The sequence below is a fragment of the Bradyrhizobium retamae genome (assembly GCF_001440415.1).
Classification (GTDB): Bacteria; Pseudomonadota; Alphaproteobacteria; order Rhizobiales; family Xanthobacteraceae; genus Bradyrhizobium; species Bradyrhizobium retamae.
This window is the reverse complement of record NZ_LLYA01000154.1, coordinates 1-110399: the sequence shown is the minus strand read 5'-3', so window position 1 is coordinate 110399 and position 110399 is coordinate 1. Positions and strand designations below refer to the sequence as shown.

Sequence of the window (110399 nt, the reverse complement as noted above, 5' to 3'; positions counted from 1 at the left end):
CCACGGGCCGGCTGTTGCGTGACGCAAAGCTCTACGAGATCGGCGCCGGCACCAGCGAAATCCGCCGCATGCTGATCGGGCGGGAGCTGTTCGAAAAGACGGCTTGAACTTCACATCGAGGCAAAGATGATACAGGCTGTCATATCTTCCTCGAACGTTACGTTCCGGCCGTCCTGAAGCCATTCCAACGGCTCCCTCGCATCCAAAGAAACGCCGATCATGCCGCTTCATTCCACCATCGATCCTACATCCTCCGAGTTTGCCCGCAATGCCGACGTGATGCGGGGTCTCGTGGCCGAACTGCGCGAGAAGCTCAAGGTTGTCGCCGGCGGCGGCGGCGAGGCGTCGCGCAAGCGGCATACATCGAGGGGCAAGATGCTGGCGCGCGAGCGCGTCGATCTGCTGGTTGATCCCGGCACGGCGTTTCTCGAACTATCGCCGCTGGCAGCCCACGGGCTCTATGGCGGCGACGTCCATTCTGCGAGCGTCATTACCGGGGTGGGGCATATTTCGGGCCGCGAATGCGTGATCGTCGCCAACGACGCCACCATTAAGGGCGGCACCTATTATCCGATGACGGTGAAAAAGCATCTGCGTGCGCAGGATATCGCGCGGCAGAACAATCTGCCCTGCGTCTACATGGTCGATTCCGGCGGCGCCTTCCTGCCGATGCAGGACGAGATATTTCCGGACGAGCGGCATTTCGGCCGCATCTTCTACAACCAGGCGCAGATGTCCTCGCAGGGCATTCCGCAGATTGCCATCGTAATGGGCTCCTGCACCGCGGGTGGCGCCTATGTGCCGGCGATGTCGGACGAGAGCATCATCGTGCGCAACCAGGGTACCATCTTCCTCGGCGGCCCGCCGTTGGTGAAGGCCGCAACCGGCGAGGTGGTTTCCGCCGAAGAGCTCGGTGGCGCCGACGTGCACTCCCGCCACTCCGGCGTCACCGATCACTATGCGCAGAACGATGCACATGCGATCGGAATCGCCCGGCGCATCGTCGCCACGCTGAAGCCGCCGACGCGCGCCGTGCTGAACATGCGCGAGCCGCGGGAGCCGCTGTTTCCCGCCGAGGAAATCTATGGCGTCGTCCCCGCCGACGGCAGAAAACCGTTCGACGTGCACGACATCATCGCGCGGATCGTCGACGGCTCGGAGTTCGACGAGTTCAAGAAGCTCTACGGCGCGACGCTGATTTGCGGCTTCGCCCACATCTGGGGTTATCCGGTCGGCATCATCGCCAACAACGGAATCCTGTTCAGCGAGAGTTCGCTGAAGGGCGCGCACTTCATCGAGCTGTGCTGCCAGCGCAATATTCCGCTGGTGTTTTTGCAGAATATCACCGGCTTCATGGTCGGCAAGAAGTACGAGGCCGGCGGCATCGCGCGCGACGGCGCAAAGCTGGTGACAGCGGTCGCGACCGCCGGCGTGCCGAAATTCACCGTCGTGATCGGCGGCTCCTATGGTGCCGGAAATTACGGCATGTCTGGCCGCGCCTATTCTCCGCGTTTCCTCTGGATGTGGCCAAACGCGCGTATTTCGGTAATGGGCGGTGAACAGGCCTCCATGGTGCTGAGCCAGGTCCGCCGCGACAATATCGAGGCGAAGGGCGAAAGCTGGTCGGCCGAGGAAGAGGACAAGTTCCGCGCACCAATCCGTGCCCAGTACGAAAGCCAGGGCAATCCCTATTACGCCACCGCGCGGCTGTGGGATGATGGCGTGATCGATCCCGCCGACACCCGCCTGGTGTTGGGCCTTGGGCTGTCCGCCGCGGCCAACGCGCCGATTGAACCCACGAAGTTTGGCTTGTTCAGGATGTGATGATGGACCGCTCGAAACTTTACCGGCGTTTTCGCACCCTCTTGATCGCCAACCGCGGCGAGATCGCCTGCCGCGTGATCCGCAGCGCGCGTGCCATGGGCCTGCGCACCGTCGCCGTCTACTCCGAGGCCGACCGCGACGCCATGCACGTCGCCATGGCCGACGAGGCCGTACTGCTCGGGCCGGCGCGTGCGCGCGACAGCTATCTCAACATCGAGCGCGTCATTGAAGCGGCGCGCCAGACCGGCGCCGAGGCGGTGCATCCCGGTTACGGCTTTCTGTCTGAAAATGCCGAATTCGCCCAGGCCTGCCTGAATGCCGGGCTGGTGTTCGTGGGCCCCACCGCCGAAATGATGACGGCGATGGGCTCGAAGTCCGGCTCGAAAGCGCTGATGGAAAAGGCTGGCGTGCCATTGGTGCCCGGCTATCACGGCGAGGCCCAGGACGAGGCGACGCTTGCGAAGGCCGCCGAGAAGATCGGCTTCCCCGTGCTGGTCAAGGCTTCTGCCGGCGGCGGCGGGCGCGGCATGCGCGTAGTCAATTCGGCCGGCGAGCTTGTGGCTGCGATCGTCAGCGCCAAGCGCGAAGCGAAGGCTGCGTTCGGCGACGATCGCATGCTGATCGAGAAATTCGTGCAAAACCCCAGGCACATCGAGGTGCAGATCATCGGCGACAGCCACGGCAATCTGCTCTCGCTCTGGGAGCGCGAATGCACGCTGCAGCGGCGGCACCAGAAGGTGATCGAGGAGGCGCCGTCGCCGACGCTGGATGCCAAGCAACGCGAAGTGGTCTGCGCGGCTGCGCGCAAGGCGGCTGCCGCGGTCAACTATGTCGGCGCCGGCACCATCGAATTCGTCTCCGACGGCAAGGAGGTGTTCTTCATCGAAATGAACACCCGCCTGCAGGTCGAGCATCCCGTGACCGAGCTCATCACCGGCGTCGATCTCGTCGAATGGCAGTTGCGGGTGGCGTTCGGCGAAAAGCTGCCGCTGGCGCAGAACGAGATCAAGCTGAACGGCCACGCCATCGAGGCGCGGGTTTATGCCGAAAACCCGCAGAAGAATTTTATGCCGTCAGTCGGCCGGATCAGGACCTGGCGCACGCCTGAGGTGGTCGACGGCCTGCGGATCGATACAGGCTACCGCAGCGGCGATGTGGTGTCGCCATACTACGATGCCATGCTTGCCAAGGTCATTGCATGGGCGCCGACCCGTCAGGCAGCGATCGAGCGGCTGAACCGTGGGCTGGAAGAGACCGACGTCCGCGGCATCGTCACCAATATTCCGTTCCTGTCGGCGCTGGTGACGCACTTGCAGGTGCGCGCCAATACCATCGACACCGGCTTCATCGAGCGCGAACTGAAGAAGCTGACGGAGTCGACGGGGACGGCAGGGGATCTCGAACTTTGTGCCGCGGTAGCGGCAATCATTATCGATGAGCAAAACGCCGCGCGCAAAGAAGCGCATTCGCCCTGGCAGTCGTTTGGCTGGATGCCGGTCGGCCAGCGCAAGCGGGTGTTCTCGTTCCGTCAGGGGCAGGGCGCCGAACACAAGGTGACGCTGCACTATGGCAATGGTCCGTCGAAACTGACCATCGGCAAGCACGAGTTCGTTTTCGCGACCTCGGTCGCGGAAGAAGGCAGCTTCGATCTGACGATCGAGGGCATGAAATCGCGTATCACGGCCGTGATCGAGGGCCACGAGCTTTACCTGCGCACCCGGAACGGCCGCTTCGACCTGCACTGGGTCGATCCGTTTGGCGGCGAGACGGAGGAACTGGTCGGCGAGGATAAGATCGTGGCGCCGCTGCCGGGGACCGTGGTGGCGCTGCTGGCCGAGGAAGGCGCGACGCTGGAGAAGGGCGCAGCGATCCTGACGCTCGAAGTCATGAAGATGGAGCAGACCCTACGCGCGCCGTTTGCGGGCGTGTTGAAGAAGATAAGGTGCAAGGTCGGCGATATCGTCGGCGAAGGCGTCGAGCTCGCCGAAATCGAACCGGCGGCTGTGTCATGAGAGATGGCGTTCACATTGTCGAGGTCGGTCCGCGCGACGGGCTGCAGAACGAGAAGACGCCGATCAGCGTCGCCGACCGGATCGCGTTCATTGAGGCATTGATCGGCGCGGGCCTCCACACCGTCGAGGTCGGCGCCTTCGTCTCTCCGAAGGCGATCCCGCAGATGGTCGGATCGGCCGAGGTATTGCGCGGCGTCAGCCATCACACGAATCGCGAATTGCCGGTATTGGTGCCGAACGAGAAGGGCTACGAGGCTTCTCAGGCCGCCGGCGCCAAACTGATCGCGGTATTTGCTGCGGCGTCGGAAAGCTTTTCCCGCGCCAACATCAATTGTTCGATCGCGGAATCGATCGAACGCTTCAAGCCGGTGCTCGCCCGCGCCAGGGCGGACGGCGTCCGGGTGCGCGGCTACATCTCCACCGTGCTCGGCTGTCCTCATGAGGGCGAGATCAAGCCGCAGGCGGTGGTCGATGTCGCAAAGGTGTTGTGGGATCTCGGCTGTTACGAAATCTCGCTTGGCGACACCATCGGCGTCGGCACGCCCTTGAAGGCGCGGCAGCTATTGCGCGCGGTCGCCGGCCATGTGCCGATGGCCAATCTGGCGATGCATTTCCACGATACTTATGGCCAGGCGCTCGCCAACCTCTACGCCGGGATGGAAGAGGGCTGCCGCGTGATCGATTCCGCCGCCGGTGGTCTCGGCGGCTGCCCCTACGCCCCCGGCGCGACGGGAAACGTCGCAACCGAGGACGTGGTCTATATGCTCGAAGGCATGGGCATTGCGACCGGCGTCGACATGGCAAAGCTGGTAGCGGCAACCAATGTCGTCAGTGGGCTGATTGGCCGCCCGCCGGTCAGCCGCGTCGCGGCGGCGCTGAACGCGAAGGCGCGGGCAACCAAGTAGGCCGCTTACGCGGCTTTCAGCCCGACATTCGGCAGCACCGGCCGGTTCTTGAGCGCTTTCGCCATCATCGCCTCGACCTCGGCCCTCTCGTGCGGCAGCAGCGCCAGCCGCGGCGGGCGGGTCAGCGCGGTGCCGCGGCCCATGATGTGCTCGCAGAGCTTGATGCACTGGACGAGGTCCGGACGGGCATCGAGGTGCAATAGCGGCATGAACCATTCGTACAGCGGCATCGCCTCGGCGTAGCGCCCCGCCTTGGCGAGGCGGAATAAGGTCTCGCCCTCGCGCGGGAAGGCGTTCGACATGCCGGAGACCCAGCCGACCGCGCCCATGGCGACGCTCTCGACGATGACGTCATCGAGGCCAGCAAACAGGACGAAACGATCACCAACCATGTTGCGGGTGTCGATGAAGCGCCGTGTGTCGCCGGAGGAGTCCTTGAAGCAAACGACGGTCTCGACGTCGGCGAGCGAGGCCAGAATGTCCGGCGTAACGTCGTTCTTGTAGATCGGCGGATTGTTGTAGAGCATCACCGGCAGGTCGGTCGCCGTGGCGACCGCGCGGAAATGTGCGGCAGTCTCGTGCGGCTTGGACGAATAGACCAGCGCAGGCATCACCATCACGCCGTCGATGCCGACACGCGCCGCTTCCTTGGCAGTTTCGACGGCGAAGGCGGTCGTGAACTCGGCGATGCCGCACAGCACGGGCACACGACCTGCCGCGACGGATTTCGCCGCCTCCATGATGGCGACTTTCTCCTTGCGCTCCAGCGAGGTGTTCTCGCCGACGGAACCGCAAACGATCAGTCCGGAAACGCCGTCGCGGATCAGGCCGTCCATGACCTTCGCGGTTGCATCGATGTTGAGCGACAGGTCGTCATTGAATTGCGTGGTGACGGCCGGGAAGACGCCTTCCCAGGAAATGCGCGGGCTCATTTGTTTAGCTCCATTGGAATTGTTCCGGCGGACTGATGAATCCGCCGGGCTTTGGCTTGAAAACGATGGGATGGGATCAGAGCGTCGCGCCGACTTTGCGCAACTCGGCAAGGACCGGGGCCTTGGGCAGCCAGACCTTGTCGAATTCGGCAATGACCGCTTCGGTATCCCCGGCCGGGACCTGACGGATCGGGATCGGCGCGTTTTTGAAGTTCTCGATCAGCTTGGGCTCATTGCCCGCCAGTTCGTCGATCTGCGTATCGAGTGTCGATTTGACCGTCTTGGTGATCAACTCCCGGTCAGCCGCCGGCAGCGATTGCCAGACGCGGCCGGAGACGATCGCTGCCATGGGCATGAAGACGGCATTCATCTGCAGGATGACTTTTGACACCTTGTCAAAGCGCTGGTTCCAGGAGAACTCCAGGTCCGCCTCAAGGCCGTCGACCTGGCCGTTCGCCATGGCATCAAACACCTGCGGCGTCGGGATCGGCGTCGGTGCCGCGCCCAGCGACGAATAGAAATCGCGGTAGACCGGCGTCGGGTTGATGCGCAGCTTCATGCCCTTGATATCCGCCAAGGTCGTCAGGTCCTTCGACGAGAAGATGGCGCGCATGCCGGTGATGCCCCAACCGAGGCCGATCGTGCCGGTTTCCTGCGGCAGCACCTCGAACAGCTTGATCGCGGCCGGATGGCGAACGAATTTGGCGACCGATGGCGTCGAGCGCACGATGTAGGGCGCGTTGATCGCTGCGATATGCGGCACGCGCGAGCCGAGCTCGGCGGCCTGGATGAAGCCCATGTCGAGCGCGCCGGACTGCAATTGCTGCATCATCGCCGGCTCGTTGCCGAGCTGGCCGGAGTGAAAGACAGTCATGGTCAGGCGGCCGTTGGTGGCTGCCTTGAGGTCGTCGCCGAGTTTTAATGCCGCCTTGTTCCAGGAATGACCATTGGGCGTGATCAGCCCGAGGCGGAATTCCTTGGCTTGCGCCAGCGCCAACGACGGCGCGAACAGCGGCACGGCCGCGCTGGCGGCAAGGAAGCGGCGACGTGAAAGCGACATGATAATGCTCCTTGAGGGGTTTGGACCTACTTGATGAGGACGAGGGAGAGGGAGGGATAGAGCGAGAGCAGCACCAGCAGGATGCAGGAGATGCCGAACAGCGGCAGCGTCACCATGAACATCTTGCCGGGTTTGGCGCCGGTGACGGCGGCGGCCACGAAGAAGCAAAGACCGACCGGGGGTGACAGCAATCCAAGCACCAGGTTGATCACCACGACGACGCCGAACTGGCGCGGATCGATGTGATAAATCTCGGTCGCGACCGGCAGCAGGATCGGCACCGTCATGATCAGGCCGGGAATGCCGTCGATCACCGTTCCGATCACCAGCAGGATCACGTTGCAAAGCAGCATGAAGCTGACGGGATCCTTGGCTACCGACTGGATCCACGCGGCGGTCTCCTGCGGCACCTTGCCGAACACCAGCACCCAGGAGAATACGGCGGCCGCGGCGACCAGAAACAGCACGATGGCCGAGTAGACGCCTGCGCGCAGCATCATCTGCGGGAGCTGCGAAAACCTGAACTCCTTGGTCCAGAATTTTCCGACGAGAGCGGCGGCTACCGCGCCGACAGCCGCGGACTCCGTTGCGTTGCCGAGCCCGCCGAGAATGCTGCCGACGATCACGATCGGAATCAGCAGCGTCGGCGATGTCCGCAGGATCGTCGCCAACCGCTGCCGCGGTGTCTGATAATCGGCCTTAGGATAGTTGTAGACGTATCCCATCAGTGCGATGGCGATGCAGAACATCGTCGTCAGGATCACTCCCGGGACGATGCCGGCAATCAGCATGTCGCTGACCGATACCTGCGCCAGCACGCTGTAGACGACGAACATCACCGAGGGCGGAATGATCGGTCCGAGCATGCCGCCATAGGCGGTCAACCCGGCCGCGAAGGTCTTGTCGTAGCCCTTCTTTTCCATCTCCGGCACCATGATCTGCGCCATGATCGCGACCTGTGCGGTCGCAGATCCCAGGATGGAGGAGATGAACATGTTGGCGAGAATGTTGACGTAGGCCAGCCCGCCCTTCAGCGAGCCGACAAAGGCCATCGCCATGTCGACGATGCGCCGCGTAATGCCGCCGCCGTTCATGATCTCGCCGATCAGGATGAAGAGCGGGATCGCGATCAGGCCATAGCTGTCGACCCCGCCGAAGAGCTGCAGCGGGTAGGACTGGAACAGAACCGGATTGCCTGACGCGATGATGAAGACGAGCCCGGCCAGGCAGAGGCAAAGGCCGATCGGTACCCCGACCAGCATGATCGCGATGAAGGCGGCTGACGTGATCACTAGTTGACCCCGTCGAGTTCGGAGAGTTGAAAACCCTTTAGCGGCGTCCGTGGCACCAGTTCGAGATCTTCGAGCAGGTTTGCCAGGCCATGAATGGTCATGGAGACCGCGAAGATCGGCAGCGTCAAATAGAGCACCCAGGTCGGCCAGTTCAGCGTTTGGGTGCGCTCGGTATAGAGGAAGTTGAATGTCTCGGCGGCGAGCTTGCGCGCGTCGAAGCCGGCGCGGGCAAGCCCGATTGGATCCATCCAAAGGAAGCAGGTGATGACGAGCGCCACGCCGAACACGACGACCATGCCCGTCGCGATGATCTTCGCGAGCTTCCGATGCCGCGCCGAGAGACGCTCGGTCATCATGGTGACGGCGAAGTCGAGCCTGAGCCGCGTCATGGCGGAGGCGCCGATGAAGGTCAGCCAGACCACGCAATAGACCGCCGATTCATCAATCCAGTAGATCGGGAAGTGCGAGTAGCGGGTGACGACGTTCACCAGGATCAGAGCCGTCAGCAAATACATCAGCCCCATCAGGGCGATGCGCTCGAAAGCGAGCAGCAGACTCGAAGCCCTGACGACGATTCCCCGGGCGCTGAACGCTGGCATGTCCGCAATTGCCTGCTCGATCATAAAGAGCCCCGCTGCCCGTCAAGATTTCTCGTGCCATTCGAAATTGTATAATTTATACAATCTTGTCAAATGGAGATTATGGACGCCTCGGCTTTCGCTGCGCGGACCATTTCAACGTGCGAAACGGGGCCTCCTCGATCGGAAAGGCCGGCGATGACGACGGAAGGTCAAATGAAAGTCCCTCTGAAGCACCGGACGCTGTCGGCTGCGATCGTCGATCAGCTCAGGCAGTCCATTCTCGACGGGACTTATCCAGCCGGCTCACAACTGCGGCAGGATGCGTTGGGCGAGGCATACGGCGTCAGCCGCATTCCAGTGCGCGAAGCGCTGTTTCAGCTCGAGGCGGAGGGGCTGGTGCGCATCGTCCCGCAAAAAGGCGCGATCGTCTCAGAGCTATCGCTGGACGAAATCAACGACGTGTTCGATCTTCGCGGAATCATGGAGCCGCGGCTCCTGGCGCAGTCGGCGCCGCACTTTGCGGAACAAGACTTTGCCGCGCTGGACGACATCCAGAAGCGCTTCGAGAAGGCGATCAAGGCGCGCAACGTCAGCGAATGGGGGCAGCTCAACGCTGACTTCCATATGGCACTATACGTTCACGCCCGGCAGCCGCGTACCAAGGCGATCGTCGTGGCGCTCTTGCAGACCAGCGACCGCTACACGCGTCTGCAACTCTCCAATACCAAGGCGATGGGCACGGCCGAAAAGGAGCACGCTCACCTGATCGAGCTGTGCCGGGCGAAAGAGATCGACCAGGCCTGCCGGTTTCTGGAGCAGCATATCGAGGCTGTCAGAACCGACCTGTTGCAGGTGGTGGGCGGCGGCTCAATCGTGGCGCGCGCGGGCCGTTGATCCGGAAGCGGACCATGCATCATGCGGGGACGTCGCTGGCGAGCTTCAGCAGATTGGCCGACATCGCTGACTTGGCGCTATAGTCCTTCCAGGCGGTATCGCGCGCGATGTCGCGCCACTTGCTGACGGTCGCGACATCGAGCGTGCTGACCTTGGCGCCGGCCTTCTCATAGACCTTGGCGACCTCGATATCATCGTCCTGCGCGCCCTTGCGGCCGAACGCTTCCAGTTCGCCGCCGACCTCCAGGATGATGTCCTGCTGCTTTTTGGGAAGCTTTTCGAAGATTGCCTTCGACATCATCAATGGCTCCAGCATGAACCAATAGGAGGCGCCGGCGCCCGATGTCAGCGATTTGGCGACCTCCGCGAGGCGGAACGAGATCAAGCTGGTGGAGGAGGTGATACCGGCATCGCAGGCGCCGCTCTGCATCGCGGCGTAGATTTCGTTCGATGGCATCGACAGGACCGAGGCTCCCGCGGTCTTCAGCACCACGTCCATTTCACGCGAACCGCCGCGCACTTTCAGCCCCTTGGCGTCGTCAGGCGCGACGATCGGTCGGGAGCGGCTGGCGACGCCGCCAGCCTGCCAGACCCATGTGAGAAGGATAATGCCCTTGTCGGCGAGGAAGTCGGTCAGCGCTTTCCCGACCGGCGCCTTCTTCCAGCGCAGGCCCTGGTCGTAGGTTGCGACCAGGCCCGGCATCATTCCGATATTGGTCTCCGGCAGCTCGCCGCCGGCATACGGCATCGGGTAGAGGCTGATATCGAGCGCGCCCCTGCGCATTGCCGAGAATTGCGCGTTGGTCTTGATCAGCGAGGCGTTCGGATAGACTTCGGCTGCGATCTCGCCGCCACTGCGTTTGGCGACTTCGGCGGCGAAGATACGGCAAAGCCGGTCGCGGAAGTCGCCCTTGTCGATGGTGCCGCCGGGGAACTGATGCGAGATCTTCAGCGTGGTGGCCGCATGGGCCGTACCGGTGCCGAGATGAAGCACGGCGGGCGCGGCGAGCGCAGATGCGATGACATGGCGGCGCGTGAGCATGGTTTGTCCCCTGCAAACGGTTCCTGGATCGGCAATCCGGACCGGCTTCAGCCCATATTAGCTGAATTGGCCCGCTTCAACTAACCGTGAGAATTGCAGAACCTTAGGGCGTGGCCGGTAACAAAACCGGTCGCGCCATCGTCATTGGGGAAGCGGCAGACGTCGCTTTCGAGAAGCCAACCCAAACCAAGGACCATCGCATGACCACCACCACGACCCGTATCGGCCTCGGCCTTTCTGCCGCGCTTGTTTCGCTCGGCCTCGCATTCGCGCCAGCCGCCTTCGCTCAGGACAAAATGGGCAAGGGCGACGGCATGAAGAAGGAGTCCATGTCCAAAGACGGCATGAAGAAAGAGGACGGTATGATGAAGAAGGAAGGCATGAAGCACGACGGCATGAAAAAAGAAGACGGCATGAAGAAGAACTGAGCCACATCGTCATTCCGGGCTCGATGCTGCGCATCGCCCCGGAATGACGACGAGGACACGCCAGCATCGACCGAGGATCGCAGGCCTATTTCTTCTTGCCGCCCTTGGTCTTGCGCGCAGCGTAACGCGCGTCGCGCTTGGCCTTTTGCTCAGCCTCCAGCGCCGCCAGCCTGGCGGCCTCTTCTTCCTTCTCGCGGGCTAATCTGGCGGCCTCCGCCGCGGCAGCCTCGGCCTCGCGACGTCTCTGTTCGGCCTTTTCGGCTTCCTTGGCCTCTCTCGCCTTGGCGCGGGCGGCGGCGACGGCCTCGCGCTCGGCCTGGCGGCGCTTCACCTCGGGATCGTCGGGTCCCGGCTGGGTGCGAAACTTGTTCAGGATGTTCTGCCGCGCCTGCTGGGCGGCCTTCTGGCGGTCAGCGAAGCTCGGTTCCTTGAATCCACTCATAAAAGAGGCCTTGTCGCTTTCACTCTTGGGGTTGGACGCGCCACGCGCGCGGATTGGCGACTAGGTAAGTGAACCCGGGGCAAAATGCCAGCGTCGAAAGGGGGCGGGCAGAGCAGGGGAGGCTTGCGTGAGCAGCAAATGGCCCAAACTGATCCTAATGAGCGGGATTACGTCAGCTTGGCTGCTCTACGAGATGGCAACGGCGACCGAAGTCCCAGGGCGGGCGCTGGCGATCCTTCAATATGGCCTTCTCGCCTGTGCGCTGACCGGGCTGATCGGCTCGCTGGTGATGCTCGCTTCGGAGAAGTGATCGCTCTTCTAGAGATTATCGCGTCGGCCCCCGGGTCCAAGGACGCGCGCAACCGTCATCGCGGTCATCGCTACGCGGTCCGCGATCCGCTGCGCTTCCAGCCTGTCGCGGGCTTTTTCCCTGATCATGATCTCGATCAGCTCGAGCCGTTTGGTCTCGTCGACCGCTTTCGCCAGCAATTGCTTGTAGCGATGGTAGTCGTAGCTTGCTTCCTGCTTGCCGGAGTCCGGTTGGCTCGTTTCCTGCTCGTCCATCGCACGCCCCGCACACGCGCTCGCCCCGAGGGCAATGTCGATCAAGCGCTGTGCGCGCGCAACGGATTTGCGCGAGTTATACCCGTTTCCGCGTCCATCGGGCTCACGCACAAACCCGTGTAGTGTGAAGTCGTTCACAAGCAGCGCGGGGGGGTGATCTTATGCTCCGGGCTTTCGAAACAGGAGCGACCCGCCATGCCGCACAATTGGTGGACCCGCAAGAACCTCGTTCTCGCCGCCGCCATAGTCTCACTGGCCTGCGCCATCGGTTTCTTTGCGCCCGGCCTGTCCAGGCCGGAGCCGGTCTTGAGCGCAGCGCTTGGTCCGGACTGGCAGTGCAGCCGGCTCGCGTTCGTTTTTACGACCTGCAGCCGGGTCAAGCATAGCCGGTCCACGCCCGTCCGCCTCGCCAAAATCCCGGTGTGCGGACGGTTGCGGACGTAATAGGATCAGGCTGGAAACGGAGCAGGCCAGAACCGGAGTTTTCCATGCAGAAGCCGTCTCGTCTTGTGCTGGCCGCGTCGGCGGCGGCTCTCGTACTCCTGCCGGCGGTCGCGCTGGCGCAAGACGCGCCGGGTGGCAGCACTGCCGCAACGGCAACGTCGTCTACCGCCGCGCCGGAAGCCGCCGCGGCCGAAAAGGAGAAGGCGGCGCCGAAGAAAAAGAAACCGGCCAAGATGACCCGGCAGCAGGAGATCGACCGTTCGATCGACCGCGGCACGGTGCCCGCTCGTTATCGGAGCTCGGTGCCGAAAGAGTATCATCAGTATATTCCGTTCGATAAGCGGTAGAGGCGGGCGAATGGCTGCGCCTGGCGTAGCTCGCCGCAGACTAGCCTTTAGAGCGGGACGGAATGCAGTGACCGCCAGCCCGGATATTGTGTGCGATCCGCGCTGCCGCGTTTTGCTGATCAATTTGTCACACAGAACCGTGCGGCGCCCGCTCACCGTACTCGTACGGATTGGCTGTGCACGTAACGCCGATCTATAACGCCGTCGCTTGCAGCGGGGGGCAGGGCGCTCGTTCATCACGACGGTCGCTACCACTGGAGGCCACGAGGCCCGGACTCCTAGGCACTCCGGGCCTCGTCTACTCCTGACCGCGAACACTCGAGCCGCCGCTTACCTCGCTTCATCGGCACCGTCACGTCGCAACACCAAAGGCTGCCACGCGCGCGTTGGCATGCGCACAGTGGCTCGCTGATCCATCCGGATCCCCTCAACCCAGCAGCCGGTAGATGATACTGGTCGAGGCACCGACCAGGCAGAACGCCAGCGCCATACACACCAGTGCCTCGTCGCGATCGAATTCGGGTGGTGGCGGACTCAAGGGGTCCTCGCGCTCGGCCGTTGATTCACAAGACAGGGGAAAACGTGTCGAAGACGCTACGTTTCCTCACGTCAGGTTATTCATGTCCGTTTTGCGTGGTTTCGGTTCCGCGGCAAGCCAGTGCTGATGCGCACGATTTGCACTCCGAAAAAATGGTTATCATTCAACGACTTTTTAAAGTTCCCTTAAATCATAAATGAGTTCCTCTTCAGGCCGCGCACCGCCGCGCGGCCCGAATAGCCGGGTGCCGCTCCTATCACCTACCCCAGGGAGACGAGCGCTCGGCTATTATGGGCGCACCCAAATGTCGGACGAAAGCCACGGATGGTCGCGGGCGAGCTGCTAACGACGCCCTCGATGCTGGTTCCGATCGTCTGCAAAGCTCGGTCGGAAGCAGTTGCGATGAGGAACCGTCAACGAGAGGCAAATCATCGCGGGCCCTGCGCCTGAATCAATCAACAGTTGCAACCTGCGAAGAAAAAATTTGGCGCAGCTTCTTGGTGCATCTTCAAGCGGATTCCGTTATGGTTGTGTAAGTCACGATGCACGGGATGGAACTTTCTGTCCGTAGGGATGGAACTTTTCTGTCCGAAGGAGGTTCTCTATCAGCCTTATTCTATTCATGTTTTGTAACCAACGATGACAACCATCGAATCATGATTGGGGACGGTCGTGAACCAGAAAGACTTCAAATCAATGTCCACGGATGAGCTGTGGGCACTCCACGAAGAAGTAGTCGCCAGGCTTGCAACGTCTCTGCTTGCAGAGAAACGCCTCCTTGAAGATCGCCTGAAGCAACTCAAGGGCGTGGTCGAAGCTGAGCGCACGAAATCATCGACAGGGCGGCGTCCATATCCGACGGTCGTTCCGAAATTCCGGAATCCCGATCGGCCGTCCGAGACATGGGCAGGCCGAGGGAAGACACCTCGCTGGCTCGCTGCAAAACTGAAATCCGGCAAGCGGATCGATGATTTTCGAATTAGGAAGGTAGCCTAGGCAGGACTACGGCCGGCCGGCGGCGGCGTGCCTTGCACTTCGCCTGCGAACGCGAGTTCTCGTTCGATTTGGAAATGCCGGGCTTGAAGCGTCCTTCATGCTCTCAGGCACTGTCTGCGTGACGCCGACTTGACTCTAGATGCCGGCGTCACGGTCTTCCTTCAGCTTTGCTTCTTTCAGCTTGCCTTGGCGGGATCCTGGGGCTTCGCATCGAGCGTCGTTTCAATACTCGTCTCAAAGGCTCTGACAATTCCTATGCGCGCGAACAGCATGGGCCCACGATCTTCGGCAGCATCAACAAGCATCTGAATGGCAAGCCGCCATTCCTGACGTTCGCGTTCGGGCTGAGGAAGGGTCCTGATGTAGTCGGCGGCGTCTTGCAGGGTTTGCGCTGGCGGCCCCTTCGGGAGCGGCACAGGCTGAGCGAACGGACGATCCCAGGACATGTTCGAACTCCCGTCACAAACTCCAAGCAACCGACCGCAAACGATACGCGAAGGCGGCTCGCCCGATATTAGCTTGCGTGCCGGTGGAACCGAAGCAGGGATTCGACGCGGAGCCCCGCTGTTAGTTCCATTCCCCGAGGCTGTTTTGTCTCTAAGAGTCTTTTGTCTTCAAGCCTGTTTTGCCCGCTGCGGTCCTGCCTGACAGGACTTCTGAGCTTTGCAGGATATGCCTCGATAGCGGCTTCGAGCGAGTTGGCGCGTGAGCCGCCCGCGTCGGCGCAGCGGCTGCGTGATGGCGCCTCGTCGTAGATCGATCAGTTTTGAAACGCAACACCGACGAAATCGCCTTGCCGCCAGATCACGCGGCATTCCCGAATGTTGTGAAAATTATCGAAGGTCAATTCGAAATTCAGAGGCAGCAGGTTGAGGTCGCGGAGTTCAATTCCGGCCCCGGAATTCGTGACATCCTGAACGCGGCAGGTGAAGACACCGCGCTGAGCGTCAAAGAACAGCAACGCGCTTTTCGAAATCGTCGTCCTTGCGACAGATCGGCGGTCGAATTCCATCTCGGCTACCAACGGTTCACGCAGCCCTGGCAAGCAGAGGCTAACGGATTGTCCCAGGGCGGCAATCAGGTTCGGCCTTTTTCGTAAACAATCAATTTTAATGATCGTAGAAAGTCGCGTTCATCGGGCGGAGCGGCGCCGGCACAACGGTAATAGTTGCGGCTTAAGCACAGCTCCGACCGTTCCGTGGGCGGAACTCACAATCGGGCTTGATGCGTCGCTGAAACCCATGGCCCTCTGACACAGAGAGGGGAATCACATGGCCTTACGTTGGATGTGTGTGCTGGCGCTGTGTCTGGGTACATCAAGCGCCGGATTTGCGGGTGACCAGTCCGGGGTCTTGCGTCGAATTTCGTGTCCGGTCGTGCGCTACTACGTGGCGAAATACAGTGCGCCGGCCGCGGAGCACTGGGCACGAAGCAAGGGCGCGAGCGATGCCGAGATCGAAGCCGCCCGGCGCTGCCTGCAGTCCGACACGACGCGAACGGCCAGGGCACCACGAAGGCCGCTGGCGCTCGGCAGCTACGGCTGGTGAGCAGCGGGGCGGGAGCGGCGAGGTGCGAGCCACGCCAAGCGCCGCCCCCGTCGGGGCGAACGGATTTTTAATAGGGCTGGTACCGCTTCTGGCGCTTGCCGCGCCCGGCATAGTACGGGTTAACGACGCATTGCGCGGAGCGGCCCGATGCCGACGCCTGACACTGCGCCATCGTTCGATAGTGGCACTCGAAATAGTAGTCCACGAAGCCCTGGTAGACCTGCAGGCAAACGGGGTAGCTCGGATCGTAGGTCTGGGCTCGGGCGGGCGCATGCAGGGCGATCGTCGCGGCCAAAATCGTCAGAGCCGCCGTGGCGGGTGCGTGCGGTAGTTTCATCCCAATATCCTCTCAGCCTTCCGCACGGAATTGTCGCGGTCCTCTCCCTACGACAGAACACCAGCGCTCCGAGCTTATTCCAGCAGCCAGCACACTCGCCATCAGACTTCCCAGTCCTGAAATCCGTACTCGCGATAGATGACGGCGCGATCGGCATGGGGGTTCAGCCGGCACTTGGCCTGGGCGAGATGCAGGTTGACGGTCCCGGGCTGACAGTTGGCCACCAGCAATTTGCGGATATCGTCCATCTGCTGGCGCGATTGCTGGGTCGGCTCGAGCTGCTCAAGCGCGACCAGCGCCGTCGCCAGCGCTTCCGTGACGACCCATTCGTCGTGGCCGGTGATTCCCTTTTTTGGCATGACGTCCGCATCCTTTGTCAGGGCAACGGAAGCAATCGCTGGCCGGCATCATAAGCCGAGAATCCAACCGAGACGAGAATGAAGTCGAAATTGCGGAAAAGCGCCAAATGGTAGTGGCGATCCCAGCAGGATTCGAACCTGCAACCCACGGAGTAGAAATCCGTTACTCTATCCAGTTGAGCTATGGGACCGTCGGGGCGGGCTCGCCGCCTTGAGCCTTTCTACCATTGCCAATATGAAAAATCCGCCTTCCCGCCAAGACGGTCGAACCGATTTCCTCAAGGGTGCGACAAAGCCAGACGGCGGGCCGTAGCCTCGGGACTGCCCCAATATACATGCCTCCCCGCTGCCCGTCTGCTACGGGACGGCCCGCGACCGTTTGGACTGCCTAAGCCATGCACGCGACTTTTTCGCAAGCCGATATTGACGCCATCAGTCCGTCACCTTTTCGCGCCTTTTTTGGTCGTTACGCGGCATCTGTCCGCGGCAAGGAGCCCATCATGATCGGTTTGGTTCGCGCTACAGTGATTTGCGCCACGCTGGCGCTTGGCCTGGCGGCGGCGGGGGCCGCGGACAAGGCATTCAAGCGAGATGAGCTGGCCGATTCGGCCGTGAAGCTGGAGGCCCAGATCAAGAACGAGGCGGGGCCGGTGGCGAAATCCTCTGCGACGCTGCGTAACGACGCCGACGCCGCCTTCAAGCGTTCTGACTTCCGGGTGGGCCTGCAGATCCTCGGCCAGATCGCAGCCACCACGCCGGAAGATAGCGCCAACTGGCTGAGGCTTGCCAAGACCATCTTCCAGATCCGCGCCGCCAGCTCCAGCGAACAGACCTTCCTCTACGAGCGCGCCTCGACCGCGGCCTACATCGCCTATCAACGCGCCGGCAACCAGGCCGAGGAAGCTGATGCGCTGGCCGTGCTCGGCAGGGCGATGTCCGAGCGCAAGCTGTGGCGCCCGGCACTGGATGCGTTGCGGCTGTCGCTCGACATGCGCGAGGTCGCCGAGGTCCGCGGGCAGTATGAGAAGATGCGGGATCAGCACGGCTTCCGGCTGCTCGACTATACCGTGGATTCCGACGGCGCCTCGCCGCGCGCCTGTTTCCAGTTCTCCGAAGACCTCGCCAAGCGGGTCGATTTCGCGCCCTTCGTGGCGCTGGCCGGCACCGACAAGCCGGCGCTGACATCAGAGGGCAAGCAACTCTGCGTCGACGGGCTGAAGCATGGCGAGCGCTACAACATCAATCTGCGCGCCGGCCTGCCGTCCACGGTGAAGGAGAGCCTGCCGAAATCGGCCGCGTTCAACATCTACGTCCGCGACCGCAAGCCGTTCGTGCGCTTCACCGGCCGCGCCTATGTGCTGCCGCGCACCGGCCAGCGCGGCATTCCGCTGGTCAGCGTCAATACGCCCTCGGTAAATGTCGACGTGTTCCGGATCGGCGACCGTAACCTGATCAACACGGTGGTCGACAGCGATTTTCAGAAGACGCTCTCCAGCTATCAGCTCTCCGATCTCGGCAATGAGCGCGGCGTCAAGGTCTGGTCCGGCGAGCTCGCCACCGCCTCGACGCTGAACCAGGACGTCGTGACGGCTTTCCCGGTCGACCAGGTGCTCGGAGACTTGCAGCCGGGCGTCTACGTAATGACGGCCGCCGCCAAGGGCCCGGGCAGCAGCAGCGACGATGACGGCACACTGGCGACGCAATGGTTCATCGTCTCCGACTTGGGGCTAACGGCGTTTTCCGGCAATGACGGCGTCCATGTCTTCGTCAATTCGCTGGCTTCGACCGACCCGGTCGCCAAGGCCGAGGTGCGCCTGGTCGCGCGTAACAACGAGATCCTGGCCACGCGCAAGACTGATGATGCCGGGCACGTGCTGTTCGAGGCGGGGCTTGCGCGCGGCGAGGGCGGGCTCTCGCCGGCGTTGCTGACGGTGATGAGCGAGAAGACGGACTACGCCTTCCTCAGCCTGAAGACCAATGCCTTCGACCTCACCGACCGCGGCGTGTCAGGGCGCATCGTGCCGCCTGGAGCCGACGCCTTCGTCTATGCCGAGCGCGGCGTCTACCGGTCGAACGAGACCGTCTACCTGACCGCGCTGCTGCGCGACGGGCAGGGCAACGCCATGGCCGGCGGGCCGCTGACGCTGGTGATCGAGCGGCCGGACGGCGTCGAATTCCGCCGCGCCCAGCTCCCCGACCAAGGCGCGGGCGGCCGCTCCTTGGCCGTGCCGCTCAATTCGGCGGTCCCGACCGGGACCTGGCGGGTGCGCGCCTTTACCGACCCCAAAAGCTCGTCCGTCGGCGAAACCACCTTCATGGTCGAGGACTACATCCCCGAACGGATCGAATTCGACGTTTCGGCCAAGGAGAAGGTGATCAAGGCTGAGACCCCGGTTGAACTGAAGGTCGCTGGCAAGTTCCTTTATGGTGCCCCGGCGTCGGGCCTGCAGCTCGAAGGCGACATGCTGGTCGCCCCCGCGGCCTCCGGGCGCCCAGGCTATCCCGGCTATCAGTTCGGCGTGAAGGACGAGGAAACCGCTTCCAACGAGCGCACCCCGATCGAGAACCTGCCGGAGGCCGACGCCAATGGTGTCGCGACCTTCCCGGTGTCGCTGGCGAAGACGCCGACCTCGACCCAGCCGCAGGAGGCGCAGATCTTCATCCGGATGGTGGAGACCGGCGGCCGCGCGGTCGAGCGCAAGCTGGTGCTCCCCGTGGCGCCGACCGCGGCCCTGATCGGCATCAAGCCGCTGTTCGGCGACAAGAGCGTCGCTGAAGGCGACAAGGCCGAGTTCGACGTGGTGTTCGTCAGCCCGGACGGCAAGCAACTGTCGCGCGACGGCCTGCGCTACGAACTCTTGAAGATGGAGTCGCGTTATCAGTGGTACCGGCAAAACTCGTCCTGGGAATATGAGCCGGTCAAATCCACCAAACGCGTTGCCGATGGCGACCTGACGCTGACATCAGACAAGGCGGCGCGGGTGTCGGTCGCGCCGGAGCCCGGCCGCTATCGCCTGGACGTCAAATCGAACGAGGCGGATGGCCCGATCACCTCGGTGCAGTTCGACGTCGGCTGGTATTCCGACGGCAGCGCCGATACGCCGGACCTGTTGGAGACTTCGATCGACAAGCCGGAATACGCCTCCGGCGACACCATGGTGGTGTCGGTCAATGCCCGCACCACCGGCAAGCTCACGGTCAACGTGCTCGGCGACCGCCTGCTGACGACCCAGACCGTCGACGTCAAGGAAGGCACCCAGCAGGTCAAATTGATGGTCGGCAAGGACTGGGGCACCGGCGCCTACGTGCTGGCGACGCTGCGGCGACCGCTGGACGCGGCGGCGTCACGGATGCCCGGACGGGCGATCGGCTTAAAGTGGTTCGGCATCGACAAGAAGGCGCGCACGCTCCAAGTCGCGCTGTCGCCGCCGCCGCTGGTTCGGCCCGGCACCAGCTTGAAGATTCCGGTCAAGCTCGGCGGGCTCAATCCCGGCGAGGACGCCAAGATCGTCGTCGCCGCGGTCGATGTCGGCATCCTCAATCTAACCAACTACAAGCCGCCGGCACCCGATGACTATTATCTCGGCCAGCGCCGCCTGACGGCCGAAATCCGCGACCTCTACGGGCAGTTGATCGATGGCATGCAGGGCACGCGCGGCCAGATCAGGACCGGCGGCGATTCCGCGGGCGCCGAGATGCAGGGCTCGCCGCCCACGCAGAAGCCGCTCGCGCTCTATTCCGGCATCGTCGCGGTTGGCGCCGACGGCACCGCCGAGATCAGTTTCGACATTCCGGAGTTCGCCGGCACTGCACGCGTGATGGCGGTGGCGTGGAACGCGACCAAACTTGGCCGCGCCACCATCGATGTCACGGTGCGCGATCCCGTCGTGCTGACGGCGACGCTGCCGCGCTTCCTGCTCAATGGCGACAAGGGCACCATGAGTTTCGACCTCGACAATGTCGAGGGCGCACCCGGCGACTACAGCATCAACGTGAAGACCTCGGGACCCGTGAAGCTGACGGGCAATCCGACCACGACGGTCAAACTCGCGGCCAAGCAGCGGACCTCGATGTCGCTGGCGCTCGATGCCGGCGGCGCCGGCACCGCCAATCTCGATGTCGACATCAAGGGCCCGAACGGCCTGACGCTGGCCCGGCATTATGCGCTCGACGTCAAGGCGGCGACGCAGGTGCTGGCGCGGCGCTCGATTCGGACATTGGCGAAAGGCGAGAGCCTGACGCTGACTCCGGACATGTTCTCCGACCTCGTGTCGGGCACCGGCAGCGTCTCGCTTTCGGTCAGCCTCTCCACCGCGCTCGATGCGGCGACCATTCTGAAGGCGCTGGATCGTTATCCGCACGGTTGTTCCGAGCAGATCACCAGCCGCGCGATGCCGCTGCTCTATGTCAATGATCTGGCGGCCGGCGCGCATCTGGCGATGGATACCGCCGTCGACCAGCGTATCAAGGACGCGATCGAACGGCTGCTGGCGCGGCAGGGCTCGAACGGCTCGTTCGGCCTGTGGTCGGCCGGCGGCGAAGACGCCTGGCTCGATGCCTATGTGACGGACTTCCTGACGCGGGCCCGCGAAAAGGGCTTTGCGGTCCCGGACGTGCTGTTCAAGAACGCGCTGGACCGCATCCGCAACTCCGTGGTCAATGCAAACGAGCCGGAAAAGGACGGCGGGCGCGATCTGGCCTACGGCCTCTATGTGCTCGCCCGCAATGGCGCAGCGCCGATCGGCGATCTCCGCTATCTCGCCGACACCAAGCTGAGCAATCTCGCAACGCCGATTGCGAAATCGCAGCTCGCCGCGGCGCTGGCTCTGGTCGGCGACAAGACGCGGGCGGAACGGGCCTATGCGGCGGCACTCGATGCGCTGGCGCCAAAACCGGTAATCGAGTTCGGCCGCGTCGATTACGGCTCGGCGCTGCGCGACGCAGCGGCGCTGGTCTCGCTCGCCAGCGAAGGCAACGCGCCGCGGGCGACACTGACGCAGGCCGTTCAGCGGGTCGAAGCGGCGCGCGGGCTGACGCCCTACACCTCTACGCAGGAGAATGCGTGGATGGTGCTGGCCGCGCGGGCACTGTCGAAGGAAACGCTGGCGCTCGATATCGATGGATCGCCGGTCAAGGCCGCGGTCTATCGCAGCTACAAGGCCGAGGCGGTGGCCGGCAAGCCGGTCAAGATCACCAATACCGGCGATGCGCCGGTGCAGGCGGTGGTCTCGGTCTCGGGCTCGCCGGTTACGCCCGAGCCCGCGGCTTCCAACGGCTTCAAGATCGAGCGCAATTACTTCACGCTCGACGGCAAGCCCGCCGACGTCACCAAGGCCAAGCAGAACGATCGTTTTGCGGTGGTGCTGAAGATCACCGAGGCCAAGCCGGAACGCGGGCACATCATGGTGGCCGACTATCTGCCGGCCGGTCTCGAGATCGACAACCCGCGCCTGGTGTCGTCCGGTGACTCCGGCACGCTGGATTGGATCGAGGACGGCGAGGAGCCGGAACATACCGAGTTCCGAGACGACCGCTTCACCGCGGCGATCGAGCGCGCCAGCGACGACCAGTCGGTGTTCACGGTGGCCTACATCGTGCGCGCGGTCTCGCCCGGCAAATACGTGCTGCCGCAGGCCTATGTCGAGGACATGTACAACCCCTCGCGCTACGGCCGTACCGGCACCGGCTCGGTCGAGGTGCGTCCGGCGAAATGAGCGAGGGAGGGATGAGCGACGCGGTGTCACCACAATCTCAATCGTCATGGCCGGGCAAGTCCGGCCATGACGATGGTACTGGGCCTCGCCGCTTTTTCCGGATCGCCGTAACGCTGGCCTTTGTCCTCGTCGTCATCACGACCGCCTTCGCGGGTTGGGTCTACTCACTGGGGCCATTGCCGCTGGAAGAGGCGCGCAAAGTCTCCACCACCATCGTCGATCGCAACGGCAAGCTGCTGCGCGCCTATGCGATGGCCGATGGACGCTGGCGGCTGCCGGTGGATGCGAAGACGGCGGTCGATCCCGGATATCTGAAGGTGCTACTCGCGTATGAAGACCGCCGGTTCTGGTCGCATGGCGGCGTCGATCCGTTGGCGCTGGGGAGGGCCGCGCTGCAGCTCGTCACGCGCGGCCACATCGTCTCCGGCGGCTCGACGATTACAATGCAACTGGCGCGGCTGATAGAGCCGCGGCGCGAGCGCTCGGTCTACGCAAAGCTGCGCCAGATGGTGCGCGCGGTCCAGCTCGAGCGGCAACTGAGCAAGGACGAAATCCTCGATCTCTATCTGGCGCTGGCGCCGTTCGGCGGCAATCTCGAAGGCATCCGCGCCGCATCCATTGCCTATTTCGGCAAGGAGCCGAAGCGGCTTACACTCGCTGAAGCCGCATTGCTGGTCGCGCTGCCGCAATCGCCGGAGCGTCGCCGGCTCGACCGTCATCCGGAAGCCGCCCACGTCGCGCGGGACCGCGTGCTGGCACGGATGGTCGAGGATGGCGTGGTGTCGCAAGAGGACGCGGCGCAGGCCAAGGCGGTGGCGGTGCCGCGGCTGCGCAAGCCGATGCCGATCCTGGCGCCGCATTCCTCCGATGCCGCGATGGCAACGGTGAAAGACACGCCGCTGATCAAGCTCACGCTGGATTCCGGCTTGCAGAAAACGCTGGAAGCCTTGGCGCGCGACCGTGCCGTGGCGCAGGGGCCGAATCTTTCAGTCGCCATCATCGCGGTCGACAACGAAACGGGCGACGTGCTGGCGCGCGTGGGCTCGGCGGATTATTTCGACGAGCGCCGCGCCGGACAGGTCGACATGACCCGCGCCGTGCGCTCGCCCGGATCGACGCTAAAACCGTTCATCTACGGGCTCGCCTTCGAGGATGGGTTTGTGCACCCCGAGAGCCTGATCGACGACCGCCCGATCCGCTTCGGCTCCTATGCGCCGGAAAATTTCGACATGATGTTCCAGGGCACCGTGCCGGTGCGTAAGGCGTTGCAACTCTCGCTGAACGTGCCGGCGATCGCGCTGCTCGACCGCGTCGGCTCCAGCCGGCTGTCGTCGCGGCTGAAGCAGGCCGGCGGCAATCTCGTGCTGCCGAAGGACGAGGCGCCGGGCCTTGCGATGGGCCTTGGCGGCGTCGGCGTCACCTTGCAGGACCTGGCGCAGCTCTATGCCGGGCTGGCGCGGCTGGGCGCGGCGCGGCCGCTGCGCGAGATCATGCTCACCAAGGACGAGCGCGAGCCGTTGCGGCTGATGGACCAGGCCGCCGCCTGGCAGGTCGGCAACGTACTGCTCGGCACGCCGCCGCCGGAAAACGGCGTGCACAACAAGATCGCGTTCAAGACCGGCACCAGCTATGGCTATCGCGACGCGTGGTCGGTCGGCTTCGATGGCCGCATCACGATCGGCGTGTGGGTTGGGCGTCCCGACGGCGCGCCGGTCCCGGGCCTGGTCGGCCGCACCGCCGCCGCGCCGATCCTGTTCGATGCCTTTGCGCGCACCGGAAGAATCCCGGCGGCGCTGCCGAAGCCGCCAAAGGGAGCGCTGATCGCCAGCAACGCCAAACTGCCATTGCCGTTGCGGCGGTTCCGTCCGGTCGGCGAACTGATCCGGACCGGCAGCGATTCTGCGCCGCGCATCCAGTTTCCCCTGAACGGCTCGCGCATCGACGTCGACCGTTCAAGCGACGGGCAGGCCGCCGCGATGCCGGTCAAGGTTGCCGGCGGCGTGCTACCGCTGACCATCATGATGAACGGCGCCTCGGTCGGCGAGATCGACAGCCGTCGCCAGCGCCTGGTCGATCCGCCCGGGCCGGGCTTTGCCCGGCTGACGGTGATCGATGCGACCGGCGCGGCCGATACCGTGGTGATCCGGATACAGTAGTGAAAAGCCGCCTGATGGCCGCAACTTAGGGGGACTTGCGGTGTTGTTTGCAGTGCGGTTTCATCGTATGCGAACAGCATGGTGGAAACCTTGCACCCCCCACGCTTTGGAGCGGGCCAACAGCCTGTAAAACCTGCGCATTCCGGCCGCAGGCTGGCCGTTGTGTTCGACTTTGCCACCGCGAACCATTTTCGCGCCGTCGTGTTTCTGGTGCTCTGCGGCATCGTGCTTTTCCTGCCCGGATTCTTCAACATTCCGGCAATCGACCGGGACGAGGCGCGCTTTGCGCAGGCGACCAAGCAGATGGTCGAAAGCGGCGATTTCGTCGACATCCGCTTCCAGGACGACGTCCGCTACAAGAAGCCGGTCGGCATCTACTGGCTGCAGGCCGCCGTGGTCGAAACCGCCTCATCGCTCGGCCTGCCGCGCGCGCAGTTGCGCATTTGGCTTTACCGGATTCCCTCCCTGATCGGGGCCATCGGCGCGGTTCTCCTGACCTACTGGGCGGCGCTCGCCTTTGTCACGCGGCGCGGGGCCGCGCTGGCAGCACTGATGATGTGCAGTTCCGTCCTGCTCGGCGCCGAAGCAAGGCTAGCCAAAACCGACGCGATGCTGCTCTTGACCGTTGTCGCCGCGATGGGGGCAATGGCGCGGGTGTATCTGTCCTGGCAGCGTGGCGAGGATCCGGCGCGTCCGCCCTGGGCCCCGCCGGCTATCTTCTGGACGGCGCTGGCCGGCGGCATCCTGCTCAAGGGACCGCTGATCCTGATGTTCGTCGGGCTGACCATCCTGGCGCTCGCGATCCTCGACCGCTCGGCGGCATGGCTTTGGCGGCTGCGCCCGGTCTGGGGGCTGATGTGGACGCTGGTGCTGGTGCTGCCCTGGTTCGTTGCGATCTTCTGGCGCGCGGGCGAGGCATTCTTCTCCAATTCGCTCGGCGGCGACATGCTGAGCAAGCTCGGCGCGCAGGAGTCCCATGGCGCGCCGCCCGGCCTCTATCTGCTGCTGTTCTGGGTCACGTTCTGGCCGGGCGCGGCGCTGGCGGGAATGGCGGCTCCGGCGGTATGGCGCGCGCGGCGGGAGCCCGGCGCGCAATATCTTCTGGCGTGGCTGGTTCCGTCATGGATCGTGTTCGAACTGGTGCTGACCAAGCTGCCGCATTACGTGCTGCCGCTCTACCCGGCGATTGCGATCCTCACCGCCGGCGCGCTGGAGCGCCGCGTGCTGTCGCGCTCCTGGCTGATGCGCGGTGCGGCCTGGTGGTTTGTCATTCCGGCCGGGGCATCCGTGATCGCCGTCATCGGCGCCATCAAGCTGACGCATTACCCGGCATTTCCGGCTTGGCCCTTCCTGGCGGCGGCGATGATTTTCGGCCTGATCGCGTGGTGGATGTTCGAGGACAGCCGCGCCGAGCGCTCGCTGTTGAATGCTGTGGTCGCGGCAATGTTTCTGGCGGTCGGAGTCTACGGCATTGTCATGCCGTCGCTGACTGCCATGTTTCCAAGCGCCGAGATCGCGCGCGCGCTTCGCAACGTGGTCTGCGTCGGGCCAAAGGCAGCGGCCGCGGGCTTCCACGAGCCGAGCCTCGTCTTCATGACCGGTACCGGCACGCTGCTGACCGACGGATCCGGCGCGGCCGATTTCCTCGGGCAGGGCAGTTGCCGCTTCGCGCTGGTTGAATCGCGCACGGAGCGCGCCTTCGTCCAGCGCGCCGAAGCGATCGGGCTGCGCTACAATGTAGCGAAGCGGATCGAGGGCTATAACATTTCGCAGGGCAAGGCGATATCGATCGCCATCTTCCGCTCGGAAGGCACGGAGTAAGATGGCTGCGAGCCCTGCTGTCGACGATTCCAAAAGCTATCTTGCGCGTTTCGCCACGCTAACGTGGTTGTCATTGGCGCAGCTCGTGCGGTCGCCGTCGCATTCGCGACGGGCCGAGGCCGGCCGCCGCGCGGCGCGTCACGCCTTGTGGATCTCGGCAGGTCTCGGCGCAGCGATCATCGTGCTGATGTATGCGATCGACGCGTGGGAAATCGCCCAGATGCCAAAGCGCGGTACGCCCTCGCTGTGGTGGGTCCGCATTCTCACCGATTTCGGCAAGGACGAATATGTGTTGGCGGGGCTGGCAGGATTGCTGATCGCGGTCGCGATCGCCGCACCGGCGCTGCATGGCATCAGACGGTCACTGCTGCTCGGTCTCGGAACACGGCTGCAGTTCATCTTCTGCGCCGTCGCCATGTCCAGTATGGTCACCGAGGTGCTGAAATACAGCATCGGCCGCGGCCGGCCATTTGTCGGTGGCGAGGCCAACGCTTTCCACTTCTCGCACTTCGCGGGCAACCCGGCCTACTACAGCTTTCCTTCCGGCCACGCCACGACCGCCTTTGCGCTCGCGTTCGCCGTGTCGGTCATCTGGCCGAAGGCTCGCTTTGCGATGGCCGTCTATGCCCTCATCATTGCGGTGACCCGTCTGGTGCTGGTCGCCCATCACCCCAGTGACGTGGTTGCCGGGGCCCTGGTCGGCATTGTCGGTGCGATGTTCGTACAATACTGGTTTGCGGCCCGCCGGCTCGGATTTGCGATCCAGCGCGACGGCAGCATCGTGTCCCTTGCCGGGCCCTCGTCCGGGCGCCTCAAAAGGGTTGCCCGGGGCGCTTTCGCCCCATAAAAGCGGACGCCGCCAGACGGCCCGATAAGTCCCGGTTCCGGGTCCTTCCAAACCAACCAGACGAGTGCCGATTTGACACCTGCCGACAGAGATGCGGTCGCCGTTTCAATCGTTGTGCCGGTGCGCAACGAGGCGGACAACGTCGCGCCGCTGATTGCGGAAATCGTCAGCGCGCTCGGCAGCCGCTGGGCCTACGAGATCATCTATGTCAACGACGGTTCGACGGATGCGACCGCCGAGCGGCTGGCGGCGATGATGAAGCAGTATCCGCAGCTTCGGCAATTGAAGCACGCCGCCTCGAGCGGGCAATCGGCAGCGGTGCGCAGCGGCGTGCGGGCCGCGCGCGGCGCCATCGTGGCGACGCTCGACGGGGACGGGCAAAACAATCCGGCGTTCCTGCCGGACCTGATCGCGGCAGTTGAAAAAGGCGACGGCCACGTCGGTCTTGCGGCAGGCCAGCGGGTCGGGCGCAAGGACACCGGCTTCAAGAAACTGCAGTCGCGGATCGCCAACGGCGTGCGCAAGGCGATCCTGCGCGACGGCACCCGCGACACCGGTTGCGGGCTGAAGGCGTTCCCGCGCGAGGTGTTCCTCTCGATGCCCTATTTCGACGGGCTGCATCGGTTCCTGCCGGCGCTGGTACGCCGCGAAGGTTTCGACATCGCTTACGTCGACGTGATCGACCGCCCGCGCCATTCCGGCGTGTCCAATTACGGCTTCTTTGACCGGTTATGGATCGGGATCATGGATCTCGCCGGCGTGTGGTGGCTGATCCGGCGCAAGAAGTCGACGCCCGTTGCGATCGAGGTTCGCTGATGCTGATTCAATACGGCCAGGCGCTCGGCGACTATCTCTACGACGTGTTCGTCGCCAAGTTCGATTTCTGGTTGGCGTTCGGGCTGATCGCGCAATTGCTGTTCACCGCGCGATTCCTCGTGCAGTGGATATCGAGCGAGCGGGCCGGACAGAGCGTGGTGCCGATGGCGTTCTGGTTCTTCTCGATGGGAGGCGGCATGATGACGCTGATCTACGGCATCGCCAAGCGCGAGCCCGTGATCATCATCGGCCAGTCGCTGGCCACGATCATCTACATCAGAAACATCATGCTGATTGTGAAGAACCGCGGCACCGCCTCGAAGACGCTCGATCGCTGACCGTTAGCGGCCCGGCGCCGCCGTGGGCAGTGCCGGCAATTCGCTTTCGGCGCTGCGATGGGCGGCGAGTTCGCCGGCGGCATCGAGCACGGGGTAGGCGACCGAGCAGATGTGCGAGTGGATGCGCCGGAGGTCGCGCAACACGTCGAGATGAAGCGACGTGGTCTCGATGGTTTCGGGCCGGCCTTCACGCAAGCGGTCGAGGTGCCGTTCGGTGGCGGCAAGCTCGGCATTGCGCAGCGCGGCCTTTTCGGCCAGCAATTTTCGCGCTTCGTTGAGGTCACCCGACATGAAGACCCCGAACGCGATCCGCAGCGAATCCATCGTGCGCTTGTGGAAAGCGGAAAGCTCCTCGGCGCCCTCGGCCGAGAACTGGAAGCGGCGCTTGATCTTCTTGGTTGCCATTTCGCTCAGATTCTTGTCGATGATGTCGCCGATATGCTCGAGGTTGATGGCGAAGGAGACGATTTCCATCGCCCGGTGTCCCTCGCGCTCGTCGAGACTGCCGCGGGTGAGCTTCGTGACATAGAGCTTGATCGCCTCATCGAGGCTGTCGACGCTGTTGTCCATTCGCGAGACCTCGTCGACCAGCGCGCGGTCGTTGGTCATCATCGCCGCCATCACTTTGCGCAGCATGATCTCGACGTGATCGCCCATATGCAAGGTTTCGCGGGCGGCATCCGCCAGCGCGAGGGAAGGGGTCTCCAGTGCACTCTCGTCGAGATAGCGTGGACCTGTCGGGTCGGCCTCCTTGACGCGCTCGGGCAGCAACCTTTTCAACAGCCGCGCCATGCCGTCGAGCAGGCCAATGAAGAGAGCTGCGGTCGCAACGTTGAAGGCGATGTGGAACAGGGCGGTTGCCTTGGCTACATCCGGTTGCCATGCGATCAGAAGCTCCGCGATCGGCTGCAGGAACGGCGCCACCAGCAGCACGCCGACAAGCCGGTTGACGAGATTGCCGAGCGGAAGCCGATAGCTGGCGGGATTGTCGCGGCGCGCGCCCTCGACGATCGGATTGATGGCGCTGCCGAGATTGGCGCCGAGCACGAGCGCCAGCGCCGCATAGGGGGTAATGAAATGCGCATAGGCCAGCGACATCACCAGCAGCACACTGGCAACAGAGGAATGCACGAGCCAGGTCACGATCGCAGCGAACAGGATACAGAGCGCGGGATCGCCGGTGATGGCGTTCATGAATACGCGCACGCCCGGCGCGTTCTCCGCCGGCGCCAGCGTATTGAGCAGGATGTGCAGCGCCAGCAGCATCAGGCCGAGGCCGATAAAGACGCGGCCGATGTCCTTGATGCGCGAGCGCCGCCCGGTGCGGAAGGCGAACAGCCCAATGATGAACAGCACCGGTGCGACGGCGGCGATGTTGAACGACAGGATCTGCACGATCAGCGTGGTGCCGACATTGGCACCGAGCATGATGGCGAGCGCAGGCACCAGGCTGACGAGCCCGTCCGACGTAAACGAACTCGTGAGCAGCGCCGTCGCGGTGCTGCTCTGGAGCAGCGCGGTCAAGCCGAGGCCAGCGGCGAGGGCGGAGAAGCGGTTGCTCAGGGCCTTTGCCAGCAACAAACGCAGGTTCGGCCCGAACGCGCGCAGAATCCCGCTGTGGACCATGTGCAAGCCCCACAGCAGCAATGCTACGCCGCCCATCAGGTCGAGAAGGACGAGGCTTCCCATATGCGTCAGTTTCCGCCAAATCGAGTCGAAGGGTCAGGCTATCGCCTAACGAGGGGCGATCAACCCTTTAATTTGCCGAAAATTGCAGTGCACGGGCGCTGCTCGAGCGTGGCTTGCCGGTGTTCGAAGGTCTTGGAGGCTCTTGGCGGCTCCAGGTTCGGTAAACGGAATTCAAACGTATCAGCTACATTGCGAGCCGTTGCGCTAGCTCAATTCCAACAATCCTTCGGTAAAGCTGAGGCCACCTTCGGGTGAATCACTCCAGCAAGGCCAGGGTAGACATGTTAGCGAATCGCCGCAGAAGCGAACGACGTGCGTGCAGAAACTTTGCGAAAATACAGTTTGCGACCGGCGGATTGCCGCGCGACTGCATGATTACAGACATGTCGGATGGCGGCGTGAAGATCATCGCCGAATATCCCGAAATTCCTCCCGAATTCACGGTGATCTTTTCGGAGGGAAGGCCGCGTCAGTGCAAGCTGGCCTGGCGGATCGGTTGCGAACTCGGCGCGCAATTCCTCGACTAGGCCGCTCGGCGAAACGGGACGGCACGCGCGTGCCTGGCGGCGAGGCGCTTGCAACGGTAGCCAATTACGGCAAAAGCGGGCCAGCTTAACCGGAACTTAGGGTTAAGCTGTGAACACTTCTGGACAGTCGCCGCCGTGAGTCCCGCTACATGTTCCAGAAGTTGCCCCACCCGCTCCGCGTCACGCGGCTCCTTGCGTGCACGTCGACCCTGATTTTGGCGTTGGGGCTTGGCGGCTGCCAGACCTCCGGACTGTCAGATATTACCGGTTCGATCGGCGAGCAGGCCGACACTGACCACGCGACCGATCCGCGCCGTGATATCCAGCTTTACCAGGAACGCTATCGCGCCAATCCGAAGGATGCCGACGCAGCCCTGAAATACGGTAAGGCGCTTCGCGCGACAGGGCAGCGGTCGCAGGCGGTTGCGGTGCTCGAACAGGCCTCCATCGCCCATTCGGGCGATAAGCTGTTGCTCGCAGCCTACGGCCGCGCGCTGGCGGATAACGGCAATTTCCAGCAGGCCTTCGACGTGCTCGGCCGCGCCCACAGCCCCGACGATCCCGATTGGCGGCTGCTGTCGGCGCAGGGTGCAACGCTGGATCAACTCGGCCGATACGAGGAGGCGCGGCAATACTATGCGAGCGCGCTGAAAATCGTGCCCGACCATCCGTCGGTGCTGTCCAATCTCGGACTGTCCTACGTGCTTTCGAAGGATCTGCCCAGGGCCGAGGAGACGCTGCGCCGCGCCCACGGCCTGGCCAGGACCGATCCGCGCGTGCGCGCCAATCTTGCACTGGCGGTCGGCCTGCAGGGTCATTTTGCCGAGGCAGAAAAGATCGTGAAGGCCGACCTGCCGCCCGCCGAGGCGGCAGCCAACGTCGCGCAATTGAAGCGGATGCTGGCGCGAAAGGACAAGGAGAACGCGCGGGCCGAGGCCGACAGGATGCCGATCGCCGCGGCCCGGCGCGCCGACTAGTCTGGAGCTTTTCGATTCTGATTGAATCAGAATCGGTGATCAGAGCCAGCAGAGCCTGAATTCACCCCGTATCTAGTCCTGGGCAGGCCTTCGCCCGAAAACGCGATCAGCGTCGCCGTCCGACGCCGCTGCGCCGTCATCCTTTGCTCACGCCCTGCGGGCCGTCGCGCCCTGCAGCTTCTTGATGATCGGCGCCAGGAACGAAATCCGCGACCGCTTGGTCACGGCATGGCCCGTCATGCGCTGCGCGATCTGCAGGAACATCTGGGTGGTGCGATGCTTGGCGGCGATCTGCGCGATCATCTGGCCGTTGTTGGCGGCGGTGCCGAACATCTTCGAATCGAACGGAATGGCTGCGATCGGCTGGCTCTCGATTGCCTTGGCGAATTCGCGCGTGGATATCTCCGGACGCTTGTGCATGCCAACCTGGTTCAGGCAATAGAGCGGCGGGCGGTCGTTGGGTCGCGCCGCCTTCAGCACGTTCAGCATGTTCTTGGTGTTGCGCATATTGGCGAGGTCAGGCTCGGCGACGATCAGAATGTCGTCTGCGCCGACCAGCGTGCGCTTGGTCCATGCCGACCATTGGTGGGGAACGTCGAGCACGATGCAGGGGGTCGTCATGCGCATCGTATCGAAGATCGCATCGAACGCGTCGGCGCCGAAATCGTAGACCTGGTCCAAGGTCGCCGGCGCCGCCAAGAGGTTGAGGCGGTCGGTGCATTTCGCCAGTAGACGCTCCATGAAGGCGGAGTCCGGCCGTTCCTGCTGGAAGACGGCATTGGCAATGCCCTGTACCGGGTCCTGATTGTAATCGAGGCCGGCGGTGCCGAAGGCAAGGTCGAGATCGATCACGACGGAATCGAGCGCGAGATCGCGCGCAATCGTCCAGGCCACGTTATGCGCGACGGTGGATGCACCGACGCCGCCCTTGGCGCCGACGACGGCGACGATGCGGCCGACGGCCACGGCCTCGGAGGCCGCGTACAGGCCGCATATTGCGCGCACGACGTCGATGGGTTCGATCGGTCCGGTAACGTAGTCGCTGACGCCGCGCCGCACCAGTTCGCGATAGGGCGTGACATCGCTGGCGCTGCCGATCACGACGACGCGCGTTCCCGCGTCGCAGACGGTCGCGAGTTCATCGAGCCCTTCGAGGATGTCGCTGTCGGGTTCGCTCTCCAGCAAGATCACGTTCGGCGTCGGCGCCGTGTGGTAGGCCTCGATGGCGGCGGCAATGCCGCCCATGTGAACCGACAGGTGCGCCTTGCCGAGACGGCGGTCTTCGCTCGCCGCGCGCACCGCGGTTGCGATCGCCACACTGGCGCAAAAGGCCTGTACCGATACGCGCGGCGCCGGCGAGATGTATTCCTCGGGCTGCGCCGGCGTGTCGTCCAGTTGATCGTCGGAGTTTTGAAAGACGCGGCTGATCATTTGCCTGTATCGCTGAGTTTGGCCTTGTCGGCTTCGGGGTAGGTGGTCTCGGTCGCAACGCCCTTGCGATATTTGTCAAAGGCGATGTTGCGCCGCGACATATAGGCGGCGCTCTCGGGACGCGGCTGCTCGAGGTCCGCCGGATTGTCGATCATCGCTGCCAGGTTGCGCTGGATGGCGCAGCCGAAATTGTGGTAGGAGCGGTTTTCGTTGTAGGCGACGTTGTCGATGTTCGGGCCGAGGTCTTGCGGCCACAGGCCGCACGGACCGGCCACCGCCTTGATCTTCGGATAGCTCAGCCTGATCGTCGGCAAGGCCCTGCTGTCGTCGGGGTGGTAGTGACGCCGCGTGATGGCGCGCGAGGGCACGCCGCCCGCCATCAGAACCGATCGGATTTCCTGATACGATGACGCGGCCGCGCGCGCGTTCGCCGTGTCGATCGGGACGTCGGCGATGATTGCGCCGGTGCCTTCGCGCATCCAGGCCTGCGCCAGGCCCATGACGTCGGTGCGTTGTGGCCCGGAGAGGCCGCCGCGGGCATGACCCACGAACACGACGATCGAATGGTTGGCTTCGGTCACGGCGATCGGATGACGGTGGCGGTAATCATCGGATACGCTCGCGGTTGTCACGACTTCCGTGGACTGCCACGTGCAGGCGCCGAGTGTCGCCGAAAGTCCGAGAAGGGCGCCGAGCAGCCCCGCGGCCTTGACGCGATGGAGCGGTGTTCTGGTTATCATCGTTCTGTCCTCGTCCCCACGCGCTGAACAGTTCTGAAACTCAATCAATGATGAAGCCAAAGTTGCCCTGGACGCCGGCGACCGGATCGACGCGGGCGGCGACTCCGTAGATCCGGTTGATGCGCCCGAGCAGCGTGGATTGGGAGTCGGATGCCGGCGCAAACCCGTCGTCGGGACGCGACAGCTCCTTCTGCGCGACCGCGCGCACGACGTAGGGCGTCACGATGACCATCAACTCAGTCTGGTTGTTGACGAAGTCCTGGCTGCGGAACAGCGCGCCCAGCACCGGCAATTGATCGAGCCCCGGCAGCCCATTGATGGCCTGCTTGGTTTGCTCCTGGATCAGGCCGGCCATCGCCATCGAGCCGCCGGAGGGTATTTCCAGCGTCGTCTCGGCGCGGCGGGTCTTGATCGAGGGAATGGTTGTTCCACCCTGGCCGCCAGTCAGAGAGTTTTCGGTCGAGACTTCCGAAACTTCCGTCATCACCCGCAGGCTGATCCGACCCTCAGAGAGTACGACCGGCGTGAAGTTGAGCGAGATGCCAAATTTCTTGAAGGCGACTGTCTGGACGCAATTTCCGATGCCACCGCCTGTTGTTGTTTGGCAGCTCACGCCGGTCGGAATGGGAAATTCACCACCTGAGATAAACGTTGCGGATTCGCCGGAGATCGCTGTCAGATTGGGTTCGGCGAGCGTCTTCACGACACCGGCCTTTTCCATCGCGCGAAGCACGGCCTGGACCGACGGCATCGTGCCGGCTGCTATGCCAAGGCCATTGCCAGGCACGAGGGGCGCGTTGTTTGCAGTGAAGGGATTGGTATTGTTGAAATTCACAGTCGTATTGCCGACATTCAATTGGGCGCTGAGATCGACACCCATCTGTTTGACGACATCCCGCCGAACTTCCGCGACAGTGACCTTCAACATCACCTGGTCGCGGCCGCGAACGACGATCGAGTTGACGACCTTCTCGGACCCGCCGACCAGCCGCGCGGCGATCTCGCCGGCCTGCTGGGCTTCGACCGGGCTCGAGACCGAGCCGGTCAGCAGCACGCTGTCGCCGATGCCTTCGATCTGGATTCCCGGCATCGACTGCCGCAGCGCGGCACGTACGCCGTTGAGATCGCGCTTGATTGCGATGTCGTAGGACGCGATCTGCTGGCCGTCGCCGTCGAAAAACACCACGTTGGTCTGGCCGACGGCGCCGCCGATGATATAGGCGCGTTGCGGGGAGCGAATGACGGCATTGGCGATCTTCGGATCGGCGACCAGCACATCCTTCACATCGCGCGGCAGGTCGACGATCACCGACTTGCCGACACCGAGCGACAGGAAGCGCATCTTGACCGGGCCGATGGCAGACGTCGTCACCGGATCCTTCTCGGACTCGGCTGCAACCACGGGCAGCAACGGGCCGAGCGTCAGCGCGCCGACGGCCGACAACAACAGGGCGCGCACCGCTGCGGTTCGCATCGCTGACTGATTTTCCCCAAACTTCATATCAGGCGTCCTTTCGGTCACTTCTGTGCCGTCGTTTGATTGGCGACGCCGTAGCGAACCACGTTGACGCTCTGGCTTCGTTTTTGAGCCTGGTCCTCGGAACGGCCTTCGGCCGCGTTGACATCGGTAATGCTGCGCAGCGCGAGCGACAGCGTGCCGCTCTGGCGCGCACGCGTCAGAGTCTCGGCCTGCTCGGGCTTCAGTTCGAGCGTGGCGGTGCGGCCGACGAGGGAGTTGCTGCCCTCTTTTTCCTTCGGTGCCTGATCGATCGCCAGCACGCGGATGTTGGAGAGAATGATCTCCGACTGGACCACGTCGGGTCCATTGCCGTCCGGATTCTTTTCGCGCCTGGAGAAGATGACGTCGACACGGTCATTGGGCAGGATGAAGCCGCCGGCGCCGCTTTCCGGTGATATCTCGATCGAGAGCGCCCGCGAGCCGGTCGGCAGGATGGCCGCCATGAAGCCAGAGCCATTGGCTCTGACCAGCTTTTGTTCGCGGATCGGCTCGCCAGCGAACAACGGGCTGCGCGCGATCGAACCGGCGATTTCCTTGATGGCCTCGGCCTGGCTGGCACGGTTGATCAGATTGCTGCCGGCGCTCGCGGCCGGCCATGCCTGCCATTGCAGGTTCTCGGGCTTGACCGGCTGGCCGAGCCCGATGTCGGACTTCGCGACGAGAATTTCCACCGTCGGCAACTGTACGACCGGTTCAGCCGCCGGGCGGGATTGTTCTTCCGTGCCACGGGCGAGATAGGCGGCAACACCGCCGGCACTCAATGCGATGGTCAGAACGACGACACGTGCGATGTTCATACGCTTTACTACTCTTACGCAGGGACGCCCCACTGCAAGGCAATGGCAGCCATCCCCGGAGGTATGACTAGGCATCAAAGGTATAAGGGAACTTGAGGGTTGAATTATTTGGTCGATCGCACGGCGGGATTCGCCGTCATGGTGAACGGGTGGTTATCGTTTTGGGAAAACCGCTCCGCAAAACCGCGGAGTCGTCTCGGCGTCGGCGTAGCAACGGTCGATGCGGGTAGAGATGGACGGCGGCTTCGGATGCGAATCCGCTTCTGGCTAGACGCTGCTATGACGCACGAGCCTGATCTTGAGGCTCGGTCTCGGCGAAGCCGGCCTGCAAGACCTCCTCGCGCTTGTGGCGCAGATGCGCGCGCAGGATATGCGATAGCCCCACGCCGTCGCGGCGTTGGAGTGCATTGAGAATCGCTTCGTGCTCCTGTACCGCCAGCGCCCAGCGCCGCGGTGTCATCGGCGTGACGTAGCGCGCACGCCGAATGCGGGCCGTGACGGATTCATATAGGCCTGACAGCACCGGGTTGCCGGCCGCGGTGATGATCGCCTCGTGGATGGTACGGTTGCAGCGGTAGTACTGGAGAAGGTCGCGATCGCCGTAGTGCTGCACCATCGCGGCGTGGACGGCGGCGACCTCGGCGATCTCGGCATCCGTGATGCGCTCGCAGGCGAGCTCGCCGGCCAGCGCTTCGAGCCCCTGGCACACCTCGAACAGGTCGCGCATGTCCTTGTCGGTCAGCCTGGCCGCGCGCGAGCCGCGGTTCGGCAGCAATTGAACCAGGCCCTCGGCGGCGAGCACCTTGAGGGCCTCGCGCAGCGGCGTGCGCGAGATCTGCAGCTTTTCACAGAGGTCGCGCTCGGGAATCCGCGCGCCCGGCGGGATCTCGCCATCGAGCAACATGGCGCGGACGCGGCCTACGACTTCCTCATGAAGCATCCCGTAAGGATCCAATTTGAATGCAAAAATGGTTATATCACCGGAATATTGTTAGTTCCAGCTTGATAAACCGCATTTTTGCATTCAGAATTGGTTAAGATCGATTAAGAAAGGGCCGGCGGCATGGATCAGGACGTGACTGCAGGGGAGGATGACCTCCTGTTTGCCCTCGATGACGGTATCGGCCGGATAACCTTCAACAGACCGCAGGCGCGCAACGCCTTCACCTTCGCGATGTACGAGCATCTGGCCGAGATCTGCGAGCGCGCCAACCGCGACCATGGAATCAAGGTGCTGCTGCTGCGGGGAGCCGGCGACAAAGCGTTTGCAGCGGGCACCGACATCAACCAGTTCCGGGCCTTCAAGACGCCGCAGGACGGACTCGACTACGAGAACCGCATCGACCGCGTGCTCGGCATTCTCGAAACATGCCGCGTGCCGACCATTGCCGCCATCAATGGCGCCTGCACCGGCGGTGGCGCGGGGATCGCGGCCTGCTGTGACCTCCGCATCGGTACAAGGAGCACGCGGATAGGGTTTCCGATCGCGCGCACGCTCGGCAATTGCCTGTCGATGTCGAATGTCAGCCGCATCACCGCGCTGATCGGCCCGGCGCGCGTCAAGGATCTGATCTTCACGGCACGGCTTGTCGAAGCCGAGGAGGCGGCTTCGGTGGGCCTGCTCAACGAGGTCGTCGATGATCTGGCCGCGCTCGACAGGCGCGCCGACGAGATCGCACGGCTCGTTGCCGGCAACGCGCCGCTGACGCTGAGCGCGACCAAGCAGGCAGTCGCCCGGCTGCAGAAACGGCTGACGCGCGAGGAGGGCGAGGACCTCATCCTGATGTGCTACGCCAGCCAGGATTTCCGTGAAGGGCTCGACGCGTTTCTCAGCAAGCGCGCGCCGCAATGGCGTGGCCAATAGGAGCCCGCATGTCCCTTCAAAACGACACGACGCCGCGTTCGGGGCCGCTTGCCGGCCTCAAGGTCATCGATCTCACCCATGTGATGGCGGGACCGACCTGCACGCTGATGCTCGCCGACATGGGCGCCGATGTCATCAAGATCGAGAAATGGCCAAGTGGCGACGACACGCGACACTCGGTGCCACCGAAGATCGGCGACGAGGCGGCCTCCTTCCTGATGATGAACCGCAACAAGCGGGGCATCGTGCTCGACCTGAAGACCGCAGGTGGCAAGGAGGTGCTGCGGCGGCTGATCGCGGACGCCGACGTGCTGGTCGAGAATTTCGCGCCGGGCGCGATGGAGCGGTTAGGCTTCGGCTATGAGGAGCTGCATAGGGCTTTTCCGGCGCTGATCTATTGCTCGCTGTCCGGTTTCGGCCGAACCGGCCCGTACAAGCATCGCCGGGGCTTCGATCTGGTCGCCCAGGCGATGAGCGGCATTATGAGTTTCACGGGCGAACGGCCGGATGGTCCGCCGGTGAAATGCGGCCCGCCGCTGTCCGATATCACGGCCGGACTCCTCGCCAGCATGGGGATCCTGGCCGCCTATTCGCACCGCCTCAAGACTGGTGAAGGGCAATGGGTGGAGACGTCGCTCTACGAGGCGGCGCTGGTTCAGACCTATTGGCAGTCGACGATTGCGCTCGCCAGCAACATGGCGCCGCGCGCGATGGGCTCGGCCCATCCGCTCAACGCACCGTATCAGGCGTTCGAGGCATCCGATGGCTGGCTCGTGGTAGGCGGCGCCAACAAGAAGCACTGGCTATTGATGCTGGAAGCGCTTGGCGCGCTCGAACTGGCTTCCGACCCACGCTTCGTCAACGGCTCCGACCGCATGGCGAATCTGAAGGAGCTCGAAGCCGAACTGAGCGGGCGTTTCCGCAAACAGACGCGGGCGCATTGGCTCGCGGCACTTGACGAGAAGGGCGTGCCCTGCGGCCCCGTGCACGACATGCTGGAAGCGTTGAGGGATCCGCAGACGCTCGCGCGCGAGATGGTGGTTGAGGTCGAACATTCGACGCTCGGACCGGTGAAGACGCTCGGGCTGCCGGTCAAATTCTCGGCGACGCCCGGGAAGGTGCGTTCGGGCGCGCCTGTTTATGGCGAGCATACGCGCGAGGTGCTGCGCGAACATGGTTTTGATCAGGCGCAGATCGACGCGTTCGAGCAGGAGGGTGCGATCGTTGCCGCCTCGGCCGGCCGCAAGGAGCAGGTCGCCTGACGAGAAAACAAGATACGAACGACAACAAGAAATGCCTACCCGGAGGAAACCATGAAGATCACGTCAAAACTGCTGCTGTCCACGACGGCTTTCATGCTCGCGGGCGTGCTTCCGGCCACCGCGGCCTGGCAGCCGCAGAAGCCGATCGAGTTCGTCGCTACCGCGGGGCCGGGCGGCGGCACCGACAATCTTGCGCGCGCCGTCCAGAGCATCGTTACCAAATACAAACTGACCGACCAGCCGATCGTGGTCGTCAACAAGGGCGGCGGCAGCGGGGCGGAAGGCTATGTCTACGGCAAGGCGTCCGCCGGCGATCCCTACAAGGTGATCTTCGGTACTTCGAACGCGTGGCAGCAACCACTCGTCTCCAAGGTCGCCTTCAACTACACCGATCTCACCCCGATCGCCGCGATGGCACAGGACGAGTTCCTGCTGTGGGTGAAACAGGACGCGCCCTACAAGACTGCGGGCGACTTTCTCAAGGCGGCGGCCGCGACCGAGTTCAAGATGGGCGGCGCGCAGTCCAAGGACACCGACGAGGTGCTGACGCGGATGATCGAGAAGGCGGCGCGCATCAAATTCACCTACATCCCCTTCAAGAGCGGCGCCGAGGCTGCCGTGCAACTCGCCGGTGGCCATATCGATGCCCACGTCAACAATCCCTCCGAGAGCCTTGGGCAATGGCGCGGCAGCACCCAGCGCCCGCTCTGCGCGTTCAGCCCGAAGCGATTGCCGCAGGGACCGAAGGTCACGACGTCAGAAGGCTGGAGCGACGTGCCGACCTGCGTCGAGCAGGGGCTCGCGATCTCGCAATATGAGCAGCCGCGGACGGTGTGGCTGCCCGGCAAGGTCAGCCCGGAGCAGGCGGCGTTCTACGTCGATCTATTGAAGAAGGTGCAGGCGACGCCGGAATGGAAGGATTACATCGAAAAGACCTCGCAGGTTGATACCTTCCTGACCGGCGCTGCGTTCGACAATTTCATCAAGCAGGACCTCGAACATGTAAAGCAGGTCGCGGGCGAACAGGGCTGGCTGGTGAAGTAGGGCCGGACCGGTGATATCACGACGCGCGCTCGAGATAGTTGCCGCGGCGCTGACCGGAATCTTTGGCGTCGTTGTCATTGTTTCCAGCATCGACAACGACATCGGCTGGTCGAGCGCCGGCGTCGACGCCGGTACGTTTCCGTTCCTGACCGGCATCATCATCGTGCTTGGCAGCCTTTACAACATGGGGCAGGGCGCCATGGGGCGCGGCAGCCTTGCAATGGTCAGGATAGCCGTCACGCCGTCCGAACTGCGCCGCCTGGCGGGGTTGTTCGTTCCAGCCGCGATTTTCGTCGCCGTCATTCCACTGGTTGGAATGTATCTCGCCTCGGCGGGCTATGTTTTTGCCGTGCTGGCGCTGCCGAGGCGGCAATCGGTTTTGCGCGCGCTTGTTATCGCCGCGGCAACTCCGCTTACGCTTTACGTCGTGTTCGAGCGCATGTTCCAGGTGTCGCTGCCGCGCGGCGCGCTCGCCGCCGCGTTCGGTTTCTGAAGGGGCTGGCGGGCGATGGAAAACCTTCAATCGCTGCTGCACGGTTTCACCATCGCGGTTACCGTTCCGCACCTGACGCTGATGGTGATCGGCGTTCTGCTCGGCATTCTCGTCGGCGTTCTGCCCGGCCTTGGTGCGCCAAACGGAGTGTCGCTATTGCTGCCGCTGACCTTCGGCATGCAGCCGGTGTCGGCGATCATCCTGCTTTCGAGCATGTATTGGGGCGCGTTGTTCGGCGGCTCGGTGACGTCGATCCTGTTCAACATCCCGGGCGAACCTTCGTCGGTCGCCACTACCTTCGACGGCTATCCGATGGCGCGCGACGGCAGGCCGACAACGGCGCTGGCCACCGCTTTCGGCTCGGCGGCGTTTGGCGCGCTTGTCGGCGTGATTCTGATTACGTTTCTGGCGTCGTGGGTGGCACAGGTGGCGCTCGCCTTCGGACCGCCCGAATACTTCGCGGTCTATTTCCTCGCCTTCGCCAGTTTCGTCGGCATGGGCGGTGCGGCGCCGATCAAAACGGTGGTGGCACTCGCGATCGGCTTTGCCATCGCCGCGATCGGCATCGATACGGTCTCGGGCAGCGTGCGGCTCACCATGGGTATCGACGAGCTGGTGAAGGGCGTCAGCTTCGTCGTTGCCGTGATGGGGCTGTTCGGCATCGGCGAGTTGCTGATTGCGGTGGAGGAGGAGTTTCAGGCCCGCGCGGTATCGTCGAGGGTGGACTGGAAGGAAGTCTTCCGGGCGCTCGGCCGTCTGCCGCAGCATGGCATTGCATTGCTGCGCAGCGCCGCCATCGGCTGCTGGATGGGCATTACGCCGGGTGGTCCGACCGCGGCTTCCTTCATGAGCTATGGCATCGCCAAGCGCTTCTCGCGCAATGGCGCGCGTTTCGGCACCGGCGAGGCCGAGGGCATCGTCGCGCCCGAGACGGCCGACCACGCCGCCGGCACCAGCGCGCTATTGCCGATGCTCTCGCTCGGCATTCCCGGCTCGGCCACGGCTGCCGTCATGATGGGCGGGCTGATGATCTGGGGATTGAATCCCGGACCGATGCTATTCGTCGACCAGAAGGATTTCGTCTGGGGGCTGATCGCCTCAATGTATGTCGGCAACATCGTTGCGGTTGCGCTCGTGCTGCTGACCGTTCCCGTGTTCGCCGCCCTGATGCGCATTCCCTTCGCCGTCATCGCCCCCCTGATCGTCATCATCTGCGTCGTCGGCGCCTATTCGGTCTCGAACTCCTATCTCGACGTCGTCCTGATGCTCGGCTTCGGTGTCGTCGGTTATCTCTTCAAGAAGCTGCACTATCCGTTGGCGCCGTTGGTGCTTGCGATCGTGATCGGCGACAAGGCCGAGGACGCGTTCCGGCAGGCCATGCTGATGTCGAAGGGATCGCTCGGGATATTCTTTGCGAACCGGCTGGTGACGACCCTCGTTCTGGCCGGGATGACGTTGCTGCTGCTTCCGCTCGCCCTGCAGATCGTGCGTCTGCTGCGAAAGTCGGACGAAGCCGCTGGTGAAAAGGTGAGGATCATATGAAGCTGGATAGCCCGGGCAGGCCGGTGATCGCGCTGGCGATGGGAGACCCCGCCGGCATCAGCCCGGAGCTGACCGCAAAACTCGCCTGCCTCGATGAAATCCGTTCCCGCGCACGCCTGATCGTGATCGGAGACCGCCGCGTTTTCGACGAAGGCGCGCGCGTGGCCGGCGTCAGGACGGACCTGCCAAATGTAGCGCCATCCGCGGACCCGCGAATAATCGGCAGTGACGCCGCTTTTATGGACCTTGGCCATCTCGATCCCGCGACCGTCGAGCGTGGTGTCGCGAGCCAGGCCGGCGGCGCGTTCGCGCTGGAGAATTATCGTCGCGCGCTCACGCTGGCGCGTGACGGGCAGGCCGACGCCGTCTGCTTCACGCCGTTCAACAAGAAGGCAATGCGGCTCGCGCGCGCGGAGTATGATGACGAGATCGCGTTCTCCGCCGAGGTCGTCGGCCTGGAAACGCCAGCCAGCGAATTCAACGTGCTCGACAGGCTCTGGAATGCCCGCGTTACCTCGCACATCGCGCTCAAGGACGTGGCCTCGCGTCTCTCGGTAGAACGCATTCATCGCGCGCTGAAACTGACCGATGCCTGCATGCGGCAGGCCGGCCTTGCCGAGCCCCGTATCGCGGTGGCTGGGCTCAACCCGCATGCCGGTGACGGCGGCAATTTTGGCCGCGAGGAGATCGATGTGATCGAACCTGCTGTCATGGCCAGCCGGGCCGAAGGAATAGCGGCGGAAGGGCCGTTTCCGGCCGATACGGTTTTCCTGCGCGCCAAGAACGGGGCGTTCGATGCGGTATTGACGATGTACCACGACCAGGGCCAGATCGCGATGAAGCTGATGGGCTTCGATCGCGGGGTGACAATTCTCGGCGGCTTCCCGTTTCCGATCTGTACGCCGGCGCATGGCACGGCATATGACATCGCCGGCCAAGGCGTCGCCTCGGTTGGCGCCACCCGCGCGGCCTTGTTGCTCGCGGCTGAGATGGCGGGCGCGCGGAAACCGGCTCCGCTTCCTTGAAAACGCGCTAAACGGCGGCCTTCAAGGCCGCAAAGCCGCGCTCGAGATCGGCCTTGAGGTCGTCGACATTCTCCAGGCCGATGTGGAGCCGCAGCGTCGGCCCGCCGGGGGACCATTTGGTCGCGGTGCGGTAGGGATCGCAGTCGAACGGGATGATGAGGCTTTCGAAGCCGCCCCACGAAAAGCCCATGCCGAACAGTTTGACCGCATCGAGCAGGGCATCGACCGCCTTCTGCGGTACCGGCTTCAGCACGATGCTGAACAGGCCGGAGGCGCCGGTGAAGTCGCGTTTCCAGATTGCGTGGCCGGGATGGCTTTCGAGCGCCGGATGCAAGACCTGCAGGACCTCGGGGCGGCCGGCGAGCCAGCGCGCCATTTCGAGGCCCGAGCGGTAATGCTGCGCGAGCCGCACCGAAAGCGTGCGGGTGCCGCGCAGCGCCAGGAATACGTCGTCCGGTCCGGCGCAGACGCCGAGCAGGCGGATACCCTCGGTGAGCAGCGGCCAGGTTTTTGCGTTCGCCGAAATCGTGCCGAACATGATGTCGGAATGGCCGCCGATATATTTGGTGGCAGCCTGCATGCTGATGTCGACGCCCTGGTCGAGCGAGCGGTGATACAGTGGCGTCGCCCAGGTGTTGTCGTCGATGACGAGCGCGTCCCTTGCATGCGCGACTTCAGCGATGGCGGGAATGTCGCTCATTTCAAACGACTGCGAGCCGGGCGCCTCGACCAGCACCGCCCTGGTGTTCGGTTTGAACAGTTTCTCGATCCCGGCGCCGACCAGCGGATCGAAATAGCCGACCTCGACGCCGTAACGGGCCAGCATGCCGTTGCAGAAGTTGCGCGACGGCCGGTAGACATTATCAGTCACCAGCAGATGATCGCCGGCCTTCAAGACCGACAGGAGTGTGGTGGTGATTGCGGCAAGTCCCGATGGCGCGAGGCCTACGCCCGCGCATTGCGGGCCCTCCAGTGACATCAGCACGTCCTGCAGAGCCAGCGTGGTCGGGCTCCCGTGACGCCCATAGGAGAATTCGGCGCGGTGGGCGTGCAGGTCTTCGGCGGTCGGATAGAGCACGGTCGACCCGTGGTACACTGCCGGATTGACGAAACCCCTTTGTCCCTTGGTGTCGCGGCCCCCGGTGACCAGTCTGGTTTCGGGCTTTTGCGGGTTGGACGGACCGTCGTGCGAAAAGCTCATGCGTTTGCATTATCCAAGACGTTATGCCGCAGCCACAACTTGATCGCGAAAATACCGGCGAGCGGCGGCTCGAGGCCGGGTGAGTTAATAACAAGACACAGAAGACGGCAGTCAACCCCTTGACCCGGCACGCCAGTCGTTCTGAGATGCGCGCCAACGAACAGTCGCTGCAAGTTGAGGGGCCTGCCGCGATATCAGATCCACCGCCTGACCGGACTGGCACGCCAAATGCACGGTCGGGACCACGCTTTTCAGCGAGGGATCAGCGGGTTGGCCCCACAACGTCAGGCGTTGCCTAAAAACGATCTCCGGACGTCCCCTTGAAAGGCCTAACCCATGAAACGCGTATCTCTGGTTGTTACCCTTGCCCTAGCCGCCGGCCTCTCGGCCCAGGCCGCCTCGGCCCAAACCCTCAAGACGGTCAAGGACCGGGGTATGCTGTCCTGTGGGGTCAGCCAGGGCCTGCCGGGCTTCTCCACGCCGGACGACAAGGGTAACTGGACCGGGCTCGACGTCGACATCTGCCGGGCGATCGCGGCTGCCATTTTCAACGACGCGTCCAAGATCAAGTTCGTCCCGCTCTCGGCCAAGGACCGTTTCACCGCGCTGCAGTCGGGCGAGATCGACGTGCTGTCCCGCAACACCACCTGGACGCTGTCGCGTGATACTTCGCTGGGCGCCAATTTCACCGGCGTTACCTATTATGACGGCCAAGGCTTCCTGGTGAAGAAGTCGCTGAAGGTGAATTCGGCGCTGGAGCTCAACAGTGCGTCGGTTTGCGTGCAGACCGGCACCACGACAGAGCAAAACCTCGCCGACTACTTCAAGGGCAACAACATGAAGTACGAGGTGATCGCGTTCGCGACTGCCGACGAGACCGTCAAGGCCTATGAGTCCGGCCGGTGCGACGTGTTCACCTCCGACGTCTCCCAGCTCTATGCCGAACGCCTGAAGGTCGCCAACCCAGCCGATCACGTCGTGCTGCCCGAAGTGATCTCGAAAGAACCGCTCGGGCCGATGGTCCGCCATGGCGACGATCAGTGGTTCGATATCGTGAAATGGACGCTTTATGCGATGGTCGGTGCCGAAGAGCTCGGCTTGACACAGAAGAATGTGGACGAGATGGTCAAGTCCGACAAACCCGAGATCAAGCGCGCCGTCGGCACAGACGGCAATCTGGGCGAGCAACTCGGCCTGACCAAGGACTGGATGGTGCGGATCGTGAAGACGGTCGGCAATTACGGCGAGTCGTTCGAGCGCAACGTCGGTTCCGGCTCCAAGCTCGGTATTGCCCGCGGCCTCAACCAACTCTGGAGCAAGGGCGGTATCCAGTACGCCCCGCCGATCCGCTAAGCGCCTGCGAGAGGGGCTGCGGCGATGGCCATCGAACCCCGAAAACCACCGTCGCAGCTACTTCCCAGGCTGCAGCGCGCGCTCGGCGGCCGCGCTGGCTGGAGCGGCTTCGTCCTCCAGCTCCTGTTCGTCGCCGCACTCGCCTGGATCTCCTACGAGATCGTCGCCAATGCCCGCGCCAATTTGCAGGCGCAGCGGATCACGGCGGGCTTCGGCTTTCTTGCCAACAATGCCGGCTTTGACGTCAGCCAGAGCCTGATCCCCTATTCGGGGTCCGATCCCTACACGCGCGTCTTTGTGGTTGGCCTGCTCAACACGTTGCTGGTCTCGGTGATCGGCATCTTCTTCGCCACCCTGATCGGCTTCCTGGTTGCCCTCGGCCGGCTGTCGCCGAACTGGCTACTGGCGCGAATCTCGGGCGGCTATGTCGAACTGATCCGCAACCTGCCGCTGCTGTTCCAGATCCTGTTCTGGTACCTCGCGGTGCTCGCCGCTTTGCCCAATCCGCGGCAGAGCATCTCGGTCTTCGACAGTTTCTTTCTCAGCAACCGCGGCCTGGTCATTCCGAAGCCCATCGGGGAGGCTGGCTTCGAGCCGTTCGTCGTCGCCCTGCTGGTTGCGATCGTCGCCGCGATCATGTTGTGGCGCTACGCGCGCCGTCAGCTCTTCCAAAGCGGCAAGGTGATCAAGGTCTGGCCTTACGCGCTGGGCATGGTGGTCGGCCTGCCGTTGCTCAGCGTGCTGATTTTCGGCGCACCTGTCACGTTTGAGGTGCCCGTGCTCAGGGGCTTCAACTTCGCCGGGGGCTCACGCCTGATACCGGAGTTCGTCGCGCTGACACTGGCGCTGTCGACCTACACGGCGGCCTTCATCGCCGAGATCGTGCGCGCGGGTATTCTCTCCGTGCACAAGGGCCAGATGGAAGCCGGTTCCTCGCTCGGACTGCAGCGCGGCTCGGTATTGCGGCTGATCGTAATCCCGCAGGCGATGCGCGTGATTCTGCCCCCGCTCACCAACCAGTATCTCAACCTGACCAAGAACTCCTCGCTGGCGGTCGCGATCGGCTATCCCGATCTGGTCTCGGTGTTCGCCGGAACCACGCTGAGCCAGACCGGGCAGGCGATCGAAATCATCGGTATCACCATGGGCGTCTATCTCCTGATCTCGCTGGTCACCAGCGCAATCATGAGTTTCTATGGATGGCGGATCAGCCGGAGCATGGGCGGATGAGCGACACGACTTCATCCATTTTCGTCCGCCAAGACCTCGTGCCCGAGCGGGCCGCGCCGGTGAAGACCACCGGGTTCGTTGGCTTCCTGCGTACGCGCCTGCTCAATTCGCCGACCAACATCCTGATCACGATCGTCAGCCTGTTGTTGCTGTGGGTCACCGTTGTTCCGGCCGTGAAGTTCGCGTTCGTCGATGCGGTCTGGATCGGCAACGACCGCACCGCCTGCCTCCCGAAAAATCCGACCGATGTGGTTGGCGCCTGCTGGCCCTTTATTCAGGCCAAGTTTTCGCAGTTCATCTATGGCTTCTATCCGGAGCCGGAGCGCTGGCGCGTCAATCTCACGTTCATTCTTGCCGCGATCCTGTTGGTGCCGCTGCTGATTCCGCGGCTGCCGGCCAAGGGTCCCAACGCCATTCTGTTCTTCGTGGCGTTACCTGTCGTCGCCTTCTTCCTGCTGCGCGGCGGCGGACTCGGCGGCTTCGGCGTGAGCTGGACCGCCGGGCTTCTCTCGGGCTTCAACGACAGTATCGGAGACGGCGGCAGGAAGCTGGTGGCCTCCGGCGAGACGACGGCCATCATCGGACCGCTGCTATGGGTCATCGGCAAGCTGATCGTGCTGGTGAGCACGGTGGTCGGCTGGGTGCTGTTGCCGCTAACCTGGCTGCGCGATCAGATCCAGGCTTTTGGCCGTCCGGTCTGGGCGGATCTCGGGGCAACTGCCGTGATCGTGTCGGCGCTGCTGTTCTGGCTTGGCGGCGGCCTGCGGTCCGGCTGGCGGCCGCTGATCACCTGCCTTGGGATCTTTGTCGCCATCGCCCTGGTGATCGCCGTGATGGGGCTCGACAGCGGTGGACTTCCGGAGGTCGACACACGCTTGTGGGGCGGCCTTCTGGTGACGCTGGTGGTATCCGTCACCGGCATCGTCGCTTCGATGCCGGTCGGCATTGCGCTCGCGCTGGGGCGGCGCTCGACCATTCCGCTGATCCGTATTTTCTCGATCGCCTTCATCGAATTCTGGCGCGGCGTTCCGCTGATCACCGTGCTGTTCTTTGCAACCTATATGCTGCCACTATTCGTACCGACCGGCTTCACCATCGATGGGCTGATGCGTGCCCTGATCGGCATCGCGCTGTTCGCGGGCGCCTATCAGGCCGAAGTCATCAGGGGCGGCCTCGCGGCGATCCCGCGCGGGCAGGGCGAGGCGGCGAGCGCGCTTGGCCTGTCCTGGGCCAAGACCACGGCGCTGATCGTGATGCCGCAGGCGCTGCGCCACGTCATCCCCGGTCTCGTCAACAGCTTCATCGCGCTGTTCAAGGATACCTCGCTGGTCTCGATCGTCGCGCTGTTCGATCTCCTGGGGCAGCTCAGGGCTTCCTTCAGCGATCCGGTCTGGTCGACGCCGACGACGCTGTTCACCGGCTTTGCTTTCACCGGACTGATCTATTTCGTCTTCTGCTTCGGGATGTCGCGTTACTCGCTGTTCGTCGAGAACCGGCTGAACGCACATCGTCGCAACTGAGTACATCACCATGACCGCAAACTCGATCGTTGGCATCAACGCACTCAACAAATGGTACGGCGATTTTCACGTCCTGCGCGACATCAACCTCGATGTCGCCAAGGGCGAGCGCATCGTGATCTGCGGCCCGTCGGGCTCGGGCAAGTCGACGCTGATCCGCTGCATCAACGCGCTGGAGGAATTCCAGGAAGGCCAGATCGTGGTCGAGGGCATCGAACTCGGGCCGAACCTGCGGCGGGTGGATGAAGTCCGCCGCGAGGTTGGCATGGTGTTCCAGAGCTTTAACCTGTTTCCGCACCTGACCGTGCTGGAGAACTGCACGCTGGCGCCGATCTGGGTACGCAACATTCCGAAAAAGGACGCCGAGGCGACCGCGATGAAATTCCTGGAGCGGGTCAAGATCCCGCATCAGGCCAACAAATATCCCGGCCAAATGTCGGGCGGTCAGCAGCAACGCGTCGCCATTGCCCGCGCACTGACGATGAATCCGAAGGTGATGCTGTTCGACGAACCGACCTCGGCGCTCGACCCGGAAATGGTCAAGGAAGTGCTCGACACCATGGTCGATCTCGCGAAGGAAGGCATGACCATGCTGGTGGTCACCCACGAGATGGGATTTGCCCGCGAAGTCGCCAACCGCGTCGTCTTCATGGACGCGGGCCAGGTCATCGAATCAAACACGCCGCATGAATTCTTCGCCAACCCGCAGCACGCGCGGACGAAGCTGTTCCTGAGCCAGATCTTGCGGCATTGATCGGTCGCGTAGGGGGGCAAAGCGAAGCGTGCCCACCAACTGTATCGCGGTCCGATAGGTGGTGGGCACGGCGGAAGAGCGCCTTTGCCCACTCTACGACATAGCCCGCTCACACCTTCTCGAACGGCACGTCGATCTTGGTACGCTTTTCCAGCCATGCCGGCACCGGCAGGTTCTTCGAGCGCATGAATGCCGGATTGAACAGCTTTGACTGATAGCGGCCGCCGGAATCGGCCAGCACGGTGACGATGGTCTTGCCGGGTCCGAGCTGCTTTGCCAATCGGATCGCGCCGGCGACGTTGATACCGGTGGAGCCGCCGAGGCACAGGCCTTCCTGCTCGAGCAGTTCGTAGATCACCGTTACGGCTTCCTCGTCGGAAATCAGGAAAGCGTCATCGACAACAGCGGTCTCGATGATGGGCGTGACACGGCCGAGCCCGATGCCTTCAGTGATCGAGTCGCCTGGCGTCGATTTGGCGGTGCCATGCTTGAACAGCTCGTACATCGCGAAGCCGTGCGGATCGGCGCAGGCGGTCACGATGTCCTTGTTCTTTTCCTTCAGAAAGCGGCTGACGCCCGCGAGCGTGCCGCCGGTGCCCACCGAGCAGATAAAGCCGTCGACCTTGCCGCCGGTTTGCTCCCAGATCTCGGGGCCGGTGGACTCGTAGTGCGCCTTGGCGTTGTCGAGATTGTTCCACTGGTCGGCGAACAGCACGCCGTTTGGCTCGGTCTTGCGAAGCTGGTCAGCCAGCCGCCGTCCGACGTGCTGATAATTGTTCGGATTGGAATAGGGTAGTTGCGGCACTTCGATGAGCTCGGCGCCGCACAGCCGCAGCATGTCCTTCTTTTCCTGGCTCTGCGTTTCCGGGATCAGAATCAGCGTGCGGTAACCGCGGGCGCTGGCGACCACGGCCAGCCCGATGCCGGTATTGCCGGCGGTTGATTCCACCACGAGCCCGCCCGGTCTGAGATCGCCGCGCTTTTCGGCTTCGAGGATCATCCATTTGCCCGCGCGGTCCTTGACCGACTGGCCGGGATTCATGAATTCGGCCTTGCCGAGAATGGTGCAGCCGGTCGCTTCCGAAGCGTGCTTCAGCTTGATGAGGGGCGTGTTGCCGATCGCTTCGATGACGTCTTTGTTGAAGGCCATGTCTTTGAATCGCCGGTTTGTTTGCCTAATCGTTAGGCGACCCTAAAGGAGGGCCGCCAGCCATACAAGCCAGCGTTGGGGCAGGGCGATCAGCCCGATTTCGCAAACACCACCTGGCGCACGTCGATATTTCCGGACAGGAAACCGGCCTCGCAATAGGCGAGGTAATATTCCCACAGCCGCAGGAAGCGATCGTCGAAACCCGACGGCGTCAGGTTCGGCCAGGCCGCGCGGAAATTGCTTCGCCAGATCGCAAGCGTCTTGGCATAATCTTGCCCAAAGATACGTTCGCGGATGACGGGAACGCCGAAGCGTTCGCCGAGCGTTTTCAGGATCTGCGGCGACGGCAGCATGCCGCCCGGAAAGACGTAGCGCTGGATGAAGTCGACTTCGCGGCGATAGGCCTGGAACAGGCTGTCCTGGATGGTGATGGCCTGGATACCGGCGAGGCCACCCGGCAACAGGCGGTCGCGCAACTGTGAAAAATATTTCGGCCAGAATTGCTCGCCAACCGCCTCGATCATCTCGATCGAGACGATCCGGTCGTAGCGGTCGCGCTCGTCGCGGTAGTCCTGCAGCTTGATCTCGACCCTATCGCTGAGTCCGGCGTTCTGAATGCGCGCCTGTGCGAACTCGCGCTGTTCCTTGCTGATGGTGAGCCCGACCACCCTGGCGCCGAACGTCTTGGCAGCGTATTCGGCAAAGCCGCCCCATCCGCAGCCGATCTCCAACAGCTTCTGGCCCGGCCGCAGATCGATGGCCTCGGCGAGCCGCCGGTATTTGTTGTGCTGCGCGGCCGTCAGATCGGGCGTGTCGTCCTCGAACAGCGCCGACGAATAGGTCATGCTCGGATCGAGCCACGCCGAGTAGAAGGCGTTGCCGATATCGTAATGTGCATAGATGTTGCGGCGAGCCTGCCGCTTTGTGTTGCGGTTGAGCCAATGCCTGACGGCCTGGAAGGTGCGCGTCAGCGGATTGGCGACTAGCATCGTCTGCATCCAGTCCTGGTTGACGCAGAACAGATAGAGGAATTGCGTGAGATCGGGCGTGTCCCATTCACCGCGCAGATAGGCTTCCGCAATGCCGATGTCGCCGCCGCGCAGGAGCCGCGAGGCAAAGCCGTAGTCATAAATCTTCATCACGGCGGCAGGACCCGGCCCGTTGCCGCCCAACCGGACCACGCGGCCATCGGCCAGTGTCACGTCGAGCGTGCCTTGTTGCAGCTTTGAACCAAAGCCCAGCGCCAGCCGGACCATGCGGGGCAATTCCGGAAACGTCGCGTCTACAGTTTCCGATGTGACCGAAATCAACTCGGGCATGTGCGATCCATCGAATTGCGGTTTACCCGGGGCTTCGCATGGCCGATCGACCCTGCTCCAATGCTTGGCACGGGTGGACAACGCGGGCGAAGTATAGACGTTGATTTTTCCACTCGCCAAGCTGGTATTGAAGGCCGCCGTGGGACCGGCCGCTGCATTCCTCGTGGAGACAGAGCGCCGCGCGGGTTGACGCAGAAGCATTGCCGCTGATTCTCGAACCCACTACCGCGACTCGCATTTCGGCCTCCATTGCATGATGAGATATGGAGGGCCTGTTCCCGGAGTTTCGAATCGGCCACAGGCCGGGGCTCCGCTGTGCGATGAGCCGGTGCCGGACGTCAGAACAGGGGAAAAACCCCATGAAATCTTCGTAAGAATTCGACGGTCCTGCGGCGTCCCGACATCGTTCCAAACCTATAAAACAAGGGGAAGTGAGCTCCTTGTTGCCCGTTTTACGCACCTGAACGCACGACCGGCGAGGACTGCGCGGGGCTGTCCGCGTGCTGATCGCAAGGCTAATATCGGAGTTCGGTTCCAACGGAAGCATCACCCCCGTGAACGTGTCGCAGCCCAACAGGAGAAGCGCTCAAATTGCGCCGGGCCGGGATTTGCCCGGTGGAGAACGGGTGTGACCCAGCGAATTGCAACTGCTGCGATCGAAGGTTGGTCTGTTCTCATTCCGGGCGGCAAGCGGCTGGCGCGATCGCTTGCCGTGCTGGGGCTCGTCGCCAGCTCCGCGGGCTGCATTCTGACCAAGGACCTTCCCGACCCTGCGCTCGACATACCCGATGGCTACAAGGCGGCCCGGCTTTCGAAGGCCGCAGACGCACCACCGACGCTGGACTGGTGGCGCGGATTTCGTTCGCGGGAGCTGACGGGCCTGATGGAAGAGGCGCAGACCGTCAATCTGGACATTGCGGCCGCCACCGCGCGGTTCAGGCAGGCCGATGCGCAGGCACGAATCGCGGGCGCTGCGTTGCTGCCAACTCTCAGCGGCACCGGGTCGGAGAGCTATTCCCGCACCTCCGGTTCGAGCGCCAGCGGACTGTCCATTGGCGGCCGTGAGGTGGTCAACTATTCGGCATCGCTCAGCGCGAGCTACGAATTGGATTTCTGGGGCAAGAACCGCGACGCCGCTCAGGCGGCGGAGGAGACTGCGGTCGCCAGGCGCTTTGACCGCGACGTCATCGCGCTGACCACGCTGACGACGGTCGCCAATGCCTATTTCCAGGTGCTCGCCGCGCAGGATCGGATTCGTACCGCACAGCGAAACATCGCGAGCGCCGAGCGCATCCTGAGTGCCATCAAGGAGCGCTTCAGAGCCGGCACCGGTACCGACCTCGACGTCGCGCAACAGGAAAGCGTGGTGGCCAATCAGCGCGCGCTGGTGCCGCCGCTGCGGCAGACGCTCGACCAGAACATCAATGCGCTGGCGACTTTGGTGTCGCGTCCGCCAGAATCCGTGCGTGTCACTGGCGGAACACTCAATCGGATTGCCGCGCCGCGCGTCACGCCGGGCCTGCCTTCCGAGTTGCTGACGCAACGCCCCGACATCCGCCGCCAGGAAGCGCAGCTTGCCTCGGCCACCGCCAATGTCGGCAGCGCCCGCGCGCAGTTCTTTCCGAGCATTCAACTGACGGGGCAGGGCGGTTATCAAAGCTCGGCGTTGACGGCGCTGTTTCAGCCGCAAGCCGCGTTCTTCAGCATGGTCGGCAGCCTGACCCAACCGATCTTCGACGGCGGCCGGATCCTCGGCAATTTCGAGCTCACCAAGGCGCTGCAGGAAGAACTGCTGCAGACCTACCGCAAGACGGTGGTGCAAGCCTTTGCCGATGTCGATAACGCCCTGATGTCGATCCGCCAGACCACCGAGAGGTTGCGGCTGCAGCGCGAGGTCGTGGCGTCGTCGCGGCGGGCGTTTGAATTGTCCGAGCAGCAATTACGGGCCGGGACTGCCGACATCGTAGTCGTGCTAAATACGCAGCTAACATTGTTCCAGGCCGAGGATGCGCTGTCACAGGCTCAACTGGCCCGGCTGCTGGCAATCGTCAGCCTCTATCAGGCGCTGGGGGGCGGCTGGGAGCCCAGGATGGAAAGGCCGGTCGATGCTCTTTAAGCCGGAAGTGAAGGACGACCCGAAGACGGCCGGAAAGCGGGTCGTACGCGGCATTGGCCGGCGGATGGTGTCGCTTTCGATCACGCTGTTGATCCTCGGCGGTCTCGGCTATCTCGGCTGGAACGCCTTTCAGCAGAAACAGACCGGTCGTGGCGGGCCCGGTGCACGTCCCGATCTCCCGGTGCCGGTGCTGGCGGCTATGCCCCGCACGCAGGATGTGCCGGTCTATCTCGATGCCGTGGGCTCGGTCCGCGCGCTGAACACGGTGACGGTGCGCGCCCAGGTCGACGGCAAGCTGATCAAGGTGAACTTCGTCGAAGGTCAGGACGTCAAGCAGGGCGATGTGCTGGCCGAAATCGATCCCGTGATCTACCAGGCGCAGTACGATCAGGCGGTGGCGAAGAAGGCGCAGGACGAAGCGCTGCTCGCCAACCAGAAGCTCGATCTGGCGCGCTATCAGCAGCTTGCCGCCTCGAATGCCGGATCCAAGCAGCAGGCCGATACGCAGCGCGCCGTGGTCGCCCAGCAGGAAGCGCTGGTGCAGGCCGATCAGGCCGCGATCGACAATGCCAAGGCGATGCTCGGCTATACCAAGGTCATCGCGCCGTTGTCTGGGCGCGCCGGCCTGCGCCAGGTCGATCAGGGCAACATCATCCGCGCCTCCGACGTCACCGGCCTCGTTATCATCACCCAACTGCAGCCGATCGCGGTGCAGTTCAGTCTGCCGCAGCAGCAGATCGTGCGGGTCAACGCTGCCGCCGCCAAAGGCGTGCTGGCGGTGGACGTGTTCGGCAATGACGGCGTGACCGTCATCGACACCGGTACGCTCAAAGGCATCGACAACCAGGTCGATCCGACCACCGGCACGCTTAAGCTGAAGGCGGAGTTTCCCAACGCCAAACTCCAGCTCTGGCCCGGACAGTTTGTCAATGTGCGGCTGAAGGTCGAAACGCTGGAGAAGGCGATCGTGGTACCGAGCTCGGCGGTGCAACGTGGTCCGGTTGGGACATTCAGCTATGTGATCGGCCCCGACAATGTCGCGACCGCCAAGCCAGTCGTGGTGACGCAGCAGAACGAACACGATGCTGTCATCGCGAGCGGGCTTTCGATCTCCGACCGCGTGGTGACCACCGGCTTTGCCAATCTGTCTGACGGCGCCAAGGTCTTGATTGGCACCGACGATAGGGCGCCAACCGCCGACCTCGCGCCGCGCAAGCGCAGCCGCAGCCCCGATGCCAAGGCAGGTCCGGGCAAGGAGGGGCAAGCAAACGATGGCGAGCGCCGCGGCAAGCGCGAGCGCGGCGAGGGCGATCAAAAGGGACAAACCGGCCCGGCACCGGCCGAGCCAGCGCGCGGCGGCGCTGCGAAGTCGCAGCCATGATCGATACGCCGTACGCCTGAAATGAATTCGTAAAGTGAGCACGCAACCATGAGCGTCTCCGAACCGTTCATCCGCCGGCCGATCGCGACCTCGCTACTTGGGATCGCGCTGATGATCGGCGGCGCGCTCGGCTACTGGGCGCTGCCGGTATCGGCGCTGCCGCAGGTCGATTTCCCGACCGTGCAGGTGACGACGCAACTGCCGGGCGCCAGCCCCGACGTGGTCGCCTCGCTCATCACGGCGCCGCTGGAGCGCCAGCTCGGGCAGATTCCCTCGCTGTCCTCGATGCAGTCGACCTCCTCGTTCGGCGTCAGCCAGATATCGCTGCAGTTCGACCTCAACCGCGACATCGACGGCGCCACCCAGGATGTGCAGGCGGCCATCAACGCAGCGGCGGGCATCCTGCCAAGGAATCTGCCGTATCCGCCGACCTACGCCAAGGTAAACCCGGCGGATGCGCCGGTTTTGACTCTGGCGCTGACGTCGGAGACGATTTCGCTGCGCGCCATGAGCGATATAGCCGACACCATCCTCGGCCAGCGGCTCAGCCAGATTTCCGGCGTCGGGCGCGTTGCAATCCTCGGCGGGCTCAAGCCTGCGGTGCGGGTGCAGGCCGATCTGGCGCGGCTCGCCGCTTACGGCATCTCGATGGAAGATTTGCGTAGCGCCATCGCGGGCGCCAACGTCTCAGGGCCGAAGGGATCGCTCGACGGTGCGCAGCAGGCCTACACCATTGCCGCCAACGACCAGATTGCGGCAGCGGAGGCTTACAAGCCCATCATCATCGCCTATCGCAACGGCTCACCCGTCACGATCGGCGACGTCGCCACCATCATCGACGGGCTGGAAAACGATCGCACCGGCGGCTGGTATCAGGGCACGCCGGCCGTCATCATCGACATCCAGCGCCAGCCCGGCGCCAACGTTATCGAGGTCGTCAGGCAGATCCGCGACGAAATACCCAAGGTGCAGCGCGCGATTCCGGCCGGCGTCAATCTGACCATCGTCTCCGACCGCACCGTCACCATCCGTGCCTCGGTGCGGGACGTCCAGTTCACGCTGATCCTTTCCGTGGTGCTGGTGACGCTGGTGGTGTTGCTGTTCCTGCGGTCGCTGCGCGCGACCCTGATCGCGGGCGTGGCGCTGCCGCTGTCGCTGATCACGAGCTTCGGCATCATGTATTTTGCAGGCTTCAGCCTCGACAATCTGTCGCTGATGGCGCTGACGATCGGCACCGGATTCGTGGTCGACGACGCCATCGTGATGATCGAGAACATCGTCCGTCACATGGAAGACGGCGAGTCGGTGATGGAGGCGTCGCTGAAGGGCGCCAGCGAAATCGGTTTTACCGTGATCTCGCTGACGGTGTCGCTGACCGCGGTATTCATTCCACTTCTGTTCATGTCAGGGCTGGTCGGGCGCATGTTCCGCGAATTTGCGCTGACGCTGACGATTGCGGTCGTGACCTCGGCGATCGTCTCGCTGACGCTGACGCCGATGATGTGTTCGCGGCTGCTCAAGCATGTCGGGGAAGAGATGACGGTCCCAGGGCTTGCCGCCGTCAGCCGCTTTATCGACCGCATGGTCGCCTTCTACCATCGCACGCTGCTGTGGGTGCTGCGGCGCCAGCGCGCGACCCTTGTGGTGACGTTCGCCACCATCGCCGCGACGCTAATCATGTATGTGATCGCGCCGAAGGGCTTTCTGCCGCTGCAGGATACGGCCTCGATCACCGCAGTGACCGAGGCCGGTCCCGATGTTTCCTTTGCCGAGATGCAAAGCCGGCAGGCGACGGCGGCGGCCGCGATCCAGGCCGATCCAGACGTGATCGGCGTCGTCTCCGTGATCGGGGCCGGATCGGTCAATCCGACCACCAATGTCGGGCGTCTGGTGATGACGCTTAGGCCGCGCGGCGAGCGGCACGATGATATTTCCGTGGTGGTCGACCGGCTGAAACAGCGCACAGCGAAAATTCCCGGCATGACCATCTATTTCCAGCCGGTGCAGGACGTGCAGATCTCGACCCAGTCGAGCCGCTCGCAGTACCAGTACATACTGACCGGCACCGATGCCGCGCAGGTCTCGCTATGGTCGCAGAAGCTCATTGCCGAGATGCGCCGGGATCCGCTGTTCCGCGATGTCTCGTCGGAAGCGCAGGAGGGCGGCTTGCGCGCCGCGCTCAACATCGATCGTCAACGCGCCGGCCAGCTCGGCGTCAGCCTCCAGGCGGTCAACGACACCCTCAATGACGCCTTTGCGCAGCGGCAGATTTCGACGATCTACGGCCAGGCCAACCAGTATCGCGTGGTGCTGGAGGCGATGCCGATGTACCAGCGCGACCCCTCGATCCTGTCGAAACTCTATCTCCCGGGGGCCGCGAGCACGACCGCCGGCGCGCCCGGCGCCCAGGTGCCGCTGTCGGCAGTGGCGACGCTGACCCGCACGACCGCGCCGCTGGCGATTTCGCATCTCGCGCAGTTTCCGGCCGTCTCGCTCAGTTTCAACCTCGCCCCCGGCGAGGCGTTGGGCGATGCCGTCGAGGCGGTCAAGCAGATCGAGACCAGGATCGGCATGCCTGGCAGCATTGTCGGCGTCTATGCGGGTGACGCGGCCGAATTCGCCAAGTCGCTGGCCGGCCAGCCATGGCTCATTCTGGCGGCGATCGTCACCATCTACATCGTGCTTGGCGTGCTCTATGAGAGCTACATTCACCCGATCACCATTCTCTCGACGCTGCCGTCCGCCGGCGTCGGCGCCATTCTGGCGCTGATGTTGTTCGGGCAGGACCTGTCGGTGATCGGCCTGATCGGCATCATCCTGCTGATGGGCATCGTCAAGAAGAACGCGATCATGATGATCGACTTTGCGCTTGAAGCCGAGCGGCATCAGGGCATGTCGCCGAACGAAGCCATCGTGCAGGCCTGCCTGTTGCGCTTCCGCCCCATTATGATGACGACGCTGGCGGCGCTGTTCGGCGCGCTGCCGCTGGCGATCGAAAGCGGTACTGGCGCAGAATTGCGCTTTCCGCTCGGCATTTCCATCATCGGCGGCTTGCTGCTGAGCCAATTGCTGACGCTCTATACGACGCCGGTGATTTACCTGGCGCTCGACCGGCTCAACCGGAAAATTCAGAAGGCCGTGCCGGAGCCAGGGCCCACCGGGCCGCCGGTCGCTGGCGCCACCGAGGGGATGCAGTAGATGGCATCGATCTCGGAGCCCTTCATCCGCCGGCCGGTTGGTACCACGCTGCTGGCGATCGGGCTCTTCCTCGTCGGCATGGTCGCCTATGTTTTCCTGCCGGTCTCGTCGGTGCCCAACATCGACTTCCCGATGATCCGGGTGTCCGCCACGCGTCCCGGCGCCGATCCTTCCGTGATGGCCTCGACGGTCGCCGCGCCGTTGGAGCGCCGGCTCGGCCAGATTGCGGGCCTTGACCGGATCACCTCGACCAGTTCGCTCGGCACCACCAGCATCCAGTTGCAGTTCTCGATCGGCCGCAACATCGACCGCGCCGCGCGCGACGTGCAGGCGGCGATCAACGCTTCGCTGGCGGATCTGCCGACCGACCTGCCGTCGTTGCCACGATTCCGCAAGGCCAATCCCGCGGCCGCCCCGGTGTTCGTGCTGGCGCTGACGTCTAAGACGCTGACGACGAGTGCGATGTATGACGTCGCCGATACCGTGATTGCGCAGCGCATCTCGCAGGTTCCGGGGGTAGGCGAAGTCAACGTCACCGGCGCCGACCAGCCGGCGGTACGGATTGCGCTGAACCCCGTGGCGCTGTCGAATGCCGGGATCGCGACCGACGACGTGCGGCTCGCCATCATCAATGCCAATCCGCTGGGACCGGTCGGCATTTTCAACGGCGGCCGCCAGAGCGAGACGATCTCGACCAACAAGCAGATGCGTACCGCGGCCGAATTCCGCGACATCATCATCAAGAGTTCGGCCGGCAATTTCGTCCGCCTCGTCGATGTCGCCGAGGTCGAGGATTCCGTCCGCAACAGCCGCTCGATCGCCTGGTTCAACAAGCAGCCGGCGGTCCTGATCCAGATCACCAAGCAGGGCGATGCCAACGTGATCGATACTGTCGACCGGGTGAGGGCGCTGCTGCCCGAACTGAAGCAGTGGCTGCCCGGCGGCGTGGAAATTTCGACCCTCGTCGACCGCACCGGCACCATCCGCGCCAGCGTGCTCGACATGCAGTACACGCTGCTGGCGACGGCATTTCTCGTCATGGTGGTGGTGTTCGCGTTCCTGCGGCGGCTGACGCCGACCATTGCGGCCGGCGTTTCGGTGCCGCTGGCGCTGGCCGGCACCTGCGCCGGGATGTGGCTCGCCGGCTTCTCGATCGACAATCTGTCGCTGATGGCGTTGGCGATCTCGGTCGGCTTCGTGGTTGACGACGCCATCGTCATGATCGAGAACATGTACCGCAACCTAGAACATGGCATGGCGCCGTATCCGGCGGCGCTCGAAGGCGCCAAGCAGATCGGCTTCACCGTGCTGTCGATCAGCCTGTCGCTGATCGCGGCCTTCACGCCGCTGATTTTCATGGACGGCATCGTCGGCCGGCTGCTGCGCGAATTCTCTCTGACGTTGACCTTTGCCATCGTGGTGTCGACGGTCGTGTCACTCACGATCACGCCGATGATCTGCGCGCATTATATCAAGGAAGCGACCTCCGATCGTGCGACCTGGTTCGACCGGCTGGTCGAGGGCACGCTGTCGCGCATCGTTTCCTTCTACACCTGGACGCTGCGGGCGGTGCTCGGCTTCCCGTTCCTGACCCTACTCGTGTTCTTTGCCACCATTGCGCTGACGGTGGTGCTCTATATCAAGACGCCGAAAGGCTACTTCCCGACCGACGACAGCGGTCTTGTGATCGGCGCCACGCGCGCATCTCCCGATACCTCGTTCCAGGCGATGCTCGGGCTGCAGCAGCAACTGGCCGATATCGTGATGGCCGATCCGGCGGTCGCCGCCATCGGCTCTTCACTCGGCGGCACCGCCGGTCCGGGCGGCGGCGGCTCCAACCGCGGCACCATGTTCATCAGCCTGAAGCCGCCGGAGGAGCGGGCCGGCATGTCGACGGCGCAGGTGATCGATCGCCTGCGCAAGAATCTCTACCGGGTCGCCGGCATCCGCCTGTTCATGTTCGCGGCGCAGGACCTCCGCACCGGCGGTAGGCAAAGCGATTCCGATTACCAGTACACGCTGTCGAGCACGAATCTCGAGCTCCTGCAGAAATGGGCGCCGCTGGTCGCCAAGCGCATGGAGACGGTGGAGGGTATCACCGACATCTCCAGCGACCGCGACCCCGGCGGGCTGCAATTGTCGCTGGTGATCGACCGCAAGACCGCCTCGAGCCTCGGCGTTAGCGTCCAGGACATCGACAACGCCCTGAACAACGCCTTCGCGCAGCGCCAGATTTCGATCATCTATACCCAGCGCAACCAGTACATGGTGGTGCTGGAAATCGACCCGAAGTTCCAGAGCGATCCTTCCAATTTGGAGCGGATCTATGTGGCAGGTGCCAACGACGCCCAGGTGCCGCTATCGGCCGTGGTGCGCTACCAGCGCGGCCTGTCGCCGCTTGCGGTGTACCACTCGCAATCGTTCCCCTCGACGACGGTCTCGTTCAATCTGCTGCCCGATGTGCCGCTGGAGGTCGCGACCTCCAACATCCAGCGCGCGGTCGAGGAGCTGCATATGCCGGAGGGCATCCGCGGCAGTTTCGACGGCAGTGCCGGCGACTTCGATAGGACCAGCGGGCGGCAGCCGCTTCTGATCCTCGGCGCATTGGTGGCGATGTATATCGTGCTCGGCGTGCTCTATGAGAGCCTGGCGCATCCGATCACGATCATCTCCACCCTGCCATCCGCAGGTCTCGGCGCGCTGCTGGCGCTGCAGGTGACCAATACGCCGCTGACCGTGATCGCCTTTGTCGGCATTATCCTGCTGATCGGCATCGTCAAGAAGAACGGCATCATGATGGTGGACTTCGCGCTCGATGCCGAGCGCCACCGGGGCCTGTCGTCGGCTGACGCGATCTTCGAGGCCTGCCGCGCCCGCTTCCGGCCGATCCTGATGACGACGATGGCGGCGCTGTTCGCTGGCATTCCGCTGGTCATCGCCACCGGCCCCGGCACCGAGCTGCGCCGGCCGCTCGGCATCACCATCATCGGCGGACTGGTCGTGTCGCAGATCCTGACGCTGTACACGACGCCGGTGATCTATCTCCTGATCGACCGGCTGCGGCGGCGATCGCGACCGGCCGCGATCGCCGCGCCTGCCGAATAGTTGGATTACTGCCTGCGGAAAGCGTATAGCGGGCGGATGTCAAACCAATCCAGTTCCGAGGCCGGAACCGCGGTGGAGGCCGTTCCGGACTGTGCACATTGCGGCAAGCCGCTGCCGCTCTGCATCTGCGACAGCGTCAAGCCGATCGAGAGCAATATCTCGCTCCTGATCCTGCAGCATCCGCAGGAACAGGACAGGACGCTCGGCACGGCGCGGCTGACGGCTATGCACTTCAAAGACGCCGTCGTCAAAATCGGCCTGTCCTGGCCAAGCCTCTCCAAGGCACTGGGACGGAAGGTCGACGATCCCTCCCGTTGGGCGGTGCTCTATCTCGGCTCGGCCAAGGTCAGCGATCTCGACACCGATGCCGAGATCGTGGCGATCAACCGCAAGGGCGAGGTCGAACCGCACCAGCGCGCCATCCTGTCCGACATCGAAGGCGTCGTGCTGCTGGACGGCACATGGAGCCAAGCCAAGGCGCTGTGGTGGCGCAACGCGTGGATGCTGAAATGCCAGCGGATTATTCTGGGCCCGAAGCGCCCCTCGCGTTACGGCAAACTCCGCAAGGAACCGCGCCGCGACGGCCTCTCCACCATCGAGGCCGCCGGCCTGCTGCTCGCCGGGCTCGAGAAGCGGCCCGAGATCGCCGGGGCACTCAACGCCAGCTTTGACCGCATGCTGGCGAGGTATCAGCAAGTGCAGGCGGCGATGCCGGAACTTGCACCGAAGCCGAAGAAGCGGGATTACCGCCGTCGCAAGCGCGGCTAACTCTTGATCTTCGAGCTAGAGCTGCGTCGAGGGGATTGCTGCATCTCAAATTGTGCAGCGTTGCCCGGTAACCGTCATGACCATGATACCAACGCGGCGGTTCCAATGTCTGGAAGGAAACATAACGACCTGTGGACAAGGATGACATTCCCATTGACGATGCTAAATTCTTCGCTCTCCGCGTAAACAATTTGGAGCAAAAGTCGATGTCTTTAACCACAGAAATCCTCACTCGATCTCCATTGCTTGACGCTAATGAAATCGAAGGGGAAATCGGTACTCTCATCTACAACGCCCGGCGAGCGCCCGCCATCCGAGAAATACCCCACAGCGATGACCACCCGTTGCCGAAAGGCCCGATGCCCGACTATGTCGAGCACAAGGAGGGGGTCAATCAGGTGGGCAAACTCTCGGCCGAAGCTGTGGTCCGCGAGTATGATGCGGCAGTAAAGGAGATTGAAGCACTCGGTGCGGAACTGACTGACGCCGCCAAACGATGTGAAGCGATGGTGGCTGGCGTTCACGCCATGGTTTCCGAGATCAAGGAATTGGCTGCGAACTATCGCGAGGAAGGCAAGCGCTACTTCCTGCAGATCGAGGATTGTTCCCTGATGACGTCCGAAGTCCGCAGTGTCTGCGAGACGCTCAAAAAGAAGATCGCCGCAGGCGGTAGTATCGCTGCCTGATGTTCCGGCTGTGGCCGGTCTTGCTGGTGGCCGCGCCGTTCATCGTCGTGGCCATCAGCATGCTGTTGTAATCGCGCACCGGGCATTCAGGCGCAGCACAGTTCGGATTAGTAGCAAATCGGTCAGATTGGCTGGCCACGGTTCCGCCGTGCCGTCCCGATGCCATCGTGGTGATATGTCGCCAACACTGCCCGAAGCGGGAACCCATTTACAGCCTTAGCAATTATCTGCGCCATGCATCTGGAGGCGAGCGGGTCGGGCGCGGCTCGTCTTCAGCGGTTTCAGAGCTCTGCGCGCCCAGGGAAAGGATATTGCCGCTTTGCCGTCTTCAATCACCTCGCATCTCCCTTTCGGCGGCGCCGAAATCAGCCTGCGGAAGAAATTCCGCCTGTTCTTCACGGTCGGCATCATCGTCCTGTTACTCGGCGGCGCCAAGGCAATCGTTCACTATCTCGGATTCGAGTTCCTCGAGCTCAACGGGCTGGTGACCAGCGGCATTGGCGGCGCCATCTTCATCATCGGCTTCCTGCTGTCGAGCATTCTCAAGGATTACAAGGAAGCCGAACAAATTCCGACGGCACTGCGCACCGCGACCGAAGCAATCGACGGCGATCTGGAATGCTTCGCGCAAACCAACGAGCGCTTCAATCTCAGGGAAGCGCGGCTGATCCTGATCGGGGTCATTGCAAAGCTGCGCGAAGGCCTGGACCGTGCCTACGACCACAAGAACATTGCCCCTGTGCTTGACGAACTCAGCAAGCTGACGCCCATCCTCGGTCGACTGGAGGGAATGGGCATGGCTGCGAATTTCGTCGTGCGTCTTCGCACTAATCAGGATGCGATCCGCAGGGCTCTGCTTCGCATCTACACCATCCAGCGCGTCGAATTCGTTCCATCGGTGCATGTGCTCGTGCAAACGCTGGTGTTCTCGATCATCGTCCTGTTGCTCCTGCTGAAGACGGAGGGCGATCCGGCCGCGGCCCTGTTGTTTGGATTCATCACCTACATGTTCGTCTACGTCCTGTATCTGATCCGGCTGCTCGAACAGCCTTTCGCCAAGGGCCAGGGCTCCGTCGACGATGTCAGTTTCTTCCTGCTTGATGAACTGGAGGCGCAATTGCGGCGCTCGCTCGACCCCGCCGTCGGACGGCGGCGGCTTCACGCAATAGATCGGGTCTGAGCGGTGCACGGTGTCTGGACGGCGCGGCGACGGTGCTGCGTCGTCCGTTGCGGACACACGTTGCTCCATTCTGTCGCTCGCACTATGACTGACGCGTCGGATGCAAGCGGAGCAACGCGATGGAACTTGCGGCGCATTGGCGCCTGTCGAAACAGGCTTCGATCGATCTCGTTTTCTTCTGCGGCGTTCCGTTCGTGCTGGCAATGCTTTCGGTCGTTCTCGGACCGCACGCGGCCACCATGGGAGGCGCAGGCGCGACGCTTTATGTTCTCGCGCTCGCCATGGTGCCCTGGTGTCTGACCGGCCTTGCCACCCAATTGGTGAGCAAAACAGCCGGACGAAGACTGCCGCTTTGGCTGATCGCAGCCATCGGCGCCGTCGTCTCCGGCCCCTTCGTGTCGCTTTACGTCCATTTCGTCAATTCGATCGCTTCAGAGATCTGGCCTGCGCTGGACGCTTTGCGGCCGGCGACGTTCAGCGCAGAGCATCTCAAATCCGCTGCGCTGTCCGAGGGGCGGGCCATCGTTCTCTGGATCGCCTTTGTCGTCATTTTCCATGAGACGCTGGGCTGGGAGCGGTTTGCGGCACCGGCCAAGGAGACGGGCTGCGAAGACCGCTTTCAACTGAGCGGCGCCGAATGGACGGCGGAAGACGATGCGCTGCTGCGCTCGCTGATCGGCAGCGGCAAGCCCCCAAGAGCCATCGCGCTGGAAATGAAACGGACGGTCGGGGGCATCCGCGCAAGGACCGCCAAGCTGGGTCTGCGGAATAACCGAATTGGCGATCCGTCTGGAGGTTGAGGAGGCGGCCTTCTTTGAAAGGTGTCGGTTTGCTAACCAGCGCAGGCAGGAATTCCGCTGCTTGGTTGCCTATCCGGGGCGGGGCGTATATGAGTGCGCCCGATGGGGCCACGTGGCGGAGTGGTTACGCAACGGTCTGCAAAACCGTGTACACCAGTTCAATTCTGGTCGTGGCCTCCATTCATATAATCAATGACTTAGACCGATTATATGAGAGGCCCCACAAGCCGGCCGCGATCAGCAGGCGGCGTGCCAGCCCTCGGGAAACGGAACCAGCGGCCAAGAGGCTCCATTGTCGTTGGCGGCGCGTGGCGACGGATAAAGGCGCTGGGTCTGGACCACGAAATCATCCTCCGGGGCTGGAGCAATGGCCGTCTGCACGGTTTCCAGCAGCAGATCGTATTCAACTTCGCTCATCGCGCGCTCCGGGTTCCAGAGGCGATGATCTCAAAAGTATTTTGTTCCCAGATTGAGCGGATCGTTCGAATTTTATCGATCCGGCGGCCGCGGCAAAGCTGGTTACTAAAGTGTTGAGTTTCAGTGTTGAGTTTCCCGCGCGAACCCTAGGCACGCACGCGCGCAGCGCGTGTGAGAAAAATCACATTTTGCAGAAATCAACTCGCGTATTCGGCTTGGATGACGCCCGCCTTGCCACGGCGGGGCATGGTCCAGGAAGACGCGGTCATGAAGGCAGGGTCGCGCGAAGTGCGGCACTGCTCCATCGTTCCCACCGGGCTTCGACGCTCGGTTTCCTGCTGACGCTGATGGCGAGCAGTGCGGCCCATGCCCAGCAAGGCACGCCCGAACAGCGCAGGGCCTGCACGCCCGACGTCTAGCGGCTCTGTGCCGGCGAAATCCCGAACGCGCGTGCGATCACCGCATGCCTGCGCCGGCAGAAGGCAAGCCTGAGCGCGGCTTGTGCTGCGGTGTTCGAGCGGTACGGGCGGGGCGGTACGGCATCCGCCGACGTTCTCAGGTCTCCAGCGTCGCCAGATTCTTCGGCAGCATTCGCTTGAACAAGGTGAGGATGCGGGCGGCCTCCTTTGTGTCCTGCGTGATTGCATGGCGTACCGTCGCCGCGATCAGCATCATCATCAGTTGGGAAAACGAGGCCAGCGCAGTTGCTGATACATCGGGTGCGATCCGCCGCAATGTGTCGCCGAGCAGCCCGGCGAGATAGACGCCGTCCTCCTCGTCAAGCTTTTGCAGCGCCCGGTCGGCCTGCGTCGCTTGCCAGATGTCGCGCATCAGCGGCACGTCCATGAACATCCGATAGTAGCTGTCGGTAATGCGGCACAGGGCCGGGTGCAGATCCCGGGCAGTCTTGACCATGGCGAGATCGCGCCGCACGCAATCGCGGCCGATCGCGTTGTAGCGTTCCGCGAGCGTGCCGATGATTGCGGTCTTGTCCGGAAAATATTGATAGAGCGAACCGAACGGCACGCCGCTGCGTTCGACGACGTCGCTCATGCGGAAGGCTTCGCTGCCTTTCTCGGCCATCAGCTCTGCCGCGCATTGCAGGATTTTCTCGAACCGCTCGCGGCTGCGCTGCTGGGTCGGGACCAGCCGCGCCAACGCGGGCGCAGCCGTTGCGGCCACCTTCTGTCCGGCTTTTCGCCTCGCCATCGGTCCTCTCACATAAAAGCGACTTGACGTTACCAATACGAGAGTTTATCGGGTTTAGCAAATACGATATATTCTCGTATTATGTTCCGAAAGGAGTGATCCATGTCAGAACTCCCGATCCTGATCGTCGGCGGCGCGGGCAAGACCGGCGCGCGTGTCGATGCGCTGCTGCAGACGCGCGGCATCCCGACGCGGCCAGTGTCGCGTTCGACACCTGTCCCGTTCGACTGGGCCCGGCCCGAGACGTGGCCGGCCGCATTGGCCGGCGTCTCGATGGCCTATGTCACCTATCAGCCGGACCTTGCGGTCGAAGGTGCCGCTGATGCGATTGCGGAAGTGGGCCGGCTGGCGCGCGACAATGGGCTCGAGCGCGTCGTATTGCTGTCGGGACGGGGCGAGCCGGGTGCGCAGCGGGCGGAGGCGGCGCTGCAGCAATCCGGCGTTCCCTGGACCATCGTGCGCGCAAGCTGGTTCGATCAGAATTTTTCCGAGGGTCATCTGCTTGAAGGCGTGCTCGCCGGCGAAGTCGCGCTGCCGGCCGGCGACGTGCCCGAACCGTTCGTCGACGCCGACGATATCGCCGAAGTTGTGGTCGCGGCGCTGACGGATCGGCGCCATGCCGGCAAGGTCTACGAGGTGACGGGACCGCGCGCGCTGACGTTCGCGCAAGCGGTCGCCGAGATCGCCGCTGCCACCGGCCGCCCGGTCCGATACCGGCAGATCGCGGCGGAAGATTTTGCGGCCGGCATGCGGCCCCATATGCCGGAGGACGTCATCGAACTGATGTTGGAACTGTTCGCCGTCGTGCTCGACGGGCGCAATTCGGCTGTCGCACACGGCGTCGAGCAGGCGCTCGGGCGTCCGGCGCGGGATTTTTCCGAGTATGCCCGCCGAACCGCCGCAACCGGTGTCTGGAGGACATGATCATGCTGCAGATGTTGATCACCGGTCTGCTGTGGTTTTGCGCCATCGGCTGCGGTCTGCTCGCCGGGCTTTATTTCGCGTTTTCGACCTTCGTCATGACGGCGCTCGGCCGGATCGGGCAGGCATCCGGCATCGCGGCAATGAATGCGATCAACGCCACGATCGTGCAGTCGCTGTTCATACCGATCTTCCTGGGAACGACGGCGGCGAGTGCCGCGCTGGCGGTGACGGCGCTGTTGCGCTGGAGTGAGCCCGGCGCGATGGCGATGCTGGCCGGCGGCGTGCTCTATGTACTCGGGATGTTCGTGGTGACGATGGTCTTCAACGTGCCCCTGAACAACGCGCTTGCCGCGGCCGATCCCGCAAGCCACGAGGCCGCCTCGCTGTGGGCGCGCTATTTGACTGACTGGACACGCTGGAACCACGTGCGGACGGTCGCATCAACAGCGGCTTGTGCGCTGTTCATTGCCGCGATTGCGGCGCGGTAGGGCGAAGTGTGGTGTAATTAATTTTCGAAATTAAATATGGGGCCGCCAGGTTGCGCAACTACCGACGTTCGCCCGTAAGGAGGCGTTCGTCGGTGATCCGGAGGCAACGGCCTTCGTCGGCAGGCTATGCCGCTGATTGCGATTGTCCGTCGGAGAATAGAAAGCCGTAGGCTGGCTCCCCGGGCTGGATTCGAACCAGCGACCATTCGATTAACAGTCGAATGCTCTACCGCTGAGCTACCGAGGAATAGGCGAAACAAAGGTTCGCGAGCGGGCAGCGTATAACAAAGCCTTTCGGGCTTGCAAAGGACCAAATCACAGGCTGCGCATTTGCTTGAAGCGGCGTCGGAAAGTCCCCGCACTACAAAGGTTTGTCACCGCTTTCGCCCTCCGGGCAGACGGCGGACGGAACCGGGCGCAGGGCAATTGCGTCATCTATAGGGGGCCTGGACCGGGCCACCAATTCGACTCAATCGGCCCGGAGTCTCAGTGGTGCCGGGTTTCACGGGAGCTGATTCGATGCCAGCCAATGTGACCGAACTGACACGTGCGGCACCTCCGATCGTTCCGAGCGACATTCCCGCCATGAGCGACGACGAATGCCTGCTTCGGCTCGCGCGAGCCGTCGAAGAACATGACAACGAGCATCTGGATGAGGTGGCGCGGCTGATCGCCCGATTAGCCGTCCCGATAGAGTAGGGGAGAGCAGCGGCTCTTCCCGGCGGCGGCGGGCTCGCAACATGGGCCCGCATGTTGCGTTTTGCCGGAGCTTGTACCAAAGATGGCCCGGTTTCAGCTCCCCGGCGGTAACGCCGCATGCTTCAGGGTCTTCGCCTATGTCCGGTTTTGCCACCGCGCGCCAGAAAATGGTCGATGGTCAGGTGCGTCCGAGCGACGTGACCGATATCCGAATTATCGATGCCATGCTGGCGGTGCCGCGTGAGGCCTTCGTTCCCGAAAACAAGCAGGCGCTGGCCTATCTGGATCTTGATCTCGACGTCAGCGAAGGGGGCTCGGCCAAGCGCTTCCTGATCAAGCCGGCAGTGCTGGCGAAGATGCTGCAGGCGGCCGAGATCAGGGCGACCGATCGCGTCCTCGTGGTCGGCTGCGCCACCGGCTACGCCGCCGCCGTGATCGCCCGATTCGCTACCCATGTGACCGCGACGGAGAGCGACTCGGCGCTGGCGGCGAGGGCACAGGCTATTCTGGCCGCCAATGGCTGTGGAAACGTGACGGTCCGGACCGCGGCACCGGCCGATGGAGACCTTGCGAACGGACCCTGGGATGTCATCGTGCTGAACGGCGCAACCGAGATCGTGCCGGAACGGCTCTATGGGCAATTGCAGAATGGCGGCCGATTGGTGGGCGTTTTTGCGAAGTCGCAGCCGGCGCGGGCCATCATGGTGACCTGTTCGCACGGCGATTTCGGCCACCGGACGCTGTTCGATGCCGTTGCCCCGGTGCTGCCCGGCATGGAACTTGTTCCGGCCTTCGTTTTCTAGCTTTTCAGCCCCTCCCACGCCCAATAATCGCCCGCCGCGGCCAGCTAAATCCTCTTCGAAATCAGAAGTGTGGCCCGATTGCCCCACGTGAAGAGTTTCGTTGGCGGTTTGCTTGTCGGGTAGTTCCGTCCGGCTTACGTGCGGACTAAGGTGAGCCGGGACTCACTTCGGGTGAAGCGACGTTCGGTTAATGATCGTGTGCGATCGTGGTCATTGGCCGGGCGTTTCAAAAATGATTGGATTGCTTGGGATGCGTGGGGTGAAGGAATTTGCCGGAGCCGCGGCTTCGGCCCTTCTATTAGTATGTATGGGCTCGACGCCCGCCTTGGCCGACACGATCGAGGCTGCGCTGGTGCGCGCCTATCAGAACAATCCGCAGCTCAATGCACAGCGCGCGCAGGTGCGCGTCACCGACGAGAACGTGCCGCAGGCGCTGTCGGGCTACCGCCCGAGAGTCGCGGTCACGGCGAGCGCGGGCGTCCAATATACGGATACGCTGAGCACGCAGGGCGGCGACGAAACGCGCCTCGTGAAAACCCCTATTGTCGGCGCCAATTCGCCGCGCAGCATAGGTGGGACCGTCACGCAGACGCTCTTCAACGGTCAGCAGACCGCAAACAGGACCCGGGCCGCGGAGGGCCAGGTTTCCGGCGCACGCGAAGCGCTGCGGGCGCTCGAGCAGACCGTGTTGCTCAGCGCCGCGACGATCTACATGGACTATCTGCGCGATTCCGCCATCGTCGAGGTGCAGAAGAGCAACGTTCGCGTGCTCGAGCAGACGCTGAAACAGACCCGCGACCGGTTCAATGTCGGCGAAGTGACGCGCACCGACGTGGCGCAGTCGGAGGCGCAGCTTGCTGCCGGCAAGACTCAATTGTTGACCGCGGAAGCCAACCTGAACACGACGCGGTCGAACTTCCGCCGCATCATCGGCAGCGAGCCGGTGGCGCTGGCGCCGGGCTCGCCAGTCGACCGCTTCCTGCCGTCGACGCTGCCGGCTGCCGTCGAGCTCGGCCTGATCCAAAACCCGAACGTCACCGCGGCGATGTTCGGCATCGACGTCAGCTATCTCCAGGTCAAAGTCGCCGAAGGCGCGCTGTTGCCGACGGTCACGCTGCAGGCCGCGGTGCAGCAGTCCTATGAGCAGAGCCTGATCCAGTACCGCTCGTTCGGCGCCTCCGTGACCACGCAGCTCTCGGTGCCGATCTATCAGGGCGGTGCCGAATATTCGCTGATCCGGCAGTCCAAGGAAACGGTGGCGCAGCAGCGCCTCGTTCTCGACCAGACCCGCGACCAGACCCGTGCCAACGTGGTCACGGCATGGGGGCAGCTCGTTGCGGGAAAGGCGCAGGTCGCTTCCGCCCAGGCGCAGGTGCAGGCGTCGGAAATCGCGCTGAACGGCGTGCGCGAGGAAGCCAAGGCCGGACAGCGCACCACGCTCGACGTGCTCAACGCGCAGCAGGCGCTGGTCAATGCGCGCGTCGCGCTCGTCACCGCGCAGCATGACCGCGTGGTGGCGTCATACTCCGTGCTGAACACGATCGGGCGTCTGTCGCCGCAGGTGCTGAACCTGCCCACCACGATCTACGACCCGAGCGTGCACTATCATCAGGTGCGCGATAGCTGGGCCGGCGTTCGGACACCCGACGGCCGCTGATCCCCGTGCATATTCCCGCGCAGGCGGGACGAATATCGTCGCCCGGCGCCTGAAGCGCCGGGCGCTTTGCTTGCAATCATTTGTGGCCATGACGTACCGTTTCCGGGGCGAGCTGAGCGATTCGCGCCGCGTCTTTGCATCTCATGGACGCGCGTCGGGTTGTGTTTTTGAGGGGGGCAGACCTCCCGCGCGATGCTGCGGGCGGGCTTGATCTGGGGACAAGTCAGGCTTGTGCGGTGAAAATCCCGGCCTGCATTTCCGGAACCGGCAATTCCCTCTTGGCTTTGGTATAAAATGGTTTCGATGTGGAGTCGGAGATGACGCAACCTGCAAAGGTCCAAGAGCCCTCGATGGAGGAGATTCTGGCGTCGATCCGTCGCATCATTGCCGACGACGAGGCAAAGCCTGCCGCTGCCAAGACGGAGGCCGCCGCGGCGCCGCCACCGAAACCGGTAATGAAGGACATCCCGCCGTCGGCTATTGCCCCCAAGCCGGCTGCTCCGAAGCCCGCGCCGGCCCCGCCGCCGCCTGCACCCGCGCCTGAACCGGTCGCCAACAACAGCCAGGACGACATCGACGCGATGCTGGCGAGCCTCGATGCGGCAACGCCCGAGGCCGATATCAGGCCGGCGCCGCAGCCGGAAGCCGACGTGTTCGAGCTCACCGACGAGATGGCGCTGCCGGATCCGGCGCCACCGAAAGCCTCCTTCAACAAGATCGAGCCGGAGGACGACATCGAGTTCAGCGAGTCCCACAGGGGGCGGCAGCCAGCCCACGAGCCGCCGCCGTTCGAAGCACCGCAGCCGCCGATCTTGTCGCGCTCGACCGTCTCCGCGGTCGAATCTGCCTTCAATTCGCTGGCCAATACCGTGCTGAGCAATAATGCGCGCACGCTGGAAGATCTGGTCAAGGAGATGCTGCGGCCGATGCTGAAGTCCTGGCTCGATGATAATCTGCCGGGATTGGTGGAGCGGATCGTCAAGGCCGAAATCGAGCGGGTTTCGCGCGGGCGCTAGAGCGTTTTCCAGCGAAGCATGCCCTCGGACTTGATCCGTGGGTGGACACCGGTTCGCGTAAAGAAAACGCGCCCAAACAAGAATCTAGAGCCCGGTTCTGATTCAATCAGAACCGGGCGCCAGTTCCGGGCGGATCGATCCCATTCGGACAGTCAAACCGGCGTTATCGCCGCTTCCCGCTGCCCTAGACTTAAGCTGTCAGGTTGACTTGAGGCGCTGTGGCGGCTTTCTAGGGGCCGGCCCGGCGCCGATCACATCAGAACCGGGCACTACCACGCTGTTTTGATGCGTATTCTCTAAGCGGACCGGCGACGGATTGCTCGAGAACGCCCCCGACATTCCCGATTGCAATGCCATGATCGAAAAAAACTACCAGCCCGCCGATATCGAAAGCCGTATGTCACGGATCTGGGAGGAAAGCGGCGCGTTCAAGGCCGGCCGCCCGGAACGGAAAGATGCCGCGCCGTTCACCATCGTGATCCCGCCGCCCAACGTGACGGGCTCGCTGCATATGGGCCACGCGCTGAACAATACGTTGCAGGACATTCTCTGCCGCTTCGAGCGCATGCGCGGCCGCGACGTGCTGTGGCAGCCGGGCACCGACCATGCCGGCATCGCCACCCAGATGGTGGTCGAGCGGCAATTGATGGAACGGCAGGAGCCGGGGCGCCGCGACCTTGGCCGCGCCAAATTCCTCGAGCGGGTCTGGCAGTGGAAGGCGGAGAGCGGCGACACCATCGTCAATCAGTTGAAGCGCCTCGGCGCCTCCTGCGACTGGTCGCGCGAACGTTTTACGATGGACGAGGGGCTGTCGCGCGCGGTCGTGAAAGTGTTCGTCGAACTGTACCGCGAAGGGCTGATCTACAAAGACAAGCGGCTGGTGAACTGGGACCCGAAACTGCTCACCGCGATCTCCGATCTCGAGGTGCAGCAGGTCGAGGTTAAGGGAAGTCTCTGGTATCTGCGCTATCCGATCGAGGGCAAGACATTTAGCCCCGACGATCCCACGACCTTCATCGTGGTCGCGACCACGCGTCCCGAAACGATGCTGGGCGACACCGCGGTTGCCGTGCATCCGGAGAACGAGCGGATCGGGCATCTGATCGGGCAGCATGTGATCCTGCCGCTGGTCGGCCGCCGCATCCCCATCATCGGCGACGACTACGCCGATCCCGAAAAGGGCTCAGGCGCGGTCAAGATCACGCCGGCGCACGACTTCAACGACTTCGAGGTCGGCAAGCGTCACGGCCTGCCGCAGATCAACGTGTTCGATCGCGAGGGCCGCATGGCGCTCGTCGACAACGAGGACTATCTGCGCGGCCTGCCGGAAGGCGCGCTGATGCTCGCGGAAGAGCTGCACAATGTCGATCGCTTTGCCGCGCGCAAGAAGATCGCGGCGCGGCTGGAAGATTTCGGCTTCCTGGAAAAGATCGAGCCGAACACGCACATGGTGCCGCATGGCGACCGCTCCGGCGTGGTGATCGAGCCCTATCTGACCGACCAGTGGTATGTCGACGCCATGACAATGGCCCAGCCGGCGATCGCGGCCGTGCGCTCTGGCGCGACCAGCTTCGTGCCGAAGAACTGGGAAAGGACCTATTTCGAATGGATGGAAAACATCCAGCCCTGGTGCATCTCGCGCCAGCTTTGGTGGGGCCACCAGATCCCGGCCTGGTATGGTCCTGACGGCAAGGTGTTCGTCGCCGAGACCGAAGCCGAAGCCGTCGGCAACGCACTCGGCTATTACGTCGAGCAGGAAGTCATCACGCCGGAGCAGGGCCGCGAGATGGCGCTGGATCCCGCCAGGCGCGAGGGCTTCATCACGCGCGACGAGGACGTGCTCGACACCTGGTTTTCATCAGGGCTGTGGCCGTTCTCGACGCTCGGCTGGCCCGACGAAGCGGCGGAAGTGAAGCGCTACTATCCCACCAACGTGCTCGTTACCGGATGGGACATCATCTTCTTCTGGGTCGCCCGGATGATGATGATGGGCCTGCACTTCATGAAGGATGCGCCGTTCTCGACCGTCTACATCCACCGCCTGGTTCGCGACGAGAAGGGCGCGAAGATGTCGAAGTCGAAAGGCAACGTCATCGACCCCTTAGGCGTCATCGACGATTTCGGCGCGGACGCGCTGCGCTTTGCGTTGGCGCGCGGCGCGGCGCACAGCCACGACATCAAGCTCTCGCCCCAACTGGTCGAAACCAATCGCAATTTCGCGACCAAGCTCTGGAACGCCTGCCGCTTTGCCGAGATGAACGGCTGTGAGAAGCCGGATGGCTTCGATTCTGTGAATGCCAGGGAGACGCTGAACCGCTGGATCGCGCATGAAACCTCGCGCGCCACGCGTGAGGTCACCGAGGCGATCGAGGGCTATCGCTTCAACGATGCGGCGAATGCGATCTATCGTTTCGTCTGGAACGTCTATTGCGACTGGTATCTCGAACTCGCAAAGCCGGTGCTGATGGGCGAGGAGGGCGCGGCGAAAACCGAGACCCGTGCCATGATCGCCTGGGCACGTGACGAGATCCTCAAATTGCTGCATCCGTTCATGCCCTTCATCACCGAGGAGCTCTGGGCGGTTACGGCCAAGCGCGACGGCCTGCTGGTGTTGGCGGAATGGCCGCGCAAGGTCAGTTCGGTTACTGCCGAGCAGATCGCCGCGATGGCGATGGCAGGGCCCGGCGGTCCGGTGATTGCGCCGGCCATGGTCGCGCTCAATGCCGGCGATTTCAGCGATCCGGCCGCCGAGGCCGAAATCGGCTGGGTGGTCGATCTCGTCACCGCCATCCGTTCGGTACGTTCGGAAATGAACATCCCGCCGGCTACATTGATCCCGGTGGTGCTGTCGGGTGCGTCCGAGGAGACAAAGGAGCGCGCGCAGCGCTGGAACGACATCGTCAAGCGGTTGGCGCGGCTGGCCGAGATCACGTTTGCCGACCGCCCGCCGGAAGGCGCTGTTCAGTTGCTCGTGCGCGGCGAGGTCGTGGCGCTGCCGCTCAAGGGTGTGATCGATCTGTCGGCCGAAAAGGCCCGGCTCGATAAGGAAATCATCAAGGTCGACGCCGACATCAAGCGCGTTGATGCCAAGCTCGGCAACGAGAAATTCGTGGCCAACGCGCCCGAAGAGATCGTCGAAGAGGAAAAGGAAAAGCGCGAGGCGGCGGTCGCGCGCAAGGCAAAGCTGCAGGAAGCGCTGGAGCGGTTGAAGATGGCGTCCTGACGCACGCCAGGCGCGGAATTATCGCCCGTCATTGCGAGCGAAGCAATCCATAGCGCCGCGCGCGGAGAGGTGGATTGCTTCGTCGCTTCGCTCCTCGCAATGACGGCTGAGATAGTCTTAGTCATCATCGAGGAACTGATCGATGCTGGACCACGTCTCCATTACGGTGTCAGATTTCGCCGCCGCCGAGCGCTTCTACGACGCGATCATGGCAGCGCTCGACGTCGTCAAGGTCGGCCGCAGCGACCGCTGGCTCGGCTACGGCGAACGGGCTGACGCCGAGTTTCCAGACCGCGTCTATATCGCCATCTACAGAGGTGCTAAGCCGGATGAGGCTTCCAGCCGGCACTGGTGCTTCAAGGCAAAAACGCGAAGCGAGGTCGACGCGTTCTGGCGCGCCGGCATTGCAGCCGGCGGCACCGATGACGGCCCACCCGGCCTGCGCCACTATCATGCCGCCTATTACGCCGCCTTCCTGCGCGATCCTGACGGCAACAAGGTCGAGGCGGCGTGCCACCGCGCGGTCTAGCGCACGATGCATTGTCGCTGGCGGCACCCGAGCGGCTGTCCCTGTCACACGAACAGAAAATCGCCGGCGTGGAGTTGGCTCATTGTTTTGTTCTGAATCTCGATCGCATTGTTGGCGTCGACCGTGATCACGACGTTGGTACCGACCTCGGCCATGTGCGATTGGAGCGCGCTGAAGTCGGCAAACACCGTTTTGCTGAACTGAATGATATCCTGCACGCCATCGGTGTTCTGGAAATCGGCGACGGTGTCCTTGCCGAGGCCGGGGGCGAACACGAATGTGTCGTTGCCGGTGCCGCCCGCCAGATAATCGTTTCCGCCAGCGCCGATCAGCCGATCGTTGCCGCTGCCGCCGTACAGGAGTTCGTTGCCGGTACCGCCCTGCAAGCTGTCGTTGCCATCGTCTCCGAACATTTGGGTTGCCGCCGGGCCGCCTTTCAGTTGGTCGTCGCCGGCGTTGCCGTGCATCGTATCCAGTCCGCCGCCGCCGGAGAGATAGTCATTGCCGTCACCGCCGCTCAGGACATTGGCTACCCAGCCGCCATAGAGCTGGTCTTTGCCGCTGCCGCCGTCGAGCAGGGCGCCAGTATCGCCCGTGCTGGCCTTGATGATGTCGTTGCCGTCGTCGCCGTAGAGCTGATCGGTCGCCGTGGTGATGCCGGCGCCGCTGTTGATCGTGTCGTCGTCCGCCCCGCCGTGAATCACATCAGCGCCAGGACCGCCGTTGATGGTGTCATTGCCTGCGCTACCCTGGATCAGGTCCGTCGCGGCGCCGCCGCTGATCACATCCTTGCCCGGGCCTCCTTCCAGATCGTCATTATCGGTCGACGAACCGAAGAACAGGTCCTGGCGGCCGGTCATGTCATAGTGGATGGACTTGTTCTGGTAGAGGTTCCACGTCCCCGGCGAACTCGGATTGACGCCTTCCGACACGGCAAGGTGCTCTCCGTTGACGGTGATGTCCTTGATGTAAAGGTTGCGGTCGCCATTGGCGTTGGCGATATCGTTGATAAAGGCGAGATCGAGACTGGAGACGGTAGCCGGGTTGGCGAAGGTGAACGTGAATGTCTGGAAACCCGATGGGTCGGTCGCGCCGTGGAATTCGACGGTGCTGCCGATCTGCTGCCCGTTAATCAGGAACTGCATTTTGGCGCCGACGCCGTCGACGACGGAGCTATAGCCCGTCACCGTGACCGTCGTCTCCGTGAGTTTCGGAATGGTATCGGGGCCGCCGGTAATGGTGTCGTCGCCGCCGCCTGCCTTGATCGTGTCGTTGCCGACCCCGCCCGACAGCACGTCATTGCCGCCGCCGACATCCATCAAATCGGCAGACGGAGAACCCGTTAGCGTCTGGCCGGGCGGCTGGTGCTGACCTCCGTACCATTCAGTAATCAATTCCTGCGCAGGCTTGCCTTGGGGCGAGTAGCCGATCGGCGAGTACTTGTTGTTCGTATCCCAGTTCCAGATCGACGCGCCCCTGAACCAGCTTCCGCCTTCCGATCCCCACACCTGAAAGAAGGCGTTGAAGGCATCGTATTGCTCCTGCACATCCTGCGTCGTGCCTTCGGCCCAGCCGCCCGGGCTGATATTGGTTCCGTCGAGGCTGCGATAGCCGGTTTCGGTGAAGAACACCTGCTTGTCGTACTGCAAGGCAAGGGAATGGAAGAAATCGACCGGCGACATGTGATTCATCACCTTCGCCCAGTAGTCGTCCGTGGACATGCTGTTCCACGCATTGACCATCTCCTCGACGGTCGGATCGGTTGTCGTCGTCAGCGGCGGATAGGCGTTGATCCCGATGACATCGACCTTGTCCCAAAAGCTGACATTGATGGCTTCGTCGGTTGCGGCTGCATAGGTGATCTCGCCGTGGAACACGGCACGTACGGAATCGATGAGGTCGACCCAGTAGCTTCGATACTGCGGTCCGGAGAGCTTGCCCAGCTCATTGCCGATCGAGAGCATGGTCACGCCGGCTTGCTCGGCGATTTCCGCCATGTGAACCATGTGGTTCTTGTAGGAAGCGAAGAAGGCGGCGGGATCGCTCGGAATGAGTGCGTATGCGAGCGTGCCATCGAGGGCTGAGACCATAGGCTTCAGCGTGACTGAAAGACCGATCGCCTGCGCGTTTGCCGCGGCCTGGAGAATATTGGCGTCGCTCTCTGTCTTGTTGGGCTCGGCGAAAACATCATTCGACGTCCTCGTTTGCATAAAGAGCCGCGGAGCGAGCTCGATCGAGTTTGCATTCGTACCCGCGATCGCCTGCATGGCGGCGAGCGCGGAACCGGCGACAAATGCACCATTGTAGTTGGAGAGAAATCCAAATCCCTGGACAGGAAACACGCCCGCCATCTACAGCTCCTTTTCTTTTGAAGTTTCTGCTGTTTGGTGGCGCCGTCGTTTGCGCAAATTCACCACTCTGCGTGTTCCGCATGTTCGACGCAGCACAATTTGTGAGCACTTCACTCGCGCAAAGCGAAACAGCAGGCCACACTTACGCACTCAACGTGGGCGTGTCGTGACGGGATTGAGTCGATGTTGCGATTGTTGAAAAAGCAATGCGCAACGTTACGGCGATGTCCACCATTCCAATTCGAAACGGCCTGCTCAGGGAACTTGAGTCGTTCAACCGATACCGCCATGGCAGGGAGGCGGCCGGCGTCTGCCGCGAGAACCGAGGCCTCGCCCGAACCGCACGACCATGGGTGACAATTTGTAGGCAGACAAGGGGGCGCGTCAGGATTGTCACAGATGTTTTTCTACACAATGGCTGCGTCCTTTTGCATAATGGCCTTGCAAATGTGTAGTAGCTCGGTGGGGGCGACAGTTTGGACCAACGGCTGTTCCGTACCCGAAACAGGGCCGGGTCAAGTCCAAGCGGCCTGTCCCGATCTGCGGCCGGCCACGCAAGTCCCGATGCTGCCGTTGAGATGGCGCGCATTTTGGACGAGCCGCCGGTACTGGTGCCTGAGGTTTTGCATGGTGATACGCGGCTGACGCGAAAGTGGGCGCATGGTGGTCTGCAAGAGGATTACATGCGCGGCGTGGCTGGATACGTTGTGGTCGGCTGCTACGAAGGACAGCACGAGATATCCTGGCGGATCGAGAACAAGCGCCTGACTTCCTGGACCAACCCGAAAGCCTTCACCCTCATTCCGAAAGGCGTTGATGGCCACTGGAATATTGCTGGTCCCGTGGTCGTTTCGCATGTCTACCTCACTCAAGAGCGCCTTCAGGCATGCGCCGACGAGATTGCGGGTGGAAGACGTATCGAGATTCTTCCGCGTGTGGCTTTCGCCGATCCCGCGGCGGCAGGGTTGCTTGAAATTCTCAGCCACGAGGCGGCGCGGGACAGTGCGTCGTCCCGTCTGTTCGTGGAGCAGGCGATCGACCTCCTTTGCGCGCGGCTGATCCGCGAGCATTCATCATTTGGCAGCATGCCTGCTCAGGTCAGAAAGGGCGGGCTCGCTGACTGGCAGGTGCGGCGTGTCACGACGTTTATGCGAGAGAACCTCGAACAGCCTATCGGACTCAATGAACTCGCCACGCTTGTCGGCCTGAGCCGCTTCCACTTCTGCACCGCTTTTCGACAGTCGACCGGCCAGACCCCGCATGCGTGGTTGACAGCGCAACGCATGCGCCGCGCCCGCGAGCTTCTCGCCCATTCAGGCCTGAGTGTCACTGAGGTCGCGCTTGCAGTTGGTTACGAGACGCCGTCAGCCTTCGCCGCGGCATTCCGAACGATCGTCGGAGTGACGCCATCGGCGTTCCGACGCGCTATGTAGCAGGTGCCCGGCGGCACTTCATCGCAACACCGCGATAGTCGCCGCAATATCCGAACGGTACACCCTATCAGGTTCATGCTTAGTTCGCGCTGTCATCTGAGGCGATGGCTTGGCTGCGGCGTTGTTCGGCTCGGTCAATCTCTTCTCCTTCAGCAGTCAGCGAACGATCATCAGCAAGCGAGCAGAGACCATGAAGAACGATGAGCGGTTAACCGACGGTGCTGTTGAGACCGAAGAACGGCGTGGCGGATTATCGCGCCGTTCGATTCTGCTTACGGTGGGGGGAGTGGCCACTCTCGCGGCCGTCTCGGAAGTTGCCGCGCAACCCATCTCTGAACGGCCCCCCAGCGCATCCACGGGACGAGTCCGCCTGGTAGTCAATGGCAGGCAGCATGAGCTTGACCTGGATCCCCGCCGCTCACTGCTCGATGTGCTGCGCGAGACGCTCGATCTCACCGGCACGAAGAAGGGGTGCAATCAGGGCGCCTGCGGTGCTTGCACCGTCCTTCTCAACGGCAGGCGGATCGTCTCCTGCCTGACACTGGCTGCGATGCATGATGGGGCTGAGATCAAGACGATCGAGGGCCTCGAAACGAATGGCGAGCTTCATCCGCTCCAGGCTGCGTTCGTCGAGCACGACGGTTTGCAGTGCGGCTTCTGCACCCCCGGACAGATCATGTCGGGAATAGGCTGCATCGCAGAAGGCCATGCAGGTTCGCCGGATGAAATCAGGATTTGGATGAGCGGCAATATCTGCCGTTGCGGCGCCTATCCGGGAATCGTCGCCGCGGTCGCCGACGCTGCCAAGGGGGCCTGACCATGCTTCCGTTCACGCTCGAGAAGGTGACCTCTGTCCAGGCCGCCATCGCCGCTGCATCGTCCGGCCGACGTTTCATCGCCGGCGGCACCACGTTGATCGACCTGATGCGCGAGGAGGTGGAGCAGCCGGCGCATCTTGTCGACATCAACGCGCTCCCGCTTTCCGAAATCCGCATCGAGGGTTCCGATCTCGTGATCGGCGCGCTCGCTCGCATGGCCGATGTTGCCGCCCACGCGGGCGTGCAGCGTCTGCAGCCGCTCGTCGCCGAAAGCCTGATCGAGGGCGCCTCGCCGCAGTTGCGCAACATGGCTTCCATCGGCGGAAACCTGCTTCAGCGCGTGCGCTGCCCCTATTTCCGGATGCACGACGCGCCCTGCAACAAGCGCACCCCGAACTCCGGCTGCGCCGCCATCGATGGCCTCAATGCCGGCCACGCCATTCTGGGCACGAGCAATCATTGCGTGGCCACGCATCCTTCGGACGTTGCCGTCGCGCTGGTCGCGCTCGATGCCACGATGCAGGTGAGGGGGCCGAGGGGCGAACGCACCTTTCCGGTCGAGGAACTGTTTCGCTTGCCGGGAGACACGCCGCATCTCGAACACACCCTGCTGCCTGGCGAACTCATCCTCGCGGTGCGGATCCCCGGTGGCCCGGACAGCCGGCGGGCGCGCTATCTCAAGGTGCGCGACCGCGCCTCCTACGAGTTCGCGCTCGTATCCGCCGCCGCCGCACTCGATGTTGAGGATGGCGTGATCCGTCAGGCGCGGCTCGCTGTCGGCGGCGTGGGCACTCGGCCGTGGCGCCTGCGCATGGTGGAGAAAGCGCTGATCGGCAAGGCACCGGATCGCAAAATCTTCGAAACAGCCGCCCGGCTGGCACTCGAAGGAGCCCGTCCCTTGTCGGGCAATCATTACAAGCTCGAACTCCTGCCCCGGACGATCGTCCGCGCTCTTGAAATGACGGGAGAAGCCGCATGACGACGAACGTGATTGGAAGCCCGCTGCAGCGCGTGGATGGTCGTGCCAAGGTCACAGGCGCAGCGCGCTATGCGGCCGATTTCAACCAGGGCGGCCAGGCCTATGCGGTGATCGTCGGTGCCACGGTGGGGCTCGGCCGCGTGACCGGCATCGAGACCGCGCCGGTTGAGAAGATGCCGGGCGTCGTTGCCGTCATCACGCATCGCAATGCGCCGCGCCTGCCATACGCGCCCCACAAGAGCTATATCGATCCGGCAACAGGCGAGCGGCTGCATGTGCTGCAGGACGACCAGGTGCGCTTCTACGGGCAACCGGTAGCAATCGTCGTCGCCGATACGCTCGACCAGGCGGAACGCGCGGCTGCGGCGCTGCGCATCGCCTACACGGCCGAGCGGCCGCTCGTTGATCCTGCCGACCCCAAAGCCCGGCCTGTCGTTCCGGAAGCCGGGAAGCAGCCGGATGCGAGGCTGCCGGCCGACACCGCGCGCGGCAATGCCGACAGCGCGCTCGCGGACGCGCCGGTGAAGGTCGACGAGATCTATGAAATCGCGCGCGAGAACCACAATCCGATGGAGCCGCACGCCACCGTCGCGGCCTGGAATGGCAATCGGCTGACGCTGTGGAGCAAAAGCCAGTTCGTCGTCAACGAACAGGCCGAGATCGCAGCCGTGTTCGGCCTGCCACCCGAGAACATACAGGTGATCTGTCCGTTTATCGGCGGTGCCTTCGGCACGTCGCTCAGGACATGGGCGCATGTGACGCTTGCGGCCATGGCGGCGCGACAAGTGGGACGTCCCGTCAAGCTCGTACTCACGCGCAAGCAGATGTTCTTCATGACGGGCCACCGCCCCCGCACCCTGCAGCGGATGGCTCTCGGGGCCACGGCCGACGGCAAGCTCACCAGCATTGTGCACGAGGGCACGGGCGAGACGAGCCGGTACGAAGAGTTCATGGAGGCACTGACCTCGGTCACGAGCTTCCTGTACTCCACGCCGAACGTGCGAACCCGCTACCGGCTGCTGCCACTCGATATCGGGACCCCGAACCATATGCGCGGCCCCGGCGAGGCAAGCGGTGTCTTTGCGCTCGAATGTGCCGTGGATGAACTGTCGTACAAGCTCGGAATCGATCCGATCGATCTGCGGCGTCGCAACGAGCCGGCGATCGATGAGAGCGAGAACAAGCCGTTCTCCAGCCGGTCGCTGATGAAATGCCATGATCTCGCCGCCGAACGTTTCGGCTGGTCGCGGCGGTTACCCGAACCTCGTTCGATGCGCGATGGCCGGCTGCTGGTCGGCATGGGCGTGGCATCGGCGAGCTATCCGGCCTTCCATGCGCCGGCGAATGCGCGGGCGCGACTGCTCCCGGACGGCACCGCTGAAGTTGAAGTCGCGGCAAGCGACATGGGTCCCGGCACCTACACGTCCATGACGCAGGTTGCCGCCGAGACGCTGGGGCTGCCTGTTGAACGGGTGCGATTCAGCCTTGGCCGCTCTGACTATCCGCCGGCTCCATCCCATGGCGGCTCATGGACGATGGCCTCGGTCGGCTCTGCGATCCGCGCCGCCTGCATTGCCGTGCAGGAGGAAGCCGCAAAGCGCCCGCGGGACGGCCGCCCCATCGAGGCCACGGCTTCGGCTCAGCGCGATCCCGATGTCGCGGCCCGATTTTCGATGCACTCCTTTGGAGCCGTATTTGCCGAGGTGGCCGTCGATCCCGATGTCGGCACCATCCGGCTGCGCCGCGCCGCGGGCGCCTATGGCATCGGCCGCGTCGTCAATCCGCGACTTGCGAGGAGCCAATGCATTGGCGGCATGATCGGCGGGATGGGCATGGCGCTGATGGAACGCACCGTCCTCGATCCGCGCGACGGCCGCCCGGTCAACGCCCATATGGCCGATTACCTGCTGCCCGTGAATCTCGACGTTCCCCAGCTTGAAGCGCACTTCGTCGAGGAGATAGATCCACACGTCAATGCCCTAGGCGTCAAAGGCCTTGGCGAGATCGCGCTCGTCGGCATGGCCCCCGCCATCGCCAACGCCGTCTTTCACGCCACAGGCAAACGCGTGCGCAGCTTACCGATCCGGATTGAAGATGTGCTGACCGTGTAGCGCTGTTTTCCGTTATGCCGCGCGATGGATTGCTTCGCTTGCGCTCGCAATGACGGCAACCGAAGGGACACCGCCTTGTCAAAACGGCTTGCTCAAAAATCTCGAACCCTTCAGCCCGTAACGCCACGGCAGATCGACCGCTTTGGTGATGCCGATCCGCACGCCTGCGGCAATGTCGAGTCTGCCCACCCGCGCATGCAGCGTGATCGGCGGCTGATCGAGCGGCAGCTCGTTGTGCTTGATCGTGATCCCGAGCGCTTCCGTGAGCTTGCCCGGGCCGGAGCACAGCGCGCGCTCATCCTGCTGGCCGCGGCGGCGCCGCATCGCGGGTATGCCGTGGGTCGGCTGCAGCGCGCGGATCAGGACGGCGCTGGCCGAACCTTCCTCTTCGCAGACGAAATTTACGCACCAGTGGATGCCATAGGAGCGATAAACATAGGCAAAACCCGGCGGTCCGAACATCACGCGGTTGCGCGGCGTCGGTCCGCGAAACGAATGCGCGGCCGGGTCCAGATGGTGATAGGCCTCGACCTCGACGATGGTGCCGCCGACGCCGTCGACCAGGAGCGTCGCGCCGATCAGGTCGGGCGCGACCTCATGCACGCTACGGTCGAAAAACGAGCGCTTCAGCGGCTTGCCGAGGCGAGGGGCGGCGGCGCCGGCAGGCTTGGAGTTTTGAACCATTTCCGGTGAGAATCGTTCGCGGAACAGGTGAAATTCGTCATTATCTTGCACGATCCGCCAGGTTTCGCGAGGCTGGCCTGTGGGCCTTCCGCGGGCTGGGTTGCAGTTTTCCGCAACAGAGTTGCGGCCATCTGCAACACAGATTAGCTAGATGTTCTCGCAATTTCCGGACTTAACATGGTCGTCCTCGTCGATACCGTTTCACTGAACCAGGTTCGCCCGCGTCACCCCGAAAAGGTGAACCGGCCGGATGCGCTGTCGCCGCCGAAGCCGGACTGGATCCGGGTGCGCGCGCCGAACACCCGCGGCTATGCCGACACGCGAAAGATCGTCAGGGAGAACGGCCTCGTCACGGTGTGCGAGGAGGCGGGCTGCCCGAATATCGGCGAGTGCTGGGACAAGAAGCACGCCACCTTCATGATCATGGGGGACACCTGCACGCGGGCCTGCGCGTTCTGCAACGTCAAGACCGGCATGCCCGGCGCGCTCGACGCCAATGAGCCGGAACATGTCGCGGAGGCGACCTTCAAGCTCGGGCTGACCCACGTCGTGGTGACCTCGGTCGATCGCGACGACCTCGCCGACGGCGGCGCCGAGCACTTTGCGCAGACGATTCGCGCCATTCGCGCGCGCTGCCCGACCACGACGATTGAAATCCTCACTCCCGACTTCCTGCGCAAGGAAGGCGCGCTGGAGGTGGTCGCGGCAGCCAAGCCCGACGTATTCAACCACAATCTGGAAACCGTGCCGGCGCGTTATCTCACGGTGCGCCCGGGCGCGCGCTACTTCCATTCGATCCGGCTCTTGCAGCGGGTCAAGGAGATTGATCCCACGATCTTCACCAAATCAGGCATCATGGTTGGCCTCGGAGAGGAGCGCCACGAGGTGCTGCAGGTGATGGACGATCTGCGCTCCGCGGACGTCGATTTCCTGACCATCGGGCAGTATCTGCAGCCGACCCGCAAGCACCACGCCGTCATGCGCTACGTGACCCCTGACGAATTCGCGGGCTACGAGAAGGTCGCCTATACCAAGGGTTTTCTGATGGTGTCGGCCAGTCCGCTGACCCGCTCGTCGCATCATGCGGGTGAGGATTTTGCCAAGCTCCAAGCGGCCCGCGTCGCACGGGCCCGCTAGCCTTGGATTGAACCAATGCAACGCGTTCTTGTTATGGGGTCGTCGGGGTCCGGCAAATCGACGTTTGCCAGGCAGCTGTCGGACATAACAGGCATTCCCTTCATTTCGCTGGATGCGTTGTCCTGGAGGCCCGGCTGGGTCACTTCCGACAATGCCGAGTTCGGACAGCGCGTGGCCGAGGTTGCGCTTCGGCCGCAATGGGTTATCGATGGCAATTACACTAGGTACGGCGCCGGCGAATTGCGCCGCGAGGTCAGCGACACCGTCATCTGGTTCGACTTGCCGCGCAGGACCTGCATGTTCGGCATCATGAAGCGAGTAGCCAGCAGCTACGGCCGTGTTCGCCCGGAAATGGCCCAGGGCTGTCCCGAGAGAATCGACTTCGAGTTCCTTCACTACGTCTGGACCTATCGCCGGCAACAGCGGCCGAAACTTTTGGAGTATTTTCAGGGACTGCGCGCCGATCAATCGCTTGTCTGCTTTACCGATTGGGCGCAGGCAAATGATTACTTGAAGAAAATCGCGTTCAAGCAGAACCCGGCGAGTATTCACTGATGCCTCGCTTTTCCAGCAAGCGCCGGGTTCATCATACGGCGTCGCACATGTTCGATCTGGTCGCCGACGTCGAGCGCTATCCGGAGTTCGTGCCGCTGTGCCAATCGCTGAGGATAAGGCAGCGTACGCAGAAAGGTGACGGCACTGAAGTCGTCGTTGCCGACATGACGGTATCATTCAAGCTGGTACGGGAGTCCTTCACCAGCCGGGTGACGCTGGACCGGCCGAACCTGAAAATCATGGTCGAATACCTGAAGGGCCCTTTCAGCAATCTGGAAAACCGCTGGACGTTCGAACCGAAATCCGAAACCGACTGCGACGTCGAGTTCTTCCTGTCCTACGAATTCAAGAGCCGGATGCTGGCGATGCTGATGGGGACGATGTTCGATACGGCCTTTCAGCGTTTTGCCGCGGCGTTCGAGAAGCGGGCGGACGTGATCTATGGGAAGCCCGCCACCGGGACCCGAATCTAGCTCTGCAACCCGGCGCGATCTGCCCTCGGAAAGATTCCAGGAAACAACAACGGAACGGTTGAAATGACGACATTCGAACGCGTTGGCTTTATCGGCCTCGGTGGAATGGGACGAGGCTTGGTCAAGAACCTCGTTGCCAAGGGCGTGGCGGTCACCGCCTATGATCTCAACCCCGCGGCTGTGGCCGTTGCCAAATCGTTCGGCGCGACCGCGGCCAGCGGTCTTCAGGAGATTCGCGACAATTGCCGCATCGTCATGATTTGCGTCAATGATGCCGAGGATGTCGAGGCGTTGATGATTTGCAGCGATGGGCTGCTCGCAAGTCCGGCGCCGGGATTCATTGTCGTGGATCACACCACCGGCAGCCCGCAGATGGTCGCAAAGCTCGACCGCATGGTGCGGGCAGCCGGCGGTCGGTATGCCGAAGCACCGATGACGCGAACCCCGAAACACGCCGACATCGGCAAGGTCAATGTGTTGTTCGGCGGCGAGCGCGAGCTGCTCGATGACCTCAGGCCCTATTTTGAGCTCTATGCCGAAAACATCTTCCACATCGGCCCATTGGGACACGCGATCCGCCTCAAGCTCATTCACAACTATATCGCTTTCGCCAATGTGGCGGCGTGGTGCGAGGGGTTTGCGCTCGCGGCCAAGGACGGGCTCGACCTCTCGCAGCTCATCCGCATCATCTCGGCGGCCGGCGGCAAGAGCGGCATGCTCGATCTTTACGGCCAGGCCACGCTCGATGGCGACTTCACCCCGCTGATGTCGCTGGCGAACGCCCGCAAGGACGTCCGCTATTATGCGCGCTGGCTGGAGGAGGCGGGTCTGCCCGGGTTCATGGCTGAGGCTGTGCACCAGACCTACCGGCAGGCGGCGCTGCTCGGGCACGACGGCGAGTCCTGTACAGCCGTCATCAAAGCTTACGAGGCCGTGACTGGCGTGGACGCACGGGTGCGGCCGAAAGACCAACAATAGGAAATGCTCAGCCGCATATCTGATTTCGCAGGAAACCGGTTGCCGGTGCCGACGCCATTCTTTAAGCCGGCCCCAAATCCGTAATGCTGAACGGAAGGACAAGGCGATGGACGTAAATCTTCGAACCGGTGGCCATATTCTCATCGAGCAACTGGCCTTGCACGGCGCCGACACCGTGTTCGGCGTGCCCGGCGAAAGCTTCCTGGCTGCCCTCGACGGCATGTACCAGAGCCAGCGCGTGCGGTTCATCAACGCGCGGCAGGAGGGCGGCGCTGCCATGATGGCAGAGGCCTATGGCAAGCTGACGGGACGGCCCGGCATCGTGTTCGCCACCCGCGGCCCCGGCGCCACCAACGCGTCCTCCGGCGTCCATGTCGCGTTCCAGGACTCGACGCCGCTGATCCTGCTGCTTGGCCAGGTCGGACGCGACATGATGGAACGCGAGGCGTTCCAGGAAATCGATTATCGCCAGATGTTCGGGCCGATGGCGAAATGGGTCGCCCAGATCGACGATGCGCGGCGGATTCCAGAGTTCATTTCGCGCGCCTTCTTCACCGCGACCTCGGGCCGTCCCGGCCCGGTCGTGCTGGCGCTGCCCGAGGACATGCTCACCGATACCGCGGAGGTGGCGGATGCGCCGCCTTACAATCCGATTCCGGTCGCGCCCGATGACGGCGCCTTGCGGCAATTCCATGCGCTGCTGTCGGAGGCGAAGAGGCCATTCCTGATCGTCGGCGGCGGCGGATGGAGCGATCAGGCTCGCCGCGATCTCGAAACGTTTGCCGCTGCGCACGAGGTTCCGGTCGGCGTCTCGTTCCGATGCCAGGATTATTTCGACAATCTCCATCCGGCCTATGGCGGCCATGTCGGCATCGGTCTCGACGCAAAAATCGCCGACCGGATCCGAACCAGCGATCTGGTGATCTCGCTTGGCGCGAGGCTGGGGGAGGCCACCACATCCGGCTACACGCTGTTCGATATTCCGAAACCGAAGCAGCCGCTGGTTCACGTCTATCCCGACCCGGAAGAGATCGGCCGCGTCTATTCGCCAAGGCTCGGCGTGGTCGCAAGCAGCACGGCCTTTGCAGCCGCGATCAAGCGGCTGGAGCCAAAGCACCAATCGCGCGCCGACTACGTCAAGGCGGCGCATGCCGACTATCTCGCCTTCACCGAGCCGACCCGCTCGCCAGGCGACGTACAGCTCTCGCAGGTCGTACGCGGTTTGAGCGATCGCTTGCCCCCTGACACCATCATCTGCAACGGCGCCGGCAATTATGCCGTCTGGGTGCACCGTTTCTGGCGTTATCGGCAATTTCGTACCGAACTCGCGCCGACCTCGGGATCGATGGGCTATGGGTTGCCCGCAGCCGTTGCCGCCAAGTTGCTGCATCCCGAGCGAACGGTGATCGCGTTCGCCGGTGACGGTTGCTTCCAGATGACCGGATTGGAGTTCATGACCGCGGTCGAAAACCGGCTGCCGCTGATTGTGATCGTCTGCAACAACGGCATGTACGGCACCATCCGGATGCACCAGGAGCGAACCTATCCCGGCCGTGTCTCCGGCACCGATCTGGCCAACCCCGACTTTGCCGCACTGGCACGCGCCTGTGGCGGGTTCGGAGCATATGTCGAGCGTACGGAGGATTTCGCGCGCGCCTTCGACGAGGCTGTCGGCAGCGGACTTCCGGCGATCATCGAGCTTTCGATCAGCCCGGAGGCGTTGACGCCGGTGAGCTCGCTGAGCGAAACGCGCGCTAAGGCTTTGGCCGCGGCGTCGGCCGGCGCCGTTTGACGGCGCTGCGCCGCGGCGTACGGGCGACCCGCGGGCGCAGCCGGCTCATCGTTTCGCGTCGCGGTTTGACCGGCGGCTGCGGGCCGCGCGCCAATTCCATCAACATGCGCAGCGCTTCCACCACCGAGCGCTGGCGCACGGTGGTGCGGCCGATCGCACCGAAACGGAATTCGCGATGCAGGATCTTGCCGTCGCGCGACGCAACCGCGAAATGCACGAGGCCGACCGGCTTTCCCGGCGTGGCGCCGCCGGGGCCAGCGATGCCGGTAATCGATACCGCAAGATCGACGCCGGCCTTTTCCAGCGCGCCGACCGCCATTGCAGTCGCGGTTTCCTTGCTGACCGCGCCGAAGGTTGTCAGCGTCGAGGCTTTGACGCCGAGCATCGCGCGCTTGGCTTCATTGGAATAAGTGACGAAACCGCGGTCGATCACGTCCGAAGAGCCGGGAATGTCGGTGAGCGCGCCGGCCACCAGGCCTCCTGTGCAGGACTCCGCGGTGGCGATCGTCAGCTTGCGCATCCGGCACAAATCAAGCAGCGAGCGGGCGAGGGCGCGGGCGTCGCTGCCGCTCATCTTACTCGCTCCAACCTTTATCGCTCCAAGGCAGGCGGATGGTAGCGCTCGCGGTTGCGGCGATGCCTTCCTCGCGGCCGGTAAAGCCGAGCCGTTCGCTGGTCGTCGCCTTCACCGCAACGCGGGAGATGTTGAGCCCGGTGATCTCGGCGATGCGGGCGCGCATGACATCGCGCAGCGGCCCGATCTTCGGGCGCTCGCAAATCATCGTGACTTCGAGATTGGCGATCCGTCCGCCCCGCGCGGTGACGCGATCGACGGCATATTTGAGGAATTTGTCGGACGCCGCACCCTTCCACTGTGGATCACTCGGCGGAAAGTGCGAGCCGATATCGCCGTCGGCCAGCGCGCCGAGGATGGCGTCGACCAGGGCGTGCAGGCCGACGTCGCCGTCGGAATGGGCGAGAAAGCCTCTGACGTGCGGCACTCGTACGCCGCAGAGCATCAGATGATCACCGTCGCCGAAGGCGTGCACGTCGTAGCCGGTGCCGGTCCTGATGTCGCCGAGCTGGGCGGCGAGCCGGGCTTCTTCACGAATGAAATCTTCAGGCGTCGTCAGTTTCATGTTTGCAGGATCGCCTTCAAAGGTCACTACCGTCAATCCCGCCCATTCCGCGAGCGCCGCATCGTCAGTGAAGTCGCTGCGGCCGTCGCGCGCGGCGCGGCGATGGGCATCGAGAATGACATCGAAGCGAAACGCCTGCGGCGTTTGCGCGATTCGCAACCATGCGCGTTCCGGCGTCGCCTCGACGTGACCGGCATCACCGACCTGCTTTATCGTATCAGTGACGGGAATTGTCGGAACGGCGGCGCCCGTTCGACCGGCGGCATCGATCGCGCGCGAAATCACAGCCGAGGTCACAAAGGGACGCGCGGCATCGTGGATCAGGACGATGTCGGGCTTGTCCGCAGCCAGCGCCTCGAGTCCAGCATGCACCGAGGCCTGACGGGTGGCTCCGCCACTGGTGGGAGGTTGATGGTGCAGTCCTGCGACCGCTTCGTTGAAGATGGCGGCGTCATCGGGGTTCACCACCGGTTGCACGGCGAAGATGTCCGGATGCCGGCAGAACGCCTCCATGGCGCGGAAGATCACGGTCTGCCCGCCAATCTCGCGATATTGCTTGGGCCCCCCGGCACCGGCGCGAAGCCCGCGTCCGGCTGCGACGAGGATGGCTGCGGTACGCTCAGGTCTGGGCATCTGCACTCAAATACAAACGAATCAGGGTTGAGGAGGGTGTCGGGCGCGCTGGCGCACAGCCCTTACCATGCCGGATACGGAAAAACAGAGCGTTTCCCATGCGCTGTGGGAAAAGCGGTTTTTGTTGCAGTGCACTTGCACAAATGATAGATCTGTCTAAAGTGTAGGCAAGAAGCTTGACTGCCCAAGATTTGTGCTCACAATATGCGCCGACGGTTGCAATGAAGCCGCCGCCCCAACCATGAGAACGCCGTGACCGGCCCGGAAAGTTCACGCCCTAAGCCGTTGAAAATAGGCGAGATTGCTGTCGCCAACCGGGTCCTTCTGGCGCCGATGTCCGGCGTCACCGATGCCCCCTTTCGACGCCTTGCCGCCACGCTCGGCGCCGGACTGGTCGTCTCGGAGATGACCGCCAGCGACGAACTCGTGCACGGCAGGCCGATGTCAATTCTGCGCTGCGAGACAGCCGGTGTCGGATCGCATGTCGTTCAGCTCGCGGGCTGCGAGGCGCACTGGATGGCGGAGGGGGCGAGGGTTGCGGAGGCTGCCGGCGCCGACATCATCGACATCAACATGGGCTGTCCGGCGCGTCATGTCACCGGCGGCCAGTCCGGCTCGGCGCTGATGCGCGATCTCGATCATGCCCTCAAGCTGATCGAAGCCACGATCGTGGCGGTCAAGGTGCCGGTGACGCTGAAGATGCGGCTCGGCTGGGACGATCGCTCGCTCAACGCACCCGAGCTGGCGCGCCGCGCGGAAGCCGCCGGGGTGCAGATGATCACCGTGCACGGGCGCACGCGCTGCCAGTTTTACAAAGGCGTCGCCGATTGGGCCGGCGTGCGGGCGGTCAGGCACGCGGTTTCCGTGCCGCTCGTCGTCAACGGCGACATCACCTCATTCGAGCAGGCGGTCCGCGCACTGGAAGTGTCGGGCGCGGACGCCGTGATGATCGGGCGCGGTGCGCAGGGCCAGCCCTGGCTGCCGGGCCAGATCGGCCGTCGGCTTGAGACCGGACAGGCTGAGACTGCGCCGTCGCTGGCCGAACAACTCGCGCATGTGCGCGCACTCTACGACGAAATCTGCAGCCATTACGGGCTGCGCATCGGGCTCAAGCATGCGCGCAAGCATCTCGGCTGGGCGCTGGAGGTGGCGGCGCAATGCAGCCGCGCGCCCGCGAAGACGCTGAAGGGCTGGCGGCAAACGATTCTGACGTCGGAGGATCCGCATCGCGTGCATCGATCACTCCAGGACGCGTTCGACGATTTCGCATGGAGTGCTGCTGCATGAATTCAGCCGCAGAATATCGCCGCGCCATGCCCTCCGAAAGCGAGGCCATTCTAAACGCGCTGCCCAACCCGGTGCTGCTGGTGGCGCCGGACGGCCGCATCATCGACGCCAACATCGCCGCCGAATCCTTCTTCGAGATTTCGACGCAGTTCCTGCGGCGGCAGTCGCTGAAAGAATTGGTGCCGTTCGGCAGCCCACTGCTGGCGCTTATCGACCAGGTGCGATCGAGCGGCTCGCCGGTGAACGAATACAAGGTCGATCTCGGCACGCCTCGCATCGGCGGCGATCGCCAGGTCGATCTGCACGTAGCGCCGCTCACCGAACGGCCCGGCCACATCGTCGTGATGCTGCAGGAGCGCACCATCGCCGACAAAATGGACCGGCAGTTGACGCACCGGAGCGCGGCGCGCTCGGTAATCGCGCTGGCCGCGATGCTGGCGCACGAGATCAAGAACCCATTGTCGGGCATCCGCGGCGCGGCGCAATTGCTGGAGCAGGCGGCCTCGTCCGAAGACCGCATGCTGACGCGGCTGATCTGCGATGAGGCCGACCGCATTGTCACCCTGGTCGACCGCATGGAAGTGTTCGGCGACGACCGCCCGGTGGCGCGCGGGGCGGTCAACATCCACTCCGTACTCGATCACGTGAAGCGGCTAGCGCAATCCGGCTTCGCCCGCAACATCCGCTTCATCGAGGATTACGATCCGTCCCTGCCGCCGGTGCTGGCCAATCAGGACCAGCTCATTCAGGTCTTCCTCAATCTCGTGAAGAACGCGGCCGAAGCGGTCGCCGATCTCGGTAGCGACGCGGAAATCCAGCTCACCACCGCTTTCCGCCCGGGCGTTCGCCTGTCGGTGCCGGGCAAGAAGTCGCGGGTGTCGCTGCCGCTCGAATTCTGCGTCAAGGACAACGGCTCCGGCGTGCCGGAGGACCTGCTGCCGAACCTGTTCGATCCCTTCGTGACGACGAAGCAGACCGGGAGCGGGCTGGGTCTCGCCCTGGTTGCCAAAATCGTCGGCGATCACGGCGGCATCATCGAATGCGAATCCCAGCCGCGGAAGACGACGTTCCGCGTGCTGATGCCGATGTTCAATCCCACCAAACAGTTCGACCAAAGCAACCGCGACGGCGTTCCGGGTACGCTGCCGCCTGCCTCACAGGACGCAAGATGAGGAATAGCAATGCCCGCAGGTAGCATACTCGTTGCCGATGACGACACCGCCATCCGCACGGTTCTGAACCAGGCTCTTTCGCGCGCCGGATATGAAGTGCGCCTGACCGGAAATGCCGCGACGCTATGGCGCTGGGTCAGCCAGGGCGAGGGGGACCTCGTCATCACCGACGTGGTGATGCCGGACGAGAACGCGTTCGATCTCCTGCCCCGCATCAAGAAGATGCGGCCGAACCTTCCCGTCATCGTCATGAGCGCACAGAATACCTTCATGACGGCGATCCGGGCCTCGGAACGCGGCGCCTATGAATATCTGCCGAAGCCATTCGACCTGAAGGAGCTCATCACCATCGTCGGCCGCGCATTGGCCGAGCCGAAGGAGCGGCTGACAAGCGCCGCGGACGAGGGTGAATTCGATTCGATTCCCCTGGTCGGCCGCTCGCCGGCGATGCAGGAGATCTACCGGGTGCTGGCGCGGCTGATGCAGACCGACCTCACGGTGATGATCTCCGGCGAGTCCGGCACCGGCAAGGAACTGGTTGCCCGCGCGCTGCACGACTACGGCAAGCGCCGCAACGGCCCGTTTGTCGCCGTCAACATGGCGGCGATCCCGCGCGATCTGATCGAATCGGAGTTGTTCGGCCACGAGCGCGGCGCGTTCACCGGCGCCAACACCCGCGCCTCAGGCCGGTTTGAACAGGCCGAGGGTGGCACTCTGTTTCTTGATGAAATCGGCGACATGCCGATGGAGGCGCAGACGCGGCTGCTGCGGGTACTGCAGCAGGGCGAATACACCACCGTCGGCGGCCGTACCCCGATCAAGACCGACGTACGGATCGTGGCGGCAAGCAACAAGGATTTGCGCATCCTGATCCAGCAGGGTCTGTTCCGGGAAGACTTGTTCTTCCGCCTGAACGTGGTGCCTCTGCGCCTGCCGCCGTTGCGTGAGCGGATCGAGGATCTGCCCGATCTCATCCGGCACTTCTTTTCGCTCGCCGAAAAGGACGGTTTGCCGCCGAAGAAGCTCGACACGCTGGCGCTGGAACGGCTCAAGCAGCACCGTTGGCCTGGCAACGTACGCGAGCTCGAAAACCTCGCGCGCCGGCTGGCCGCGCTTTATCCGCAGGACGTCATTACGGCCTCGGTGATCGATGGTGAGCTGGCGCCGCCGGCGGTCACCTCGGGCGCCAACGCCCCGATCGGCGTTGAAAACCTCGGGGGCGCGGTCGAGGCCTACCTGTCCTCGCACTTCTCGGGCTTTCCGAACGGCGTGCCGCCGCCGGGCCTCTACCACCGCATCCTCAAGGAAATCGAGGTACCGCTGCTCACTGCGGCGCTGGCGGCCACGCGCGGCAACCAGATTCGCGCGGCCGATCTGCTCGGCCTCAACCGCAATACGCTGCGGAAGAAGATCAGGGATCTCGATATCCAGGTCTATCGGAGCGGCGGCTAGGGGTTGCACCTGCTTCCTTCCGCAATAAAGACGGGTGACGCCGCTGGGGATCGATCGCTTTAGCGGTCGGACTCGCCGTGGAATTGTCGCAATTCGGCAACATTGTGATATGAATGCATCAGTCCGCGCCCCGGCGGGCCATAACCCCTTTCAGCTCACCGAATTGCCGGAATGACCACCGCAGAGACGAACTCGGCACCATCGTTCGACCCATCGCTTACCGAATCCGGAGGGGGGATCCTGCGGAAGTGGGTGGCGCCGTTTGCGGTGGCGATCGCATTGCTGTCAGCATTTCTGACCTTCATCGTCTTGGCCGGTCTGACGCCGATCGAGCCGACGCGCCAGGTTGTCTATTCGTTCCTGCTGATCAATGCAGCGACCACACTTCTGCTGGTCGCAATCATCGCCCGCGAAGTCTGGCTGGTGATCCAGGCGCGGCGGCGCGGCCGGGCCGCGGCACGGCTGCACGTTCAGATCGTCAGCCTGTTCTCCATCATCGCCGTGCTGCCGGCCGTACTCGTCGCGATCGTCGCCAACGTGACCATCGACCGCGGCCTCGACCGGCTGTTCTCGGGTCCGACACGCGAGGTCATAGAGAACTCGCTGACCGTTGCCCGTGCCTACATGCAGGAGCACGCAAGGCTTATCCGCGGCGACATCCTGGGAATGACGGAAGATATTGCCCGTGCGCGACCGTTGTATGATCAGGACCGGCGGTCGTTTCAGGAACTGCTGACCGCGAATGCGGCCGCGCGAAACCTGCCGGCCGCGATGCTGGTTGACAAGAATGGCAACATCCTGGTTACGGCGAAGACCGGAATCCAGCAGGAATTCACGACACCGCCGCAGGAATTTCTCAGCAACGTCAATGAAGATGAGCCGCCGATCGCGGTCTTTCCCGAAGCCAATTATGTGGCCGCGGTGATCCGGTTGCGCGCCTTTGACGATACCTTCCTTTACGTGGCACGCCTGCTCGATCCGCGTGTGATCAGCCAGCTCAAGCAGACCGAGGCCAGCGTCGCCGAATATGCCCAGATCGAAGCCCGCCGACTCGGCATTCAGGTCGCCTTCGCGCTGATGTTTGCGGTGATTGCGCTGACCATTCTGATGGCGTCGGTGCTGATCGGGCTGAATTTCGCCAACTGGCTGGTGGCGCCGATCCGCAATCTAATGAGCGCGGCCAACATCGTTTCGACCGGCGATCTGCATGTCCAGGTGCCGGTCCATAAATCCGAGGGTGATCTCGCCCAACTCGGCGAGACCTTCAACAAGATGACGGCCGAATTGCGTACCCAGCGCGACGAGCTGGTCAGCGCCTCGGAGCTGATCGACAGCCGACGCCGCTTCATCGAGGCGGTGCTGTCCTCGGCCAGCGCCGGTATCATCGGCGTCGACGCTTCGGGCAGCGTCGGCATTCTGAATCGCTCGGCCGAAAAACTCATCGGCCACGCCGAATCGGAGACGCTGGACCATCCGCTGTCGGACGTGCTGCCCGAGCTCGACGACATGATGAAGACCGCGCGTGAGGGGACGCAGCGCCTGGTGCAAGGCCAGATCACGATCAACCGCGACGGCCACGAGCGCAACCTGTCGGTCCGCGTCAGCGCCGAGCAGACCAGCCAGTCGCGCGACAGCTACATCATCACGCTCGACGACATCACGGAGCTCGTCTCCGCGCAACGTACCTCGGCATGGGGCGACGTGGCGCGCCGCATCGCCCATGAGATCAAGAATCCGCTGACGCCGATCCAGCTTTCGGCCGAACGCATCCGCCGCAAATTCGGCAAGGTCATCACCGAAGACAAGAACATCTTCGAACAATGTACCGAAACCATCGTGCGGCAGGTCGACGACATCAGGCGGATGGTTGATGAATTCTCCCGCTTCGCGCGGATGCCAAAGCCGGTCATGGAAGGCGAGGACGTCGCCGATACCGTGCGACAGGCGGTATTCCTGATGAAGGTCGGACATCCCGATCTCGATATCGAGGCCGATATCAAGCAGGATCCGATGCGCGCGCAGTTCGATCGCCGGTTGATCTCCCAGGCGCTGACCAACATCATCAAGAACGCGACGGAGGCGATCGAGCAGGTGCCGCCGGAAGAACTCAGCAAGGGACGCATCGACGTCATCGCCGCGCGCGAAAACGACGACATCGTGATCGACGTGATCGACAACGGTATCGGCCTGCCGAAAGTGAGCCGCGCGCGGTTGCTGGAGCCCTATGTGACGACGCGCCAGAAGGGCACTGGTCTCGGGCTCGCCATCGTCGGCCGCGTCTTGGAAGACCATGGCGGCCGCATCGAGCTCAAGGACGCCTCCGATTTCCGCCCCGGACAGCGCGGCGCCTGGATGCGGCTGCGTTTCGCCGTATCCGGCCATGCGCCGAAGCAACCGGCTCCGGAGGCAAAACCACAGATTGACGAAACCAATGAGGCGGCATCCGCGACCAATGATGAACAAAAACCGAAGCCGCAACGGGCAACTGACAAGGCAGGTGTAACCCATGGCCAGTGACATTCTGATTGTCGACGACGAAGCCGATATTCGTGACCTCGTTGCGGGCATCCTGGAAGACGAAGGCTTCAATACCCGTACCGCGCGCGATAGCGATTCGGCGTTGGCCGAGGTCGCCAACCGCCGCCCGCATCTGGTGTTTCTCGATATCTGGCTGCAGGGCTCCAAGCTCGACGGCCTGCAACTGCTCGAGCAAATCAAGAAGGAGCACGCCGACGTTCCGGTGGTGATGATCTCCGGCCACGGCAACATCGAGACCGCGGTGGCGGCGATCAAGCGGGGCGCCTATGACTTCATCGAAAAGCCGTTCAAGTCCGACCGGCTGATCCTGGTGGCGACGCGGGCGCTGGAGACCTCGCGCCTCAAGCGCGAGGTGAAGGAACTCAAGCAACTGGCTCCCACCGCGAGCGTTCTCACCGGGCGCTCCGCCTGCATGAACCAGTTGCGCCAGACCATCGACCGCGCGGCCAAGGCCAACAGCCGTATCCTGATCGTCGGCCCCTCCGGTTCGGGCAAGGAGTTGGCAGCGCGCACGCTGCACAATGCATCGAGCCGGGCAGAAGGCCCGTTCGTCGTCATCAACGCCGCGGCGATCACCCCGGAACGGATGGAAGTCGAGCTGTTCGGCATCGAGCAGACGAACGGCGAGCAGCCGCGCAAGCCTGGCGCGTTGGAAGAGGCGCACGGCGGCACGCTGTTTATCGACGAAATCGCCGACATGCCGCGCGAAACCCAGAACAAGATCCTGCGCGTGCTGGTCGATCAGACCTTTCAACGCTCGGGAGGCGCTGCCAAGATTCATGTCGACGTCCGAATCATCTCCTCGACCGCGCGCAATCTGGAGGAGGAGATCGCGGAAGGGCGATTCCGGGAGGACCTCTACCATCGACTGTCAGTGGTGCCGATCCGTGTTCCCCCGCTGTCGGAACGCCGCGAGGATATCCCCGAACTGATCGATTATTTCATGGACCAGATATCGGCGGCGACGGGCTTGCCGAAGCGGCAGATCGGCCAGGATGCAATGGCGGTATTGCAGTCCCATGTCTGGCCCGGCAACGTCCGCCAGCTCCGGAACAATGTCGAGCGCGTCATGATTCTGGCCGGCGGCGGTCCGGAAGCGATCATCACGGCCGATATGCTGCCTCAGGACGTCGGCTCGATGGTGCCGGCGATGCCGACCAGCAATAATGGCGAGCACATCATGGGGTTGCCGCTGCGCGAGGCTCGGGAAGTGTTCGAGCGTGACTACCTGATCGCGCAGATCAGCCGGTTCTCGGGCAATATTTCGCGTACAGCCGAATTCGTCGGCATGGAGCGTTCGGCACTGCACCGCAAGCTCAAGGCACTGGGTGTTGGCTGACGCTGATTGAATCGCGTATGCGACTCGAATCGAACGCGCGCCCAACCCAATGGGGTCTCTCCGATCCATGCATCTGCTTGGGAATATTTATCTCTTTCCGGACACTTGCGGAGAATGGCCACTGGGTTCCGCGCCGGTGGCGCCCGAACTGGCTTGCCTAATAACCGCGCGTACCCTCTAATCGTGCTGCCGAGCCGACCGGAGGGGGATCTCAGGGTGGGCCGGCAGGTCGGGGCAGGCTCCGTGAGAGAGTAACAACCGGCTTAATAAAAAGAAGCACAAGACGGCGGGACAAAAACAATGGCGGCAGACCGCGCACAAAATCTACAAGACACCTTCCTAAATCACGTTCGTAAAACAAAAACGCCACTAACGATCTTTCTGGTCAACGGAGTAAAGCTGCAGGGGATAGTCACCTGGTTCGACAATTTCTGCTTGCTGCTTCGGCGCGACGGCCACTCGCAGCTAGTCTACAAGCATGCGATCTCGACCATCATGCCCGGCGCTCCGATCCAGTTGTTCGAGGGCGGCGAGGATGCTCCGGCTTGAGAGTGAATTGATTGGAACCCTTCGACCGTGAAGGGAGCGTCGACCGTCCGCGGTCGGCGGGGGCCAAACAAAGCGGGCGGGTGATCGTCATCGGCCCATATTTGCGAATGCGCCGCGGCGATGCCGATGCGCAGGCGAACGAGGCTGTGCGCGATTTCGAGGGCCGGCTCGAGGAAGCCACGGGTCTGGCGCGCGCCATCGACCTCACGATCGCCGATGCGCTGATTGCGCCAGTGACCCAGATCCGTCCAGCGACTTACCTCGGCAAAGGCAAGGTCGAGGAGATCACGGGCCTGATCGCAGGCCATGACATCGAGCTGGTGGTGATGGATTGCGCGTTGTCGCCGATCCAGCAGCGCAACCTCGAGAAGGCCTGGAACACCAAGGTGCTCGACCGCACCGGGCTGATTTTGGAAATTTTCGGCCGCCGCGCCAAGACCAAGGAAGGCGCGCTGCAAGTCGAGCTCGCACACCTGAATTATCAGCGCAGCCGTCTGGTGCGGTCCTGGACCCATCTGGAGCGCCAGCGCGGCGGTTTCGGCTTCATGGGCGGTCCCGGCGAGACCCAGATCGAGGCCGACCGCCGCCTGATCGGCGACCGTATCACGCGGCTGGAAAATGAACTGAAGAAGGTGCAGGCGACGCGGCGGCTGCACCGCGCCGGCCGGCAGCGGGTGCCGTATCGCGTGGTTGCGCTTGTCGGCTACACCAATGCCGGCAAATCGACCCTGTTCAACCGGCTCACGCGCGCCGACGTGCAGGCGGCCGACATGCTGTTTGCGACGCTGGATCCGACCTTGCGCGCGCTGAGCCTGCCGCATGGCGGCAAGGCGATGCTCTCGGACACCGTCGGATTCATCTCCAACCTGCCGACGCAGCTCGTCGCCGCCTTCCGCGCCACGCTGGAAGAAGTGCTGGAGGCCGATATCATTCTCCACGTCCGCGACATCTCGCATGAAGACGCGGAGGCGCAGGAGCGCGACGTTGATGCCGTGCTGCGTCAGCTCGGCATCGATCCGGATGCCGGCGCACGTATCCTCGAGGTCTGGAATAAGATCGATCGCTTCGATCCCGAGGAACGCGAGAACCTGCGCAACATCGCCGCGCGCCGTCCGCCGGAGCGGCCATGCTTCCTGGTCTCCGCCGCGTCAGGCGAGGGGATCGATGCGTTGCTGACCGCGATCGAGGATCGCCTGGCGGCGACGCGCACGACGCTCGACCTCTCCATCGACGCTTCCGATGGCGCCGGCATAAGTTGGCTGCATCGCAATGCCGAAGTGCTCAACAAGGAACTCCGCGACGGACGTTTCGACATGACGGTGCGCGTCGACGAGACCAAGCGCGATATCGTGGTGTCGCGGTTTGATGCCGTTCCGCGGGTGGCGTAATTGTCGCGCGAACGCGCGTCCTATCTCCGATCACTCTGCGCTGAGGCGGCCGGCTGTTCAGCTTCCTTGGCTTCATCCCACAACGCATCCATTTCGGCTAGCGATGCGTCCTCGAGCGAGCGGCCTTTGGCCGCGAGTACGCGCTCGATATAGGCAAAACGGCGCTCGAACTTGGCGTTGGTGCCGCGCAGCGCGGTTTCGGGATCGGCGCCGACATGCCGCGCCAGATTGACCAGCGCGAACAGGAGATCGCCGGTTTCCGCCGCGAGTTCGTCAGGCTTGCCGTTGTCCAGGGCTGCTTCGATTTCGTCAGCCTCCTCGCGAATCTTATGCAGGACTGCGCGGGGATCGTTCCAGTCGAAGCCGACGGTTGAGGCCTTGCGCTGCAATTCCATCGCGCGCGTCAGGGCCGGCTGGCCGGCCTTGACGGTTGCCAGCAGCGATCTGTGCGCGGTCTCCTCCGGCGGCCGCCGCGCCGCGCGCTCGGCCTTTTCCTCAGCCTTTATGCGTTCCCACGCGCTCTTGATGCCCGCGGGAGCGATGTTGCCGTCCCTGTCGGCGAACACATGCGGATGACGGCGTATCAGCTTGCCTGTGATCGCCTCGACCACGTCGCCGAAGGCAAATGCGTTTTGCTCTTCCGCCATGCGGGCGTGATAGACGACCTGCAGCAGGAGATCGCCGAGTTCCTCGCGGAGATCATCGAGATCGCCGCGTGTGATCGCATCGGCCACCTCATAGGCTTCTTCGATGGTGTAGGGCGCGATCGTCGCAAAGTTCTGTTCGAGGTCCCACGGGCAGCCGGTGACCGGCGTTCGCAGCGCCGCCATGATCTCGATGAGGCGGGAAATATCGCGGGAAGGGGTCATGGGATTTCCGTCGCTTGGAGGGGCAGGCCGCTTTATGCCGCAAGCGGTCGACCGATCCCAGCGGAACAGGCCCAAATCGAGGCAATTTCCACCGGTTGGCCTTGGGGCGCGGGAGTGCTAATTGCCCGTCATGAGCGACCAATCACCGTCCGAAACCGCGCTGGTGCTGTTTTCCGGCGGCCAGGATTCCACCACCTGCCTGGCCTGGGCCTTGCGGCAGTTTGCGCGCGTCGAAATGCTCGGCTTCAGCTACGGCCAGCGCCACGCCATCGAGCTCGACTGCCGCGACCGGCTCCTGTCGGGCTTAAGGTCGTTGCGGCCGGATTGGGCGGCAAAACTCGGCGAGAGCCACACGCTGGAGATCCCAACGCTTGCGGAAATTTCCGATACCGCGCTGACTCGGGATGTCGCGATCGAAATGGGCGCCGACGGCTTACCCAACACCTTCGTGCCAGGCCGTAACCTGGTGTTTCTCACCTTCGCCGCGGCGCTGGCGTACCGCCGTGGCATCCGCCACATCGTCGGCGGCATGTGCGAGACCGATTATTCCGGCTATCCAGACTGCCGCGACGAGACCATCAAGGCGATGCAGTCCGCGCTGAATCTCGGCATGGCGAAGAATTTTGAGCTGCATACGCCGCTGATGTGGCTCGACAAGGCAGCCACCTGGAGGCTTGCGCATGAACTCGGCGGAGCAGGGCTGGTCGATCTGATCCGCGAGCATTCCCACACCTGTTATCTCGGCGAGCGCGGCGCACAGCACGATTGGGGTTATGGCTGCGGCGAATGCCCGGCCTGTGCGCTGCGGGCGAAGGGCTGGCGGGAATACGCGGCACTGGCCTAACGAGTAAAGTCCGCCGGCGTGAGCTCGATCGGCGCGCCGTGCGGAGTGCGGTCGGCGGCGTGGTCCCAGGCGTCACGGTAGCGGTGCAGGACATCTGACGTTGTGACGCCCTTGGCGGCAACGAGCGTTTCCAGCGTCGCGAGCCAGTGCCGGTAGTAGGTCTCGCCCATATCTGGATCGCCTTCGGCCTGTGCGCGCTTGATCTGCGCGCCCAGCGTCTCCGCCCATTCCTTCCAGGTGAAGACACCGGCCTCATGCAACGCCAGCGCCAGCGCAAAGGCGCGCGCCTCCCATGGCTCGCGAAACACCGGGCCGTCTTCATCGCGCGGCACGCCGGGGACGGCGACCGCGGCGCGCATCGCCTGCTGCGGGCTTAGATCCATCACGCGCGCTCCAGATAGGATTCCCAGGCGTCGACGGAGACGCTGAGCGTCGAATCGCCGTCCTTGCCCCACAATTCCGGCCCGTCGAACCTGACTGTGTAGAGCCATTGCGGGTCTTCGCCTTGGCCGAGCGAGTTGGTGTCGGGAAAGACGTGGCAGCCGTGATTGAGCTCGATGGTGCCGAGATGGCCGCGGACATATTGTGGCAGCCGCGTATGCGTCACCGGGTGAATGTCTTTCATCCGCACAGTGTCGCCGATTGCAAACATCGCAGCTGCTTTCGCCTCGCGTTCGGTCGGGCCGCCGCGGCGGATCGCTGGCGTGACCTCATTTGGAGCGATCGGCTTGACGCCAGGCTTAGGCGGCGACAGCACTTTGCCCGCCTCGATTTCCTCGCGCGTCACCAGCCCGCGCTCGATCATCAGCGTTTCCAGCCCGGCCAGCCATAATTCGAAATAGCTCTTGCTGTGGTAATCCTCAGGAGGGCGGTTCTCGCGTGCAAACCGCGACATATCGATGTTCCAGCCTCCGGGGCGTGCCATGGCAACCGTCAGCGCAAAGGCCCGGCGCTCCCAGTCAGCATGAAACACCGGCTCGTTCGGCTCGGGCACGACGGGCCCAAAACCCTTGGCGCCGCCCATGTCATGCGCGCCGTCCATCAGGTAGCCTCACCGGGCTGTTTGGGCAGGCCGGTGCCGATCATGCTATCGCGGGTGACGAGTTCGGCGAGTTGCTCGGCGCTCCAGCCCTCAGTACCCTCAGGGCGCATCGGCAGCACGAGGTAGCGGATTTCGGCGGTGGAATCCCAGACCCGGATTTTGGTGGTGTCCGGCAGCGTCACGCCGAAATCCCTGAGCACGCCACGCGGATCGGACACGGCGCGCGAGCGATAGGGCGCGGATTTGTACCAGACTGGCGGAAGCCCCAGCACGGGGTGCGGGTAGCAGGAGCACAGCGTGCACACGACCATGTTGTGCTGCTCGGGCGTGTTCTCTACGACGACCATGTGCTCGCCCTGGCGGCCGGAATAGTCGAGCTCGGCAATCGCAGCGGTTGCGTCCTTCATCAGCCGTTCGCGGTAGGCGGGATCGCTCCATGCCTTGGCGACAACGCGAACGCCGTTGCGCGGTCCGATTTTCTTTTCATAGAGATCGATCAGGAGGTCGAGCGCGGCCGGATCGACATAGCCCTTTTCGGTGAGGATCGATTCCAGTGCGCGCACGCGCAGCTCGGTCTCCGAGAGTTCGGAGTGGTCGTGGTGGTGATGATGGCCGTGGTTGTCGTGGTCATGGTCGCTCATGGCGTCAGGATAGGCGCAAAATCCGGGCTATGTCGAGGCAGGGAATCCGCTCTTTAAGCCGGCCTGCAGCCGCTCGCGTGATCGCGACGGCAGTGGCGGGAACGTCAACGCAATCGCCATTGCGGCGAGGCCAACGCTGAGCGCGCCGATGTAAAGCCAGCGGTAATCGTGGAAGGTATCGAAGATCATTCCGCCGGCCCACGGCCCGAACGCCATGCCAAGGCTCGATACCATCGTCGCGGCGCCGAACACAGTTCCCATGATCCGGGGGCCGAAATATTCGCGCGCCAGCACGGCATAGAGCGGCATCACTCCGCCATAAGCCGTTCCGAACACGATCGCGAGCGCGTAGAACTCGGCGAGCTTGCTGACGTAGAGATAGGTTCCAATCGCCAGCGCCTGCACCAGGAGGCCGCAGACCAGCACCCGCTTGGCGCCCAGCCGATCGGCGAGGATGCCGAGGAGGAGACGGCCACCGAGCCCCGACAAACCTTCCACGCTATAGATGCTGACCGCAGCCATCGCCGGGATGCCGCAAAGCATCGCGTAGCTGACCATATGGAAGATCGGCCCGGAATGCGCGGCGCAGCAGGCGAAGAATGTCAGCGCCAGCACCACGAACTGGGGCGAGCGAAGCGCACCCGCAACAGACCATCCCGTTCCCGGATCGTTGTCAGCGCCCGATGCCGGCGAGGCGGATGGTCTCACCGCCGGCGGTTGCCGGACCAGCAGCGCGGCCGGTATCAGCAAGGCCCACGCCATCAAGCCCACAATCATCATCGCGGTACGCCAATCATAGGTCGAGATCAGCCAGCGCGCGAATGGCGAGATTGTCATCGGCGCCACGCCCATGCCTGCGGACACCAGCGAGACGGCAAGGCTGCGGTTGTTCTCGAACCACACCGTCGCGGCGGCGATCATCGGCGCGAAGAAGGCGCCTGCGGCGAGGCCGACGAGAACGCCGTAAGCGAGCTGGAAATTCGAGCAGGGAGGTCGCGCGGCTGGCGAGAAACAGGCCCGAACCCAGGAGCAGGGCGCCGCAGAGGACGACCGGACGCGTGCCAAACCTGTCGCTGGCCGCGCCCCAGGCAAACCCGGCAATGCCCATGGTCAGGAAATCGATGGTCATCGCACCCGAAATTCCGGCGCGCGACCATCCCGTTTCCGTCGACATCGGTTCCAGATAAACGGCCAGTGAGAACATGGCGCCGATGCCGACGCATGTCATCAATGCGCCCGTGCCTACGATCACCCAGCGATATGATGGTCCCATCTGCAAAATACTCCTTGTTCGCTCCGATCCGCGCCAAGCGGATGCGATGTTTCGCGAACAAGACGAACAGGAACCGACGAAGGATTCAGGTTCGCCGAAATTATTTCTGGTCTAAACTTTCGAAAGGTGACGGACAGGGAGCGATGGATTGACCGGGTTTGTGACGATTGAAAAAGGCCTCGGGCCCGACGGCCGTATCGCTGTGGTGCGTTTCGACCGCGGCGACGGCATCAACGCGTTGTCGCCGGAGGCGCTACGCCAGCTCACTGATGCTGCTCGCAGTTTTGAAGATGATGGCGACACCTCTGTCGTGGTGCTGACAGGCGGCGCAAAGTCGTTCAGCGCCGGCTTTGATCTCAAGGACCCCGAGGGTCTTTCGCGCAAGACCATGGATCTCGGAGCCTTGCGCCGGCACTTGAAGCTTGGGCCGCGACTGACCCAGGCCTGGCAGGACATGGAGCAGATCACGATCGGCGCCATCGAGGGCTTTTGCGTCGGCGGCGGCGTGGCGCTGGCGGTTGCGCTGGATTTCCGGGTGATGGCCAGAGATGCCCATATGCGCGTGCCCGAGATCGGTCTCGGCATGAATATGAGCTGGCAGAGCGTGCCGCGTATGCTGCATCTGATGGGACCGGCCCGCACCAAACAGGCCGTAATCCTGGCCGACCAGCGCATCACCGCGGCCGAGGCTTACGAATGGCGCCTGGTGGAGGAGGTGGCCGATCCCGGCAAGGCCTTCGACGCAGCGATGGCGCTCGCCACTAAAATAGCTGCTCAGCCGCCACTATCCGTCGCCATGACCAAGCTGACCGTCAATCGCCTTGCGCATGCGCTCGATGATCTCGCCAGCCACATGGACGTCGACCAGTTCGCACTGGCGAGCATGACCGAGGATCACAAGGAAGGCGTGGCAGCGTTTCTGGAGCGACGCAAGCCGAAGTTCAGGGGGAAATAGCGCAGTATCGCCGCGCTGGCCAGATTTGCCGCGACAACCAGTGGGGATTGCCACACCCAAAAATATAGCGCAGCATCCTTCAATTGCATGATCGAAACCAAAACAGGATGGGCTATTTGCCCCCTGCAACCTGCGAGCATTGCGCGCCTTGCGGGAGCTTAGCGCCGTTGCTGGCGAGCCCACATCTGGAGAAGGCCTAATGAAAACCGTACAAGCGATGCTCGCCGAAGCCGATGCCGAAGTCCCGCGTATCAGTCCCGATGAAGCCAAGGGATTGCTAGGGAGGGCCGATGTGCTTTTCCTCGACGTTCGAGAGCCGGCGGAAGTTACTGCCTCTGGAAAAGTTCCGGGTGCCCTCGCCATACCGCGCGGCCTCGTGGAGTTCAAGGCGGATCCTGCCTCGGCGATGCATGATAAGGCCTTCGACCGGACCAAGACGGTTATTGCTTACTGCGCATCCGGCGGGCGTTCCGCGCTGGTGGGAAAGACGCTGAAGGATATGGGTTACGGCAACGTACGCAATCTCGGCGGCTTCAAAGGCTGGTTGGAGGCAGGCGGAGACGTCGAAAAGGGCTGAGGCGCAAGCCAACGTTCGCGCACGACCGCGCATCGCGCGACGGTCTCGCAACCTTCAAGTCACCACATGGTCTTCGGTCAGTGGACTTGCCGGCGCCCGCGGCGGTCCACTGAGCTGGCGTGAAGTCGGGCCTTTGTTGACTTCAAAGCCAAACGAACAACTTCACCGCGGCACTACGCTGCTGCCGCCAATATTCCAGCCGCGGCTGCCTTCGCCGAAGATCTCGTAGCCAGTTGCGGTCACTGCAACCGTGTCCTCCAGCTTGATGAAGCCGCGGCGCGGGTGCTTCATCGTCGTTTCGATCGACACCACCATGCCGGACTCCAAGGGCCGGCGCGCGTCCGGGTCATCGTAAGGAATGGGTCCCTTGGCCGTCAGGCGAGGGGCCTCGTGGCTGACTAGCCCCATGCCGTGCGCCAGGAAGTCGGTGCAGTCGTGCTGGCTCGACTGCGCGAGCCGCTCTTCCACCGCGGCATAGATTTCGCCGCCCATCGCGCCCGGCCGCACCGCGGCGAATGCCGCCCGCTGGATGGCTTCGATGTCCGCCAGAAGATCCTTCAATTCGCTGTCCGGTTCGCCCAGCACGGCCATCCGCGCGAGGTCGCCAATATAGCCGTGATAGTTGCCGCCGGAATCCAGCGAGAGCACGTCGCCGCTTTCCCAGCGGTCGGCGGAAGGCGCCCGGTTGTGGCTGGCGCCGCAGGCCAGCAGGCAATACTCGAAAGTCAATCCGCGCTTGACCTCTGCGATCCTCAGTGCGTCGAAAAGCTGCTGCTTGGTGGTGCCCGGGCCGTGGTTTGCGATCACCTCGTTCATGGATTCGATCACCAATTCGGAGGCCTTTTTCAGCTTGGCCAATTCCGCCGGCGACTTCACGGCACGCAGGCGCTCGAGCACCAACAGCGCATCCTTGATCTCGCTATCGGGCAGGGCGTCCGAAAGGGCCTTGCCGGCATCCATCGGCAGAAACGGCATTTCGACGCCGATGCGCTTCATCGGTACGCCCGCGCTCTTGATCAGGCCTACCGCCAGCGAAACGGCATCCAACGAGCCGTTGCCTTCGGTACGGACTTGCGGAACCCAAAGTGGCGCCACGGCCCGCTGGTGCGTTTCCAGCCGGTGCCCGACATAGGCCGCCTTGTCGGGCGCGCCCTTCGGGTAGATCAGGACGGGCAAGTAGCGGCTGACGCCGAGCGCGTCCATGTAGTCGAAGAAGATCGCGCGCTCCGCGTCGAGCAGGTATTGGACATTGTGCTTGGACGTCGCGACCAGGATATCGAGTCCAGCCGCTTCCATAAGGGAATCGAGCTTGGCGGTGTCAAATGGAATGGCGCGAGATTCGGTCGGGCGACTGACGCGGTCTTGCATGATGAGGACCTCCGTTGCGGCCGGCTTGAACCAGCCGGCCTCGGGGCTTTGTGTTTGGCCTGGAGCCGCATTGTGAGTGGGAAGCGGGGTTCCTACCAGCGATGAAATCGGCGAGCTCCAATGCAGATTGACGAACGCTGGCTGTCGTTTCCGGCTGCGTCTGAGCCTCGCTCGCCAAAACGCTAGGGCGCCCGGTAGTTTCCCCGAGAAACGCCGCCCCAGTGATGCCTCTGCCTAGGTACGAACGCGCCGGCTGCCATAGTGCGGATGCCTTCCGCCGCGCTGACGCCAATACCGGTGTTTCGTCGGGTTCATATTCGTATTTGGCGTGGCACTCTTTGGGGCGGATGCGCCGGTATCCTTTGGCGCGGACACGCCGGTGTCAGTCGATTGAGCCAGAGACAGATTTGAAGGTGCAGCGATTGCCACCAATCCGCTCATGATCAAAGCGCCGCATACGGCCCGGGTGTTCATGCCCGCCTCCATGTGATCAAGAACTAAAATTCAGATCGAAATAGCTCGAACTGCCAATCCGTAGTTTAGCAGGGCGAGCCTCTTCTAGTGCCTTAGCTGTTTCCTCGACTCACGGCGCCTTGCTTAGCTCGGTCGTGAGCCTCTTCTCCGCATCGCTTGAGAGGGAAGTTCGAAGGACGCGCGGCTTGAATGGTTCGATCTCCGGCAGCACCTTGTCTTCGGTGACTTTCCTGAAGAGCACAAAGAGCGCAGAGGATCCTTCCGGAATCGTCTCTCCGAGCTTCTTGATGAAGTCATCACGGATTCCGAAGTCGGTGAGAGAGCCTGATAAAGCGCCCATGCCGGCACCGGCAATTGCACCGAGCGCCATTCCGGCGAGTGGATTCAGGAAGAGGAGACCGACAAGCGCGCCCCACAAGGCGCCGGTGGTCCCGCCGGTGGCCGCGCCAACTTTCGTTAGGCTGACGGCTTGCTTGAGGTAGACTTTACCGCCTTTCTCGCGTTCAACGACGCAAGCATCTTCGAGATCAATGAGGTACTCCTTCTGCAGAGACCGCAGCTTGTTGAGCACCTCATCTGCGGTGTGCAGGCCATCAAAGCCGAGAACGACCAGATCGCTCATTGTGCTCTCCTTTCGTAGACAGGTTTTAATATCGGCATTGCTTTGTCTGTGACGTCCAAATCTTCGATTGACGTTTGCTGGCGCGGCAGAGTGGCGGGCCCTCCGAGGAATTGCCGCCACTCACATTGCGACTGGCGGGACGACAAGCGCTGCCAGTCTCGGCAAGAGACGAGTCCAACGCCTTCGATCAGAAGCGCCTGCTTCTGGCGGCAACTCTGGTCCTGCTTTCGAAGCCAACAACAACTTGAGAAGCTATTGGTGCTCAAGCCTCGCCTTGAGCGTGCCTTCACGATGCGGTGAACGTTGCCGATCTGATAGACGGACCAGCGACAGCTCAATCAGCTCGCGAGCCTGAGCGCGCGCTTGCTTTTGTGGCGGACCGCAAGCGCGCTAACTAGATGTTGCCGGGCAGCGTGCCCACAACCAAAATGCCAAAGCCGTTTCGTTTTTCCGCCTCAACTCCGCCGATAAGCGAAAACAGCATGCCAGCCTTGCTTTGGATACTGCGCCACGGGCGAGGGTAGTGATCGGCGGTTGTAGAGGTCCGGTTTTGGCGGATTTTGTTGCAAAAGTCGGGTGCAAGGGATCGGGTCGTTTGGCGTTTTGTTAGGACGGCGGCTTAACGCCGCCGGCCTTGGCGCTCAACTCCAACGCTACGCGGTGCACAGAACTTCTGCCGGTGGCGGTCGCGCAACCAGTGACGCGAGCCGCCTCAGGTTCTGAGCGATGGCAGCTAAAACAAACTCGTCCTGGGCGCCTTGTGGACCACGCAGTCGAAGTCGACCGAGCTTAAGGATGCGCTTCAGGTGCGCAAACCGCATCTCGATCTTCTTGCGCTCACGTCGTGATGTCTCGAAGCCCTCGGTGCCAGCGAACGACCGGGCGACGTCCCGGGCGTGCTCATGTATGTCGCGCGGGATCTTGCGCGATGGTTCTTTTGGACAGCACTGCGGTTTGAGCGGGCATACATCGCAGTCGAGCTTGCTCGCACGATACAACAGCGTCTTGCCCTCGTGCACGGTGCCGCTCGTTCCGAGCCGCTTTCCGCCCGGGC

The 110399-nt window shown here is 63.3% G+C and carries 98 protein-coding genes, 3 tRNA genes and 1 pseudogene; 65 read left to right on the top strand and 37 right to left on the bottom strand.

The genetic code is table 11. The features are described 5' to 3' along the window. The 4 genes from CQ13_RS46460 to CQ13_RS18275 all read left to right on the top strand — a co-directional run. A partial coding sequence (locus CQ13_RS46460; RefSeq protein ID WP_156433743.1) for an acyl-CoA dehydrogenase family protein occupies window positions 1-107 on the top strand: 107 nt, incomplete at its 5' end. Between the two features lie 112 nt (window positions 108-219). Next, window positions 220-1824, top strand: a complete 1605-nt coding sequence (locus tag CQ13_RS18285) for a carboxyl transferase domain-containing protein (protein WP_057844228.1) — start codon at window positions 220-222, stop codon at window positions 1822-1824. Window positions 1825-1826: 2 nt separating this feature from the next. After that, on the top strand, window positions 1827-3836 hold the full coding sequence (locus CQ13_RS18280) for an acetyl/propionyl/methylcrotonyl-CoA carboxylase subunit alpha (RefSeq protein ID WP_057844243.1): 2010 nt from the start codon (window positions 1827-1829) through the stop codon (window positions 3834-3836). After that, window positions 3833-4741: a hydroxymethylglutaryl-CoA lyase gene (locus CQ13_RS18275; RefSeq protein WP_057844227.1), complete on the top strand. Its 909-nt coding sequence runs from the start codon at window positions 3833-3835 to the stop codon at window positions 4739-4741. Before CQ13_RS18280 ends, CQ13_RS18275 begins: the two co-directional genes overlap by 4 nt. A gap of 5 nt (window positions 4742-4746) precedes the next feature. Here the strand turns inward: CQ13_RS18275 and CQ13_RS18270 are convergent, their stop codons facing one another. The 4 genes from CQ13_RS18270 to CQ13_RS18255 form a co-directional block, all read right to left on the bottom strand. Next, entirely contained in the window at window positions 4747-5673 is a 927-nt protein-coding gene (locus tag CQ13_RS18270; protein WP_057844226.1) for a dihydrodipicolinate synthase family protein, read from the bottom strand. 76 nt (window positions 5674-5749) lie between these two features. Then, window positions 5750-6733 (bottom strand): TRAP transporter substrate-binding protein, encoded by a 984-nt coding sequence (locus tag CQ13_RS18265; protein ID WP_057844225.1) that lies wholly within the window; start codon window positions 6731-6733, stop codon window positions 5750-5752. A gap of 26 nt (window positions 6734-6759) precedes the next feature. Then, window positions 6760-8025, bottom strand: coding sequence for a TRAP transporter large permease (locus CQ13_RS18260; protein ID WP_057844224.1), 1266 nt, complete (start codon window positions 8023-8025; stop codon window positions 6760-6762). After that, window positions 8025-8624 carry a TRAP transporter small permease gene (locus CQ13_RS18255; RefSeq protein ID WP_057844242.1) on the bottom strand — a complete coding sequence of 200 codons (600 nt, stop codon included), beginning with the start codon at window positions 8622-8624 and terminating at the stop codon, window positions 8025-8027. The genes CQ13_RS18260 and CQ13_RS18255 overlap by 1 nt, the downstream gene beginning before the upstream one ends. A 195-nt stretch (window positions 8625-8819) precedes the next feature. On the opposite strand from CQ13_RS18255, the gene CQ13_RS18250 reads away from it, so the two are divergent. Next, window positions 8820-9500: a GntR family transcriptional regulator gene (locus tag CQ13_RS18250; protein WP_057844223.1), complete on the top strand. Its 681-nt coding sequence runs from the start codon at window positions 8820-8822 to the stop codon at window positions 9498-9500. 19 nt (window positions 9501-9519) lie between these two features. Here CQ13_RS18250 and dctP read toward each other — a convergent pair whose 3' ends face one another. Then, window positions 9520-10542: a TRAP transporter substrate-binding protein DctP gene (gene dctP / locus CQ13_RS18245; RefSeq protein WP_057844222.1), complete on the bottom strand. Its 1023-nt coding sequence runs from the start codon at window positions 10540-10542 to the stop codon at window positions 9520-9522. Window positions 10543-10742: 200 nt separating this feature from the next. On the opposite strand from dctP, the gene CQ13_RS18240 reads away from it, so the two are divergent. Next, window positions 10743-10970, top strand: coding sequence for a pentapeptide MXKDX repeat protein (locus CQ13_RS18240; protein ID WP_057844241.1), 228 nt, complete (start codon window positions 10743-10745; stop codon window positions 10968-10970). Between the two features lie 85 nt (window positions 10971-11055). On the opposite strand, the gene CQ13_RS18235 is transcribed toward CQ13_RS18240, so the two are convergent. Then, the gene (locus tag CQ13_RS18235) at window positions 11056-11412 is read right to left on the bottom strand and encodes a DUF6481 family protein (protein WP_057844221.1); all 357 of its coding nucleotides are present in this window, start codon (window positions 11410-11412) and stop codon (window positions 11056-11058) included. 127 nt (window positions 11413-11539) lie between these two features. On the opposite strand from CQ13_RS18235, the gene CQ13_RS43125 reads away from it, so the two are divergent. Continuing rightward, window positions 11540-11722 (top strand): hypothetical protein, encoded by a 183-nt coding sequence (locus tag CQ13_RS43125; protein ID WP_156433741.1) that lies wholly within the window; start codon window positions 11540-11542, stop codon window positions 11720-11722. A gap of 8 nt (window positions 11723-11730) precedes the next feature. Here CQ13_RS43125 and CQ13_RS18230 read toward each other — a convergent pair whose 3' ends face one another. After that, the gene (locus CQ13_RS18230) at window positions 11731-11976 is read right to left on the bottom strand and encodes a hypothetical protein (protein ID WP_057844220.1); all 246 of its coding nucleotides are present in this window, start codon (window positions 11974-11976) and stop codon (window positions 11731-11733) included. Window positions 11977-12171: 195 nt separating this feature from the next. On the opposite strand from CQ13_RS18230, the gene CQ13_RS43120 reads away from it, so the two are divergent. The 3 genes from CQ13_RS43120 (at window position 12172) to CQ13_RS41185 (ending at window position 14301) form a co-directional block, all read left to right on the top strand. Further along, the gene (locus CQ13_RS43120; protein ID WP_156433740.1) at window positions 12172-12420 is read left to right on the top strand and encodes a hypothetical protein; all 249 of its coding nucleotides are present in this window, start codon (window positions 12172-12174) and stop codon (window positions 12418-12420) included. Between the two features lie 44 nt (window positions 12421-12464). Then, window positions 12465-12767, top strand: a complete 303-nt coding sequence (locus CQ13_RS18220) for a hypothetical protein (protein WP_057844218.1) — start codon at window positions 12465-12467, stop codon at window positions 12765-12767. A gap of 1210 nt (window positions 12768-13977) precedes the next feature. Then, a complete protein-coding gene (locus CQ13_RS41185; RefSeq protein ID WP_082637532.1) occupies window positions 13978-14301 on the top strand; it encodes an H-NS histone family protein in 324 nt (107 codons plus the stop codon). A gap of 176 nt (window positions 14302-14477) precedes the next feature. Here CQ13_RS41185 and CQ13_RS18215 read toward each other — a convergent pair whose 3' ends face one another. Together CQ13_RS18215 and CQ13_RS47160 are read right to left on the bottom strand one after the other, a co-directional pair. Then, window positions 14478-14747, bottom strand: a complete 270-nt coding sequence (locus CQ13_RS18215) for a hypothetical protein (protein WP_057844217.1) — start codon at window positions 14745-14747, stop codon at window positions 14478-14480. 314 nt (window positions 14748-15061) lie between these two features. After that, entirely contained in the window at window positions 15062-15313 is a 252-nt protein-coding gene (locus CQ13_RS47160) for a PilZ domain-containing protein (protein WP_057844216.1), read from the bottom strand. Between the two features lie 259 nt (window positions 15314-15572). On the opposite strand from CQ13_RS47160, the gene CQ13_RS18205 reads away from it, so the two are divergent. Beyond that, window positions 15573-15848 carry a hypothetical protein gene (locus CQ13_RS18205; RefSeq protein WP_057844215.1) on the top strand — a complete coding sequence of 92 codons (276 nt, stop codon included), beginning with the start codon at window positions 15573-15575 and terminating at the stop codon, window positions 15846-15848. 67 nt (window positions 15849-15915) lie between these two features. On the opposite strand, the gene CQ13_RS18200 is transcribed toward CQ13_RS18205, so the two are convergent. The 3 genes from CQ13_RS18200 to CQ13_RS18190 all read right to left on the bottom strand — a co-directional run bounded on the left by CQ13_RS18200 (window position 15916) and on the right by CQ13_RS18190 (window position 16735). Then, window positions 15916-16185, bottom strand: a complete 270-nt coding sequence (locus CQ13_RS18200) for a DUF3551 domain-containing protein (RefSeq protein ID WP_057844214.1) — start codon at window positions 16183-16185, stop codon at window positions 15916-15918. Between the two features lie 101 nt (window positions 16186-16286). Further along, entirely contained in the window at window positions 16287-16544 is a 258-nt protein-coding gene (locus CQ13_RS18195) for a hypothetical protein (protein ID WP_057844213.1), read from the bottom strand. A 114-nt stretch (window positions 16545-16658) separates the two neighbouring features. Continuing rightward, window positions 16659-16735 (bottom strand) — tRNA-Arg (locus CQ13_RS18190). Window positions 16736-17044: 309 nt separating this feature from the next. Between CQ13_RS18190 and CQ13_RS18185 the strand changes: the two genes are divergently transcribed. The 6 genes from CQ13_RS18185 to CQ13_RS18160 all read left to right on the top strand — a co-directional run bounded on the left by CQ13_RS18185 (window position 17045) and on the right by CQ13_RS18160 (window position 28236). After that, entirely contained in the window at window positions 17045-22258 is a 5214-nt protein-coding gene (locus CQ13_RS18185) for an alpha-2-macroglobulin family protein (RefSeq protein WP_057844240.1), read from the top strand. Window positions 22259-22269: 11 nt separating this feature from the next. Beyond that, window positions 22270-24414, top strand: coding sequence for a penicillin-binding protein 1C (gene pbpC, locus CQ13_RS18180; RefSeq protein WP_057844212.1), 2145 nt, complete (start codon window positions 22270-22272; stop codon window positions 24412-24414). A 78-nt stretch (window positions 24415-24492) separates the two neighbouring features. Next, complete coding sequence (locus CQ13_RS18175) at window positions 24493-26235, top strand: ArnT family glycosyltransferase (RefSeq protein ID WP_057844211.1); 1743 nt, start codon at window positions 24493-24495, stop codon at window positions 26233-26235. A 1-nt stretch (window position 26236) separates the two neighbouring features. Next, the gene (locus CQ13_RS18170; protein ID WP_057844210.1) at window positions 26237-27082 is read left to right on the top strand and encodes a phosphatase PAP2 family protein; all 846 of its coding nucleotides are present in this window, start codon (window positions 26237-26239) and stop codon (window positions 27080-27082) included. A gap of 72 nt (window positions 27083-27154) precedes the next feature. Continuing rightward, a complete protein-coding gene (locus CQ13_RS18165) occupies window positions 27155-27898 on the top strand; it encodes a glycosyltransferase family 2 protein (protein WP_057844209.1) in 744 nt (247 codons plus the stop codon). Further along, entirely contained in the window at window positions 27898-28236 is a 339-nt protein-coding gene (locus CQ13_RS18160; RefSeq protein ID WP_057844208.1) for a lipid-A-disaccharide synthase N-terminal domain-containing protein, read from the top strand. Before CQ13_RS18165 ends, CQ13_RS18160 begins: the two co-directional genes overlap by 1 nt. Window positions 28237-28239: 3 nt before the next feature. Here the strand turns inward: CQ13_RS18160 and CQ13_RS18155 are convergent, their stop codons facing one another. Continuing rightward, the gene (locus CQ13_RS18155; protein ID WP_057844207.1) at window positions 28240-29925 is read right to left on the bottom strand and encodes a Na/Pi cotransporter family protein; all 1686 of its coding nucleotides are present in this window, start codon (window positions 29923-29925) and stop codon (window positions 28240-28242) included. Window positions 29926-30206: 281 nt separating this feature from the next. Here CQ13_RS18155 and CQ13_RS46815 point away from each other — a divergent pair, with 281 nt between their 5' ends. Both CQ13_RS46815 and CQ13_RS18145 read left to right on the top strand, forming a co-directional pair. After that, window positions 30207-30452: a PilZ domain-containing protein gene (locus tag CQ13_RS46815; protein WP_028346170.1), complete on the top strand. Its 246-nt coding sequence runs from the start codon at window positions 30207-30209 to the stop codon at window positions 30450-30452. A gap of 149 nt (window positions 30453-30601) precedes the next feature. Next, window positions 30602-31429, top strand: a complete 828-nt coding sequence (locus tag CQ13_RS18145) for a tetratricopeptide repeat protein (RefSeq protein WP_057844206.1) — start codon at window positions 30602-30604, stop codon at window positions 31427-31429. A gap of 147 nt (window positions 31430-31576) precedes the next feature. Here CQ13_RS18145 and CQ13_RS18140 read toward each other — a convergent pair whose 3' ends face one another. The 5 genes from CQ13_RS18140 to CQ13_RS18120 all read right to left on the bottom strand — a co-directional run bounded on the left by CQ13_RS18140 (window position 31577) and on the right by CQ13_RS18120 (window position 36856). After that, complete coding sequence (locus CQ13_RS18140; RefSeq protein ID WP_057844205.1) at window positions 31577-32860, bottom strand: CpaE/TadZ family protein; 1284 nt, start codon at window positions 32858-32860, stop codon at window positions 31577-31579. Further along, entirely contained in the window at window positions 32857-33600 is a 744-nt protein-coding gene (locus CQ13_RS18135; protein ID WP_156433738.1) for a CpaD family pilus assembly protein, read from the bottom strand. Before CQ13_RS18135 ends, CQ13_RS18140 begins: the two co-directional genes overlap by 4 nt. A 40-nt stretch (window positions 33601-33640) precedes the next feature. Continuing rightward, window positions 33641-35074 (bottom strand): type II and III secretion system protein family protein, encoded by a 1434-nt coding sequence (locus CQ13_RS18130; protein WP_057844204.1) that lies wholly within the window; start codon window positions 35072-35074, stop codon window positions 33641-33643. Window positions 35075-35118: 44 nt separating this feature from the next. Further along, the gene (gene cpaB, locus CQ13_RS18125; RefSeq protein ID WP_057844203.1) at window positions 35119-35916 is read right to left on the bottom strand and encodes a Flp pilus assembly protein CpaB; all 798 of its coding nucleotides are present in this window, start codon (window positions 35914-35916) and stop codon (window positions 35119-35121) included. Between the two features lie 277 nt (window positions 35917-36193). Then, the gene (locus CQ13_RS18120) at window positions 36194-36856 is read right to left on the bottom strand and encodes a GntR family transcriptional regulator (RefSeq protein WP_156433737.1); all 663 of its coding nucleotides are present in this window, start codon (window positions 36854-36856) and stop codon (window positions 36194-36196) included. A 123-nt stretch (window positions 36857-36979) separates the two neighbouring features. Here CQ13_RS18120 and CQ13_RS18115 point away from each other — a divergent pair, with 123 nt between their 5' ends. From CQ13_RS18115 to CQ13_RS18090, 6 genes are read left to right on the top strand one after another with little or no spacing between them, the layout of a single operon-like run. Further along, window positions 36980-37780 carry an enoyl-CoA hydratase/isomerase family protein gene (locus CQ13_RS18115; protein WP_057844201.1) on the top strand — a complete coding sequence of 267 codons (801 nt, stop codon included), beginning with the start codon at window positions 36980-36982 and terminating at the stop codon, window positions 37778-37780. A gap of 8 nt (window positions 37781-37788) precedes the next feature. Next, window positions 37789-39042, top strand: a complete 1254-nt coding sequence (locus CQ13_RS18110; RefSeq protein ID WP_057844200.1) for a CaiB/BaiF CoA transferase family protein — start codon at window positions 37789-37791, stop codon at window positions 39040-39042. A 51-nt stretch (window positions 39043-39093) separates the two neighbouring features. Then, complete coding sequence (locus CQ13_RS18105; protein WP_057844199.1) at window positions 39094-40086, top strand: Bug family tripartite tricarboxylate transporter substrate binding protein; 993 nt, start codon at window positions 39094-39096, stop codon at window positions 40084-40086. Between the two features lie 10 nt (window positions 40087-40096). Then, a complete protein-coding gene (locus CQ13_RS18100) occupies window positions 40097-40579 on the top strand; it encodes a tripartite tricarboxylate transporter TctB family protein (protein WP_057844198.1) in 483 nt (160 codons plus the stop codon). Between the two features lie 15 nt (window positions 40580-40594). After that, complete coding sequence (locus CQ13_RS18095) at window positions 40595-42121, top strand: tripartite tricarboxylate transporter permease (RefSeq protein WP_057844197.1); 1527 nt, start codon at window positions 40595-40597, stop codon at window positions 42119-42121. Then, window positions 42118-43146: a 4-hydroxythreonine-4-phosphate dehydrogenase PdxA gene (locus CQ13_RS18090; protein WP_057844196.1), complete on the top strand. Its 1029-nt coding sequence runs from the start codon at window positions 42118-42120 to the stop codon at window positions 43144-43146. The genes CQ13_RS18095 and CQ13_RS18090 overlap by 4 nt, the downstream gene beginning before the upstream one ends. Before the next feature lie 7 nt (window positions 43147-43153). Here the strand turns inward: CQ13_RS18090 and metC are convergent, their stop codons facing one another. Further along, window positions 43154-44347 (bottom strand): cystathionine beta-lyase, encoded by a 1194-nt coding sequence (gene metC / locus CQ13_RS18085; protein WP_057844195.1) that lies wholly within the window; start codon window positions 44345-44347, stop codon window positions 43154-43156. Between the two features lie 336 nt (window positions 44348-44683). Here metC and CQ13_RS18080 point away from each other — a divergent pair, with 336 nt between their 5' ends. From CQ13_RS18080 to CQ13_RS18065, 4 genes are read left to right on the top strand one after another with little or no spacing between them, the layout of a single operon-like run. Beyond that, complete coding sequence (locus CQ13_RS18080) at window positions 44684-45700, top strand: amino acid ABC transporter substrate-binding protein (RefSeq protein ID WP_057844194.1); 1017 nt, start codon at window positions 44684-44686, stop codon at window positions 45698-45700. A gap of 24 nt (window positions 45701-45724) precedes the next feature. Next, entirely contained in the window at window positions 45725-46930 is a 1206-nt protein-coding gene (locus CQ13_RS18075) for an amino acid ABC transporter permease (protein ID WP_057844193.1), read from the top strand. Continuing rightward, window positions 46927-48450: an amino acid ABC transporter permease gene (locus tag CQ13_RS18070; protein ID WP_057844238.1), complete on the top strand. Its 1524-nt coding sequence runs from the start codon at window positions 46927-46929 to the stop codon at window positions 48448-48450. The genes CQ13_RS18075 and CQ13_RS18070 overlap by 4 nt, the downstream gene beginning before the upstream one ends. A 10-nt stretch (window positions 48451-48460) precedes the next feature. After that, complete coding sequence (locus CQ13_RS18065) at window positions 48461-49204, top strand: amino acid ABC transporter ATP-binding protein (RefSeq protein WP_057844192.1); 744 nt, start codon at window positions 48461-48463, stop codon at window positions 49202-49204. 109 nt (window positions 49205-49313) lie between these two features. On the opposite strand, the gene CQ13_RS18060 is transcribed toward CQ13_RS18065, so the two are convergent. Beyond that, entirely contained in the window at window positions 49314-50354 is a 1041-nt protein-coding gene (locus tag CQ13_RS18060) for a cysteine synthase A (RefSeq protein WP_057844191.1), read from the bottom strand. Window positions 50355-50443: 89 nt separating this feature from the next. After that, on the bottom strand, window positions 50444-51673 hold the full coding sequence (locus CQ13_RS18055) for an SAM-dependent methyltransferase (protein ID WP_057844190.1): 1230 nt from the start codon (window positions 51671-51673) through the stop codon (window positions 50444-50446). A gap of 655 nt (window positions 51674-52328) precedes the next feature. On the opposite strand from CQ13_RS18055, the gene CQ13_RS18050 reads away from it, so the two are divergent. The 9 genes from CQ13_RS18050 (at window position 52329) to CQ13_RS18010 (ending at window position 65087) form a co-directional block, all read left to right on the top strand. Further along, the gene (locus CQ13_RS18050) at window positions 52329-53789 is read left to right on the top strand and encodes an efflux transporter outer membrane subunit (RefSeq protein ID WP_245309220.1); all 1461 of its coding nucleotides are present in this window, start codon (window positions 52329-52331) and stop codon (window positions 53787-53789) included. After that, window positions 53779-55170: an efflux RND transporter periplasmic adaptor subunit gene (locus CQ13_RS18045; RefSeq protein ID WP_057844189.1), complete on the top strand. Its 1392-nt coding sequence runs from the start codon at window positions 53779-53781 to the stop codon at window positions 55168-55170. The genes CQ13_RS18050 and CQ13_RS18045 overlap by 11 nt, the downstream gene beginning before the upstream one ends. Before the next feature lie 48 nt (window positions 55171-55218). Further along, on the top strand, window positions 55219-58368 hold the full coding sequence (locus CQ13_RS18040; RefSeq protein WP_057844188.1) for an efflux RND transporter permease subunit: 3150 nt from the start codon (window positions 55219-55221) through the stop codon (window positions 58366-58368). Next, window positions 58369-61473 (top strand): efflux RND transporter permease subunit, encoded by a 3105-nt coding sequence (locus tag CQ13_RS18035; protein WP_057844187.1) that lies wholly within the window; start codon window positions 58369-58371, stop codon window positions 61471-61473. Window positions 61474-61509: 36 nt separating this feature from the next. Further along, window positions 61510-62241, top strand: a complete 732-nt coding sequence (locus CQ13_RS18030) for a tRNA-uridine aminocarboxypropyltransferase (RefSeq protein WP_057844236.1) — start codon at window positions 61510-61512, stop codon at window positions 62239-62241. A gap of 131 nt (window positions 62242-62372) precedes the next feature. Then, on the top strand, window positions 62373-62927 hold the full coding sequence (locus tag CQ13_RS44485; RefSeq protein ID WP_197427365.1) for a hypothetical protein: 555 nt from the start codon (window positions 62373-62375) through the stop codon (window positions 62925-62927). A gap of 319 nt (window positions 62928-63246) precedes the next feature. Continuing rightward, window positions 63247-64107, top strand: coding sequence for a hypothetical protein (locus tag CQ13_RS18020; RefSeq protein ID WP_057844186.1), 861 nt, complete (start codon window positions 63247-63249; stop codon window positions 64105-64107). A 119-nt stretch (window positions 64108-64226) separates the two neighbouring features. Beyond that, entirely contained in the window at window positions 64227-64907 is a 681-nt protein-coding gene (locus tag CQ13_RS18015) for a hypothetical protein (protein ID WP_057844185.1), read from the top strand. A 106-nt stretch (window positions 64908-65013) separates the two neighbouring features. Next, window positions 65014-65087: transfer RNA gene (locus CQ13_RS18010), tRNA-Cys, on the top strand. Between the two features lie 57 nt (window positions 65088-65144). On the opposite strand, the gene CQ13_RS18005 is transcribed toward CQ13_RS18010, so the two are convergent. Next, window positions 65145-65324 (bottom strand): hypothetical protein, encoded by a 180-nt coding sequence (locus tag CQ13_RS18005; protein WP_057844184.1) that lies wholly within the window; start codon window positions 65322-65324, stop codon window positions 65145-65147. A 555-nt stretch (window positions 65325-65879) separates the two neighbouring features. Beyond that, window positions 65880-66533, bottom strand: coding sequence for a TetR/AcrR family transcriptional regulator (locus CQ13_RS18000; protein WP_057844183.1), 654 nt, complete (start codon window positions 66531-66533; stop codon window positions 65880-65882). A 102-nt stretch (window positions 66534-66635) separates the two neighbouring features. Between CQ13_RS18000 and CQ13_RS17995 the strand changes: the two genes are divergently transcribed. Next, window positions 66636-67457, top strand: coding sequence for an NmrA family NAD(P)-binding protein (locus CQ13_RS17995; RefSeq protein ID WP_057844182.1), 822 nt, complete (start codon window positions 66636-66638; stop codon window positions 67455-67457). Window positions 67458-67459: 2 nt separating this feature from the next. Continuing rightward, a complete protein-coding gene (locus CQ13_RS17990) occupies window positions 67460-67945 on the top strand; it encodes an anthrone oxygenase family protein (RefSeq protein ID WP_057844234.1) in 486 nt (161 codons plus the stop codon). Between the two features lie 172 nt (window positions 67946-68117). Here the strand turns inward: CQ13_RS17990 and CQ13_RS17985 are convergent. Then, window positions 68118-68192: transfer RNA gene (locus CQ13_RS17985), tRNA-Asn, on the bottom strand. 272 nt (window positions 68193-68464) lie between these two features. Here CQ13_RS17985 and CQ13_RS17980 point away from each other — a divergent pair. From CQ13_RS17980 to CQ13_RS17955, 6 genes are all read left to right on the top strand, one after another. Further along, window positions 68465-68644, top strand: coding sequence for a hypothetical protein (locus CQ13_RS17980; RefSeq protein WP_057844181.1), 180 nt, complete (start codon window positions 68465-68467; stop codon window positions 68642-68644). 137 nt (window positions 68645-68781) lie between these two features. Next, window positions 68782-69447, top strand: a complete 666-nt coding sequence (locus CQ13_RS17975) for a protein-L-isoaspartate O-methyltransferase family protein (RefSeq protein ID WP_057844180.1) — start codon at window positions 68782-68784, stop codon at window positions 69445-69447. 250 nt (window positions 69448-69697) lie between these two features. Further along, complete coding sequence (locus CQ13_RS17970) at window positions 69698-71104, top strand: TolC family outer membrane protein (RefSeq protein ID WP_057844233.1); 1407 nt, start codon at window positions 69698-69700, stop codon at window positions 71102-71104. 317 nt (window positions 71105-71421) lie between these two features. Beyond that, window positions 71422-72120 (top strand): PopZ family protein, encoded by a 699-nt coding sequence (locus CQ13_RS17965; RefSeq protein ID WP_057844232.1) that lies wholly within the window; start codon window positions 71422-71424, stop codon window positions 72118-72120. Window positions 72121-72475: 355 nt separating this feature from the next. Beyond that, on the top strand, window positions 72476-75343 hold the full coding sequence (locus CQ13_RS17960) for a valine--tRNA ligase (RefSeq protein ID WP_057844231.1): 2868 nt from the start codon (window positions 72476-72478) through the stop codon (window positions 75341-75343). Between the two features lie 142 nt (window positions 75344-75485). Further along, entirely contained in the window at window positions 75486-75872 is a 387-nt protein-coding gene (locus tag CQ13_RS17955; protein ID WP_057844179.1) for a VOC family protein, read from the top strand. Window positions 75873-75916: 44 nt separating this feature from the next. On the opposite strand, the gene CQ13_RS46455 is transcribed toward CQ13_RS17955, so the two are convergent. After that, entirely contained in the window at window positions 75917-78223 is a 2307-nt protein-coding gene (locus CQ13_RS46455; RefSeq protein ID WP_057844178.1) for a glycoside hydrolase family 113, read from the bottom strand. Between the two features lie 590 nt (window positions 78224-78813). On the opposite strand from CQ13_RS46455, the gene CQ13_RS17945 reads away from it, so the two are divergent. From CQ13_RS17945 to CQ13_RS17930, 4 genes are all read left to right on the top strand, one after another. Continuing rightward, window positions 78814-79656: a helix-turn-helix domain-containing protein gene (locus tag CQ13_RS17945; RefSeq protein WP_245309219.1), complete on the top strand. Its 843-nt coding sequence runs from the start codon at window positions 78814-78816 to the stop codon at window positions 79654-79656. Window positions 79657-79846: 190 nt separating this feature from the next. Further along, complete coding sequence (locus CQ13_RS17940; protein ID WP_082637531.1) at window positions 79847-80473, top strand: (2Fe-2S)-binding protein; 627 nt, start codon at window positions 79847-79849, stop codon at window positions 80471-80473. 2 nt (window positions 80474-80475) lie between these two features. Beyond that, entirely contained in the window at window positions 80476-81453 is a 978-nt protein-coding gene (locus CQ13_RS17935) for an FAD binding domain-containing protein (protein ID WP_057844177.1), read from the top strand. Continuing rightward, entirely contained in the window at window positions 81450-83564 is a 2115-nt protein-coding gene (locus CQ13_RS17930; protein WP_057844176.1) for a xanthine dehydrogenase family protein molybdopterin-binding subunit, read from the top strand. Before CQ13_RS17935 ends, CQ13_RS17930 begins: the two co-directional genes overlap by 4 nt. 78 nt (window positions 83565-83642) lie before the next feature. Here CQ13_RS17930 and CQ13_RS17925 read toward each other — a convergent pair whose 3' ends face one another. Next, entirely contained in the window at window positions 83643-84248 is a 606-nt protein-coding gene (locus CQ13_RS17925) for a DNA-3-methyladenine glycosylase (RefSeq protein WP_057844175.1), read from the bottom strand. A gap of 177 nt (window positions 84249-84425) precedes the next feature. Here CQ13_RS17925 and lipA point away from each other — a divergent pair, with 177 nt between their 5' ends. From lipA to CQ13_RS17900, 5 genes are all read left to right on the top strand, one after another. Further along, a complete protein-coding gene (gene lipA / locus CQ13_RS17920) occupies window positions 84426-85385 on the top strand; it encodes a lipoyl synthase (protein WP_057844174.1) in 960 nt (319 codons plus the stop codon). A 15-nt stretch (window positions 85386-85400) separates the two neighbouring features. Beyond that, window positions 85401-85940 carry a P-loop NTPase family protein gene (locus tag CQ13_RS17915; protein WP_057844173.1) on the top strand — a complete coding sequence of 180 codons (540 nt, stop codon included), beginning with the start codon at window positions 85401-85403 and terminating at the stop codon, window positions 85938-85940. Continuing rightward, the gene (locus CQ13_RS17910) at window positions 85940-86413 is read left to right on the top strand and encodes a type II toxin-antitoxin system RatA family toxin (RefSeq protein ID WP_057844172.1); all 474 of its coding nucleotides are present in this window, start codon (window positions 85940-85942) and stop codon (window positions 86411-86413) included. Before CQ13_RS17915 ends, CQ13_RS17910 begins: the two co-directional genes overlap by 1 nt. 63 nt (window positions 86414-86476) lie before the next feature. Then, complete coding sequence (locus CQ13_RS17905; RefSeq protein ID WP_057844171.1) at window positions 86477-87391, top strand: NAD(P)-dependent oxidoreductase; 915 nt, start codon at window positions 86477-86479, stop codon at window positions 87389-87391. Between the two features lie 106 nt (window positions 87392-87497). Further along, window positions 87498-89183, top strand: a complete 1686-nt coding sequence (locus CQ13_RS17900) for a thiamine pyrophosphate-binding protein (RefSeq protein WP_057844170.1) — start codon at window positions 87498-87500, stop codon at window positions 89181-89183. On the opposite strand, the gene CQ13_RS17895 is transcribed toward CQ13_RS17900, so the two are convergent. Continuing rightward, complete coding sequence (locus CQ13_RS17895) at window positions 89146-89757, bottom strand: CinA family protein (RefSeq protein ID WP_057844169.1); 612 nt, start codon at window positions 89755-89757, stop codon at window positions 89146-89148. The two genes, CQ13_RS17900 and CQ13_RS17895, sit on opposite strands and share 38 nt — an antisense overlap. A gap of 1 nt (window position 89758) precedes the next feature. Then, the gene (locus CQ13_RS17890) at window positions 89759-90955 is read right to left on the bottom strand and encodes a bifunctional 2-C-methyl-D-erythritol 4-phosphate cytidylyltransferase/2-C-methyl-D-erythritol 2,4-cyclodiphosphate synthase (protein WP_057844168.1); all 1197 of its coding nucleotides are present in this window, start codon (window positions 90953-90955) and stop codon (window positions 89759-89761) included. Between the two features lie 285 nt (window positions 90956-91240). On the opposite strand from CQ13_RS17890, the gene dusB reads away from it, so the two are divergent. From dusB to hflX, 7 genes are all read left to right on the top strand, one after another. After that, window positions 91241-92242 carry a tRNA dihydrouridine synthase DusB gene (gene dusB / locus CQ13_RS17885; RefSeq protein WP_082637528.1) on the top strand — a complete coding sequence of 334 codons (1002 nt, stop codon included), beginning with the start codon at window positions 91241-91243 and terminating at the stop codon, window positions 92240-92242. Then, complete coding sequence (locus CQ13_RS17880) at window positions 92239-93414, top strand: two-component system sensor histidine kinase NtrB (RefSeq protein WP_057844166.1); 1176 nt, start codon at window positions 92239-92241, stop codon at window positions 93412-93414. Before dusB ends, CQ13_RS17880 begins: the two co-directional genes overlap by 4 nt. Window positions 93415-93423: 9 nt before the next feature. Then, a complete protein-coding gene (gene ntrC / locus CQ13_RS17875; RefSeq protein ID WP_057844165.1) occupies window positions 93424-94866 on the top strand; it encodes a nitrogen regulation protein NR(I) in 1443 nt (480 codons plus the stop codon). Window positions 94867-95037: 171 nt separating this feature from the next. Beyond that, complete coding sequence (locus CQ13_RS17870; protein ID WP_057844164.1) at window positions 95038-97383, top strand: sensor histidine kinase NtrY-like; 2346 nt, start codon at window positions 95038-95040, stop codon at window positions 97381-97383. Continuing rightward, window positions 97373-98743: a nitrogen assimilation response regulator NtrX gene (gene ntrX, locus CQ13_RS17865; RefSeq protein WP_028346102.1), complete on the top strand. Its 1371-nt coding sequence runs from the start codon at window positions 97373-97375 to the stop codon at window positions 98741-98743. Before CQ13_RS17870 ends, ntrX begins: the two co-directional genes overlap by 11 nt. A 300-nt stretch (window positions 98744-99043) precedes the next feature. Beyond that, a complete protein-coding gene (gene hfq, locus CQ13_RS17860; protein ID WP_006020546.1) occupies window positions 99044-99292 on the top strand; it encodes an RNA chaperone Hfq in 249 nt (82 codons plus the stop codon). Between the two features lie 11 nt (window positions 99293-99303). Beyond that, window positions 99304-100680: a GTPase HflX gene (gene hflX / locus CQ13_RS17855; RefSeq protein ID WP_057844163.1), complete on the top strand. Its 1377-nt coding sequence runs from the start codon at window positions 99304-99306 to the stop codon at window positions 100678-100680. 20 nt (window positions 100681-100700) lie between these two features. Here hflX and mazG read toward each other — a convergent pair whose 3' ends face one another. After that, complete coding sequence (gene mazG, locus CQ13_RS17850; RefSeq protein WP_057844162.1) at window positions 100701-101549, bottom strand: nucleoside triphosphate pyrophosphohydrolase; 849 nt, start codon at window positions 101547-101549, stop codon at window positions 100701-100703. A gap of 130 nt (window positions 101550-101679) precedes the next feature. Here mazG and queC point away from each other — a divergent pair, with 130 nt between their 5' ends. Further along, window positions 101680-102393 (top strand): 7-cyano-7-deazaguanine synthase QueC, encoded by a 714-nt coding sequence (gene queC, locus CQ13_RS17845; RefSeq protein ID WP_057844161.1) that lies wholly within the window; start codon window positions 101680-101682, stop codon window positions 102391-102393. Here queC and CQ13_RS17840 read toward each other — a convergent pair. From CQ13_RS17840 to CQ13_RS47155, 5 genes and pseudogenes are all read right to left on the bottom strand, one after another. After that, a complete protein-coding gene (locus CQ13_RS17840; protein ID WP_057844160.1) occupies window positions 102390-102776 on the bottom strand; it encodes a nitrile hydratase accessory protein in 387 nt (128 codons plus the stop codon). The two genes, queC and CQ13_RS17840, sit on opposite strands and share 4 nt — an antisense overlap. Next, window positions 102776-103435 carry a nitrile hydratase subunit beta gene (gene nthB / locus CQ13_RS17835; protein WP_057844159.1) on the bottom strand — a complete coding sequence of 220 codons (660 nt, stop codon included), beginning with the start codon at window positions 103433-103435 and terminating at the stop codon, window positions 102776-102778. Before nthB ends, CQ13_RS17840 begins: the two co-directional genes overlap by 1 nt. Beyond that, complete coding sequence (gene nthA / locus CQ13_RS17830; protein WP_057844158.1) at window positions 103435-104076, bottom strand: nitrile hydratase subunit alpha; 642 nt, start codon at window positions 104074-104076, stop codon at window positions 103435-103437. The genes nthB and nthA overlap by 1 nt, the downstream gene beginning before the upstream one ends. Window positions 104077-104103: 27 nt before the next feature. Beyond that, window positions 104104-105141 carry an MFS transporter gene (locus CQ13_RS17825; protein ID WP_430649695.1) on the bottom strand — a complete coding sequence of 346 codons (1038 nt, stop codon included), beginning with the start codon at window positions 105139-105141 and terminating at the stop codon, window positions 104104-104106. Then, window positions 105140-105250: pseudogene (locus CQ13_RS47155) on the bottom strand (hypothetical protein); the annotation flags it as partial. The pseudogene CQ13_RS47155 and the gene CQ13_RS17825, both read right to left, overlap by 2 nt. Window positions 105251-105497: 247 nt before the next feature. On the opposite strand from CQ13_RS47155, the gene CQ13_RS17820 reads away from it, so the two are divergent. Together CQ13_RS17820 and CQ13_RS17815 are read left to right on the top strand one after the other, a co-directional pair. Next, window positions 105498-106304 (top strand): enoyl-CoA hydratase/isomerase family protein, encoded by an 807-nt coding sequence (locus CQ13_RS17820; RefSeq protein ID WP_057844157.1) that lies wholly within the window; start codon window positions 105498-105500, stop codon window positions 106302-106304. Between the two features lie 199 nt (window positions 106305-106503). Then, window positions 106504-106881, top strand: a complete 378-nt coding sequence (locus CQ13_RS17815) for a rhodanese-like domain-containing protein (protein WP_057844156.1) — start codon at window positions 106504-106506, stop codon at window positions 106879-106881. Between the two features lie 162 nt (window positions 106882-107043). Here CQ13_RS17815 and CQ13_RS17810 read toward each other — a convergent pair whose 3' ends face one another. From CQ13_RS17810 to CQ13_RS17800, 3 genes are all read right to left on the bottom strand, one after another. Further along, window positions 107044-108249: a M24 family metallopeptidase gene (locus tag CQ13_RS17810; protein WP_057844155.1), complete on the bottom strand. Its 1206-nt coding sequence runs from the start codon at window positions 108247-108249 to the stop codon at window positions 107044-107046. 583 nt (window positions 108250-108832) lie between these two features. Continuing rightward, entirely contained in the window at window positions 108833-109345 is a 513-nt protein-coding gene (locus CQ13_RS17805; protein WP_057844154.1) for a DUF1269 domain-containing protein, read from the bottom strand. 653 nt (window positions 109346-109998) lie between these two features. Next, window positions 109999-110399 (bottom strand): transposase (locus CQ13_RS17800; RefSeq protein ID WP_197427206.1); only part of this gene is annotated, 401 nt, incomplete at its 5' end.

Excerpts from the sequence above, each read along its gene's own strand:
- CQ13_RS18285 (WP_057844228.1), top strand. The coding sequence starts at position 220 with ATGCCGCTTCATTCCACCATCGATCCTACATCCTCCGAGTTTGCCCGC.
- CQ13_RS18280 (WP_057844243.1), top strand. The coding sequence starts at position 1,827 with ATGGACCGCTCGAAACTTTACCGGCGTTTTCGCACCCTCTTGATCGCC.
- CQ13_RS18275 (WP_057844227.1), top strand. The coding sequence starts at position 3,833 with ATGAGAGATGGCGTTCACATTGTCGAGGTCGGTCCGCGCGACGGGCTG.
- CQ13_RS18270 (WP_057844226.1), bottom strand. The coding sequence starts at position 5,673 with ATGAGCCCGCGCATTTCCTGGGAAGGCGTCTTCCCGGCCGTCACCACG.
- CQ13_RS18265 (WP_057844225.1), bottom strand. The coding sequence starts at position 6,733 with ATGTCGCTTTCACGTCGCCGCTTCCTTGCCGCCAGCGCGGCCGTGCCG.
- CQ13_RS18255 (WP_057844242.1), bottom strand. The coding sequence starts at position 8,624 with ATGCCAGCGTTCAGCGCCCGGGGAATCGTCGTCAGGGCTTCGAGTCTG.
- CQ13_RS18250 (WP_057844223.1), top strand. The coding sequence starts at position 8,820 with ATGAAAGTCCCTCTGAAGCACCGGACGCTGTCGGCTGCGATCGTCGAT.
- dctP (WP_057844222.1), bottom strand. The coding sequence starts at position 10,542 with ATGCTCACGCGCCGCCATGTCATCGCATCTGCGCTCGCCGCGCCCGCC.
- CQ13_RS18240 (WP_057844241.1), top strand. The coding sequence starts at position 10,743 with ATGACCACCACCACGACCCGTATCGGCCTCGGCCTTTCTGCCGCGCTT.
- CQ13_RS18235 (WP_057844221.1), bottom strand. The coding sequence starts at position 11,412 with ATGAGTGGATTCAAGGAACCGAGCTTCGCTGACCGCCAGAAGGCCGCC.
- CQ13_RS18230 (WP_057844220.1), bottom strand. The coding sequence starts at position 11,976 with ATGGACGAGCAGGAAACGAGCCAACCGGACTCCGGCAAGCAGGAAGCA.
- CQ13_RS43120 (WP_156433740.1), top strand. The coding sequence starts at position 12,172 with ATGCCGCACAATTGGTGGACCCGCAAGAACCTCGTTCTCGCCGCCGCC.
- CQ13_RS18220 (WP_057844218.1), top strand. The coding sequence starts at position 12,465 with ATGCAGAAGCCGTCTCGTCTTGTGCTGGCCGCGTCGGCGGCGGCTCTC.
- CQ13_RS18215 (WP_057844217.1), bottom strand. The coding sequence starts at position 14,747 with ATGTCCTGGGATCGTCCGTTCGCTCAGCCTGTGCCGCTCCCGAAGGGG.
- CQ13_RS47160 (WP_057844216.1), bottom strand. The coding sequence starts at position 15,313 with ATGGAATTCGACCGCCGATCTGTCGCAAGGACGACGATTTCGAAAAGC.
- CQ13_RS18205 (WP_057844215.1), top strand. The coding sequence starts at position 15,573 with ATGGCCTTACGTTGGATGTGTGTGCTGGCGCTGTGTCTGGGTACATCA.
- CQ13_RS18200 (WP_057844214.1), bottom strand. The coding sequence starts at position 16,185 with ATGAAACTACCGCACGCACCCGCCACGGCGGCTCTGACGATTTTGGCC.
- CQ13_RS18195 (WP_057844213.1), bottom strand. The coding sequence starts at position 16,544 with ATGCCAAAAAAGGGAATCACCGGCCACGACGAATGGGTCGTCACGGAA.
- CQ13_RS18185 (WP_057844240.1), top strand. The coding sequence starts at position 17,045 with ATGATCGGTTTGGTTCGCGCTACAGTGATTTGCGCCACGCTGGCGCTT.
- pbpC (WP_057844212.1), top strand. The coding sequence starts at position 22,270 with ATGAGCGACGCGGTGTCACCACAATCTCAATCGTCATGGCCGGGCAAG.
- CQ13_RS18175 (WP_057844211.1), top strand. The coding sequence starts at position 24,493 with ATGGTGGAAACCTTGCACCCCCCACGCTTTGGAGCGGGCCAACAGCCT.
- CQ13_RS18170 (WP_057844210.1), top strand. The coding sequence starts at position 26,237 with ATGGCTGCGAGCCCTGCTGTCGACGATTCCAAAAGCTATCTTGCGCGT.
- CQ13_RS18160 (WP_057844208.1), top strand. The coding sequence starts at position 27,898 with ATGCTGATTCAATACGGCCAGGCGCTCGGCGACTATCTCTACGACGTG.
- CQ13_RS18155 (WP_057844207.1), bottom strand. The coding sequence starts at position 29,925 with ATGGGAAGCCTCGTCCTTCTCGACCTGATGGGCGGCGTAGCATTGCTG.
- CQ13_RS46815 (WP_028346170.1), top strand. The coding sequence starts at position 30,207 with ATGTTAGCGAATCGCCGCAGAAGCGAACGACGTGCGTGCAGAAACTTT.
- CQ13_RS18145 (WP_057844206.1), top strand. The coding sequence starts at position 30,602 with ATGTTCCAGAAGTTGCCCCACCCGCTCCGCGTCACGCGGCTCCTTGCG.
- CQ13_RS18140 (WP_057844205.1), bottom strand. The coding sequence starts at position 32,860 with ATGATCAGCCGCGTCTTTCAAAACTCCGACGATCAACTGGACGACACG.
- CQ13_RS18135 (WP_156433738.1), bottom strand. The coding sequence starts at position 33,600 with ATGATAACCAGAACACCGCTCCATCGCGTCAAGGCCGCGGGGCTGCTC.
- CQ13_RS18130 (WP_057844204.1), bottom strand. The coding sequence starts at position 35,074 with ATGCGAACCGCAGCGGTGCGCGCCCTGTTGTTGTCGGCCGTCGGCGCG.
- cpaB (WP_057844203.1), bottom strand. The coding sequence starts at position 35,916 with ATGAACATCGCACGTGTCGTCGTTCTGACCATCGCATTGAGTGCCGGC.
- CQ13_RS18120 (WP_156433737.1), bottom strand. The coding sequence starts at position 36,856 with ATGCTTCATGAGGAAGTCGTAGGCCGCGTCCGCGCCATGTTGCTCGAT.
- CQ13_RS18115 (WP_057844201.1), top strand. The coding sequence starts at position 36,980 with ATGGATCAGGACGTGACTGCAGGGGAGGATGACCTCCTGTTTGCCCTC.
- CQ13_RS18110 (WP_057844200.1), top strand. The coding sequence starts at position 37,789 with ATGTCCCTTCAAAACGACACGACGCCGCGTTCGGGGCCGCTTGCCGGC.
- CQ13_RS18105 (WP_057844199.1), top strand. The coding sequence starts at position 39,094 with ATGAAGATCACGTCAAAACTGCTGCTGTCCACGACGGCTTTCATGCTC.
- CQ13_RS18095 (WP_057844197.1), top strand. The coding sequence starts at position 40,595 with ATGGAAAACCTTCAATCGCTGCTGCACGGTTTCACCATCGCGGTTACC.
- CQ13_RS18090 (WP_057844196.1), top strand. The coding sequence starts at position 42,118 with ATGAAGCTGGATAGCCCGGGCAGGCCGGTGATCGCGCTGGCGATGGGA.
- metC (WP_057844195.1), bottom strand. The coding sequence starts at position 44,347 with ATGAGCTTTTCGCACGACGGTCCGTCCAACCCGCAAAAGCCCGAAACC.
- CQ13_RS18080 (WP_057844194.1), top strand. The coding sequence starts at position 44,684 with ATGAAACGCGTATCTCTGGTTGTTACCCTTGCCCTAGCCGCCGGCCTC.
- CQ13_RS18075 (WP_057844193.1), top strand. The coding sequence starts at position 45,725 with ATGGCCATCGAACCCCGAAAACCACCGTCGCAGCTACTTCCCAGGCTG.
- CQ13_RS18070 (WP_057844238.1), top strand. The coding sequence starts at position 46,927 with ATGAGCGACACGACTTCATCCATTTTCGTCCGCCAAGACCTCGTGCCC.
- CQ13_RS18065 (WP_057844192.1), top strand. The coding sequence starts at position 48,461 with ATGACCGCAAACTCGATCGTTGGCATCAACGCACTCAACAAATGGTAC.
- CQ13_RS18060 (WP_057844191.1), bottom strand. The coding sequence starts at position 50,354 with ATGGCCTTCAACAAAGACGTCATCGAAGCGATCGGCAACACGCCCCTC.
- CQ13_RS18055 (WP_057844190.1), bottom strand. The coding sequence starts at position 51,673 with ATGCCCGAGTTGATTTCGGTCACATCGGAAACTGTAGACGCGACGTTT.
- CQ13_RS18045 (WP_057844189.1), top strand. The coding sequence starts at position 53,779 with ATGCTCTTTAAGCCGGAAGTGAAGGACGACCCGAAGACGGCCGGAAAG.
- CQ13_RS18040 (WP_057844188.1), top strand. The coding sequence starts at position 55,219 with ATGAGCGTCTCCGAACCGTTCATCCGCCGGCCGATCGCGACCTCGCTA.
- CQ13_RS18035 (WP_057844187.1), top strand. The coding sequence starts at position 58,369 with ATGGCATCGATCTCGGAGCCCTTCATCCGCCGGCCGGTTGGTACCACG.
- CQ13_RS18030 (WP_057844236.1), top strand. The coding sequence starts at position 61,510 with ATGTCAAACCAATCCAGTTCCGAGGCCGGAACCGCGGTGGAGGCCGTT.
- CQ13_RS18015 (WP_057844185.1), top strand. The coding sequence starts at position 64,227 with ATGGAACTTGCGGCGCATTGGCGCCTGTCGAAACAGGCTTCGATCGAT.
- CQ13_RS18005 (WP_057844184.1), bottom strand. The coding sequence starts at position 65,324 with ATGAGCGAAGTTGAATACGATCTGCTGCTGGAAACCGTGCAGACGGCC.
- CQ13_RS18000 (WP_057844183.1), bottom strand. The coding sequence starts at position 66,533 with ATGGCGAGGCGAAAAGCCGGACAGAAGGTGGCCGCAACGGCTGCGCCC.
- CQ13_RS17995 (WP_057844182.1), top strand. The coding sequence starts at position 66,636 with ATGTCAGAACTCCCGATCCTGATCGTCGGCGGCGCGGGCAAGACCGGC.
- CQ13_RS17990 (WP_057844234.1), top strand. The coding sequence starts at position 67,460 with ATGCTGCAGATGTTGATCACCGGTCTGCTGTGGTTTTGCGCCATCGGC.
- CQ13_RS17980 (WP_057844181.1), top strand. The coding sequence starts at position 68,465 with ATGCCAGCCAATGTGACCGAACTGACACGTGCGGCACCTCCGATCGTT.
- CQ13_RS17975 (WP_057844180.1), top strand. The coding sequence starts at position 68,782 with ATGTCCGGTTTTGCCACCGCGCGCCAGAAAATGGTCGATGGTCAGGTG.
- CQ13_RS17970 (WP_057844233.1), top strand. The coding sequence starts at position 69,698 with ATGCGTGGGGTGAAGGAATTTGCCGGAGCCGCGGCTTCGGCCCTTCTA.
- CQ13_RS17965 (WP_057844232.1), top strand. The coding sequence starts at position 71,422 with ATGACGCAACCTGCAAAGGTCCAAGAGCCCTCGATGGAGGAGATTCTG.
- CQ13_RS17960 (WP_057844231.1), top strand. The coding sequence starts at position 72,476 with ATGATCGAAAAAAACTACCAGCCCGCCGATATCGAAAGCCGTATGTCA.
- CQ13_RS17955 (WP_057844179.1), top strand. The coding sequence starts at position 75,486 with ATGCTGGACCACGTCTCCATTACGGTGTCAGATTTCGCCGCCGCCGAG.
- CQ13_RS46455 (WP_057844178.1), bottom strand. The coding sequence starts at position 78,223 with ATGGCGGGCGTGTTTCCTGTCCAGGGATTTGGATTTCTCTCCAACTAC.
- CQ13_RS17940 (WP_082637531.1), top strand. The coding sequence starts at position 79,847 with ATGAAGAACGATGAGCGGTTAACCGACGGTGCTGTTGAGACCGAAGAA.
- CQ13_RS17935 (WP_057844177.1), top strand. The coding sequence starts at position 80,476 with ATGCTTCCGTTCACGCTCGAGAAGGTGACCTCTGTCCAGGCCGCCATC.
- CQ13_RS17930 (WP_057844176.1), top strand. The coding sequence starts at position 81,450 with ATGACGACGAACGTGATTGGAAGCCCGCTGCAGCGCGTGGATGGTCGT.
- CQ13_RS17925 (WP_057844175.1), bottom strand. The coding sequence starts at position 84,248 with ATGGTTCAAAACTCCAAGCCTGCCGGCGCCGCCGCCCCTCGCCTCGGC.
- lipA (WP_057844174.1), top strand. The coding sequence starts at position 84,426 with ATGGTCGTCCTCGTCGATACCGTTTCACTGAACCAGGTTCGCCCGCGT.
- CQ13_RS17915 (WP_057844173.1), top strand. The coding sequence starts at position 85,401 with ATGCAACGCGTTCTTGTTATGGGGTCGTCGGGGTCCGGCAAATCGACG.
- CQ13_RS17910 (WP_057844172.1), top strand. The coding sequence starts at position 85,940 with ATGCCTCGCTTTTCCAGCAAGCGCCGGGTTCATCATACGGCGTCGCAC.
- CQ13_RS17905 (WP_057844171.1), top strand. The coding sequence starts at position 86,477 with ATGACGACATTCGAACGCGTTGGCTTTATCGGCCTCGGTGGAATGGGA.
- CQ13_RS17900 (WP_057844170.1), top strand. The coding sequence starts at position 87,498 with ATGGACGTAAATCTTCGAACCGGTGGCCATATTCTCATCGAGCAACTG.
- CQ13_RS17895 (WP_057844169.1), bottom strand. The coding sequence starts at position 89,757 with ATGAGCGGCAGCGACGCCCGCGCCCTCGCCCGCTCGCTGCTTGATTTG.
- CQ13_RS17890 (WP_057844168.1), bottom strand. The coding sequence starts at position 90,955 with ATGCCCAGACCTGAGCGTACCGCAGCCATCCTCGTCGCAGCCGGACGC.
- CQ13_RS17880 (WP_057844166.1), top strand. The coding sequence starts at position 92,239 with ATGAATTCAGCCGCAGAATATCGCCGCGCCATGCCCTCCGAAAGCGAG.
- ntrC (WP_057844165.1), top strand. The coding sequence starts at position 93,424 with ATGCCCGCAGGTAGCATACTCGTTGCCGATGACGACACCGCCATCCGC.
- CQ13_RS17870 (WP_057844164.1), top strand. The coding sequence starts at position 95,038 with ATGACCACCGCAGAGACGAACTCGGCACCATCGTTCGACCCATCGCTT.
- ntrX (WP_028346102.1), top strand. The coding sequence starts at position 97,373 with ATGGCCAGTGACATTCTGATTGTCGACGACGAAGCCGATATTCGTGAC.
- hfq (WP_006020546.1), top strand. The coding sequence starts at position 99,044 with ATGGCGGCAGACCGCGCACAAAATCTACAAGACACCTTCCTAAATCAC.
- mazG (WP_057844162.1), bottom strand. The coding sequence starts at position 101,549 with ATGACCCCTTCCCGCGATATTTCCCGCCTCATCGAGATCATGGCGGCG.
- queC (WP_057844161.1), top strand. The coding sequence starts at position 101,680 with ATGAGCGACCAATCACCGTCCGAAACCGCGCTGGTGCTGTTTTCCGGC.
- CQ13_RS17840 (WP_057844160.1), bottom strand. The coding sequence starts at position 102,776 with ATGGATCTAAGCCCGCAGCAGGCGATGCGCGCCGCGGTCGCCGTCCCC.
- nthB (WP_057844159.1), bottom strand. The coding sequence starts at position 103,435 with ATGGACGGCGCGCATGACATGGGCGGCGCCAAGGGTTTTGGGCCCGTC.
- nthA (WP_057844158.1), bottom strand. The coding sequence starts at position 104,076 with ATGAGCGACCATGACCACGACAACCACGGCCATCATCACCACCACGAC.
- CQ13_RS17815 (WP_057844156.1), top strand. The coding sequence starts at position 106,504 with ATGAAAACCGTACAAGCGATGCTCGCCGAAGCCGATGCCGAAGTCCCG.
- CQ13_RS17810 (WP_057844155.1), bottom strand. The coding sequence starts at position 108,249 with ATGCAAGACCGCGTCAGTCGCCCGACCGAATCTCGCGCCATTCCATTT.
- CQ13_RS17805 (WP_057844154.1), bottom strand. The coding sequence starts at position 109,345 with ATGAGCGATCTGGTCGTTCTCGGCTTTGATGGCCTGCACACCGCAGAT.